The following is a 112,644-nucleotide window of genomic DNA, read 5'->3' as shown; positions in this document are numbered from 1 at the left end:
GAGGCGAGAGCCTTCACGAGGTCGTTCTTCGCGTCGACGTCGGCGACCTCGAACACGTGGTGGGTCATGGCGGCGACGTGCGAGGTGGCCTCGTCGACCGAGTGCAGCACCTCGTTGTGGAGGAAGCGCTTGACGAGCTTGTCCACGCCGTTGTCGAGCGTCGCCGAGAACAGCAGGCGCTGGCCGCCCGAGGGGGTCTTGTCCATGATGCGCGTGACGACGGGCAGGAAGCCGAGGTCGGCCATGTGGTCGGCCTCGTCGAGCACGGTGATCTCGACGGCATCGAGCGTGACGAAGCCCTGCTTCATGAGGTCTTCGAGGCGGCCGGGGCAGGCGACGACGATGTCGACGCCGGCGCGGAGCGCGTCGACCTGGCGCTTCTGGCTGATGCCGCCGAAGATCGTCGTGGTCTTCAGGTCGTAGGCGGCGGCGAGCGGCGCGAGCACCGCGTCGATCTGCGTGGCGAGCTCACGGGTCGGAGCGAGCACGAGGGCGAGGGGGCGGCCCGGGCGACGACGGCCGCCGGCGAGCGAGGTGCCGAGGCGCGCCACCATGGGCAGCGCGAAGGCGATGGTCTTGCCCGAGCCGGTCTTGCCGCGGCCGAGCACGTCGCGTCCGGCGAGCGTGTCGGGCAGCGTGTCGACCTGGATCGGGAACGCGGTGGTCTTGCCGTCGGCCGCGAGTACGGAGACGAGGGGGGCGGGCACGCCGAGCGTGCTGAAGGTGATGTCGGTCACTGGTGCCTTTCAGGGCAGAGCACACCGCAGGATCGAGGTTTCCATGGACGGAAGGTGAGACCCGGCGGTGGGTATTGGCGAAGGCGCCGGTCGGCGCATCCGTTCGCCGTATGAGAGTCACGGACCCCTGTGCGATTTCATAAGAGCGCACAGTGCCCGGAAAGCGTTTCTACGACGCAGGCGGCGCGATCATCGCGCACACCGGGGGCCAGTCTAGCGGATGCCGCGCTGTGCATGCCCTGAGCGCCCGGAGACCGGCGCGTGGCGGCTGGGAGACGGCGGGGTCGCGAGTGCTCGGGTCAGCGGGGCATCCGCTCGCCGACCGGCACTTCGTGACGCAGCGTGTTGCCCGGCTGCGCCAGCGGGCACGACCACGAGGGGTCGTAGGCGCACGAGGGGTTGTAGGCGAAGTTGAAGTCGATGATGAGGGAGTCGGGGTCGGCGCCGGGGCCGAGATCGGCGCCCTTCACGGTGTCGAGCAGGTAGCGTCCGCCCCCGTAGGTGCCGCCGGGGGCGCCGGCGAGCGAGTCCTTGACGGGCACGAACAGCCCGCCGCCGTAGCTCGTGAGGCGCCACACGTCGAGCGAGCCGAGGTAGGGCACGCGCACCTCGCCGACGAGCGAGAACGGGATCCGGCCGTCGCTCGCGCTCTCGACGACGAGCTTCACGGGCTCGTCGGGGCGGCGCACCTCGAGTTCGAACCGCCAGTCGGGGTCGTACCGGGAGACGGTGAGTCCCGTGAAGCCGGCGCGGTCGTCGGGCAGCAGCGGCGACTGCGGATGCCCCGCGAAGAGCTCGTCGCGTGCGGACTTCCACAACTCGTGCCCGGACGCGGGCGAGTGCACGCTGAGCTGGCGCACGCCCGAGTAGAGGCCGAAGACGCGTCGGCGCCAGTCGGCGAGCTGGAGCGCGGCGATGGAGTCGGTCACGAGGCGGCCCCGGCTCTCCCGGCTGTCGGCGCACCGCCGCGGTGCTCGGTCGCAGCGGCATCCGCCGTGCCGGGCGGATCGAAGCGCCAGGTCGGTGCGAGCTGCCGCAACCGCATGCCGCGCCACTGCCAGAACGCCCACGTGGGATACCAGGCGAGCGCGTCGAGCGCCCCGGCAGTCGCGCGCAGCTGATCGCGGTAGAGCGTGCGGCCGTCGGGCAGCGCCGAGACGGCCATGCGATGGTCCCATTCGCGGAAGGCGGAGAACACGCCGCTGTCGGCACCGCCGCCGTCGCGGAGCATGCGGACCCCGTCGGGCAGACCGGCGGGGCTCGTCAGGTCGACGCGCTCCTCACCCGCGGGGAACCTGCGGAAGGCGAGCACGCGAAGGCGATGGCGCCCCTCCGGCCACATCGTCGGCAGGCCGCCGGGTTCCAGCGACTCGAAGTCGAGCCACGGCGCGACCACCTCGCGCAGCACCGCCGGGCTCCGGAGCGCCCGCCACGCGGCATCCGGAGCGCAGTCGAGCGTGAGTTTCAGGAGCACCCGCATGAGCCGACGGTAGTGCGCCCGGATGCCCCAGCCAAGCGCCGCGCCGCAGTCGAGGCGGGTACTCGGCGAGCGCGAACCCCGAACGCCTAGACTCCGGCACATGCCCGACGGACTCTGGTGGTTGCCCTCCCTCCTCGTCTTCGGCGCGGCGGCGGCGGCCCTCGTGGTCGGCGTCGTGGCACTGCGACGCGGCGGCGACCGTCGTGAACGTGCCGCGCTCGCTGCAGGGGCCGCGGCCGAGGTGCGCGCGAAGGGTCTCATCGTGCAGGCCGACAACGCCCTGCGCGACGCCGACCGCGAGCTCGCCTTCGCCGAGGCGCAATTCGGCGCCGACGAGTCGCGCGCGTTGCGCGGCGCGATCGACTCGGCGCGCGCATGGATGCGCGAGGCGTTCATCCTGCAGCAGCGGCTCGACGACGCCGATGCCGACACGGCCGCTGAGCGGCGGACGTGGACCTCCCGCATCGAAGGGCTCTGCATCTCGGCGATCGCCGCCCTCGAGGACGCCGAGTCCGCCCTCGCCGGGCGGCGGCGCACCGAACGCGGTGCCCACGCAGAACTGCCCGCCCTTCGCGCGCAGGCCGGTCGGATCGCCCGTCGACGGGTCGAGGCCGAGGCGATGCTCGGCCGGCTCGCGACCCGCTTCGCGGAGTCGGCCCTCGCCACCGCCCGAGGGGCGGAGCTTCGCATCGACGCCTCGCTCGCGGCGGCCACGGCCTCGCTCGACGAGGCGGAGGCGAGACTCGCGCGCTCGGAACCCGCCGCCGACCTGCTCGGGTCGGCCGGTGATGCGCTGGCCCGTGCAGGCCGCGACCTCGACGAGATCGACGCGCTCGAGCTGGCGCTGGCGAAGGCGCAGGCGGATGCCTCGGAGGAGGCCGCCGCGCTCGACGGCGAACTCGTCGCCGCGAGACGCGAGCGCGACGCGCAGGAGGACCCCGACGCCGCCGAGGCCCTCGGCACGGCGATCGGCATGGGCTCGGCCGCGATGGCGGATCGTGCCGCGCTCGCCGGCGACCCGTTCATCGACCGTGACCGGCTCCGCGCGTGCCGCGACCGCCTCGAGGTGGCCCGCGCGGCCGCACGCAACGCGCAAGGCCGGCTCGACGGCGCTCGCGGTGCGCTCGGCGGGGCGATCGCGATCGCCGAGAGCCAACTGCGGGTGGCGCGGGCGGCGATCGAGCGCGGCGGCCACCCGGTCGGGGCGGATGCGCGCACGCGGCTGGCCGAGGCCGAGCGCCAGCTCGTGATCGCGCACCAGGAGCCCGACCCGGTCGCGGCACTCGATGCCGCTCGGCGGGCGACGTCGCGCGCGAGCGACGCCGAGGCGCTCGCGCTGTACCGCGGGTTCTGACCTCCGGCGGGGCGGGCATGGAACGGTGAACCGCTACTCTGCTGCGGTGAGCGAATCGAGCGCGGCATTCGGCCAGTCGAAGTATCAGGTCCGTTTCGATTGGGGCGTCGACGGCGCAGCGCGCATCGTGCCGGGTGCGCACATCGTGGTCGTCGTCGACGCGCTGTCCTTCACGACCGCCGTCGTCGTCGCGGCCGAACACGGCGTTTCGATCGCACCGTGGAACTCGCTCGACGAGGACGGCGTCGTGGAATTCGCGGCAGGGCTCGGCGCGGTGATCGCGAACCGGCGCGGCGAGCCCGGGCCGACGCTCTCTCCTGCGAGCTTCGCCGATGGCGTTCAGCCGGCGGTCGTCGTGCTGCCGTCGCCGAACGGCGGAGCGCTGGTCCGCGGACTGGAGGCGGATGGCGCCGTCGTGCTCGCGGCATCCATGCGGAACCGCTCGGCGGTCGCTTCGCGGATCCTCTCCCTGCAGGAGGAGCGAGGCGAGCGGATGGTCGTCGCGGTCATCGCCGCCGGTGAACGGGGCGACGATGCGAACGACGGCCGGCTGCGGTTCGCGATCGAGGACCAGCTCGTCGCGGGCGCAGTCATCGACGCGCTCGTGACGCTCGGCCTCGATCACACGTCGCCCGAAGCTGCGGTGGCGTGCGCAGCGTACGAGGGGCTGGGGCACGCGGTGGTGCATCTCATCGGTGCGTCGGGCAGCGCCGCCCAACTGAACGCCATGGGCTACCGCGGAGACGTGCGGATCGCGAGCGAGCGCGACACCACCACGGTCGTTCCCGAGCTCGTCGACGGGGTCTTCCGCGCTTGAGCCGCTGTGCGCCGAACAGTTCAGGCGGTCGAGCACAATTCAGGCGATTCAGCCTCACGGTCCCGTATGCGAGTGCAAACGGGCGCAACTCCTGAAATACGTCCGTGTCGCGCGTCTGCAGGGGACGTGCTGTCAGGCCGCCGCGCGCTCCGCCTTGCGGGCGCGGTGCGCGCGCACCTTGGCACGGTTGCCGCAGCGCTGCATGGAGCACCAGCGACGGCTCGCGGCCCGCGAGGTGTCGAGGTAGACGACGTCGCAGTCGGCGCCCGAGCAGCAGCGCACGCGCTCGGCATTGTCGAGTGAGAAGAGGTCGACGGCGTCACGAGCGATCGTCGAGAGCGCCTGCGCCACGGTCTGCACCGACCGGCCGGCCTGACGGGTGCCCCCCGCGAGCGACGGGGGAACGTCGGGCGTCGCGGCGTAGAGGTTCACGAGGTCGATGTCGGCCGGGCGCAACGGGTCGCCGACGCTCACCGCGACGGCCATGCGGCTGATCGCGTCGCGCAGGGCGATCGCGTCGAAGAGGTCGCGCGAGCGCGCGGCGCCGACCGCGACCGGGAAGCGCTCGTGCAGCCACCGGGTGAGGTCGTCGGGCGCGTGCAGCTGCTCGTCGGTGCGGAGCCCGCCGATCTGGCCGGTGTAGGCGAAATCGAGGGCGAACGAACCCGAGTCGAACCACCAGCGAACGCCCTCGGCGGTGGTGAACCACTGCCCGACGGGGATCGAGACGGTTGAGACGGGCACGCCACCAATCTAGCCGGTGCGCGGGGTGTCGTCCGACGGTGCGGCCGGGGCCGACGACGTGCATGCGCGCGCCGGCATATCCGTCAGCCGGTCGCGGCGCTCGCGGCCCGGCGGCGTACGGCGGCGGTGATCTCCCGGCGGCGCCACACGATGAGGTTGGCGCGGTCGAACCCGCGTCGGCACAGGCCGCAGCTCAGTTGCCGCTGCGGCTCGCGGTACCGGAAGTGCTCGTGGCCGGCCGGGCATCGCCCGATCCACGGTGCGAGCTCGTGCGCGACCTCGCCGTCGTGCGTGCGCTGGCCGACGTAGCCGAGGTCGGCGGCGACCGACGCCCATTTCGGACCGTGCCCGGCACGCGGGCCGGCGAGCGCGTGCGCCACCTCGTGGAGCAGGATCTGATGGATCTCGTCGTCGTCGTATCTGGCGGCGAGGTACCGCGACACCGAGATGCGCTTCTCGGTGTAGTTGCAGAGGCCGGCGCGCTTCTTCGCATTGTCGAACGCGAAGCTCCACGTCGCGGCGTCGAGGTGCAGCACGATGAGCGCTTCGGCCCATCGTCGCACCCGTTCGAGATCCGCCATGGAACCGAGAATAGACCCGACGGGTGTCACCGGCGAAGAGGCGGGGACCCCAGATCGGGTGCCGGATTCCGGTGCGCCGCGATCAGCCCGCGGCGGCGAGCGGTACCCGGTAGAGCCGGTCGTCGCCGTCCCGCGGCGAGCCGCGACCGTCGGTGTTGTTCGTGATGAGCCACAGGGCGCCGTCGGGGGCCGCGGCGACGTCGCGGATGCGGCCGAGCTCCTCGACGAACCACGGCGTCGCGGCGAGGGAGGCGCCGGAGGTGGCGGGGGCGATCGTCCAGAGGCGTTCGCCGCGCAGCGACGCGAGGAAGAGGGTGTCGCCGATCACGGCGAGTCCGCTCGGGCTCGCCTCCGACGTCGACCACTGCACGACGGGGTCGACGAACCGAGGGTCGCCGGCGACGCCCTCGACGATCGGCCAGCCGTAGTTCGCGCCGCGGGAGATGCGGTTCAGCTCGTCCCACGTGTTCTGACCGAACTCGGCGGCCCAGAGCTCGCCGTTCGCATCCCAGGCGAGGCCCTGCGGGTTGCGATGGCCGAGCGACCACACCGCGTTGCCGAAGGGGTTGCCCGGTGCGGCGGCGCCGTCGGGCGTCACCCGCAGGATCTTGCCCGACATCGATGCCGGATCCTGCGCGGCATCCCGGTTGCCGGCGTCGCCGCTCGTGACGTAGAGGAGGCCGTCGGGGCCGAAGGCGATGCGGCCGCCGTTGTGGTTCGCCCCGCCGCGGGGGATGCCCGTGAGCACGGGTTCGGAGCCGCCGAGCGAAAGCGAGCCCGGGGCGCCGGCCAGGGGCATCCGCACGACCCGATTGTCGGAGTCGGCGGTGTGGTACGCGTAGACCTGGTCGGCGCGCGCGCCGTCGCCCGGCAGGAATGCGAGCCCCAGCAGCCCGCCCTCGCCGCCCGCCGCGACGCCCGGCACGGTGCCCGCGACGCGATGCGAGCCGTCGGCCAGCACTTCGACGATGTCGCCGCGATCGCGCTGACTCACGAGCACGCCGCCGTTCGGCAGCACGAGGATCGACCACGGCGCGTCGAGGTCGGCGGCGATCGACTCGGGAGCGCCCGACGGCTCCAGCACGGGCGGCGGGGGCACGGGGGTCGGGGGCGGGGCCGTCGACGCCGGCGAGCTCGGCAGCGGGGTCGGCGTCGGCAGCGGAGGGTCGGCGGTGCAGGCTGCGAGCCCGACGAACGAGATCGTGAGCATCAGCCCGGCAGCGGATGCCCCGCGCCCCACGTGCCGCGTGCGCCGCCGTCGCGGCGCGCCGGCGATGCCGGTGTCGCCGTGGCCGTCGCCGTCGCCATGCGGAACCCGAGTGCGCGCCATCCCGTCCTCCTCTTCCCAGTGTGCCCCGACTCCGCGCCAGAATGGGAGCATGCCCGCCGAGAACGATGCCATCGGCATCGACCTGAACAGCGACCTCGGAGAGTCCTTCGGGGCGTGGCGCCTCGGCGACGACGCTGCGATGTTCGCCCTCGTGTCGAGCGCCAACGTCGCCTGCGGCTTCCACGCCGGCGACCCCGTGACGATGCTCGCGAGCGCTCGGCTCGCGGCGCAGCACGGAGTCACCCTCGGCGCGCATCCCGGCTACCGCGACCTCGCGGGGTTCGGGCGGCGCGCACTCGACACGGACCCCGGCGAGATCGCCGCCGAACTCCTCGCGCAGCTCGGCGCCCTCGACGGCGTCGCCCGGGCGGCCGGCACCCGGGTGCGCTACGTGAAGGCGCACGGCGCCCTCTACCACCGGCTCGGTTCGGACGAATCGGCGGCTCACGCGTTCGTCGAGGCCGTCGCGGCCTTCGACCCGTCCCTCACCGTGCTCGGCCAGCCGACCGGCGCGATCGCCAGGGCGGCGGATGCCGCGGGCCTCCGCTACGCCCGCGAGGCCTTCGTCGACCGGGGCTACGTGGCCGACGGCTCCCTCGTGCCCCGAGGAGAGCCGGGCGCCGTGGTCGACGATCCCGCCGCGGCATCCGATCGGGCGCTCGAGATCGCCGAGACGGGCGGCATCACCGCCGACGACGGCAGCCGGGTCGAGCTCGGCGCCGACTCGTTGTGCCTGCACGGCGACACCCCGGGCGCCGTCGCGATCGCCCGAGCGGTGCGCGCCGCGCTCGAGGGCGCCGGGTACCGGATCGAGGCGTTCGCGTGAGTCGGCGCCTCCTGCCGAGCGGTGACGCGGCCCTGCTCGTGGAGTGCGACAGCCTCGACGAGGTGCTCGCCCTGCACGACGCGCTCGCGGCCGAGCTGCCCGCCGGGCTCGTCGAGCTCGTGCCGGCGGCGCGCACGGTCCTCGTCGCCGTCGACCCGGACCGGCTGCCGCTCGAGTCCGCCGCGACGTGGGTCCGGCGCATCCCGATCGAGGCCGCGGCCCGCAGGCCGGGTCACGTCGCAGGCGAGGTCACGGTCGACGTCGTGTACGACGGCGACGACCTCCGGAGCACCGCGGCGCTGCTCGGCATCTCGGCCGAGGAGCTCGTCGCCCGCCATCAGGCCGCCGAGTGGCGGGTCGCGTTCATCGGCTTCGCGCCGGGATTCGGCTACCTCGTGAGCGACGACTGGCCGTTCGAGGTGCCCCGGCTCGACGCGCCCCGCCCTCGTGTGCCGTGCGGCGCCGTCGCGCTCGCCGGCGCCTTCGCCGGGGTCTACCCGCGACAGAGCCCGGGGGGCTGGCGCCTGATCGGGCGCACCGAGGCGCCACTCTGGGACCCGGCGGCTCCGTCTCCGGCGCTCTTCGTGCCCGGGCGGCGCGTGCGCTTCACCGAGGCCGGCCGGCCATGACCCGCCTCACGGTCGAGGCGCCGGGTGCGCTCACCCTCGTCGAGGACCTGGGCCGGCCCGGCCTCGCGCACCTCGGTGTCGCAGGGTCGGGCGCGCTCGACCGAGCCGCCCTCGCGCTCGCCAATCGGCTCGTCGGCAACCCCGACGGTGCTGCCGGGCTCGAGATCCTGATGGGCGGCTTCCGCGCCCGCTTCGACGAGGAGGCCTGGATCGCCGTCACGGGCGCATGGGGTCGCGTGACGCTCGACGGTCGCCGGATCGCGCCGTACACCGCGGCCCGCGCCCTCGCGGGCGCCGTGCTCGAACTCGGCCCGGCCGAACGCGGTGCACGCTACCTGCTCGCGGTGCGCGGCGGCATCGACGAGCCGGCCACGCTCGGCTCCCGCTCGCGCGACACGCTCTCGGCGATCGGCCCGGCACCCGTGACCGAGGGGCGGGTGCTCGAGATCGGCGGGGCGCCCGCGGCATCCGTGCCCCTGCTCGATCGCGAGGCCGCCTTCCCGCCGCCCGCCGGCGGTGTCACCCTCGCCCTCCTGCCCGGGCCGCGCGCCGACTGGTTCACGGATGCCGCGCGCGCGACGCTCTTCGACGCCGCCTGGCGCCTCTCGGGGCAGGCCGACCGGGTCGGCGCCCGGCTCGACGGCCCCCGACTCGAGCGGCGGGTGCCGGGAGAGCTCGCGAGCGAGGCCACCGTGCCGGGCTCGATGCAGGTCGCGGGCGACGGACGGCCGACGATCCTCCTCGCCGACCGCCCGGTGACCGGCGGGTACCCCGTCGTCGCGATCCTCTCGTCCGCCTCGCTCGACGCCGTGGCGCAGCTGCGACCCGGCCAGGAGGTGCGGTTCCGGCACGCGTGACTGTTCCCCTCGGCGGGCGCGTGTAGCGTCGAACCGGCGCCGCAGGCGCGACCCCAGCACCGAGGAGATCGAGATGACCATCGTCAACGCCTACGCCGCGCCCAGTGAGGCCGCCCCGCTCGAGCGCACCCGCATCGAGCGCCGCGCGCTCGGACCGCACGATGTGCGCATCGACATCGCCTACGCCGGCATCTGCCACTCCGACATCCACACGGTTCGAGGCGACTGGGGGTCGCAGCAGTACCCGCTCGCGCCCGGCCATGAGATCGCCGGCACCGTCGCCGAGATCGGCGAAGCGGTGACGCGGCACGCCGTCGGCGACCGGGTGGGCGTCGGCTGCATGGTGAACTCGTGCGGCGAGTGCCGCAACTGCCTTCGCGGCGACGAGCAGTTCTGCGTGGACGGTCCGGTCTTCACCTACGGCGACACCGACCGCGACGGCACCGTCACCCAGGGCGGCTACTCCGAGCAGGTCGTCGTGACCGAGGCGTTCGTCGTGCGGATTCCCGACGCACTCGCCCTCGACGTCGCAGCGCCGCTGCTGTGCGCCGGTATCACCACCTACTCACCGCTGCGGCGCTGGAAGGTCGGCCCCGGCACGCGCGTCGCGGTCGTCGGGCTCGGCGGCCTCGGGCACATGGGCGTGCAGTTCGCGCACGCCCTCGGTGCGGAGGTGACCGTGCTGTCCCAGACGCTGAGCAAGCAGGACGACGGCCTGCGCCTCGGCGCCGACCACTACCGCGCGACCTCCGACCCCGCGACGTTCACCGAGCTCCGCGGCTCGTTCGACGTCATCCTCAACACCGTCAGCGCCGTGATCGACCTCGACGCGTACCTGTCGCTCCTCGACGCCGGCGCGGCGATGGTGTGCGTCGGTGCGCCCGGCGAACCGCTCGGCGTTGGCGTGATGTCGCTCATCAACGGCAACAAGACCCTCGCCGGCTCGAACATCGGCGGCATCCGCGAGACCCAGGAGATGCTCGACTTCTGCGCGGAGCACGGCATCGGCGCCGAGATCGAGGTGATCCCGGCCTCGGGCATCAACGCCGCCTACGAGCGCGTGCTCGCCTCCGACGTCCGGTACCGCTTCGTCATCGACGCGGCGACCCTCGGCGACTGAGCGCGAGCTGCCGCGCGCTCGCGCGTCACGGCTTCGACAGGAACACCGAGCGCGCGGGCGGGGGAGACGGCACCGCCGTGGCATCCGTGACGACCGGAGCGCCCGCGATGAACCGGCGCAGCTCCTCGCCGTCGACGAGCTTCGCCGGCGACGGGTCGCTCGCGAGGCGGCGGGGGAGGCCCCCGAACGGCAGCTCGTCATGCGAGGCGTACATGACGACGTTGCCGAAGCGGCGCCCCTTCAGCATCGAGGTGTCCGCGGCGATCGCCAGGTGCTCGAACACGTGCGCGAGCGTCGCGGCCTGCGATCGGGCGAAGGCGAGGCCGGCCCCGTCGGCGACGTTGACGGCGACGATGCCGCCGGGAGCGAGCCGCGGCGACACGAGCCCGTAGAACTCGGCGCTCGTGACGTGTGCGGGCGTGCGCGCGCCCGAGAAGATGTCGACGATCGCGATGTCGACCGCGCCGTCGAGGCCGGCGGGCAGCTTCGCGAGCACCTCGCGGGCGTCGCCGTGCCGCACGCGCACCTGCGCGCCGCGTGGAAGCGGCAGGTGCTCGCGCACGAACTCCACGAGGTCGGACTCGAGCTCGACGACCTGCTGCCGCGAGCCCGGCCGGGTCGCCGCGACGTAGCGGGGGAGCGTGAGCGCGCCGCCGCCGAGGTGCACCGCCGTGATCGGCTGACCCTCGGGTCGCACGAGGTCGACCGCGTGCCCGATGCGCCGCACGTACTCGAACCCGAGCCAGTCGGGTCGGTCGACCTCGACGTGCGACTGCGGCGTGCCGTCGACGTAGAGGGTCCACGAGCCGGGCGACTGGCGCGACTCCTCGAGCCGGGCGAGGTGGCCGCTGACGGCGAGGCGGCGTTCGAGCTCTGACACGGATGCCACGCTACCGCGCGGGCCCGCTCGCGCCGCGCTCGCCGGGGAGCGGAGCTGCGGTCAGCAGGCGCCCCAGAGCACGAAGTCGAGCCGGTCGCCGTCGAGCACCTCTGCCGGATGCGGCCCCTGGGCGAGCAGTCGCTCGCGAAGGCCGTGCGGTTGCTCGCCGCGCGACGCGACGAGCACGGCGTTGCCCTCCTCCGCGCCCGAGAGCACGCTCGGGTCGCCCGCGACGAGGAGCGCGGCACCGGGGTCGGCCCGGGCGATCGCGCGCGCCTGCCTGCGGAGCCGGTCGAGCCCCGCGGCATCCGCCACGTTGACGGCCAGCACGCCGCCGGGTGCCAGGAGCCCGAGGCATCCGCTCATGAAGTCGACCGTCTCGACGAAGGCCGGCGCCTGCAGGAGCGAGTAGAGGTCGACGATGACGAGGTCGAACGGGCCGTCGACGGCCTCGATGGCGGATGCCGCGTCGCCGACGACGAGCTCGATGTGCGCACCCTCGGGCAACGGCAGCCGCTCGAGCACGAGATCGAGCAGTTCTCGATCGAGCTCGACCACGAGCTGCCTCGCACCCGGGCGAGTCGCCGCGACGTACCGTGCGAGCGTGAGGGCGCCTCCGCCGAGGTGCAGCACCCGCAATGGTTCGGACGACGTGCCGGCGGCGTCGATGACGTGCCCCAGGCGACGCGTGTACTCGAAGAAGAGGTGCGTCGGGTCGAGGAGGTCGACGTGCGACTGGGCCGTGCCGTCGACCAGGAGGGTCAGTCCGTGCTTCGAGAAGACGTCCGCCTCGAACTCGATGTGCAGCGCCATGCCTGCATCGTGCCATGCGGCGGCCCGTCGGCGCTCGGGTGAACAGGCGCAGCTGCGTGGAACAGCGGCATCGATTTCGGCGTTATACCGGAGAATCGCAGACAAATCAAGAATCGACTGGACACGGCGCGCCTGGCGACATATAGTTAACCTTTGCGCTCCCAGACCCACCATGCCTTCATATTGCGGTCGGCTTTCGTGCGTGTCGAGATCCTGAGGTCTCCGACATCCGCATTCGTCTGAGGGGTTCCACTCTCCGCTACCGACAGTGAACCGGCCCGACGGGGCCATGGAGGTTATTCACTTGGCTGCTGCGCGCAACGCGACCACGCCCACCCCCAAGAACGGACGCGGTGCAAGCCGTCTCTCGTTCGCCAAGGTCACCGACACCCTTACGGTACCCGACCTGCTCGCTCTCCAGACGGAGAGCTTCGACTGGCTCGTCGGAAACGAGGCGTGGAAGACACGCCTCACCGAGGGCAAGGCGGCCGGTCGTCAAGACCTGCCGGAGACCACCGGTCTCGAGGAGATCTTCGAGGAGATCTCCCCGATCGAAGACCTCGGCGAGACCATGCAGCTCTCGTTCACCAACCCTGAGCTCGAGCCTCCGAAGTACACGATCGACGAGTGCAAGGAGAAGTCCAAGACCTACTCCGCACCGCTGTACGTGAACGCGGAGTTCATGAACCACCTCACGGGTGAGATCAAGACGCAGACCGTCTTCATGGGCGACTTCCCGCTCATGACCCCCAAGGGCACGTTCGTCATCAACGGCACCGAGCGCGTCGTCGTCTCGCAGCTCGTGCGCTCGCCGGGCGTCTACTTCGAGCGCACCCCCGAGAAGACGTCCGACAAGGACATCTACTCGGCTCGCGTCATCCCGAGCCGTGGTGCATGGCTCGAGTTCGAGATCGACAAGCGCGACCAGGTCGGCGTGCGCATCGACCGCAAGCGCAAGCAGAGCGTCACCGTCTTCCTGAAGGCCCTCGGCCTCACCTCCGAGGAGATCCTCGAGGAGTTCGCCGGTTACGAGTCCATCGCCCTCACCCTCGAGAAGGACAACATCCTCACGAAGGAAGAGGCGCTCAAGGACATCTACCGCAAGCTCCGTCCGGGCGAGCAGGTCGCCGCCGAGGCCGCGCGTGCGCTCCTCGACAACTTCTACTTCAACCCGAAGCGCTACGACCTCGCGAAGGTCGGCCGGTACAAGATCAACAACAAGCTCGGTCTCGAGGCTCCCCTCACCGACTCGGTGCTGACGGTGCAAGACATCGTGGCCACGATCAAGTACCTCGTCGCGCTGCACGACGAGCGCACCACCCTGCCCGGCCGCCGTGCCGGCAAGGCGGTCGACCTGCGCCTCGACGTCGACGACATCGACAACTTCGGCAACCGTCGCATCCGCGCGGTGGGCGAGCTCATCCAGAACCAGGTCCGCACCGGCCTGTCCCGCATGGAGCGCGTCGTCCGCGAGCGCATGACCACGCAGGACATCGAGGCGATCACCCCGCAGACCCTGATCAACGTGCGCCCCGTCGTCGCCGCGATCAAGGAGTTCTTCGGCACCTCGCAGCTGTCGCAGTTCATGGACCAGAACAACCCGCTCGCGGGTCTGACCCACAAGCGCCGCCTCTCGGCGCTCGGCCCCGGCGGTCTCTCGCGCGACCGCGCCGGCGTCGAGGTCCGTGACGTCCACCCCTCGCACTACGGCCGCATGTGCCCGATCGAGACCCCGGAAGGCCCGAACATCGGCCTCATCGGATCGCTCGCATCGTTCGCGCGCATCAACTCGTTCGGCTTCATCGAGACGCCGTACCGCAAGGTCGTCGCCGGCAAGGTCACCGACCAGATCGACTACCTCACGGCGTCCGAAGAGGACGACTACATCGTCGCCCAGGCCAACGCGCCGCTGAAGGCCGACGGTCACTTCTCCGAAGACCGCGTCCTCGCCCGTCAGAAGGGCGGTGAGGTCGACCTCGTCCCCGCCGACCTGATCGGCTACATGGACGTCTCGCCGCGCCAGATGGTGTCGGTCGGTACCTCGCTCATCCCGTTCCTCGAGCACGACGACGCGAACCGCGCCCTCATGGGTGCCAACATGCAGCGTCAGGCTGTGCCGCTGCTCCGCAGCGACTCGCCGTTCGTCGGCACCGGCATGGAGGGCTACGCGGCCATCGACGCCGGTGACGTCATCACCGCCGACCAGGCCGGTGTCGTCGCCGAGGTCTCGGCCGACTCGGTCACCGTGCAGCTCGACGCGGGCGGTACGCAGACCTACTTCCTGCGCAAGTTCGACCGCTCCAACCAGGGCACGTCGTACAACAACCGCGTCCTCGTGAACGCGGGCGACCGCATCGAGGTCGGCGAGGTCATCGCCGACGGTCCCGCGACCGACAACGGCGAGCTCGCGCTCGGCAAGAACCTCCTCGTGGCGTTCATGCCGTGGGAGGGTCACAACTTCGAGGACGCGATCATCCTCAGCCAGAACCTCGTGAAGGACGACGTGCTCTCGTCGATCCACATCGAGGAGTACGAGGTCGACGCCCGCGACACGAAGCTCGGCAAGGAGGAGATCACCCGTGATCTCCCGAACGTCAGCCCCGACCTGCTGGCCGACCTCGACGAGCGCGGCATCATCCGCATCGGCGCCGAGGTCCGCCCCGGCGACATCCTCGTCGGCAAGGTCACGCCGAAGGGCGAGACCGAGCTGTCGGCCGAGGAGCGACTGCTCCGCGCGATCTTCAACGAGAAGAGCCGCGAAGTCCGCGACACCTCGCTGAAGGTGCCCCACGGCGAGCGCGGCACGATCATCGCCGTCAAGGTGTTCGACTCGCAGGACGGCGACGACGAGCTCGGCTCGGGCGTCAACCAGCGCGTGGTCGTCTACATCGCCCAGAAGCGCAAGATCACCGAGGGCGACAAGCTCGCCGGCCGCCACGGCAACAAGGGCGTCATCTCGAAGATCCTGCCGGTCGAGGACATGCCGTTCCTCGCCGACGGCACTCCGGTCGACGTCATCCTGAACCCGCTCGGCATCCCGGGTCGCATGAACTTCGGCCAGGTGCTGGAGACCCACCTCGGATGGGTCGCCAAGCAGGGCTGGAAGGTCGACGGCAGCCCGGCGTGGGCCAAGAAGCTCCCGAAGGACGCCCACGAGGCCGCGCCCGGCACCAAGGTCGCGACCCCGGTGTTCGACGGCGCCCTCGAGGAGGAGATCGCGGGTCTGCTCGACTCGACGCTCCCCAACCGCGATGGCGAGCGACTGATCGACTCGACGGGCAAGACCCAGCTCCTCGACGGCCGCTCCGGCGAGCCGTTCCCGTACCCGGTCTCGGTCGGCTACATGTACATCCTGAAGCTGCACCACCTCGTCGACGACAAGATCCACGCGCGTTCGACGGGCCCGTACTCGATGATCACCCAGCAGCCGCTCGGTGGTAAGGCGCAGTTCGGTGGCCAGCGATTCGGTGAGATGGAGGTCTGGGCGCTCCAGGCCTACGGCGCCGCATACGCGCTGCAGGAGCTCCTCACGATCAAGTCCGACGACATCCTCGGCCGCGTCAAGGTGTACGAGGCGATCGTCAAGGGCGAGAACATCCAGGAGCCCGGCATCCCCGAGTCCTTCAAGGTGCTCATGAAGGAGATGCAGTCGCTCTGCCTGAACGTCGAGGTGCTCTCGGCCGACGGCACCGCGGTCTCGCTCCGCGACACCGACGACGAGGCCTTCCGCGCTGCGGAAGAGCTCGGCATCAACATCTCCGCGCGCTTCGAATCGTCGAACATCGACGAGATCTAAGCCAGGCCAGTAACGATTCCAGAGACTTTCCAAGGAGAGAAATTGCTCGACGCAACGACTTTTGACGAGCTTCGCATCGGCCTGGCCACCGCAGAGGACATCCGCAAGTGGTCCTACGGTGAGGTCAAGAAGCCTGAAACCATCAACTACCGCACCCTGAAGCCCGAGAAGGACGGTCTGTTCGGTGAGCAGATCTTCGGCCCGAGCCGCGACTGGGAGTGCGCCTGCGGCAAGTACAAGCGTGTCCGCTTCAAGGGCATCGTCTGCGAGCGATGCGGCGTGGAGGTCACCAAGTCCTCCGTGCGCCGTGAGCGCATGGGCCACATCGAGCTCGCCGCGCCGGTCACGCACATCTGGTACTTCAAGGGTGTGCCCAGCCGTCTCGGCTACCTGCTCGACATGGCGCCGAAGGACCTCGAGAAGGTCATCTACTTCGCCGCCTACATGGTCATCGACGTCGACGACGAGGGTCGTCACGCCGACATGCCCGGCCTCGAGAACGAGCTCCGGCTCGAGATCAAGACCATCGGCGACCAGCGCGATGCCCGCATCGCGACGCTGATGGCGCGCAAGGAGGACGAGCTCGCCGCACTCGAGGCGGAGGGCGCCAAGTCCGACCAGAAGAAGCGCGCCGAGGCGGCCGCCGACAAGGAGATGACGCAGGTCCGCAAGTCGGGCGACGAGCAGATCGCGCACCTCGAGCGCGTGTGGGAGGACTTCCGCACCCTCAAGGTCGGCGACCTCAAGCCCGAGGACTCGGTCTTCCACGAGCTCCAGGACCGCTTCGGCATGTACTTCGACGCCTACATGGGCGCCGAGGCCATCAAGAAGCGCCTCGAGGCCTTCGACCTGGCTGCTGAGGCCGACGACCTGCGCCTGCAGATCGCCGAAGGCAAGGGCCAGAAGAAGATCCGCGCGATCAAGCGCCTGCGCGTCGTGAGCTCCTTCCTGCAGACCGGCAACTCGCCGGCTGCGATGGTGCTCGACGTCGTGCCGGTGATCCCGCCGGAGCTTCGTCCGATGGTCCAGCTCGACGGCGGCCGCTTCGCGACCTCCGACCTCAACGACCTCTACCGTCGCGTGATCAACCGCAACAACCGTCTTCGTCGTCTGCTCGACCTCGGCGCCCCCGAGATCATCGTCAACAACGAGAAGCGGATGCTGCAGGAGGCCGTCGACGCGCTGTTCGACAACGGCCGCCGCGGTCGCCCCGTCACCGGTACCGGCAACCGCGCCCTGAAGTCCCTGAGCGACATGCTCAAGGGAAAGCAGGGTCGCTTCCGCCAGAACCTGCTCGGCAAGCGCGTCGACTACTCGGGCCGTTCGGTCATCGTCGTCGGCCCCCAGCTGAAGCTGCATCAGTGCGGTCTGCCCAAGCAGATGGCGCTGGAGCTCTTCAAGCCGTTCGTGATCAAGCGCCTGATCGACCTGAGCCACGCTCAGAACATCAAGGCCGCCAAGCGCATGGTCGAGCGTTCGCGTCCCCAGGTCTGGGACGTGCTCGAGGAGATCATCCGTGAGCGCCCGGTTCTGCTGAACCGTGCACCCACGCTGCACCGCCTCGGCATCCAGGCCTTCGAACCGCAGCTCGTCGAGGGCAAGGCCATCCAGCTCCACCCGCTCGTGTGTGCGGCGTTCAACGCCGACTTCGACGGCGACCAGATGGCCGTGCACCTTCCCCTCTCGGTGGAGGCGCAGGCCGAGGCCCGCATCCTGATGCTCGCCTCGAACAACATCCTGAAGCCGTCCGACGGCCGCCCGGTGACCCTGCCCACCCAGGACATGATCATCGGCTTGCACCACCTGACGACCGGCAAGCCCGGCGCCGCAGGTGAGGGTCGCGCGTTCTCGTCGATCTCCGAGGCCATCCTCGCGTTCGACCAGAACCGTCCGGGCGAGCTCGCGCTCGACCTCGGCGCCACGGTCAAGATCCGTCTCGAGGGCCTGCACTTCGCCGAGGGCGAGACCCCCGAGAACTTCGTTCCCGGCAAGCCGTACCTGCTCGAGACGACCCTCGGTCGCGCCCTCTTCAACGAGGCGCTGCCGGTCGACTACCCCTACGTGAACGCGCAGGCGGGCAAGACGCAGATCTCGGAGATCGTCAACGACCTCGCCGAGCGCTACCCGAAGACCGAGGTCGCAGCGACCCTCGACCGAATCAAGGACGCCGGCTTCAAGTGGGCGACCCGTTCGGGCGTGACCGTTGCACTCTCCGACATCCTGACGCCGCCGAACAAGGGCGAGATCGTCTCGAAGTACGAGAAGCAGGCCGCGAAGGTCCAGGGCCAGTTCGAGAAGGGTCTGACGACCGACCTCGAGCGTCGCCAGGAGCTCATCCAGATCTGGACCAAGGCGACCGACGAGGTCGCCAAGGCCATGCAGGAGAACTTCCCGACCGACAACACCATCAACCGCATGGTGACGTCGGGTGCTCGTGGTAACTGGCTGCAGGTGCGCAACATCGCCGGTATGCGAGGCCTCGTGAACAACCCGAAGGGTGAGATCATCCCTCGCCCGATCATCTCGAGCTACCGCGAGGGCCTCTCGGTCGCCGAGTACTTCATCGCGACGCACGGTGCCCGCAAGGGTCTGGCCGACACGGCCCTCCGTACGGCCGACTCGGGTTACCTCACGCGTCGTCTCGTCGACGTCTCGCAGGATGTCATCATCCGCGAAGACGACTGCGGCACGAGCAAGGGCCTCGAGCTCCCGATCGCGACCACGGATGCCTCGGGCGAGCTCGTTCGCGACCCGAACGTCGAGAACGCGGTCTACGCCCGCAGCCTCGCCGCCGACGCGGTCAACGCCAAGGGCGAGGTCGTCGCGGAGGCCGGTGAGGACGTCGGCGACGTGCTCATCGACAAGCTCATCTCGGCCGCCGTCGAGACGATCAAGGTGCGCTCCGTGCTCACGTGCGAGTCCGCCGTCGGTGTCTGCGCGAAGTGCTACGGCCGTTCGCTCGCGACCGGCAAGCTCGTCGACATCGGCGAGGCCGTCGGCATCATCGCGGCCCAGTCGATCGGTGAGCCCGGCACGCAGCTGACGATGCGTACCTTCCACACCGGTGGTTCGGCCTCGGCCGACGACATCACGCAGGGTCTTCCCCGCGTGCAGGAGCTCTTCGAGGCGCGTACCCCCAAGGGTGCGTCGCCCATCGTCGAGGCCCCGGGTCGCATCACGATCGACGAGACCGACAAGCAGCGCAAGGTCATCCTCACGCCCGACAACGGCGACGAGCCGATCGCGTATAACGTGCTCAAGCGTTCGACCCTCCTGGTCGAAGACGGACAGCACGTCGAGCTCGGCCAGCAGCTGATCGTCGGCACCGTCGACCCGAAGGAAGTCCTCCGGGTCAAGGGTGTGCGCGAAGTGCAGAAGCACCTCGTCAACGGCGTGCAGGACGTCTACCGTTCGCAGGGTGTGCCGATCCACGACAAGCACATCGAGGTCATCGTGCGCCAGATGCTGCGCAAGGTCACCGTCGTCGACCACGGCGACACCGACCTGCTGCCCGGTGAGCTCGTCGACCGCCTGAAGTACAACGGCATCAACCGTGCCGCGCTGACCGAGGGCAAGAAGACGGCGTCGGCTCGCCAGGAGGTCATGGGTATCACCAAGGCCTCGCTCGCGACCGAGTCGTGGCTGTCGGCCGCGTCCTTCCAGGAGACGACCCGCGTGCTCACGCAGGCCGCCATGGAGGGCAAGTCCGACCCGCTCGTCGGCCTCAAGGAGAACGTGATCATCGGAAAGCTGATCCCCGCCGGCACCGGTCTGCAGAAGTACCGGAACGTCGCGGTCGAGGCGACCGAGGAGGCGAAGGCGGAGCGGTACCCGAACCGCATCTTCACCGACGACGCCGCGTTCACCGAGGGCGACCTGAGCTTCGTCGACTTCGACGCGTTCTCGAGCGACGACTTCACCCCCGGCAACTACAGCTAGTCAGCCGATACGACAGCAGGGCCCCGGAGCGATCCGGGGCCCTGCTTCGTTTCACGGCGGCGGTGACGCATCCGTCCTTCTGATCGGGTGTCCGCCGCGACATCCGCTCGCTTCGACGGGCTGGGCGAAGCGCCGCGCGCGCTCCCGGACGACGGCCGGATGCGTTGCTACAGTTGGCCGATCACGGGTGCGAGGGGTGCCCGGAAGGAGCGCGATCATGAGCAGCACGACTCCCGGATCCGACCCGGAACGTCACGAGGAAGAGACCGGACCGGTCGACGACGCCTTCGTCGACGAAACCGCCCCCGAGCCCGCTCCCGTGGTGGACGAGACGGGACCGGTCGACGAGCCGGTGCGCGTCGAGGGCGACTCGTCAGCGGCCTCGGTCGATGCGGTCGAGCCCGAGACCGCGGATTCCGACCTGGCCGCCACGTCGCGCCTCGACGAGGCCGTCGAGCGGGCGAGTGCGCACCCGGCGCCGGAGGAGACCAACGGCATCGACGACCTGGATGCCTCGGCGACCCCCGAACCCGTCGCCGCCGACGCCGTGCGCCGTGAGACCTATGTGCCGTCCGCGACCATGGCAGCGGGAACCGCCGCCGGCGCCGCGACCCTCGCCGACGAGCCCGAACCCGTCTACGTCGCCCCGCAGCCCGGCCCGCAGACCATCTACGTGCAGGCGCCGACACCGCCGAAGGCGAAGGGCAACCGCGGCTTCGGGGTGCTTGTCGCGCTCATCGGCACCGTCGCGTTCGGGGTGCTCTACGGAGCCATCGGCTATGCGCTGTACCTGAACTACGGGGCACCTGCCGGTGAGGCGATCGGCATCGTCGACTTCCTCGTCGAACCCATGTTCTGGGTGCCCGTCGTCGCGTTCTTCATCGGCTTCGCGTTGCTCGCGGCGATCGTGAACCGGGGTCCGTGGTGGGCCTACGCGGTGTTCGGCCTGCTCGTCGGCGTGCTCGTGTACTTCGCCTACATCGGCGGCTCGCTGCTCGGGGTGGAGGCCTGGACGCTCACGCTCGAGCAGGCCAACGACTTCATCGCCGAGCGGTGGCTCGACCCGTACGCGATCGTCGCAGCCGTCATCGCCCGCGAGATCCCGATCTGGCTGGGCGGATGGATCGCCGCTCGCGGACGCGCGGTGACCGAGCGCAACCGGCTCGCACTCGAGGCGTACGACCGCGAGCTCGCGGCCGGGCCCCAGGTGCAGCGGTACTGATCGGCAGACGCCCGTCGGGCAGACGCCCGTCGGGCGGACGCGCAGCTAGTCGGACACCCCGCAGGGGCGGACGATCTCGCTCGGCGGGGCGACCGGCTGGTCGTCGCCCCATGCGCTGAATGTGAAGGATCCATCGCCCGTGCGATCGCCGGCGGTGAAGTCGGTCGGCAGGGGAGCGCCCACGCGCGCGACGTGCATGATGCCCGCGGGAGCGGTCTCCCCGCCGAGCACGACGTCGAGCACCTCGGCGTCGGACGGCGGCGACGGGACGCTCACGGAGTCGCTGGACTCGAGGAGCGCGCCGACGAGGTCGCCCGGGCGAAGCAGCGGTGACCACTGCTCGGCGAGCCCTTCGCCCGATGCGGCGCACACGAAGCCCTGCTCGAGCTCGGGGATGCCCATCTGCGCGGCGTACGCGGCGTTGCCGCGGAGGTAGGTGCGTCCGGCGGCGGCGACGACCTCGAAGCTCAGTCCGCCCGCCGTGACCGTCGCGGTGTACTCACCCGGACGCCCCCGGTAGTCGACGGCGAGCGCCCGGCCGGGCGCGGCCTCGACCTCGGGCGTCGCGGCGGTGAGTTCCGTGAACGTGCCGGAGTACGCGACGCTGCCGGCGGCTTCGACGGCGTCGACGATCTCGCCGGCGGCATCGGCCCCGGAGAGCAGCCAGAGGCCGTTTCCGTCGATCTGCGAGGGGTCGAGATCGCCCAGGTCGTACTGCGTCGGCGTCGGTGGCGCCTCCTGCGGCGCGGCGCTGCACCCCGCGAGCGCGAGCGCTGCGATGCAGACGAGCGGGGCGCTCCGCCTCACGACGCGGCGTCGGCGACGCACGCGCTCTGCGCGCGCTGCGAGCCGAGAGTCGAGGCGTCGAGCGAGACGTCGCCGGAGGTGGCCGTCGGCCGCACGACGAAACAGGTGTCGTTCTCGTAGATGCCGAGTGCCGCGGGGAGCCAGGCCTCGGTGCCCGTCACCCACTGGGTCAGGTCGGTCGATTCGCCGTCGCCGTGCACGGCGTACACGCTGTACGCCGCGTCGGGGCCGCTCCAGTCGAGGTGGGCGTTGCCGCCGTCCACGCTCAGGGAGAGGCCGCTGACCGCGACCGAGTCGTCGTTCAGGGCCGAGATGACGAACCAGGCGACGGCGCCGGCGAGGGCGACGAACGTCAGCGCGATCGAGACGATGAATGCCGGATGCCGCCACCACTTGCGTTCCCGGGCCGGCGCCTCCGCAAGCTCGGGGAGCACGGAACCCGTCGTGCCGAGCGGCCGGGTGACCCCGGTCTGGGGCAGGTGCGTCTGTCCGGGCGCGGTGCCGAGCGAGGTGTTCTGCATCGGGTCCTTCCTTGGCGGCGCCGAACGAAACGGCCGGCTCCGGCCGACCGCGTACCATGGTATCCCGAACGCCGGGGCACGGATCGTGCACGACGACGGGAGAGCAGTGGGCAGAGCGAGCGGCCGTCGGGCCGTGACGGCTTCTCTCGCGCTCGCGTGCGCCCTCGCGGCCTGGTCGGCGGCGGCGCCGGTGCATGCCGATGAAGGCACGGATGCCGCGGCTCCCGGTTCGGCGTCGGGTCCGACGGCGATCTCGGTGCCCTACCTCGGCTCGGCTGCGATCGAGCCGGGCGAGGGCTGGTCGATCACGGACTGCGCGGGACCCAGCGCCGCGACGGCGCTCGTGGTGGCGTGCGAGCCCACGAAGATCACCCTGAGCGCGCCGAGCTACGATCCCGACGCCGGCGTCGTGACCGTGCCGGTGCCGCTCTCGAACGGGCGCACCTCGATGACCGTCGACTACTCCGTGTCGCTCGCGCCGCCCGAACCGCCCACGGTCGCCGAGAGCGCGTACGGCTTCCCGGTCGCCGCGGGTTCGACCGTCATGCTGCCGTTCAGCGACCTGGGCATCGCGTGCGCGGTCTGCGTGAACGGCGGAGCCTTCGACGTCGTCGAGGTGCGGCCGTCCTCCGCCGGCACGGCTGCGTCGAACGGCACCCACCTCGTCTTCCGGCCGTCGGAGCGGTTCGAGGGCGCCGCCGAGATCGTCGTTCGCTACGCCGACGACTTCGGCACCTGGTCGGCCGATGCCGCGATCACCGTTCCGGTCTACTCGCCGCGGAACCGCCTGGTCGCGACGAGCGTGTTCGTCGGGCTCTCCGACGCGCCGCAGAACATCGACCTGCTGCCGCTGGCCTTCCGTTTCGGGGGAGGCAATGCCGAGGTCAGCCTCGTCGGTTGCGGCTCGGCCGTGCACGGCACCGTGGTCTGCGCACCCGACGGTTCGGCCGTCTACGCTCCGAGCAGCGCCGCAGTCGATCAGTTCAGCTACCACGTCGTGTCCGCCGACGGCGAGCACGCCACCGGCTCGGTGACCCTCGTCGCGGATGCTCCGCCCGAGCCGTCGCTCGTGCCGGGTTCGGCGACGCAGGGCGATGATGGCGTACCGTCGAAGATCGTTCCGCGCGTGCCGGTCGACGGCGACGCATCCGGTCCGCGTGGCGGGATCTTCGCGTCGCTCATCGAGACGTTCGACCGGGCCGGTGTGCGATGACGACGATGGCGGGGCGGACCGCGACAGAGAGGTGTGCAGCATGAGCGTTCGACTGACGATCGGCGAGCCGGTCGCGGCGGGCAAGCCGGCATCGTGGCTCCTGAAGGTCGATGAGGCGACGACCGTCGGAGAGGTCGCGGAGTCGCTCGGCGTCGTGCCGAGCGTGCTCGACCCCCACGCGGGCACGGCGACCCCGCTGGCCGAGTCGGCGCTCCTGTCGGGGTCGACCGTTCCGGTCGCGGGCTCGCCGCTGCTCTCGCCGGGTACCCTCCGCCTCGAGGTCGTGGGCGGCCCGTTCGCGGGCGAGAGCGTGCCGATCCAACGCGGCGCGACGATCACGATCGGCACCGCGGCATCCGCTGGACTGACCATCGCCGACCCCGCGCTCGCGCCGCAGCACGCCGCCCTCGCGTTGAACGCGGCGGCGACGCTCGAGAACGGTCGGCCCGCTCCGCTCGCGGCGACCCTGGCGCCGGCGGTCGCGGGCGCGCCGATCTGGGTGAACGGCGAGCCGATCGACGGCGAGGTCGCGCTCGTGCCGGCCGACCTGTTCCAGATCGGCAGCAGCATGTTCCGCATCGGCATGGCCCCGGGCTCCGACGCGGACCTCACGCGCGACGCGCTCGGCGGTCGCGGGTTCAACCGTCCGTCGCGCATCGAGCCCTCGCAGGCGCAGCCGGTCGTGCAGTTGCCCGGCGACAAGCCCGAAGACCCCGACCAGTCGCCGATGCCGTGGCTGTCCGCGATCATCCCGGTCGTGCTGGGCGTCACGATGGCGATCGTGTTCGCGCGTCCCATCATGCTGCTCATGGCGGCGGCAAGCCCCATCATGGTCGTCGGCTCCTTCATCGCGAACCGGAAGCTCGCGAAGAAGAAGGGGCTGAAGACCGAGAAGCAGTGGATCGAGGAGATCAAGGTCGCCGAGCGCCGCATCAGCGACCTCGCTCGGATGCAGCGACTCCAGGGCTGGTATCGCATGCCCGACCCGGTCGTGATCGCGGACATCGCGCTGCGACCCCTCTCGAGGCTGTGGGAGCGACGCAAGTCCGACGCCGACGCCCTGCAGCTCCGCGTGGGCGTGACGGAGGTCACCCTCGACGTGCGCTTCGAGGGCGGTGGCAAGGACCGTTCCGCGCCGGCCCGGGTCGGCGTCACGCCCGAGCCGGTCGCGGCCGATCTGCGGTCGGGCGTCGTCGGTATCGCCGGGCCCTCCGACGCCGTGCGCAACCTGGCTCGCGCGATGGTCACCTCGTTCGCCACGCTGCGCTCGCCGCGCGACGCCGAACTCGTCGTGATCTGCGATGCCGCGGCCGACGCCGAATGGGCGTGGACCCAATGGCTTCCGCATGTCCAGGCGAGCGGTTCGGTCACCGCGATGATCGGCAACACCGACGACAGCCGCCGCGAGCGACTCCGCGAGGCCGCCGTCACGCTCGAGACCCGCATGCGCCTGTCGGGCCAGCGAGGCGCCGTCGTCCCGACCGACATCCTCATCGTCGTCGACGGCATCCGCGAGTACCGCATGCTTCCCGGCATGGTGCCGCTCCTCGAGCACGGCGCTGCGCACGGCATCCACATCATCGCGCTCGACTCCGAACGCGCTCGACTGCCCGAGGAGGCCGCGAGCGTCGTGGTCGTCGACCCGACGGACCCGTCGATCGGCCGGTTCGAGACCGGCAAGGAGTACTTCCCGACGGTGCTGCTCGACGGCGTCTCCCTGAGCGCCGCCGAGCGGATCGCCCGCAGCCTCTGCTCCATCCAGCACGTCAGCGGAGTCGGCGACGACGCCATGCTCCCCACGAGCGTGCGAATGGTCGACCTGCTGAAGATCGATCTCGACGACCCCGCGCCCATCATGCAGCGCTGGACGAAGCAGCCCCGGAACACCTTCGTCGTGGTCGGCGCCAACGCCGACGGCGAGTTCGCGCTCGACATCTCGCGCGACGGCCCGCACGCGCTCGTCGCCGGCACGACGGGTTCGGGCAAGTCCGAGTTCCTGCAGGCGCTCGTCGTGAGCCTCGCGATGGCGAACCGTCCCGACGCGCTGAACTTCGTGCTCGTCGACTACAAGGGCGGTTCCGCGTTCGCCGACTGCGAGCGCCTGCCGCACACGGTCGGCATGGTCACGAACCTCGACGCGCGCGAGACGGAGCGCGCACTCGCCTCGCTCGATGCCGAGCTGAAGCGGCGTGAACGCGTGCTCAGGGACATGAACGCGAAGGACGTCGAGGGTGCCTGGGCGAAGGACGCCGACACCGCGGCCAAGCGAGGTCTCGCCCGGCTCATGATCGTGATCGACGAGTTCGCCGAGCTGAAGACCGAGCTGCCCGAGTTCATCGACGGACTTGTGCGCATCGCTCGCGTCGGCCGTTCGCTCGGTGTGAACCTCGTGCTCGCCACGCAGCGTCCGTCCGGCGTCGTCACGCCCGAGATGCAGTCGAACATCAGCCTGCGGGTCGCGCTGCGCGTCACCGACCGGGCCGACTCCTCCGACATCCTCGGATCCGGCGAGGCGGCGCTCATCAGCTCGTCCACTCCGGGTCGGGGCTTCGTGCGGCTCGGTCCGTCCGCGGCGCCGGCCGGCTTCCAGACCGCCCGGGTCGCCGGCATCCGGCCGGGCGTGCAGCGTGCGGTCAAGTCGCTGCCGCCGAAGGCTCCGCTCGAGTGGGAGTCGCTCGGCTTCCCCGCGCGGTACCCGAGCGCCGGGCCCACGCACGCCGCCAACACCGATCACGACGACACCGACCTGCGAGCCCTCGTCGACGTGATCACGCTCGCCACGCAGCAGATGGGCATCGCGAAGAACCCGTCGCCGTGGCTGCTGCCGTTGCCCGCCGTGCTCCCGCTCGAGCGTTTCGCCGACCAGCAGGTCGCGCGCACGTCGCTCGTGCTCGGCCTCGAGGACGTGCCGGGGGAGCAGTCGCAGCGGAGCCTCACGTGGGACATCGCGAACGGCTCCCACGTGCTGTTCATCGGCGGCTCGATGTCGGGCCGCACGACCGCACTGCGAACGATGCTCGCCCAGACGGTGCAGCAGTTCTCTCCAGCCGACCTGCACCTCTACGTCATCGACTTCGGCAACGGCGCCCTGCTTCCGCTCGCCGACGCCCCGCACTGCGGCGCCGTCGTGACGCAACTGGACGCCGACCGGCTGCCGCGACTCGTGCAGCGGCTGCTCGAGGAGCTCACGAGCAGGCAGTCGATCCTCTCGGCGGCCGGCGTCGGCCACATCAACGAGCAGCGCGCGCAGGCCGGAGTCGCCGACGCGCTGCCGTACGCCGTCATCGCCCTCGACGGGTGGGAGCGGATGCTCTCGACCATGAACGCCGACCAGCTCATCGCCTTCCGCGACCAGTTCATGCGCGTGCTGCGCGAGGGACCGGCGGTCGGTGTGCGCGTGCTGATCACCGGCGACCGGTCGATCTCCGGTGACAAGGTCAGCTCGTTCATCGACGAGCAGTACGTGCTGCCGCTCCGCGACATCAGCGACTACCGCACCGCCGGCATCATGGCGAAGGACATCCCGCTCGACCTGCCGCCGGGCCGTGTGCTCTTCGGGGCTGCGGGCACCGAAGCGCAACTCGCCGTGCTCGCACGGGACACGAGCGGCGAGGCCCAGACCACGGCGCTGCGCCGGGTCGTCGAGCAGGTCCGCGATCACTTCGACCAGTATCCGCAGCTCGCGGAGCTCGCCCAGCCGTTCCGGGTCGACCCGCTGCCCAACTACATGGCGCTCACCGCAGCGTACGAGCTGCCGCTCGGCGACTCGGGACCGGCCGACGGGCCGGTGGTCGCCGTCGGCGGCGACCACCTGTCGCGATTCACGCTGGACTGGCCGGCCGAGGGCGGCTTCATCGTCACCGGCGGTCGCAAGTCGGGTCGTTCCTCGACGCTGGCCGCCCTGCTGCACCAGCTCGCATGGCGCAAGGAGCCGCTGCTCGTGGTCTCGGCGCGGCCGTCCGTGCTGACCGAGGTCGCCGCCGGGCACTCGGTTCCCGTCATCTCGGCAGGCGACACCACGCCGGCCCAGCTCGACGAGATCCTCGATGCCCTCGGCGAGCGGGCCACGATCGTGGTCGATGACGCCGAGAACTGGAAGAACGCACCGATCGAGCATTCGCTGGTCGGGGTCAAGCACCGGGCCTCGTTCGTCGTCGCCGCCGACGCGGAGTCCGTCTCCACGCTGTTCGGCGGCCCGTTCGTCGAAGCGAAGAAGGCGCGCCGCGCGCTCGTCCTGCGCCCCGAGTCCGCCGTCATGGGCACCCAGGCGATCGGCAGTCCGATCCCGAAGTTCATGCTCGGACGCGGATCCGCCGGTGGCGGGGTCTTCACGACCTCCGCCGGATGGATGCCGGTGAGGGTGCCCGACATCCGCCAGTGACCGGAGCATCCGTCCGTCGCCGTACACTGGATGCCGGACCCCGGGGCGAACGCCCCGATCGTCGACGAAGGGAAGTTCGCCCGTGGCCTCCACGCGTTGCGTCTACTGCGATGCGACCCTGCAGCCGAACAGCATGTTCTGTCTGGAGTGCGGGCAGCTGATCCCGCAGTCGGCCAAGCCGCCGGTGCCCGCGCAGTTCTCTCCCGGCGCGTCGCCGGCAGCTGCCGCGCCGCAGCAGAAGGCTCCCACCGCCGTGTCGGCGGTCGAGCCCGTGCCGCTTCCCGGCACCCTCCCGTGGCAGCAGCGCGGCACCGCGCAGCCCGAGGCGCCCGCCGCGGAGCCCGCGGCGGCCGTCGAGGTCCGGCCGCACCTGACCCGCGCCGAACTCGTCTTCTCGACCGGGCAGCGCGTCCGCATCTCCGGCAACGCCGTCATCGGGCGCAAGCCGGCCCAGACGGCGCAGGCGACCGGTGCGCAGGCGATCGAGGTCGAAGACGACACCCGGTCGATGTCGCGGGTGCATCTCTTCCTCGAGCTGAACGACGGCGTACTGGTGGTCGGCGACGCGGGGTCGAGCAACGGCTCCGGAGTGCAGCGCGATGGCGTGCTCGTCCCGCTCGAGAGCGGCGGCACGAAGGTGGAGGTCGGTCCGGGCGACACCGTCTGGGTCGGCGACGTGAACTTCGTCATCCACGCCGCCTGAGGCGGATCGCTGCCGCTGCCGCGTCTCCGGGGCGGGAGACCTTCCGCACCGCCCATGGGGAGTGCTCCCCATGGGCTCATCGCCGATCGCCCGGTAACGTACAGGTGTCGGGTCGTCAGAGCATCCAAGAGCGGATGCCTCGGCCCACGTGCGAACCGAACGTTCCTGTTGATCCCACGGAGGAAACCATGGCGGAAATCCGCGTCACTTCTGACTCGCTGGCCGGCGTCGCCGGGCAGCTCTCGAGCGGCTCGCAGTCGATCGAGTCCCAGCTCTCGAACCTGAAGTCCCTCGTCGAGGGCCTGATCTCGGGCGACTGGTCGGGCACCGCATCGCAGAGCTTCAACGAGCTCTACTCGCAGTGGGACCAGGCCGGTCTGCAGCTCAAGGAGTCCCTCCAGGGCATCAGCGACCTGCTCAACCAGGCTGCGCTGTCGTACGAAGACAGCGAGAACGCGATCGCCGGCACCTTCAACGGCTGACGAACCCCATTCTCAGGTGCCGACGCGATCTGCGCGTCGGCGCTTGAGTCGTTCACCCCTCAGGAGCTCGCATGGTCTATTTCAAGGTACGCGCCGACTCGCTCAGCGAGGTGGCAGCGCTCATCGGAAACGTCATCGTCGCGTTCGACGCGAACGTTGCGGCGGTCGACAGCACTGTCGGGAGAACCGTCGATGCGACCTGGGTCGGTGAAGACGCCGACAAGTTCGGTGAGAACTGGGCCTCGTTCGTCGCGATGTCCGGGCAGGTGCGCCTCGCGCTCACCGGCCTGCAGCAGGGCCTGATCTCCGCCGACAGCTCCTACACCCGAACGGAATCGGGCGTGGGCGGCAGCTTCAAGGGCGGTCGGCAGGGCCTCGTCGCCGTCAAGAACGCGTCCGGCGGGCTCGGCTCGCGGGTGGCGTCGGGCGAGGAGAAGGCCGAGGACATGGCCGAGTTCTTCGGTCGCGACTACGCCGGCGACAACGAGGTCGAGCAGTTCGGCGGGGGCATGCTCGGTCCGCGCAAGACCGGCGGCCAAGCCACTGGGGGCGGCTCCGGCGACACCGACGGCGACGGCGACGACGACTCGATCGGCACGGGCGTGTTCCGCCTGGGCGCCGACGGCGAGCCCGCCGTGGCCCCCGATTCGATTCAGGCGTTCTCCGAATCCGGCGAGACGCCCGCGGCGAGTGCCGCCGACCCCGGCACGCCGGCCGCGTCCACCACCGACGCGGGCACCGATCACGACGGAGAAGACCGTGGCTGAACAGCAGGCAGACGTCTCCGAACTGCAGGCGCTGATGCAGACGATGAGTGAACTCGTCGCCTACTGCGGGGCGTTGAAGCAGGGCGCGAGCGGATTCGCGTACATGCTCCCGAACGAATGGCAGGGACCGGCCATGCAGGCGTTCCTCGGTTCGTTCGAGGCCTGGGCCGTCGGTGCGACCACCCTCGAGGGTGTCGCGGAGTCGCTTCGCGCACAGGTCGAGACCTCGCACAACTCGTACTCGAAGACGATCGAGCAGCTGACGACCTCGTGGTCGAGCCTCGAAGCAGAACTGGGATAGGGACCTCATGTCGGACAACGTGAAACTCGATCCTGCACGTCTCGTGCAAGACGGCCAAGAGCTCTTCGGCATCGCCAAGTCGCTCGACACGGCGATCTCGGTGCTGAACAGCAGCCTCGGGAGCAGCGGCGGCATGGCCGGCGACGACAACGCCGCCGAGGAGTTCTGCCAGGGGAGCGAGGGCTACGACGCCCTCGCGGGGCCGTCGATCGACGGCGTCCGCTCCTTCTCCAACGGTCTCCGCATCCTTGACGCGGCGTTGAACAACACCGCTCGTGCGTACGATGCCGCACAGAAGCCGGGCGCGGGTCTCGACCCGGCATCGGCCTCGCCCTCGGCCGAAGAGGCCACCATCGACCACGCGAAGTCGAACCCGCCCGATGCCCTGGGTGCTGGTTGGCCCGGCGCGCTCGGCGAGTTCCAGGAGTTTCTCGAGTGGGGCCTCCAGCAGCTCGGCGTCGTGATTCCCACGGGTGACGAAGACAAGCTCCAGAACGCCTCCGAGGCGTGGGGGGAGTTCGCCCAGAGCATCCGCAGCGCGCGCAGCCAGGTCTCGTCGAGCATGACCAACGTCGGCGCGATGACCTTCCCCCAGTCGGGGTCGGTGCTGAGCTGCCGCCAGGGCATCACCACCGGTCTCCAGAGCATGATCACCTCGGCCGAGGGCATGCGGGACTGGATCGCGGACTTCCGCACGCAGCTGCGTGCGATGCGCGAAGAGCTTGGCTGGTTCCTCAAGCAGATGGCGATCGAGATCGCCGCGGAGCTCGCCATCGGCGGCCTGCTCACGGTCGTCACCGCGGGTATCGGCGCCCTCGCGACCGCTGCCAAGGTCACCACGACGGTGATGCGCTGGTGCGTCAAGATCGCGAAGCTCATCGACCGCCTCAAGGACTTCCTCAAGGGCATCCGCGGCATCAAGGGCGCCCTCGTGCGCGGCGGCCTCCGCGCCGCCAAGGAGGGTCTGCAGGCCGGTCTCGCGAGCGCCATCTCGACGACGGTCGTCAACAGCGCACGATCAGACGAGAAGGACTACAAGGCGCAAGACGTCGGTACGGCCTTCATCTCGGCGTTCGCCGGAGGCGCAGTGGCGTCGCCTGCGTCGCGGCTCCTCGGTGGCAGCGGCGGGCCCGGCTTCCGGCCCGGCGTGCGCCAGATCTCCGGCGAGGCGGGTGCGGGCGCGATCGACGGTCTCGCGAGCTCCGCCGTCGAGTCCGGCATCACGGGCAACGACTTCAACCCCATCTCGGCGATGGTGCTCGGCTCCCTCATGGGTGGAGGCCTCACCGCCGGCGGCCGCGGCCTCAGCGCTGCACTCGGCAACGGGTCCGGCACGTCCACTGCGTCGCCGGGCACGAACACGGGCGTCAACCCGTCGACCGACGGCACGCCGACTCCCGGATCGGGCAACTCCTCGTCGAACTCGAACAGCAGCGGCGGCACGAGCGTCGACACCGACTCCTCTGGCATCCCGACGCCGGGCTCCGGCGATGGCGGCTCGAACACGTCCGGAGACGGCGCGCCGATCGACCTGGGCGATGGCGGTCCCTCGACCGGCGGTTCGCCTGACGGTGGTACTCCCGACGCCGGTACTTCGGATGCTGGCACTCCGGATGCTGGTACGCCTGACGCTGGTACTCCGGATGCGGGTACGCCCGACGCAGGTACTCCGGATGCTGGCACTCCGGATGCTGGTACGCCTGACGCTGGTACTCCGGATGCTGGTACCCCGGATGCGGGTACTCCTGACGCTGGTACTCCGGATGCCGGGACTCCTGACGCTGGTACTCCGGATGCGGGTACTCCTGACGCTGGTACTCCGGATGCGGGTACTCCTGACGCTGGTACCCCGGATGCCGGGACTCCTGACGCTGGTACTCCGGATGCCGGTACTCCTGACGCCGGCACGCCGGATGCGGGTACTCCGGATGCTGGTACCCCGGATGCCGGTACTCCTGACGCCGGCACGCCGGATGCGGGTACTCCGGATGCTGGTACCCCGGATGCCGGTACTCCTGACGCCGGCACGCCCGACGCCGGTACGCCCGAGGTGGACGCGGATGGCGCTCCTCAGGGCGGCGCTGCCGCCGCGCAGGGCGCCGCGACCTCGACCTCGAACTCGACGAGCTCGTCGAGCAGCGATGCCGATGGCTCCGAGCTGGGTCCGAACGAGGCCGACGCCGATGGTGCAACGCCCGAGGAGTCGTCTGTCGACGCTCCTGAGCCCGCATCCGACGAGGGTGTCGATCTGAGCGACCTCTCGCCCGAGGCGGCGACCGCCATGGCCGGTGCCGGCGCGGCGGCGGCAGCAGGCCTGCTGATGCGCCCAACCCTGCCCGGCTCGGCAGCGGCGAACGGTTCGCCGGCCGCCCCCGGAAGCACCACGCCCACGAGCGGGACCCCCGATGGGTCCGCCCCCACCGTACCGACAGGCGGCACGGGGCCGAACGGTTCGTCGCCCGACGGTTCGACGCCTGATGGTTCGACGCCCGATGGCGCAGGTGCCGACGGCACGAGCGGCGACGGATCCGACGGTGGTTCGCCCGACGCCGATGCGACACCGCAGCAGTCGACGCGCACGGAAGCGGAGATCCGCCAGGCCCTTACCGAGATCAACCCGAACTTCGACCCGCACAACCCGGCGAACGGGTACGCGACGAACTGCGGCAACACCTCCGCGATCCTCAACGACTTCCTGAACGGCGACTCGACGTCGGAGGCACCCACGGGCACCCTCGACGTGCCCGAGATGGAGGCGCGCACCGGCCTGCCCCAGACGCCGATGACGCCGCAGCAGATCGCCGATTCGCTCACGGCGATGGGCCCCGGATCGCACTGCGTGGTCGGCATCGACCGGTCCAGCGGCGATGGCCACTGGTTCAACGCGTTCTTCGACGGCGATCAGGTGTGGACACTCGACGCGCAGACCGGCGACATGTCGCCGTGGCCGCCGAACGAGCCCACGGCCACCAACTGGGATGCCTCGATCACCCCCGAGAACGTCGCTCCGGCGGCTCCCTCGAGCACGACTCCAGCGGCACCGTCGACGGCTCCCGACGGATCGACGCCGACGACGGTTGCGCCGGGTTCGACCCCGGACGGTTCGACCGCTGATGGCACGACTCCCGATGGCACCGCCCCCGACGGCGACCGATCGGCCGGTTCCACCTACCAGAGCAAGGCGACCGTCGATCCCGACCATGCCTCCGACGGTTCGCAGGGAGCGGGAACGACGTTCAACGGGTACGCCATCCCCGAATTGACCCCAGAGATCCGACAGCAGCTCAACGACCTGGCGGGGAAGACCGATTCTCCGATCATCCGCAACGCCGACGGCTCGTTCTCATTGCGCGAGCCGATCGACGTCAGCAGTTTCGAGCTGACCAACGACAACCACGACTGGGCGGAGTTCCAGCGTCAGGTGGGTCTGCAGCAACAGGGCCTCAACAACCTCACGATCGCCGAATGGCGCCACAACGTGAACTTCTACGACAGCAACAAGCGTGTCGCCTTCGCTGAGCAGAAGGCCGAGAACAAGCTGCTGAAGGGGTCTGGCGTGAACATGGCGGGTCAGGCCGTGCTGCACGGCCCCGACCAGGTCGCGGGCGGTCGCGCGGATCGCTTCGACGGTGGAGGCTCGCTCGGTATCAACAGCTCCATGGGCCGTCAATGGCAGGATCGCATCGTCGAACTGAGCGATGGCGTTCGCGACGCCGCCGCATCGGTGCCTGCGGCACTGCGGCCCCACGTCCACCTGAAGGTCGAGCTCGGCGCCACCAACGTTCGTGACGGCGGCCCGGCCGCGACCCAGGCGACCCTGAACGCTGCCCGGCCGATCACCTCGGGGAGCACGGTCGCCGCAACACCCACCGCTCCGGCGTCACCCACCGCTCCGGCAACACCCACCGCTCCGGCGTCGCCCACCACTCCGGCATCGCCGACGACGCGGGCCGGAGCCGGATCGGGAGCCGTGACGCAAGTACCGACTCCCGATGGCGCGGCGGACAGCTCGGCGCCGGCGGACGCTGCAACGCCGGCCTCTCCTGCGGCCGACAGTCCAACCAGTCCCGGTGATTCCAACGGGGAGTCCGAGGCGTCGACGACGGATCCGGCCGATTCGAGCATCACGCCTTCGCAGGACTCGTCGGATCCGACTGATTCGACAGAGCCTTCCGATTCCGCGGAGGTGTCCACCCCTGAGGACGTTGCCGAGCCGAATCCTGCCGAGTCCGACGCTGCCGAGTCCGACGCGGCCGAGCCCGATCCAGCTGCCGAGTCCGACGCGGCCGAGCCCGATCCGGCCGCCGAGTCGGAGCTCTCCCCAGCTGAGTCGCAGACGTCTGACACTGCACCCGCGAGCGGAGATGCCGCCGCCGATGCCACGTCAGGCACCGACGGTGCGTCGACGCCGGAGCAGCCGCCCGTGCCCGAGACCATGTTCCACCCTCTCCTCGACGCGCACTTCGACCGCCTGAATGCCCCTGAGACGCCGGCGCTGTCGATCCGCCTCGTCAACGAGATGGGTCTCTGGGCCGATCCCGGGCGATTCGGCAACAACTGCCACTACGTGGTCAACGCGCTCGAGTTGCGCGCTCGCGGCTACGACGTGATCGCCAGTCCGACCGTCCAGAGCGTCGTGGTCAATCAGCAGACCGGCGCCTTCGACAATGCCTTCGAAGGTCGGTTCCTGCCCGCGATCGCCGCCGACTGGGTGCAGGTCGACGGCACCCGCCGTGACTTCGACAACCTCAGCGACTTCGACGGCGACACGCCTGCGCAGGCATTGGACGCGCTGACCAGTTCGTGGCCCGAGGGTGGCCGTGGCTTCATCGCGGGGTACTGGCGTGATGGTGGCGGGCACATCTTCTCGATCACGAGGGACGCTGACGGAGTCCGGCTCTCAGATGGACAGGTGAACGACGCCGACGTCTCCGAGTATCTCGGCGACATGTTCTTCGACGAGCGATCGTCAGCGCCATGGAAGGACATCTCGGTGATCCGGGTCGACGACCTCGTCCCGACCTCCGAAGTGCTGAAGACGTCGAAGCCGCGCCGAGAGGACGAGTATCAACTGTTGGTGGAATGGGGCAGCAATCCGGCCATGCCGGATCGCCCGCAGGTGATGATCGATCGCGAGCGCGCCGCGAACGACCGCTGGCAGGCGCGCAATGACGAGTTGATCGCCGAACGCGTCAAGATCCGCGATGATCCCGACGCCGACATGGCCGATCGTCAGCGCGCAGCCGACGAGGTGTGGATCCTCGAGGACCAGAACCGACGACTGGCTGAGGGAGCGAGTCGGTTCGAACTCGAAGTGAACCCGCCCCCGCCCCCGCCGCAGACCCAGCCCCAGACAACGGGCTCGGGCGAGAACTGAGAGAGACTGGGAAGATGGTGACGATCCAGGAAGCACGAACCCTGCTCGAGCAGTTCTTCGCCGCGCACCCCCCGGCGGTGTCGGGCGAGCTCTACATCGCGCCCGAATGGTACGAGGATGCCTCCGACTACCTGCCGGTCTGGGGAGCACGTGAGTTCCTCGTCGAGGGGCGGGAAGCGTTCGCGCGTTGGGACAACCGGGTGATCTTCATCAACAAGGAGACCGGCGAGGTTCACGAGGGGCTGCGCAACCTTCATGCCAAGAAGGTCAGGGCGATGACTCCGGTGGCGGCTCCAGCCGGCTGATGCTCCAGCTCCGCGCCGGGTAGAGTTCTCGAACGACCCGATCATCGGCACGGCACGGGAGAGAAGATGACCGTCTCGGACAACCACGGACTCGATCGCTTTCTGGCATCGGTGCAGAAGCTGACCCCAGCCGACTTCACCGAGGTGAGCGAGCGTGCACTCGCGACGGGTGCATCCGCTCGCACCTCGGCGCGGAAGGCTGCGAAGCTCTCGGCGGCGGAACGCAGTGCGCTCGACAAGCGCGTCCGCGATGCGTTCGTTCCGATGCATGAGCAACTCGAAGCCGACCCGAGCGCGGATCTCCACGACGCGATCATGGATACGATGACCGCTGCGCTCGGTGTCGTGCAGCGGACGAAACTCTCCGAAGAACAGTACGAGACGCTCATCCGACCGTTCCTCGCCGTGGGGGCGGACGTCCCGATCTGGGGTTCCGACCCCGTTTGAGCCTCACGATGAGGTCGGCGTGAACGCCGTCTTTGCGACAGGATGGGGAGCGCTCCCCATCGCCCGGCGGCTCGATCTGTGGTGTCGTGGAAGCCTTCGCCGCGTGGAGCGCCGTGCGAAGCCTGCTGAGGAAGGACCGGAATGACCACGTTCAACACGTTCACCCAGGTGGCGCCGATCGGCGAGGAGACCATCGCCCGGTTCGCCGGGCAGGTTCCCGCCGAGATCGTCGACCTGTGGCGGCGTCAGGGTGCCGGATTCGTCGGCGCCGACGGGTTCTTCCGCGTCGTCGATCCGGATCGCGCGGCACAGATGCTCGACGGCGTCTTCGCCATGCCCGACGGCTCGACCGTGCTGTTCACGACGGCCCTCGGCGACGTCGTCTTCCACGCCGGTGGCGCGTTCTTCGTCGTGAAGTTCCGCTTCGGTGCGATCGACGTGGCACAGGGCGTCCCCTTTGACGACGTCGTCTCCCTCATCGAAGACGAGCGTCACCGCGACGTCGTGTGGCAGTGGCAGCCGTATCCGGCCGCGCGCGACCGCGACGGTGTTCCGGCGTTCGAGCAGTGCTTCGGATTCGTGCCGCTGCTCGCCCTCGGCGGTCCGAACGACGCGGAGCACCTCCAGCTCGGCGGACTCTACGAGCACATCGCCCTCATCACGCAACTCGCCGGTCAGCCGCGAGTGCGCGGCGCACTGCCGCTTCCGACGAACGGCGCGCCCACGGCGGCCCCGGATGCCGCAGCAGACCGTGACCGCCTCATCGAGGTCGCCCGAGGGCTCTTCGACAAGCTCACGGAGGCGCCGAACCTCAACATCATCGACCTGCCCGACGGTCTCGGCATCTGCGCAGTCCACGCCGTGCGCGGCGGCGGCAAGATCTACGTCGCGCCCGATGAGTCCGTGTTGTTCGTCGCCTCCGCGATGGACTTCGACGCCGGGCTCGCCGCCTTCCGGTCGGGGGAGCGCACGCCGCACGTCATGTTCGAACGTCGGGACGGCGGGGCCACCTCGTGAGCTCGGTGCTCGAACAGCGCTGCGAACGACTGCGCCAGCCGGTGACCGAGCTCGTCGCGGTGAGCATCTCCGCGACCCTCCGCCCGCAGGACCTGCCCGAGTTGCGGGCGGCCATCGCCGACGTGCAGGCGATCCTCGGCGAAGACACCTCCGAGATTCCGCCCGGCGCCTTCCTCGACTGGTTGCCGACGGCGCTGCGCAACCTCCAGCGCATGGACGAAGCGGTCGCCGGCGGCGATGCAGCCACGTCGTACGCGATCCTGACCGACAAGGTCGACGGATTCATCCGCCTCACCGACGGCTGCGCCGGATTCCCGGGGTGGTCGGCGACCTGAACCCGGATGGCGTCGCCACCGGTGCGGGTCGGCAGCCGCGCCGTCAGCCGCGGAGGAACGGATCGAGGAATCCGTTGACGATCGTCTGGCTGGCGCGGGCGCCGTAGTTGTCGACCGTGACCTGGCTGATCGCCGCATAGGCGTTCTCGCGCAGCACGACGGGCGGCAGCGGCTGCCAGCCGTTGCCCGATCGCGCGACGACGGTCACGTAGGCCACCGAATCCCTCGGTGCCAGCCAGATGCCGAAGGTGACCTGTCCGCTCTTGGCCGCGGGCACCGGAAGGTACACGCGCGGGTCGCCGGTGCGGAACCGCTCGAGCAGCGCGGCGGCGTCCTGCGGGGCGACGTGCGCGTAGGCGTTGACGCTCTGCTTCACCCGGGAGCCCGTCGCGACGCGTTCCCAGCGGTACGACCAGGCCGTCAACCAGACGATGCCGCCGATGAGCGCGGCGGCGCTGAACAGCACGAGCGCGGGCGCCACGAGACCGCGCAGTGCCGAACGCCGTCCTTCGTAGTCCGACGACATCGCGACGATGGCGTCGTACTGCGTGAGCGAGACGACGAGCCCGAGGAGCCCGGCGACGATGAACGCCGCGGCGGTGATCATGAGTCCGCGCGAGCGCACCCGTCGCAGTTCGCCGGTGAGGGTGGCCAGAGGGCGTTCAAGCTGTTCCATGGGTGCCTTCCTCATTCGAGACCGGCCATTTGCGGTCGATCATCGGTCCCTTCCAGTCGAAGTATCCGAAGACGGAGGTGAACGCACCCGTCGGCACGCCGCGGCGCGTCGCCTCGTCGACGAGGACCTTGGCCGATCGGTGCGCGGCCGAGTCCTCGATCACGGCGTCGAGCATGAGGGGGATCAGCCCGCGCCGCACACCGTCGAACTCGTCGAACAGCGTCACGCGGTCGGCGCCGGGATCGCCCCCGAACGCGCGCTTCAGCGCCGCCCCGTCGCGGACGGCGATCTCGCAGAGCAGTGTGCCGTTCCCGGCCTTGAGTGCCGCGGTCGCGAGCGGGCCCGACAGCGGGAGTCGTTGCATCCGAGCCGAGCGCGCACGGTCGTCGAGGATGCCCACGAAGACCATCTCGTGCCAGGGGATGAACGGAGCGCCCGCCAGGCGCACGCCGGCGTCGGTGATCGTCAGCGCCACGTCGACGTCCGTCACGAGGAGCATGAGCGCCCGTCGCCGGCGGAGCGCCATGACGGTCGAGATCAGACAAGCCCCCGCGCCGAGGGCGGCGACGGTGACCGTGAACCAACCCATGCCCGACGTGACGGCGAAGACGAGGCCGGCGGTGATGAGGCATCCGGCCACGATGCTGACGAGGATGATGCCGGAGTTCCAGCGGCCGACGGTGTCGACCTTGGCACGATCGACGGATGCCTCGAGGATCGGCGTGACCATCGTCACCCTTTCGCGGTCTGATCGGGCCGACGCTCGGCTCCCGGGGAGTCAGCCTACCTTTCGGGAGCCGCGCCCACCCGGCTCACGGCGTACGCTCGACGTCATGGACCCGCGCCGAACGGCATGGATCGTGGCCGCCTTCGCGGCAGCACTCGATCTCGCCCTCGTCGTCTGCGCGTACGGGTTCGTGAGCCTCCTCACGGGTGTCGAGGTCGTCGTCGACCCCGAGGCCGGACTCTTCGTGGCACCGGCCGCGATCGGGGCATCCGTCATCGCCCTGCTGCTCACCCTCGCCGTCACGCTCCGACGACCGGACCGCATCTGGTCGAGCGTCGTGCTCTCGGCGGTCTGGACCTGGCTCGCGTTCGTCGTCGTGTCCGTCATCGGCTACGCCATCGCGAGCGAGGGCAGCACCCTGATCGCGGCGCTGCTGTTCGGTCTCGGATTCGGCATCGGATGGTTCGGCCTGCTCATCCCGGCCCTCGCAGCGGTCACGGCGTCGTTCGCCGTGCTCGTCGCTCGCGGTCGAGACTCCGGAATGGAACGCCCGAAGTGGCCGTGGGAGCGCGATGACGACGAGTGAAGGGTGTCGCCGCGCCATCCGCTCGCGGTTCCGTGACGCAGAACGCGCGCTCGCAGTATCGTGAACCTGATGCAGGGTTCGATCGAGGCGCGCGTGAGCCACGAGGTCGACCGGTGGCTGGCATGGCTGCCCCGGTGGCGACCCGGCACGCATCGCGCCCGCGTGCGTCTCTGCACGCGTTGCTTCGGCTCGCCGATCCTCGCCGCCGCCGGCCTCGACGTCGACGTGCCGCACCCGGTCCAGCATGCCTTCTCGATGCGCATGAAGGGGGTCATCGACCTCGCGGTCGACGACTACACGGCGCGGAACCTCCCGATGCTGCACCGCGAGATCAGGCTCGCCGAGGAGCGCAAGGCCCGCCGGCCGTACCGCGCGGGCGAGGGTCTCGAACCCGAGTTCCTCGGGCTCGACGTCGACCCCGAGCCGGTGCCCGACCAGCCGTTCCTGTTCACGCTGTCGGGCCTCGAGGCCGATACCGCGGCCGAGGCCGCCGAGCCCGCCCCTCGCCCGTTCACGCCTGAAGAGAAGGAAGCGCTCCGCGAGGAGGTCCGCCTCGCGGACGACTTCGCGAAGCAGCTCGGCCGCCGCATCTGCGTCGAGCTCGCCCAGCACCGCTACCGCATCGGCAACGCCGTCGAGCGCCTCGTCGAGCCGCAGATCGAGGATCTGCTCGCCGATCTCGACCGCGAGCTCGACTCGCCCGGATGGCCGAGCTGACGGGCCGCAGGGGAGTCGGCGGCCCCGCTGCATCCGCCGCCATTTGACCGCGAGGTTACGGCGCATTACCATTGATCGGGTGTGCGCGTTGTCGCGCGCTCGAATCGTGCCTGCAAGACCGGCGCGAGGCGGGCCGAGAGAAGTCGCACACGTCGGGCGATTCGCCCCCACGGCATACCCACCAACCAAGGCGCTGCAACTCTGCGGTGCCGGTGGGTCGTGATGTGAATTCCATCAAACGCTGTCACCGTGCAGCACCAACAAGGAGAAGCAGTGCCAACCATTCAGCAGTTGGTCCGCAAGGGCCGCTCGCCGAAGGTCACCAAGACCAAGGCCCCCGCCCTCAAGGCGAACCCCCAGCAGCGCGGCGTGTGCACGCGTGTGTACACCACCACCCCGAAGAAGCCGAACTCCGCGCTCCGCAAGGTCGCTCGTGTGAAGCTCTCCAACGGCACCGAGGTCACCGCCTACATCCCCGGTGAGGGCCACAACCTCCAGGAGCACTCGATGGTGCTCATCCGCGGTGGTCGTGTCAAGGACCTCCCCGGTGTGCGCTACAAGATCGTCCGCGGCGCGCTCGACACGCAGGCCGTGAAGAACCGCAAGCAGGGCCGCAGCAAGTACGGCGCGAAGATGGAGAAGAAGTAATGCCTCGTAAGGGACCCGCTCCGAAGCGCCCCGTCGTCGCCGACCCCGTCTACGGGTCGCCCGTCGTCAGCCAGCTCGTCAACAAGATCCTCGTCGACGGCAAGAAGGACCTCGCGCAGCGCATCGTCTACGAAGCGCTCTCGAACGTCGCCGAGAAGAACGGCCAGGACGCCGTCGCCACCCTGAAGAAGGCGCTCGACAACGTGCGCCCGACCCTCGAGGTGCGTTCGCGTCGCGTCGGCGGATCGACCTACCAGGTCCCCGTCGAGGTCAAGCCCCACCGCGCCAACACCCTGGCCCTCCGCTGGCTCACCAGCTACGCCAAGGCTCGTCGCGAGAAGACGATGACCGAGCGTCTCACCAACGAGATCCTCGACGCATCGAACGGCCTGGGTGCCGCGGTCAAGCGCCGCGAAGACACCCACAAGATGGCCGAGTCGAACCGCGCCTTCGCCCACTACCGCTGGTAGCAGGCCGAGCGGATGCCTCCGATCGCGGCTGGCATTCGTTCGGGCCCACTACTTCTGGTAGCAGGCCGAGCGGATGCCGCGGCAGCACGCGGCGGCATCCGCTCACCTCACACCTTTCGTTCCTGAACATCCCGGAGGAACCCTCGTGGCACAAGACGTGCTCACCGACCTGAACAAGGTCCGCAACATCGGCATCATGGCGCACATCGATGCCGGCAAGACCACCACGACCGAGCGCATCCTGTTCTACACGGGCGTCAACCACAAGATCGGCGAGACCCACGACGGCGCCTCGACGACCGACTGGATGGAGCAGGAGAAGGAACGCGGCATCACGATCACGTCGGCCGCCGTGACCTGCTACTGGAACAAGAACCAGATCAACATCATCGACACCCCCGGCCACGTGGACTTCACGGTCGAGGTCGAGCGCTCGCTCCGTGTGCTCGACGGTGCGGTCGCCGTCTTCGACGGCAAGGAGGGCGTCGAGCCCCAGTCCGAGACCGTCTGGCGCCAGGCCGACAAGTACGACGTGCCCCGCATCTGCTTCGTCAACAAGATGGACAAGCTCGGCGCCGACTTCTACTTCACGGTCGACACCATCATCAGCCGACTGGGCGCCAAGCCCCTCGTGCTGCAGCTCCCGATCGGTTCGGAGTCGAACTTCGAAGGCGTCGTCGACCTGGTCGAGATGCGTGCACTCACGTGGCGCGGCGACGCAAAGGGTGACGTCAAGATGGGCGCCGAGTACGCCATCGAGGAGATCCCCGCCGACCTCGTCGACAAGGCCGCCGAGTACCGCACCGCGCTGCTCGAGGCCGTCGCCGAGACCGACGACGCGCTCATGGAGAAGTACTTCGGCGGCGAAGAGCTGACCGTGGCCGAGATCAAGGCCGCGATCCGCAAGCTCACCGTCAACTCCGAGATCTACCCCGTGCTCTGCGGTTCGGCGTTCAAGAACCGCGGCGTGCAGCCGATGCTCGACGCCGTCATCGACTACCTCCCCTCGCCGCTCGACGTGCCCGCCATCGAGGCGCACGACGCTCGCGACGAAGAGAAGGTCGTCATGCGTCACGCCGACGCCACGGAGCCCTTCACGGCTCTCGCGTTCAAGGTCGCGGTGCACCCGTTCTTCGGTCGCCTCACCTACGTGCGCGTCTACTCCGGTCGCCTCGACAGCGGCGCCCAGGTCGTCAACTCGACCAAGGGCAAGAAGGAGCGCATCGGCAAGATCTTCCAGATGCACGCCAACAAGGAGATCCCGATCGACTCGGTGACCGCCGGCAACATCTACGCGGTGATCGGCCTGAAGGACACCACCACCGGTGACACCCTCTGCGACCCGAACAACCAGGTCGTCCTCGAGTCGATGACCTTCCCCGAGCCTGTCATCGAGGTCGCCATCGAGCCGAAGACCAAGGCCGACCAGGAGAAGCTCGGCACGGCGATCCAGAAGCTCGCCGAAGAGGACCCGACCTTCCGCACCGAGCAGAACCAGGAGACCGGTCAGACGGTCATCAAGGGAATGGGCGAGCTCCACCTCGACATCCTGGTCGACCGCATGAAGCGCGAGTTCAACGTCGAGGCCAACGTGGGCAAGCCCCAGGTCGCGTACCGCGAGACGATCAAGCGCGCGGTCGAGAAGCACGACTACACCCACAAGAAGCAGACCGGTGGTTCCGGCCAGTTCGCGAAGATCCAGTTCGCGATCGAGCCGCTCGAGATCGAAGGCGACAAGATCTACGAGTTCGAGAACAAGGTCACCGGTGGCCGCATCCCGCGCGAGTACATCCCCTCGATCGATGCCGGCTTCCGCGATGCCATGCAGTACGGCATCCTCGCCGGGTACCCGATGGTCGGCGTCAAGGCGTCGATCCTCGACGGTGCCGCCCACGACGTCGACTCCTCGGAGATGGCGTTCAAGATCGCCGGCTCGATGGGCTTCAAGGAAGCCGCTCGCAAGGCGAACCCCGTCCTGCTCGAACCGCTGATGTCCGTCGAAGTCCGTACTCCCGAGGAGTACATGGGCGACGTCATCGGCGACCTGAACTCGCGTCGCGGTCAGATCCAGTCCATGGAGGATGCTGCAGGCGTGAAGGTCGTGCGTGCGCACGTCCCGCTCTCGGAGATGTTCGGTTACATCGGCGACCTTCGGTCGAAGACCTCTGGTCGCGCGGTGTACTCGATGGAGTTCCAGAGCTACGCGGAGGTCCCGAAGGCTGTGGCCGACGAGATCGTCCAGAAGAACAAGGGCGAATAGTCCGATACGCACGAACCTTCCGGTTCGCGTAACATATCAACACAACCCCCGTAGACCACCGGTCGCAATCCAGCGCCCGGCGGATCTACACGAGTCCTGAGGAGGACCCACAGTGGCTAAGGCCAAGTTCGAGCGGACCAAGCCGCACGTCAACATCGGAACGATCGGTCACGTCGACCACGGCAAGACCACGCTCACCGCAGCGATCTCGAAGGTGCTCGCCGACAAGTACCCGTCGGCCACCAACGTGCAGCGCGACTTCGCGTCGATCGACTCCGCTCCCGAGGAGCGCCAGCGCGGCATCACGATCAACATCTCGCACGTCGAGTACGAGACGCCGAAGCGCCACTACGCGCACGTCGACGCCCCGGGTCACGCCGACTACATCAAGAACATGATCACCGGTGCGGCTCAGATGGACGGCGCGATCCTCGTGGTCGCGGCGACCGACGGCCCGATGGCGCAGACGCGCGAGCACGTGCTGCTCGCCAAGCAGGTCGGCGTGCCGTACCTGCTCGTCGCGCTCAACAAGTCCGACATGGTCGACGACGAGGAGATCCTGGAGCTCGTCGAGCTCGAGGTCTCGGAGCTGCTCGCCAGCCAGGGCTTCGATGAGAACGCCCCCGTCGTCCGCGTGTCGGGCCTCAAGGCGCTCGAGGGCGACGAGAAGTGGGTCCAGTCGATCCTCGACCTCATGGAGGCCGTGGACAACAACATCCCCGACCCGATCCGCGACAAGGACAAGCCGTTCCTCATGCCGGTCGAGGACGTCTTCACGATCACCGGTCGTGGAACCGTCGTCACGGGCCGCGCCGAGCGTGGCACGCTGAAGATCAACTCCGAGGTCGAGATCGTCGGCATCCGCCCGACGCAGAAGACCACGGTCACCGGTATCGAGATGTTCCACAAGCAGCTCGACGAGGCATGGGCCGGCGAGAACTGCGGTCTGCTCCTTCGCGGCACCAAGCGCGAAGACGTCGAGCGCGGCCAGGTCGTCGTCGCACCCGGCTCGGTCACCCCGCACACGGGCTTCGAGGGCACCGCGTACATCCTCTCCAAGGAGGAAGGCGGGCGTCACAACCCGTTCTACGCGAACTACCGCCCGCAGTTCTACTTCCGCACCACCGACGTCACCGGCGTCATCACGCTGCCCGAGGGCACCGAGATGGTCATGCCCGGCGACACCACCGACATGACGGTCGAGCTGATCCAGCCGATCGCCATGGAGGAGGGCCTCGGCTTCGCCATCCGTGAGGGTGGACGCACCGTGGGTGCCGGTACGGTCACCAAGATCGTCAAGTAGGTTCACCTACTGATCGCCGACAGGGGTCGGGCCTTCGGGCCCGGCCCCTTTCGTGTACCCACCGCGGGGTCGGGACGGTGAGTTCAGGGCACCGGCCCCTTTCGTGTACCCACCGCGGGGTCGGGACGGTGAGTTCAGGGCACCGGCCCCTTTCGTGTACCCACCGCGGGGTCGGGGCGGTGAGTTCAGGGCACCGGCCCCTTTCGTGTACCCACCGCGGGGTCGGGGCGGTGAGCTCAGGGCGCCAGCCCGGTTCGTGCCCGCCGTCAACCCCTTCCGTGCGCGGGGCGATCGACCTACGCTGTGACGGATGGCAGTTCCCCCTCAGCCATTCGTTCGGTCGACGGTTCGCCCTGAGATTCAGGCTCTTCGGGCGCTCGCCGTCGGAGCAGTCGTGCTCCATCACGGATGGCCGGCCGTCGCGCCGGCCGGCTACATGGGCGTCGACGTGTTCTTCGTCGTCTCCGGATTCCTGATCACCGGGCTCCTGCTCCGCGACGCGGAGCAGCGGGGCCGCATCCCGCTCGGCAGCTTCTACCTGCGCCGGGCCCGGCGGATCCTCCCGGCGGCCGTGACGGTGCTCGCGGTCGTCTCCGTCCTGACGATCGCCGTGGTGCCCCAGCGCGAATGGCGGTCGTGGTTCCGGGAGATCGTCGCGAGCGCGCTCTACTCCGAGAACTGGCAGCTCGCGATCGACTCCCAGATCCCGCGACGCGCAGATCTCGAGTCCACGCCCGTGCAGCACTACTGGTCGCTCTCGGTCGAGGAGCAGTTCTACCTGTTCTGGCCCCTCCTGCTGATCGTCGCGATCTGGTTCGCGGCGCGATGGGGAGTCGCATCGCGACGCGTGCTCCTGCCGCTGCTCGGCGCGGTCACCCTCGCGTCGTTCGTGCATTGCATCGTGCTCACAGCGCAGGACCCCGACCTCGCGTACTTCTCGACGTTCACGCGCACCTGGGAGTTCGCCGTCGGCGGGTTGCTCGCACTGCTCGCCGCGACACCGCTCCGCGGCCACGAGCGGGTGCGTGCAGCCGCCTCACTCGCCGGGCTGGTGCTCATCGCCGTGCCGATCGTCGCCTTCCGCTCGCCCGACGTCTTCCCGGGAACGGTCGTGCTCCTGCCGGTGGTCGGAACGCTCGCGGTGATCTGGGCGGGCATGCCGCGACTCGCCTGGTCGCCGTCGCGCCTCGCTGCGCTGCGTCCGGTGCAGTGGATGGGCGATGTGTCGTACTCGCTCTACCTCTGGCATTGGCCGATCTTCATGTTCGTGCCGTACCTGACGGGTGTGCCGAGCCCGCCGTGGCTGATGGTGCTGCTCGTGGCGTTCTCGTTCCTCGTCGCCGGCCTCTCGAAGCGGTACATCGAGGACCCGTTCCGCACGCCGGCGAAGGGAGTGCAGGCTCGCCCCTCGATCGTGATCGGTGCTCTGGCCGCGGTCATCGCCCTCGTCGTCGGGGCCGGCGTGGTCGCCCCGAGCGTCGCCGCCGAGCGCACCGTCGCGTGCTCGCGCAGCGATCGCGACTGAGCAGCGACAGCCGTCGCGCCGTCTCAGACCGCGGTGCCGTCGATCGTCGTCTCGAGGTCGATGCTGCCGTGCACGCTGCGGGCGACGGTGCAGCCACGGTCGATCGCCTTGACCATGATCTCGATGAGCTTCGTGCGCTCCGCCTCGTCGAGTGCGGAGAGGTCGAGGAGCAGTTCCTCATCGACCCGCGAGTACCGGTTCTCGGAGTCCGAGGTGCCGTGCGCCCACACGGTCATCGCGAAGTCCTCGCCGAGGCGCCGAGCGGCGACGCGGTCGGCACTCATCCCGGCGCAGCCAGCGAGGGCGAGCTTCAGCAACTCGCCGGGAGTGAAGTGGCCCTCGGCCTCGGCCGGCCCGATGCGCACCGTCGAGCCACGTTCGTTCATGCCCTCGAACGTGCGTTCGCCGGTGCGGGTGACCGAGACGCTGCCCGGTCCGATGCGGTCGCTCACCTGATGCGCGTGCTCGGTCATGTTCGCCCTCCAGACGTGGTCGTCACGTCGATTCCATCACGGATGTCGCGGGCCGCGTGGGGCCTCGTCTGCGACATCCCTGTGAACCCGCCCGGGCGCGACACGCCCGGGTTGCAAGTAGCCCCTCATTGTGGCAAACTCGTTGAGTTCAACATTTCGAACGCGTGCACTCGTGCGCGCTGATCGGATCACTGTCAGGCAGTGCATAACCACCCGGTTCACCCCGTTCCAACGGGGCTCACGCAGGGGTCAGGTTAGGCCGCAGGCAGGAGAACAGACAAACCGACACACACAACGCCATGGGCGACCATGTCCGCGTGCGCGCCGGCGGGTTCGAAGGTCGAGCGTGTCGAGAGCACCGCCCCGGTACATCCGGGCGGGTGGTTTCGACAGGCTCGATCACCGGCCTTTGACAGAAGAACAGTGGTGCTTCACACGGAGTAGCTACGCGGCGTCCGATGCCCTCGGAAGGGGTAAGACGCCTTGACAGAGAGAGAGTCAGCAATGGCGGGACAGAAGATCCGCATTCGACTGAAGTCGTATGACCACGAGGTCATCGACACCTCGGCGCGCAAGATCGTCGACACGGTGACCCGCGCGGGTGCCACGGTCGTCGGCCCCGTGCCGCTTCCGACGGAGAAGAACGTGGTGTGCGTCATCCGCTCGCCCCACAAGTACAAGGACAGCCGCGAGCACTTCGAGATGCGCACCCACAAGCGCCTCATCGACATCGTGGACCCGACGCCCAAGGCCGTCGACTCGCTCATGCGACTCGACCTGCCGGCAGACGTCAACATCGAGATCAAGCTCTGAGGTAACAGATGTCTTCCGCTACCAAGAACGTGAAGGGTCTGCTCGGCACCAAGCTCGGCATGACCCAGGTGTGGGACGAGAACAACAAGCTCGTGCCCGTGACCGTCATCGAGATCGCTCCCAACGTGGTCACCCAGCTCCGCACCGTCGCGAACGACGGCTACGAGGCTGTGCAGATCGCTGCAGGCGCCATCGACCCGCGCAAGGTCAACCAGCCCGCGACCGGCCACTTCGCCGCTGCAGGCGTGACCCCCCGTCGCCACCTGACCGAGGTCCGCACCGCGGACGCCGCGTCGTACTCCCTCGGCCAGGAGCTCCCCGTCGAGGGTGCCTTCGAGGCCGGCCAGCTCGTCGACGTCGTCGGCACGAGCAAGGGCAAGGGCTTCGCCGGTGTCATGAAGCGCCACAACTTCAAGGGTGTCTCCGCTTCGCACGGTTCGCACCGCAACCACCGCAAGCCCGGTTCCATCGGTGCCTCGTCGACGCCCAGCCGCGTCTTCAAGGGCATGCGCATGGCCGGCCGCATGGGTGGCGAGCGCGTGACCGTGCTCAACCTCCGCGTGCACGCCGTCGACGCCGAGAAGGGCCTGCTGCTCGTCAAGGGCGCGGTTCCCGGTGCTCGCGGCCGTCTCGTTTTCGTCCGCAACGCAGTGAAGGGGGCGTAGTCCATGGCTACCGCCAACACCATTGACGTGCTCGACGCGACCGGCAAGAAGTCCGGCTCGGTCGAGCTGCCCGCCGAACTCTTCGACGTGCAGACCAACGTCCCGCTCATCCACCAGGTCGTCGTCGCCCAGCTCGCAGCAGCGCGCCAGGGCACGCACAAGACCAAGACCCGCGGCGAGGTTTCCGGCGCCGGTCGCAAGCCGTTCAAGCAGAAGGGCACCGGCCGCGCCCGTCAGGGTTCGATCCGCGCTCCTCAGATGACCGGTGGTGGCGTCGTGCACGGCCCGCAGCCGCGCGACTACTCGCAGCGCACCCCCAAGAAGATGATCGCAGCAGCGCTCCTCGGCTCGCTCTCCGACCGCGCTCGCGGCGGCCGCGTCCACGCGGTCACCGCCTTCACGGCCAGCGAGACGCCGAAGACCAAGGAAGCCGTCGCGCTCCTCGCCGCGATCGCTCCGGCGAAGCGCTTCCTCATCGTGCTCGCGCCCGGTGAAGAGCTCTCGCAGCGCGCCGTTCGGAACATCCCGACCGTGCACGTGCTGCGCGTCGACCAGCTGAACGCCTACGACGTGCTCGTCTCGGACGACATCGTCTTCAGCACCGCTGCCCTCGAGTCCTTCGTGGCCTCGAAGACGGCGAAGAAGGAAGAGGTCTCGGCATGACCGCCGCCGCGAACAACAAGGACCCGCGCGACATCATCATCGCGCCCGTCGTCTCGGAGAAGAGCTACGGCCTGATCGACGAGGGCAAGTACACGTTCATCGTGGACCCCCGTTCGAACAAGACCGAGATCAAGCTCGCCATCGAGAAGATCTTCAACGTCCAGGTGGCGTCGATCAACACCCTGAACCGCCAGGGCAAGACCCGCCGTACCCGGTTCGGCATGGGCAAGCGCAAGGACACCAAGCGCGCGATCGTCACCCTCAAGTCCGGCTCGATCGACATCTTCACGGCTGTCGGCTAGGGAGCAGAGGAATAAGAATGGCTATTCGTAAGTACAAGCCCACGACTCCTGGTCGTCGCGGTTCGTCGGTCGCCGACTTCGCGGAGATCACGCGCTCCACGCCTGAGAAGTCGCTGCTCCGCCCGCTGCCGAAGACCGGTGGTCGCAACAACCAGGGCCGCATCACGACGCGTCACATCGGTGGTGGCCACAAGCGCCAGTACCGCGTGATCGACTTCAAGCGGAACGACAAGGACGGCATCAACGCCAAGGTCGCTCACATCGAGTACGACCCCAACCGCACCGCGCGCATCGCGCTGCTGCACTTCGTCGATGGCACCAAGCGCTACATCCTGGCTCCGAACAAGCTCTCGCAGGGCGACGTCGTCGAGTCGGGCCCCGGCGCCGACATCAAGCCCGGCAACAACCTGCCGCTGAAGAACATCCCCACCGGTACCGTGGTGCACGCCATCGAGCTGCGCCCCGGCGGCGGTGCCAAGATGGCACGCTCGGCCGGAGCATCCGTTCGCCTCGTTGCGAAGGACGGCCCCTACGCCCAGCTGCGTCTGCCCTCGGGCGAGATCCGCAACGTCGACGCGCGCTGCCGCGCGACCGTCGGCGAGGTCGGCAACGCCGAGCAGTCGAACATCAACTGGGGCAAGGCCGGCCGCATGCGCTGGAAGGGCGTCCGCCCGACCGTGCGTGGCGTCGCCATGAACCCGGTCGACCACCCGCACGGTGGTGGCGAGGGCAAGACGTCCGGTGGACGTCACCCCGTCAGCCCCTGGGGCCAGAAGGAAGGCCGTACGCGCAAGCGCGATCTTCCCAGCGACAAGCTCATCGTTCGCCGCCGTAACGTCGGCAAGAAGCGCAAGTAGGAGTTGTAGAAGATGCCACGCAGTCTGAAGAAGGGCCCCTTCGTCGATGACCACCTGCTTCGCAAGGTGATCACGGCGAACGAGGCCGGCAGCAAGAACGTCATCAAGACCTGGTCGCGCCGTTCGATGATCATCCCGGCGATGCTGGGTCACACCATCGCGGTGCACGACGGCCGCAAGCACATCCCGGTGTTCGTCACCGAGACCATGGTGGGTCACAAGCTCGGCGAGTTCGCCCCCACCCGCACCTTCCGTGGACACGTGAAGGACGACAAGAAGGGCCGTCGCCGCTAAGCGGTGACGTGAAGGAGGAGAAGAAATGGTGGAGTCGATCGCACGCGTGCGACACATCCGCGTCACCCCCATGAAGGCCCGTCGCGTCGTCAACATGATCCGCGGCCGTCAGGCACAGGAGGCACTCGCCATCCTGAAGTTCGCCCCCCAGGGTGCGAGCGAGCCGGTGTACAAGCTCGTCGCCTCGGCCATCGCGAACGCTCGCGTCAAGGCCGATGCAACGAACACCTACCTGGACGAGCAGGACCTCTACATCAGCAGCGCCTACGTCGATGAGGGCACCACCCTCAAGCGATTCCAGCCGCGTGCTCAGGGTCGTGCCTTCCGCATCAACAAGCGAACGAGCCACATCACCGTCGTGCTCGCCACGCCCGAGGAGGGTACGAAGTAATGGGTCAGAAAGTAAACCCGTACGGCTTCCGTCTCGGCATCACCACCGACCATGTGTCGCGGTGGTTCTCCGACTCGACGAAGCCCGGTCAGCGCTACGCCGACTACCTGGCAGAAGACATCAAGATCCGTCGACTGCTGCAGACGTCGCTCGACCGCGCCGGTGTCTCGCGCATCGAGATCGAGCGCACCCGCGACCGTGTCCGCGTGGACATCCACACGGCACGTCCCGGCATCGTGATCGGCCGCCGCGGCGCCGAGGCCGAGCGCATCCGCGCCGACCTCGAGAAGCTCAGCGGCAAGCAGATCCAGCTGAACATCCTCGAGGTGAAGAACCCCGAGGCCGACGCTCAGCTCGTCGCTCAGGGCATCGCCGAGCAGCTCTCCGCTCGTGTGGCCTTCCGCCGCGCGATGCGCAAGGGTCTGCAGGGTGCCCAGCGCGCCGGCGCCAAGGGCGTCCGCATCCAGGTCTCCGGCCGCCTCGGCGGCGCCGAGATGAGCCGTTCGGAGTTCTACCGCGAAGGCCGTGTGCCCCTGCACACGCTCCGCGCGAACATCGACTACGGCTTCTACGAGGCGAAGACCACCTTCGGTCGCATCGGTGTCAAGGTCTGGATCTACAAGGGCGACATCACCAACAAGGAGCTCGCCCGCGAGCAGGCCAACCAGAAGTCGTCGCGCCCCGAGCGCAGTGACCGTCCCCGCCGTGCGCCCAAGGCGCAGGAGCCGGTGGCAGCAGGAGTTGAGGCATAACCATGTTGATTCCCCGTCGAGTCAAGTACCGCAAGCAGCACCACCCTGGCCGTTCGGGCCACGCCACCGGCGGCACGAAGGTCACCTTCGGTGAGTTCGGCATCCAGGCGTTGACCCCCGCGTACGTGACGAACCGTCAGATCGAGTCCGCTCGTATCGCCATGACGCGTCACATCAAGCGCGGCGGCAAGGTGTGGATCAACATCTACCCCGACCGTCCGCTCACCAAGAAGCCGGCCGAAACCCGCATGGGTTCCGGTAAGGGTTCGCCCGAGTGGTGGGTCGCGAACGTCAAGCCGGGTCGAGTCCTCTTCGAGGTCTCCGGCGTCTCCGAGGAACTCGCTCGTGAGGCAATGACCCGTGCCATCCACAAGCTGCCCCTCAAGGCACGCATCATCAAGCGCGAGGAGGGCGACGCATAATGGCCGTCGGCACCAAGGAGCTCAGCCCCGTCGAGCTCGACACCTTTGAAGACGAGCGACTCGTCGATGAGCTGAAGAAGGCCAAGGAAGAGCTGTTCAACCTGCGCTTCCAGTCGGCCACCGGTCAGCTCGAAAGCCACGGCCGCCTCCGGGCGGTCAAGCGCGACATCGCGCGCATCTACACGGTCATCCGCGAGCGCGAACTCGGCATCCGGGCAACGCCCGCGCCGGTCGAGGTTCCGGCCAAGGCCGAGAAGAAGACGAAGAAGGCCAAGGCCGAGGCATCCGCTGATGCTGCAGCCGAGGTCGAAGAGACGAAGGAGGCCTGATCATGGCTGAGACCAAGAAGGCTTCGGCCGAGGTCGACACCGCGGCCGAGCTCGTCCGCGGCTACCGCAAGGTTCGTCGCGGCTACGTCGTCAGCGACAAGATGGACAAGACCATCACCGTCGAGGTCGAGGATCGCGTGAAGCACCCGCTGTACGGCAAGGTTCTGCGCCGCACCTCGAAGGTCAAGGCTCACGACGAGCTGAACACCGCCGGCATCGGCGACCTCGTCGTGATCAGCGAGACCCGTCCCCTTTCCGCCACGAAGCGCTGGCGCCTCGTCGAGATCGTCGAGAAGGCCAAGTAAGCCTCGGGCTTACTTGAAAGAAGGAGATTCAAAGTGCTTCAGCAGGAATCACGAGTCAAGGTCGCCGACAACACCGGCGCCAAAGTGCTCCTCACGATCCGCGTGCTCGGTGGCTCGAAGCGTCGGTACGCCGGCCTCGGTGACACCATCGTCGCGACCGTCAAGGACGCCATCCCCGGCGGCAACGTCAAGAAGGGCGATGTGGTCAAGGCCGTCATCGTCCGCACCGTCAAGGAGACCCGTCGTCCCGACGGCTCCTACATCAAGTTCGACGAGAACGCCGCAGTGATCCTGAAGAACGATGGTGACCCCCGCGGCACCCGTATCTTCGGACCGGTCGGTCGCGAGCTCCGCGACAAGAAGTTCATGAAGATCATCTCGCTGGCACCGGAGGTTATCTAGTCATGGCCAACATCAAGAAGGGTGACCTCGTTCAGGTCATCTCGGGCCGCAGCCAGGCTCGCGGCGGAGATCGCGGCAAGCAGGGCAAGGTCCTCGAGGTGCTCGTCGCCGAGAACCGCGTCGTCGTCGAAGGCATCAACTTCGTGACGAAGCACGTTCGCGTCGGCCAGACGCAGCGCGGCTCGAAGACCGGCGGCATCGAGACCGTCGAGGCCCCGATCCACGTTTCGAACGTCGCGCTCGTCGACCCCGAGTCGAAGAAGCCGACCCGCGTCGGTTTCCGCATCGAGACCGTGACGAAGGACGGCGTCGACAAGACCGTCCGCGTCCGTTACGCAAAGAAGTCAGGTAAGGACCTGTAATGACCGACACGGCTACGCAGGCTGGCAAAATCCAGCCGCGCCTGAAGACCAAGTACCGGGACGAGATCTCGAAGGCCCTCACCGAGGAGCACGGCTACACCAACGTGCACCAGGTTCCGGGTCTCGTGAAGATCGTCGTGAACATGGGTGTCGGCGAAGCCGCGCGCGATGGCAAGGTCATCGACGGCGCGATCGCCGATCTCACCAAGATCACCGGCCAGAAGCCGCAGGTCACGAAGGCTCGCAAGTCCATCGCGCAGTTCAAGCTGCGCGAGGGACAGCCCATCGGCGCCCACGTCACGCTTCGTGGCGACCGCATGTGGGAGTTCCTCGACCGCCTGCTCTCGCTCGCACTGCCCCGTATCCGCGACTTCCGCGGCCTCTCGGACAAGCAGTTCGACGGCACCGGCAACTACACCTTCGGTCTCACGGAGCAGTCGATGTTCCACGAGATCGACCAGGACAAGATCGACCGCGTCCGCGGCATGGACATCACTGTGGTGACCACCGCCAAGACGGACGAAGAGGGCCGCGCGCTGCTCAAGCAGCTCGGCTTCCCCTTCAAGTCGGCCGACGCGGCCAACTGAACCACGGATGCTGCGGGCGCACGCCCGCAGCATCCGACCCCGGTCCTCCGCATCCGCGGGAGACCGACACCACAGGTCATCGCTCGTGTAACGGGCGCTGAAACCTGGTGAACGTAAGGAAACACTCGTCATGACGATGACCGACCCGGTCGCTGACATGCTGACCCGTCTGCGGAACGCGAACTCCGCACACCACGACTCCGTGTCGATGCCCAACTCCAAGCTCAAGGCGAACATCGCCGAGATCTTGAAGAAGGAGGGCTACATCGCGGACTTCGAGCTGACTGACGCTCGCGTGGGCAAGACGCTCACGCTGCAGCTCAAGTTCGGCCCCAACCGCGAGCGTTCGATCGCTGGCATCAAGCGCGTCTCCAAGCCCGGCCTCCGCGTGTACGCGAAGTCGACGGAGCTCCCCAAGGTGCTCGGCGGCCTCGGCGTTGCCATCCTGTCCACCTCCAGCGGTCTGCTCACCGACCGCCAGGCCGAGAAGAAGGGCGTAGGCGGAGAAGTCCTCGCCTACGTGTGGTAGTTCCATGTCACGAATCGGACGACTTCCCATCGACATCCCCGCGGGCGTCGACGTCAAGATCGACGGCCAGGCCGTTTCGGTCAAGGGCCCGAAGGGCGAGCTCGCGCTCACCGTCGCCGCCCCCATCGAGGTCAAGCTCGAAGAGAACCAGGTTCTCGTCACCCGCCCCGACGACGAGCGCACCTCGCGTTCGCTGCACGGCCTCACGCGTACCCTCATCGCCAACCAGATCATCGGCGTGACGCAGGGCTACTCCAAGGGCCTCGAGATCGTCGGCACCGGTTACCGCGTCGCGCAGAAGGGCTCGTCGCTCGAGCTCGCGCTCGGTTTCTCGCACCCCGTCGTCGTCGACGCTCCCGCCGGCATCACGTTGACCGTCGAGGGCAACAACAAGATCACGGTCGCGGGCATCGACAAGCAGGCGGTCGGCGAGGTCGCCGCGAACATCCGCAAGATCAAGAAGCCCGAGCCGTACAAGGGCAAGGGCATCCGCTACGCCGGCGAGGTCGTGCGTCGCAAGGCCGGAAAGTCAGGTAAGTAATCATGGCTGTGAAGACCAAGACGGCTGCGCGTTCGCGCCGCCACACCCGCCTTCGCAAGAAGGTCGTCGGCACCGAGCTGCGTCCGCGCCTCGTCGTCACCCGTTCGGCACGTCACGTGTTCGTCCAGGTCGTCGACGACAGCAAGGGCCTGACCGTCGCCAGCGCCTCGACCATGGAGGCCGACCTCCGTGTGTTCGACGGTGACAAGACCGCCAAGGCCAAGAAGGTCGGCGAGCTCGTCGCAGAGCGTGCGAAGAAGGCCGGCATCGAGTCCGTCGTCTTCGACCGCGGCGGCAACAAGTACGCCGGTCGTGTCGCAGCGATCGCCGATGGAGCGCGAGAGGCAGGGCTCAACCTGTGAGCGAGAACACTACGAAGGAGACCGAGGTGACCGCAGAGGCACCCGTCGAGACGGCAGCAGCTTCGGAGCCGGCTCGGAACGAGCGCGACAACCGTCGCGGCGGCGGTCGAGACCGCAACCAGGGTGGCCGCGACCGCGGTGGCCGTGACGCCGAGAAGAGCCAGTTCCTCGAGCGCGTCGTGACCATCAACCGCGTGTCGAAGGTCGTCAAGGGCGGCCGTCGCTTCAGCTTCACGGCGCTCGTCGTCGTGGGCGACGGCAACGGACTCGTCGGCGTCGGCTACGGCAAGGCGCGCGAGGTCCCGACCGCGATCTCGAAGGGTGTCGAGGAGGCGAAGAAGAACTTCTTCCGCGTCCCTCGCATCGGAGCGACCATCCCGCACCCCGTCCAGGGTGAGGCTGCAGCCGGCGTTGTCCTGCTGCGCCCCGCTTCGGCCGGTACCGGTGTCATCGCCGGTGGTCCCGTGCGCGCGGTGCTCGAGTGCGCCGGCATCCACGACGTCCTGAGCAAGTCGCTCGGTTCGTCGAACACCATCAACATCGTGCACGCCACGGTCGCCGCCCTGCAGCAGCTCGAAGAGCCGCGTGCAGTCGCTGCCCGTCGTGGCCTGGCCTACGACGAGGTCGCTCCGGCCCGTCTGCTGCGTGCCGAGGCCCAGGCGGCAGAGTCCGCCGCAGCAGCGAAGGCAGGTGCCTGATGGCCAAGCAGCTGAAGGTGACCCAGATCAAGTCCAAGGTGAGCGAGAAGCAGTACCAGCGCGACACGCTGCGCAGCCTCGGACTCAAGCGCATCGGCCAGTCGGTCGTTCGCGAGGACAACTCGCAGAACCGCGGCTATGTGAACACCGTCGCGCACCTCGTGAAGGTTGAGGAGATTGACTAATGGCTGACGAGAAGAAGGACGTCGCCGCCGAAGCCCCCAAGAAGGCTCCGGCGAAGAAGACGGCCGACAAGCCCGCCGCCGCGAAGGCAGCCCCCAAGGCTGCTGCCGAGAAGAAGGCCCCCGCCAAGGCCGCAGCTGCGAAGGCCGACTCGGCCGACGCCGCCAAGGCTCCGGCGAAGAAGGCCCCCGCCAAGGCTGCGCCCGCCAAGTCGGCCGCCGCCAAGGCGGAGGTCGCGGAGAAGCGCGAGCAGGTGCTGAAGGTTCACCACCTCCGCCCCGCTCCCGGCTCCAAGAAGGACAAGACCCGCGTCGGACGCGGTGAGGGTTCGAAGGGCAAGACGGCAGGTCGCGGTACCAAGGGCTCGAAGGCTCGCAACAACATCCGCCCCGGGTTCGAGGGTGGCCAGCTTCCGTACCACATGCGTGCGCCGAAGCTCCGCGGCTTCAAGAACCCGTTCCGCGTCGAGTACCAGGTCGTGAACCTGGAGAAGCTCGCCGAGCTGTACCCGAAGGGCGGCGACGTCACGATCGCCGACCTCGTCGAGAAGGGCGCCGTTCGCAAGAACGAGCGCGTCAAGGTTCTCGGCAACGGTGACATCCAGGTGAAGCTCACCGTCGCGGTCGACAAGGTCTCCGGCTCGGCTGAGCAGAAGATCGTCGCCGCTGGCGGCTCGGTCAAGTAGACCGGTACAGCACCGATTGCACGAGCCAGTCGGGACCTCGCGTATGATTCACGGGGGTCTCGACTGGCTCGAGCCGCATATGGACTGACTCCACACGGAGCAACAGGAGGACGAGTGTTCAACGCCATCGGGCGGATCTTCCGCACGCCGGATCTTCGCCGCAAGCTCGGGTTCACGCTGGGCATCGTCGCCCTGTTCCGGCTGGGTTCGTTCATTCCCGCGCCGTTCGTGGACTTCGGCAACGTTCAGGCGTGTCTCGCCGCGAACCAGTCGGGTGCAGCGGGGCTCTACGACCTCGTGAACCTGTTCTCGGGCGGTGCGCTGCTGCAGCTCTCGATCTTCGCGCTGGGCATCATGCCCTACATCACGGCGTCGATCATCGTGCAGTTGCTGCGCGTCGTGATCCCTCACTTCGAGACGCTCTACAAAGAGGGCCAGGCCGGCCAGAGCCGCCTGACCCAGTACACCCGGTACCTCACGATCGCGCTCGGTGTGCTCCAGTCCACCACGCTGATCACGGTCGCCCGCTCCGGCGCGCTGTTCCCCTCGAGCGCCCCCGAGTGCTCGCAGCTCATCACGAACGACGCCTGGTACGCGATCCTGCTCATGGTCATCACCATGACCGCCGGCACCGGCCTCATCATGTGGATGGGTGAGCTCATCACCGAGCGCGGCATCGGCAACGGCATGTCGCTCCTCATCTTCACCTCGATCGCCGCGACCTTCCCCGGCTCGCTCTGGGCCATCGGCATCGCCCGCGGCTGGGACGTCTTCGCGATCGTGCTGGCGATCGGCCTCCTCGTCGTCGTCGCCGTGGTCTTCGTCGAGCAGTCGCAACGGCGGATCCCCGTGCAGTACGCCAAGCGCATGGTCGGTCGTCGAACGTACGGCGGCAACAACACGTACATCCCGATCAAGGTCAACATGGCCGGCGTCGTGCCCGTCATCTTCGCCTCGTCGCTGTTGTACCTGCCCGCCCTCATCGCGCAGTTCAACACCCCGGCAGCCGGCGAGACGCCGCAGCCCTGGGTCGTCTGGATCACGAACAACCTGACGCAGGGCGGTCACCCGCTGTACATGCTCATGTACTTCCTGCTCATCGTCGGCTTCACGTACTTCTACGTCGCGATCACGTTCAACCCCGACGAGGTCTCCGAGAACATGAAGAAGTACGGCGGGTTCATCCCCGGCATCCGTGCCGGTCGTCCGACCGCCGAGTACCTCGACTACGTGCTCACCCGCATCACGCTGCCGGGCTCGTTCTACCTCGGCTTCATCGCCCTGATCCCGCTGATCGCGTTCGCGATGGTCGGCGCCGACCAGAACTTCCCCTTCGGCGGCGCTTCCATCCTGATCATCGTCGGCGTCGGCCTCGAGACGGTGAAGCAGATCGACGCCCAGCTCCAGCAGCGACACTACGAAGGACTCCTCCGATGACGCCGGCCGCCTCGAACGACACCGCTGCAAGCGGCTCTGCTCGCTTCCTGATCGTCGGACCCCAGGGCTCCGGCAAGGGAACGCAGGGTGTGCTCGTCGCGGACGCGTTCGGAGTGCCGCAGGTCGCCACCGGCGACATCTTCCGCGCGAACGTCGCGGGCGGCACCGAACTCGGCAAGCGAGTGCAGGCGATCATCGAGGCGGGCGACCTCGTGCCCGACGCGCTCACGAGCGAGCTCGTGCGCGATCGCCTCGAGCAGCCGGATGCCGCGCACGGCTTCCTCCTCGACGGATACCCGCGCAACCGTGGCCAGGTCGACGACCTCGACGCGTTCCTCACGGCTCGCGGCGAGGCGCTCGACGCGGTCATCGAGCTCGAGGTCCCGCGCGCGGAGAGCATCGCCCGTCTGCAGCAGCGCGCTGCAGACCAGGGACGCACCGACGACACCGAAGAGGTCATCGCGAACCGACTCGCGATCTACGAGCGGGAGACCGCTCCGATCCTCGATGTCTACCGCGCACGCGGCATCGTCGTGCGCATCGACGGCGTCGGTTCGCTCGACGAGGTGACCGAGCGCATCTTCTCGGCACTCGCTGCACGCGGCCTCGCGCCCAACGGCGTCTCGGCCTGAGCCCTCGGTGTTCCGTCGGTCGATCTACAAGTCGCCTGCAGAGCTCCGCTCGATGCGAGCGGCCGGTGAACTGACCGCTGCGGCACTCGCGGAGACGCGCAGGCTGCTGGCGCCCGGAGCGACACCGCTCGAGCTCGACGCCGCAGCCGAGCGCGTGATCCGCGGCGGCGGTGGGATTCCGAACTTCCAGTTGGTCCCCGGCTACCGACACACGTTGTGCGTCTCGGTCGACGACGACGTCGTGCACGGCATTCCCGGTGATCGTCCGTTCCGTGCCGGCGACATCGTCTCGGTCGACGGCGGGGCGGAGCTCGACGGCTGGAACGGAGACTCGGCGTTCACGGTCGTGCTGCCGGACGTTGCGCGACCCGACGTCGTCGCCTCCCGCGAAGAGCTCAGCCGCGTCACCGAGCAGGCTTTGTGGGTCGGCATCGCGGCACTCGCACGCGCATCCCACCTCAACGACGTCGGCGCCGAGATCGAGGACTTCGTTCGGGGCGAAGGCGCCTACGGCATCCTCACCGACTACGTCGGACACGGCATCGGGCGTTCGATGCACGAGGAGCCGCCCGTCTTCAACTATCGCGTGGATCGTCGGGGGCCCGCGGTCAAGCCGGGGCTCGTGGTGGCGATCGAGCCGATGATCGTCGCCGGTTCCATCGACACGTTCACACGCGACGACGACTGGACCGTGACGACCTCCGACGGTGCGGACGCCGCCCACTGGGAACATTCGGTCGCGGTGCACGCCGGCGGCATCTGGGTGCTGACGGCGCCCGACGGGGGCGCCGCAGGACTCGCGCCGTTCGGCATCCGTCCCGCGCCCATCGGCTGAGTCGTTCGCGAGTCCACTCCGAATCCGCAGGTCACGCCCGCCGTGGATCACCGTTGCATGTACGGAGTCCCTCCCGGTCGTCGCTCCCCGAAGACTAGGGTGAATGGAGAACGGATACTCACGACGGAGGCCGGGCGGATGATGGAGATCACGGGCATCGGGATCGGCCAGGGGGTGGCCATCGGTGCAGTCGTGCGCATGGCGGACCGTCTGCCCGAACCGGCCGACGTGCCGACATCGCTCGATCCCGAACGCGAGACCGAGCGCGCGACGAACGCGCTGTCCGCCGTCGCCGTCGATCTCACGCAGCGCGGAGCGGCAGCCGGCGGTGCGGCCAAGGACGTGCTCGAGGCGCAGGCCATGATGGCCGAAGACCCGAGTCTCTTCGATCTCGTGACCGTGAGGCTTGCGAACGGGGCGACGGCGGAGCGAGCGGTGTTCGAGGCGTTCGCCGCATTCCGCGGTCTGCTCGCCGACATGGGCGGGTACATGGGGGAGCGGGCCGCCGATCTCGACGACATCTCGCAGCGCGTCATCGCGGAGTTGATGCAGGTGCCGGCTCCGGGGGTCCCCGATCCCGGGCATCCGTTCGTGCTCGTCGCACACGATCTCGCTCCTGCCGACACGGCGGTGCTCGACCTCGACCTGGTGCTCGCCCTCGTGACCGTCGAAGGAGGACCGACGTCGCACACGGCCATCCTCGCTCGCGAGAAGTCCATCGTCGCCGTGGTCGGTGCGAGCGATGCCGCGCACCTCGTCGACGGCGACACCGTCGTCGTGGACGCCGCCCGTGACGTCGTCGTCGCCTCGCCCACCGACGAGGTGCTGGCGGCCGCGCAGGCCCGGATCGCCGAGCGCGCGAGCCGGGCCGCCGCGCCGCTGGCACCCGGTGCACTCGCCGACGGCACGCCGGTGCCGTTGCTCGCGAACCTCGGTTCCGTCGCGGGTGCCGCCGACGCCGTCCGACTCGGCGCAGAAGGGGTCGGGCTCTTCCGTACGGAGTTCCTGTTCCTCGATGCCGAGACCGCGCCGACCGCATCCCGCCAGCAGGCCGAGTACACGCGGCTGCTCGCGGCATTCCCTCGGCGGAAGGTGGTGGTCCGCGTGCTCGACGCGGGTGCGGACAAGCCGCTGGCCTTCGTCAACGATGCCCCCGAGTCGAACCCCGCCCTCGGGCTCCGCGGCATCCGTGCACTGAGGCGTGCCGAGCCGGTCCTGCGCGACCAGCTCACGGCGCTCGCCGCCGCCGCCGCCGCGACGGAGGCCGAGCTCTGGGTCATGGCGCCGATGATCGCGACGGTCGAGGAGACGCGGTACTTCACCGCCCTTGCGAAGGAGCTCGGCATTCGGGTCGCGGGGGTGATGGTCGAGACCCCGTCGGCCGCACTCATCGCTGACCGGATTCTCGCGGCGGCCGACTTCGCCTCGATCGGCACGAACGACCTCACCCAGTACACGATGGCCGCCGACCGCCTGCTCGGGACGGTCGCGGCGCTGCAGGACCCCTGGCACCCCGCGGTGCTCCGCTTGATCGCCGAAGTGGGAGCAGCGGGCGCGGCGCAGGGGAAGCCCGTCGGCATCTGCGGCGAGGCCGCGGCCGATCCGCTGCTGGCCGTCGTGCTCGTCGGCCTCGGCGCCACCAGCCTGTCGATGTCGCCCTCGGCGCTCGCCGACGTGCGGGCTTCGTTGTCCCGGTTCAACCTGAGCGAGGCGAAGACGCTCGCGCGGGCGGCTCTCGTCGCAGATGGGGCGCTCGAGGCGCGAGCAGCTGCGGCCTCTGCGGCCGCGGAGATCGTCTCGCGCGAGGCATCCGGCACCTAGCAGGTCGGGTCGCCGGCGCCCTTCGCGCACTCGACTGGCGAAAACGCTCGGAATCACCTAGAGTTGACCCTTGGTGTTCTGCACGCCTGCTTCGGCATGCCTGACGGCCCCTCTCCAGGGGAAATCGGCTCGGTGAGCAGAACCATCGCACGACCAGCATCCCAACTCCAAGCGATAGTGAGGCTATGGCCAAGAAAGACGGCGTCATCGAGATCGAAGGCTCGGTTGTCGAGGCCCTCCCGAACGCGATGTTCCGGGTGGAACTCACGAACGGACACAAGGTCCTCGCGCACATCTCAGGAAAGATGCGCCAGCACTACATCCGCATCCTCCCCGAGGACCGCGTGATCGTCGAGCTGAGCCCATACGACCTGACGCGCGGCCGCATCGTCTACCGCTACAAGTAACGGCTGCTCGGAAAGTAACGGCCCGCGACATCTCGCGGGTACGAGGACAGCGACACATCAAGGAACAATCGTGAAGGTCAACCCCAGCGTCAAGCCCATCTGCGACCACTGCAAGGTGATTCGCCGCCACGGCCGCGTCATGGTCATCTGCAAGTCGAACCCGCGCCACAAGCAGCGCCAGGGCTAGTCACCAGACGGCGGGGCGCACGCGCTCCGCATCCCCATAACTGAATACATCGGCAACGCCAGAACCGCAGACATCCACGGATGTCGCGGGGACACCTCGGGTCGGAGGCTCGGGCACCGGCGTTGCTCCACACCTCCACTTCGAAACAGGAGAAGCCACACATGGCACGTCTGGCAGGAGTCGACATCCCGCGCGAGAAGCGCGTGGAGATCGCACTGACTTACATTTACGGCGTCGGCCGCACGCGAGCGCTCACCACGCTCGCCGAGACCGGCATCGACGGAAACATCCGCGTGAAGGACCTCAGCGACGAGCAGCTCGTCGCGCTGCGCGACTACATCGAGGGCAACTTCAAGGTCGAGGGTGACCTCCGCCGCGAGGTCGCAGCAGACATCCGCCGCAAGGTCGAGATCGGCTCGTACGAGGGCATCCGCCACCGTCGCGGTCTCCCGGTCCGCGGCCAGCGCACCAAGACCAACGCTCGTACCCGCAAGGGCCCGAAGCGCACCGTTGCCGGCAAGAAGAAGCCCGGCCGCAAGTAACCGCTCGTCGCCAGATCTAGGAGATTTCACACATGGCAGCACCCAAGGCGGCTACTCGCAAGCCGCGCAAGAAGGAAAAGAAGAACATCGCCGTGGGCCAGGCCCACATCAAGTCGACGTTCAACAACACGATCGTCTCGATCACCGACACCAACGGTGCCGTGATCAGCTGGGCCTCCTCCGGTGGCGTCGGCTTCAAGGGCTCGCGCAAGTCGACCCCGTTCGCCGCACAGCTCGCCGCCGAGTCGGCCGCGCGCCAGGCGCAGGAGCACGGCATGAAGAAGGTCGACGTGTTCGTCAAGGGTCCCGGCTCCGGCCGCGAGACCGCGATCCGCTCGCTCCAGGCCGCGGGCCTCGAGGTCGGCAGCATCAACGACGTGACGCCCCAGGCTCACAACGGATGCCGCCCGCCCAAGCGTCGCCGCGTCTGATTCCCTCCCGGTGATCGAGGAGCAGTCCGGCTCAGCCGGGCTCTCCTCGATCGCCGGGACATCCGTTCTCTCACACAACTCAAGATCCTCGTACTCGCAGGTGTCATATAGCGGACACCCTGCCGAAAGGAATCAACAGTGCTGATCGCACAGCGCCCGACGCTCACCGAAGAGAACATCTCGGAGTTCCGTTCGCGTTTCGTGATCGAGCCCCTCGAGCCGGGCTTCGGTTACACCCTGGGCAACTCGCTCCGTCGCACCCTCCTCTCCTCGATCCCCGGCGCAGCCGTGACGAGCATCCGCATCGACGGCGTGCTCCACGAGTTCTCGACCGTTCCGGGCGTGAAGGAGGATGTCACCGAGATCATCCTCAACATCAAGAACCTGGTCGTCTCCAGCGAGCACGACGAGCCGATCACCGCGTACCTGCGCAAGCAGGGTGCCGGTGAGGTCACCGCAGCCGACATCTCCGCTCCGGCGGGCGTCGAGGTGCACAACCCCGAGCTGGTCATCGCGACGCTCAACGACTCGGCGAAGTTCGAGCTCGAGCTCACGATCGAGCGCGGCCGCGGCTACGTCTCGGCCAGCCAGAACCGCAACGAGTACTCCGAAGCCGGCCAGATCCCGGTCGACTCGATCTACTCGCCGGTCCTGAAGGTCACCTACCGCGTCGAGGCCACCCGCGCCGGCGAGCGCACCGACTTCGACCGCCTCGTGGTCGACGTCGAGTCGAAGCCGGCCATCACGCCGCGCGACGCGATCGCCTCGGCGGGACGCACGCTCACCGAGCTGTTCGGTCTCGCCCGCGAGCTGAACACCGCTGCCGAGGGCATCGAGATCGGCCCCGCGCCGGTCGACGCCGTGCTCTCGAGCGAACTCTCGATCCCGATCGAAGACCTCGACCTCTCGGTGCGCAGCTACAACTGCCTGAAGCGCGAGGGCATCAACACGGTGTCCGAGCTCGTCGCCCTGTCGGAGTCGCAGCTCATGAACATCCGCAACTTCGGCCAGAAGTCGGTGGATGAGGTCAAGGACAAGCTCACCGAAATGGGCCTGTCGCTGAAGGACTCCGTCCCCGGATTCGACGGGGCCCACTTCTACACGGGCTTCGACGACGAGAACTAGGCAGACCTCGCGGTCGCCCACCAACCCCCACCTACTGGAGAGAACGAACCATGCCGAAGCCCACGAAGGGCCCCCGCCTCGGAGGCGGCCCCGCCCACGAGCGGTTGATGCTCGCGAACCTCGCTGCAGCGCTGTTCACGCACAAGCGCATCACCACCACCGAGACGAAGGCCAAGCGCCTCCGCCCGCTGGCCGAGCGTCTCGTGACGTTCGGCAAGCGCGGCGACCTGCACGCGCGCCGTCGCGTGCTCGCCGTCATCGGCGACAAGACCGTCGTGCACGAGCTGTTCACGGTCATCGCCCCCCAGGTCGCCGACCGTGAGGGCGGCTACACCCGCATCACGAAGATCGGCAACCGCAAGGGCGACAACGCGCCCATGGCGGTCATCGAGCTCGTGCTCGAGCCCGTGACCCCGAAGAAGCGCGCCGCGAAGCCGGCCGCCGCCGAGGCGCCCGTCGCCGAGGAGGCTCCGGCCGAGGTCGTCGAGGAGACGACCGAGGTCGAGGCGACCGACGCAGCCGCAGAGGAGACGACCGAGGTCGTCGCCGACGAGGCCGAGGCCGCAGAGGCCAAGTAGTCTCTCGCTTCATCACGAAGGGCCCCGGTGCGAGCACCGGGGCCCTTCGTCGTCCCCGCAGCGAGGTCGCCGTCTAGTCTTGAGCGGTGACCGAGCACGAACTCTCGCCCCTCTCCGAGCGCGTCTCGCCCCCCGACTCGCTCCCGAGCCTCGCGCATCCCGACGTCACCGCCTGGCGCCCCGTGGGCGACGACGACCTCGACCTGATCGAGGCACTCGAGGCGGCCATGGCGGCCGTCGATCATCCCGAGTACGCCGTGCCGCGGGACGAGCTCGCCGATGATCTCGGGATGTCGTTCGTCGACCGTGAGCGCGACACGATCGTCGCCCTCGATGCCGGTGGTCGCGCAGTGGCGTGGGGCGCGGCCTACCACCCGCCCGGCCGCGACACGCTCGTGCGCTCGATCCTCGTCGGCGGGGTGCACCCCGAGCTGCGCGGCCGCGGCATCGGCCGCGTGCTCATGGCGTGGCTCCGTGCTCGGGGCGAACAGCAGCTCGCCGCGTCCGCGCTCCGGCTCCCCGGGTGGATCATGGCCTTCTCCGACGACCGTGCCCGCGGGGCCGGACCGTTGTTCGAGTCGGCGGGCTTCGCCCCGGCTCGGTACTTCGCCGGGCTGCGGCGCGATCTCGTTGAACCGCTCGCCGCCGTCCGCGCCGGCGAGGGGATCCGCGTCGAGGTGCTGCGACCGGAACGCGTTGACGAGGTGAGGGCGGCGCGCAACGACGCCTTCCGCGATCACTGGGGCAGCCAGCCGAGATCCGAGGAGGAATGGCGCGTGTTCGCCTCGAGCGCCGTGTTCCGCGCGGACCTCTCCGTCATCGCCGTCGACGAGGCGAGCGATCGCGTGGTGGGGTTCGTGCTGGCCGAGGTGAACGAAGCCGACTGGGCTGGACAGGGGTTCTCGAGCGTGCACGTTCCGCTCGTCGGCGTGGTGCGCGGCCATCGCGGGCGCGGCGTCGCCAAGGCGCTCCTGGCGGCACATCTCGTTGCCGCACGTGCCGCACGGATCGAGTACTCGACGCTCGAGGTCGATGCCGCGAGCCCGACCGGCGCATTCGCGCTGTACGAGCGCATGGGATTCCGTGCGGCGACCACCGAGACCAGTTACACGATCGTCGTCTGACACCACCGAAGACGATCGCGGATGCCGCGGCGCGAGTGCCGCGAACACGCCGTTCCTGCGTTTCGGGGCTGATGACGATGTGCCAGAATCTGTTCTCGGTACCGCCGTCAACGGTGCTCGCAGAGGAGCAGCGTGGCCGCCGTTCGCATCCCGGTCGACCGGGATCTCTCGATCGATTTCGCCCGTGCCTTCTGTCTGCCGATCGTGGTGCTGCTGCATGCCCTGCAGATGGGCATCGGCGGGGATCCGCTGCGCGCGTTCAACGCGCTCGACGGTTTCGAACCGCTCGCCTGGGCGACCTGGCCGCTCATGATCATGCCCGTGTTCTTCATCTGCGGAGGCTTCGCCTCGATCACGCAGTGGCGGCGGTTGCGCGGACACGGCGAGACCGTCGCCCACTACGTCCGGATCCGCGCCATCCGCTTGGCGCAGCCCGTGGTGGGGGTCGTCGCGGCCGTCGGAGCGGTGCTCTCGGTCATGTTCCTCGCGGGCGTCGACGAGGAGTTCCTCCGAACGTTCGCGGTGCGGCTCGCCGAACCGCTCTGGTTCATTCCCGTCTACCTGATCTGCACGGCATTCGTGCCGATGATGTCGTGGCTGCATCGCCACGCTCCATGGCCGGCCTACCTCGGGCTCGTGGGGGCGGTCGTCGTCGTCGACGTGCTCACGCGCGGGTTCGACGTGCCGGTCGGCGCCCTCAACTGGATCTTCGTGTGGCTGTTCGCCCAGCAGCTCGGATTCGGCCTCCGCGACGGCTGGTTCGCCCGTCGCTCGCGACTGGTGCTCCTCGCCGTCGCCGCCGGGGCGTACGTCGTCATCGGGGTGCTCGTGACCTGGTTCGGGTACTCGCACGACATGCTCGACAACCTCAATCCGCCGACTTTGGCGATCCTCGCCCTCGCGCTCGGGCAGGCCTGCCTGTTCGCGCTCGCCCAGCCCCTCATCCGGCGCATGATGCAGTGGCGGCCGATGCTGGGCGCGGTCTTCGTCTTCGGCGTCTACGGCATGGTCATCTATCTCTGGCACACGTTCGCGATGGCTGTCGTGACGGCCCTGCACCTCGCGTTCGGGCTGCCGTTCCCGCCGGTGCTGTCGCCGGCGTGGTGGGCGACGCGTCCGCTCTGGATCGCCGCCATCGCCGTCGTGATCGCCGGATGCTGCATGATCGTGCCGCGCGTCGAGTCGCGGTGGCCGAAGCCGATCGACCGGCGAACCCCGCTCGCTGCGGTCCTGTTGTGGAGTGCGTGCGCGGTGGCCGGCGTCGGGGTGCTGCTCGTGCTCGGCTACCTCCCGTGGCAGAACGGACTGCTGGGGTGGGCGCTCGTGACCGTCGCGGTGGTCGCGCTCATCGTGGGCGGCCCCGGATCGCGCGTGCAGAACACCGTCACGGCGCCCGAGGTGCGGAGCCCGGCGTCGTCCACCGTCGCGCGCTCGTAGGCTTGAGGGCATGGTCGCCCCCGAACCCGTCGCATCGCCAGGCCCCGGTCCCCGCCCGGAGCCAGGCGCCGGCGCGTCCGGCGACGGTGCCTCCGACGCCGAGCAGGTCCGCCTGCGGCTCGCGATCGCGTACGACGGCACGGACTTCAACGGATGGAGCCGTCAGCCCGGGCTGCGCACGGTCCAGGGGGTCGTCGAAGAGGCCTTGGGGGTGCTCTTCCGGCGCACGGGCACGTCGCCGCGACTGACGGTCGCCGGGCGCACCGATGCCGGCGTGCACGCCGTCGGACAGGTGGCCCACTTCGACGTTCCGCCGGCGGCACTGGCGTCGGTGACGCGGCCGCGCCGTGGGCACGACTCCGGGCCGGATGACGCGGAGCCCCCCGGAGTGCTGCTCCGCCGGCTCACCGGAATCATCGGGGCATCCGATTCCGATGTCGTGGTGACGGCGGCCTCGCTCGCGCCCGACGGGTTCGACGCGCGCTTCTCCGCCATCTGGCGCCGCTACGAGTACCGCATCGCGGACTCCGCCGCCGCGCGCGATCCACTGGATCGGCACCGTACCGTCTGGCGTCCGCGCGGACTCGACACGGAGCGAATGGATGCCGCAGCGCACACCCTGCTCGGCCTGCACGACTTCGCCGCGTTCTGCAAGCCGCGGGCCGGTGCCACGACCATCCGCACCCTGGAGTCCTTCCGATGGCGACGCGACGCCGATGGCGTGCTCGTGGCATCGCTGCAAGCCGACGCCTTCTGCCATTCGATGGTTCGCGCGCTGATCGGAGCCGCGGTCGCGGTCGGCGAGGGCCGCCTCGACGTCGATGCTCCCGCCGAGCTGCTGCGCGCCGGGGAGCGGACGAACGCGTTCATGGTCATGCCGGCGAAGGGGCTCGTGCTCACCGAGGTCGGCTACCCCGATGATCACGAACTCGAGATCCGGGCGGCGCAGACGCGAGCGCGGCGCCGACTCCACGTCCAGGTCGACGATGAGGCGGATGCGGGGGGGGTGAGGCGGCGTCGATTGGACGCGTGCCCCTCGAGCCGCTAAGCTTGCCCTTTGGTGCCGTCCTCTGCGGCGGCATCCGAAGTTGAGCCCTCCACCAGGGCGTTCGAACGCATCGCGGTCGAACACCCACCGGAGTGGGATTCACGAACCCCTCACTCGATCAGAAAGCAGTAGTTCCGTGACGCGCACGTTCACTCCCAAGCCGTCCGACATCCAGCACGACTGGGTCGTCATCGACGCAACCGATATCGTTCTCGGTCGCCTCGCGAGCCACACCGCAGCCCTGCTGCGCGGCAAGCACAAGGCGATCTTCGCGAACCACGTCGACACCGGTGACTTCGTCATCATCGTCAACGCCGACAAGGTGGCCCTCACCGGCCAGAAGCTCGAGCAGAAGAAGGCCTACCGCCACTCGGGCTACCCGGGCGGTCTCACGGCCGTCAGCTACGCCGAGCTCCTCGAGAAGAACCCCGTCCGCGCCGTCGAGAAGGCGATCCGCGGCATGCTCCCGAAGAACTCGCTCGGTCGGGCCCAGCTCAAGAAGCTGAAGGTCTACACCGGCCCGGAGCACCCGCACGCGGCTCAGCAGCCGAAGCCGTACACCCTCACCCAGGTCGCCCAGTAATTCCGGCACCCTCGACGTTCTCGAAATAAGGATTCACACCACCATGGCGAAGATCGCAGACCAGATCGAAGCGGCTCCCGAGAGCTACACCACCGAGAGTGCCCCCGAGGCAGCTCCCACCGCCCCCCGGGCCGTGCTCAACGTGTCGGGCGCGGCCGTCGGCCGTCGCAAGCAGGCGATCGCCCGCGCGCGCCTCGTTCCCGGCGCCGGCAACATCACCGTCAACGGCCGCGAGTTCGCGGCCTACTTCCCCAACAAGCTGCACCAGCAGCTCATCACCGACCCGTTCACGGTGCTCGAGCTCATCGGCTCGTACGACGTGGTCGCGAAGATCACGGGTGGCGGCCCCTCGGGCCAGGCAGGCGCGCTGCGTCTCGCCATCGCCCGTGCACTGAACGAGATCGACCGCGAGAACAACCGCGCGACGCTCAAGAAGTCGGGCTTCCTCACGCGTGACGCTCGCGTCATCGAGCGCAAGAAGGCCGGTCTCAAGAAGGCCCGCAAGGCGCCGCAGTTCTCGAAGCGCTGATCCCAGCGTCCGGTTCTCCGTACATGCCTCGGCTTTTCGGAACCGACGGGGTCCGGGGCCTGGCCAACCGTGAACTCACGGCTGACCTGGCCCTGGGCCTCGCCCAGGCGGCTGCCGCCGTCCTCACCCAAGGGCGCCACGCCGACGAGCTTCGCGCCGCCGGCCGGCGTCCGGTCGCCGTCGTGGCACGCGATCCGCGTGTCTCCGGCGAGTTCCTCACGGCCGCCGTGTCGGCCGGACTCGCGAGCTCCGGTGTCGACGTGCTCGACGCCGGGGTCATCCCGACCCCCGCGACGGCGTTCCTCATCGACTCGATCCGCGCCGACTTCGGCGTGATGATCTCGGCGTCGCACAACCCTGCGCCCGACAACGGCATCAAGTTCTTCTCCTACGGCGGCACGAAGCTTCCCGATGAGGTCGAAGACCGCATCGAGTCGTTCCTCGGCAAGCAGAAGCTCGCTCCCGTCGGCGACGGCGTCGGTCGCATCCGTCGGTTCGCCGATGCCGAGGACCGCTACGTCGTGCACCTGCTCGGTACGCTGCCGCACCGCCTCGACGGCCTCAAGGTCGTGCTCGACTGCGCCCACGGCGCGGCCGCGGGCGTCTCGCCCGAGACGTTCAAGGACGCGGGCGCCGAGGTCATCGTCATCGGGGCCGACCCCGACGGCATGAACATCAACGACGGCGTCGGCTCGACGCACCTCGAGCAGCTGCAGGCCGCCGTCATCGAGCACGGCGCCGACCTCGGCATCGCCCACGACGGCGACGCCGATCGCTGCCTCGCGGTGGACGCCGACGGCAACATCATCGACGGCGACCGGATCATGGCGATCCTCGCCGTCTCGATGAAGGAGCGCGGCACGCTCACCGACGACACGCTCGTCGTGACGGTCATGTCGAACCTCGGCCTGCGACGTGCGATGGCCGAGCACGGCATCCGCGTCGTCGAGACCAAGGTCGGCGACCGCTACGTGCTCGAAGCGCTCGCGGCCGAAGGCCTCGCGCTCGGCGGCGAGCAGTCGGGCCACGTCATCATGAGCGAGTTCGCCACGACCGGCGACGGAGTGCTGACGGGCCTGCACCTCGCGGCCGAGATGGCGCGCACGGGCAAGTCGATCGCCGAGCTCGCCTCGGTCATGACGGTGTACCCGCAGGTGCTCGTGAACGTTCGCGGGGTCGACCACCACGCCCTGGGCGCCGACGCGGAGATCGCCGCCGCGGTGGCCGCCGTCGAGGCCGAGCTCGGAGACAGCGGCCGAGTGCTGCTGCGCCCCTCGGGCACCGAGCCGATGGTTCGCGTCATGGTCGAGGCCGCCGACCAGGAGGCCGCCGAGCGGCACGCCGAGTCCCTCGCCGCCGTGGTGCGCGAGCGACTCTCCATCGCCTGATCCGACGCATCCCTCCGGGCGCCTCGCGCTCGGAGGGATGCGCTCGTTCAGAGCTTGCGGAGCAGCACGCTCGAGACCGTGTGGTCGGAGCCCTTCCGGAGCACGAGCGACGCGCGTGAACGCGTCGGACGGATGTTCTGCAGCAGGTTCGGCTCGTTGATCGAGTGCCAGATCTCGCGCGACCTCGCCCGCGCCTCGGCCTCGGTGAGGCTCGCGAATCTGTGGAAGTACGAGCGCGGGTTCGCGAACGCGCCCCGCTGCAGCTTCAGGAAGCGCTCCTCGTACCACCGGGCGATGTCGCTCGTGCGGGCGTCGACGTAGATCGTGAAGTCGAAGAGGTCGCTGACCGCGAGACGGTGGCCGGGGCCGGGAGGCTGCAGCACGTTCAGGCCCTCGACGATGAGCACGTCGGGCCGGCGCACGGTGATCTGCGCATCCTTCACGATGTCGTAGGCGAGATGCGAGTAGAACGGTGCGCGCACCTCGGCGGCGCCCGCCTTGACCTCGCTCACGAAGCGCAGGAGCGCCCGACGGTCGTAGGACTCGGGGAAGCCCTTGCGCGCCATGAGCCCTCGGCGCTCGAGCTCGGCGTTGGGGAAGAGGAATCCGTCGGTCGTGATGAGCTCGACGCGAGGCGTGTGCTCCCAGCGGGCGAGCAGCTCGCGCAGCAGCCGCGCGATGGTCGACTTGCCGACCGCGACGGAGCCGGCGACGCCGATCACGAAGGGCGTCGACTCGAAGCGCTCTCGGAGGAACTCGCTCGTGACCTTGTGCAGCGACTTCGTTCCGCCGACGTAGAGGTTCAGCAGTCGGCTGAGCGGCAGGTAGACCTCGGCGACCTCGCGCGGATCGAGCGGCTCGCCGAGCCCGCGCAATTGCACGATCTCGGTCTCCCGCAGGGGAGCGGGCATCGACGGCGCGAGCGCGGCCCAATCGGCACGATCGAGCTCGATGAAGGGAGAGATCTGCGCCGCGTGCGACGACGGACTCTGCGGATCGGGCACCGTGCCAGTGTAGTCAGGCGGAGCGGGCACCCAGCAGCGCGCCAGTAGAATCGCCTCCATGTGTGGAATCGTCGGATACGTCGGAGAGCGCAACAGCCTCGACGTCCTTATGGGAGGCCTTCGTCGCCTCGAGTACCGTGGCTACGACTCGGCAGGAGTGGCGATCGTCGATGACGACGGCGTCATGGAGACCGCCAAGCGAGCCGGCAAGCTCAAGGTGCTCGCCGACGAACTCGAGGCGAACCCCCTGCACCGGGGCGGCACCGGCATCGGCCACACGCGTTGGGCGACGCATGGCGGCCCGACCGACGGCAACGCCCACCCGCACCTCGGAGACGAGGGCCGGCTCGCGCTCATCCACAACGGCATCATCGAGAACTTCTCCGAGCTGAAGGCCGAACTCCTCGCCGAGGGGCACACCTTCGAGAGCGAGACCGACACCGAGGTCGCCGCGGTGCTCCTCGGCCGCGAGTACCAGTCGACCGGCGACCTGCGTGCCGCCTTCCGCAACACCGTCTCGCGCCTCGACGGCGCCTTCACGCTGCTCGCGGTGCACCGCTCGGAGCCGGGCGTGGTCGTCGGCGCGCGCCGCAACTCGCCGCTCGTGATCGGTCTCGGCGACGGCGAGAACTTCCTGGGGTCGGATGTCGCGGCGTTCGTCGAGTACACGAAGCGCGCCCTGGCGATCGGCCAGGACCAGATCGTGGCGATCACCGCGGACGAGGTCGTCGTCACCGACTTCGACGGGCAGCCCGTCGAGGTCGAGCCGTTCGACGTGGCCTGGGACGCCTCGGCCGCCGAGAAGGGCGGCTGGTCGTCGTTCATGCGCAAGGAGGTCTCGGAGCAGCCCGAGGCCGTCGCGAAGACCCTGCTCGGCCGGGTCGTCGACGACCAGGTGGTGATCCCCGAACTCGAGTCGTTCGGCGATGACGAGCTCCGCGGCATCCGTCGCGTCACGGTCATCGCGTGCGGCACCGCCTCCTACGCCGGCATGGTCGCGAAGTACGCGATCGAGCAGTGGGCACGAGTGCCGGTCGAGATCGAGCTCAGCCACGAGTTCCGCTATCGCGAGCCGGTGCTCGACGACCACACGCTCGTCGTCTCGATCAGCCAGTCCGGCGAGACCATGGACACGCTCATGGCCGTGAAGTACGCCCGCGAGCAGGGCGCCCGCACGATCTCGATCTGCAACACGCAGGGCGCCACGATTCCGCGCGAGTCCGACGCCGTCGTCTACACGCACGCCGGCCCCGAGGTCGCAGTGGCCTCGACGAAGGCGTTCGTCGCGCAGATCGCCGCGCTCTACCTCTTCGGGCTGCACCTCGCGCGCGTGCGCGGCACGCTGTCGGCCGAGGAGATCGCCGTCCAGCTCCACGAGCTCCAGGCGGTGCCCGAGAAGCTCGAACTCGTGCTCGCCGAATCCGAGAAGGTCGCGCAGCTCGCGCACTGGATGGCGGACACCCGTTCGGTGCTCTTCCTCGGTCGCCATGTCGGCTACCCGATCGCGCTCGAGGGTGCGCTGAAGCTCAAGGAGCTCGCGTACATCCACGCGGAGGGCTTCGCCGCGGGCGAGCTCAAGCACGGTCCGATCGCCCTCATCGAGCCGGGCCAGCCTGTCTTCGTGGTCGTCCCGAGCCCGCGCGGCTCGGCGACGCTGCACCCGAAGGTCGTCTCGAACATCCAGGAGATCCGCGCTCGCGGCGCGCGGGTCATCGCGATCGCCGAGGCAGGTGACGCCGCGGTGCTGCCGTTCGCCGACGAGGTGCTGCGCATCCCGCTCGCGGCGCCGCTCTTCGAGCCGCTGCTCGCCGTGGTGCCGCTGCAGATCTTCGCGATGGAGCTCTCGCAGGCGAAGGGCCTCGACGTCGACCAGCCGCGCAACCTCGCGAAGTCGGTCACGGTCGAGTGAGCGTGCGGGTGCGGGAGACGGCGCCGTGATCGCGGGAATCGGCATCGATGTCGTCGACATCGCCCGGTTCGAGCGGTCGCTGGCCCGGACTCCCGCACTCCGCGAACGCCTGTTCGCTGAGAGCGAACGCGACCGCCCGGCCCGGTCGCTCGCCGCCCGGTTCGCGGCGAAGGAGGCGCTCATCAAGGCGCTCGGCGGCAACCCCGTCATCAGGTGGCACGACATGCGCGTCGTGCAAGACGTGCACGGCAACCCCGACTTCGAGCTGTCGGGCGCGATCGCCGAGCTCACCCGCAGCCTCGGCATCGATCGGGTGCATCTCACGATGAGCCACGACGCGGGCATCGCGAGCGCCTTCGTCGTGCTCGAGACCGGCACGGGGAGCGCATCGTGACCGCGGCGCCGCACTCAGCGGCTCCGGATGCCGCGGCGTCGCCGTTCCGCGAAGCGGTCGTCGATCTCGATGCCGTGCGCGAGAACATCCGCATGCTCGCCGCGGCCGTGGCACCCGCGCGCACGATGGCCGTGGTCAAGGCGAACGCCTACGGACACGGCGCCGTGCCGGTGGCCCGAGCCGCGCTCGAGGGCGGGGCCGAGTGGCTCGGCGTCGCCGACATCGCCGAGGCGCACGCGCTCCGCGATGCTGACATCGGTGCGCCGGTCCTCGCGTGGCTCCACGACCCGGGCGCCGACTTCGGTCCCGCGATCGCGCGCGACATCGACCTCGGCGTCTCCTCGCTCGGCCAGCTCGAGGCGATCGCCGACGCCGCGGCATCCGTCGGTCGAACCGCCAGGGTGCACCTGAAGCTCGACACCGGACTCAGCCGCAGCGGCGTGGCACCCGAGCACTGGGCGGGCACCGTCGCGCGCGCGGCCGAGCTCGAGGTCGCGGAACACGTGCTCGTGCGCGGTGTGTTCAGTCACCTCGCGAACACCTCGCCCGACGAGGACGCCGCGCAGCTCGCGGCGTTCGAGCACGGGGTCGAGCAGGCGCGCGCCGCCGGGCTCCGACCCGAGCTGCGGCACCTCGCCTCGACGGCAGGGGCGCTGCGCCTGCCCGCTACACGTCTCGACCTCGTGCGCATCGGCATCGGCGCGTACGGCATCCCCCCGTTCTGCGACGGCACGACCGCCGCGGAGCTCGGCCTCCGCCCGGCGATGACCCTGCGGGCGCGAGTCGCCGCGGTGCGACGCGTCGAGCCCGGCACCGGCGTCTCCTACGGGCACACCTGGCGCGCCGATCGCCCGACGAACCTCGCGCTCGTGCCGCTCGGCTACGCCGACGGCATCCCGCGCCAGGCCTCGAGCCGAGCCGAGGTCTGGATCGCGGGTGCCCGGCGCCCGGTCGTCGGCCGGATCGCGATGGACCAGTTCGTGGTCGACGTCGGCGATGATCACGTCGCGACGGGCGACGAAGTCGTGCTGTTCGGCGACCCGCGAACGGGAGCGCCGTCGGCCGACGACTGGGGCGACGCCGCCGACACCATCGGCTACGAGATCGTCACCCGCATCGGCCCGCGCGTGCCCCGCCGCTACCTCGGCGAGGCCTGATGCGGTTCGAGGCGTCCGACACAGAGGCCATGGAGGCCTTCGGTCGCGAACTCGGCGGCGTGCTGCGGGCCGGCGACGTCGTCGTGCTCACCGGCCCGCTCGGCGCGGGCAAGACCACGCTCACCCGTGGCATCGGCGCCGGACTCGGCATACGCGGGCCGGTGCAGAGCCCGACGTTCGTGCTCGCGCGCACGCACCCGAGTCTCGTCGGCGGTGCTCCGCTCGTGCACGTCGACGCGTACCGGCTCGGCAGCGCGGCCCTGCTCGAGGACCTCGACCTCGACTTCGACCACTCGGTCGTCGTCGTGGAGTGGGGCGCCGGTCTCGTGGAGGACATGACCGACTCCTGGCTCGAGATCGTCATCGAGCGACCGACGGGAGCGAGCGTCGTCGATCCGCCAACGGATGTCGCGGGCAGCGCGTCCATCGACGGCGACGGCGACGTCGACGCCGACGACCGCGTCGGCCTCGAGCCGGCACTCGACGCCGACGAACCCCGCATCGTCACCGCGACCGGACACGGCCCCCGCTGGGCGGACACCCCGTACGCTCCGCCCGCGTAGGCTTGAGGGCATGCTTCTCGCGATCGACACCTCGACGGGCACGAGTGTCGCCGTCGTCGATCGCGATCCGGCCACGGGCGAACTGCGCCGCCTCGCCGAGACCGGCACCGACGACACGATGCGGCACGCCGAAGTGATCGGCGGGTTCATCAGGGATGCGCTCGCGGCATCCGGCATCGATCGCCGTGAGCTGTCAGGCGTCGCCGCGGGCATGGGGCCGGGGCCGTTCACGGGCCTTCGCGTCGGCATCGCGGCCGCCCACGCCTTCGCCCTCGGCATCGACCGGCCCTTCGTGCCCGTGGTCAGCCACGATGCGATCGCCTGGAGCAGGTACTCGTCCGGCGACGCCGGACCGCTGCAGGTCGTCACCGACGCGCGTCGACGCGAGTTCGCCGTCTCCGAGTACGACGGACTCGACGGCGACGGGCTGCCCGTGCGCATCGCCGGCCCCGGGCTCGTGCCGCGCGGCGAGGTGCCCGCGGCACGCGGCATCCGCTTCGACGCGACGATCGTGTCGGCAGGCGCCATCGGCATGCTCGCCGAGCTCGCATACGCGGCGCGGCGACTGCCGCTCACGACCGATGCGCCGATCTACCTGCGCGCGCCCGACGTGACGCCATCGGCCGGCAAGAAGGTGCTGCGATGAGCGTGTTCATGCGGCGTGCGAAGGTCGGCGACCTCGACCGCATCATGGTGCTCGAGCGCGAGACCTTCGAAGACGATGCGTGGCCCGAAGACGCGATGCGCCGCGAGCTCGAGAGCCCCCATGCGTTCTACCTCATCGCGGTCGATGACGAGGCCGACGACGAGTCGGCCCGGCTGCTCGGCTACGCCGGCCTCCTCGCGCCCAAGGGCGGCGGACAGGGCGACATCCAGACGATCGCGGTCGCGCCGGCGATCCGCGGCATCGGGCTCGGACGCGGGCTCATGCATGCGCTGATCACCGAGGCCCGCCGCAGGCACGTCGCCGAGATCTTCCTCGAGGTGCGCGCCGACAATCCCATCGCCCGCGCACTCTACGAGTCGCTCGGCTTCGAGGAGATCGGCATCCGTCGTCGCTACTACCGCGGCGGCATCGACGCCGTGCACATGCGACTCACGGTGCCGCCGGCGGTGGCCCGGCCCGCCGGGGCCGGCGCAGCAGGCGCGACGGGCGCGGCATCCGCCGAGCGGGTCGCGCTCGACTCGCGAGACACGGAGTCGAAGCGATGAACCGCGAGGCGCCGCTGATCCTCGGCATCGAGACCTCGTGCGACGAGACCGGCGTCGGCATCGTCCGCGGCACGACGCTGCTCGCCAACACGATCGCCTCCTCGATGGACGAGCACGCACGCTACGGCGGCATCGTCCCCGAGGTCGCCGCGCGGGCCCACCTCGAAGCGCTCGGCCCGACGATCCGCGCGGCGCTCGCCGAGGCATCCGTTTCCCTCGACGAGCTCGACGCCGTGGCGGTGACGAGCGGCCCGGGCCTCTCCGGCGCGCTCATGGTGGGCGTCGGCGCCGCGAAGGCCCTCGCGCTCTCGCTCGACGTGCCGATCTACGCGGTGAACCACCTCGTCGGCCACGTCGGCGCCGACCTGCTCGACACCGCCGCGCCGCTCGAGACGCCGACGGTGGCGCTGCTCGTCTCCGGCGGGCACACCTCGCTGCTGCTCGTGCGCGATCTCGTCTCCGACGTCGAGCTGCTCGGAGAGACGATCGACGACGCGGCCGGCGAGGCCTTCGACAAGGTCGCCCGGCTCCTCGGGCTGCGCTACCCGGGCGGCCCCGAGATCGACCGGGCCGCGATCGGCGGCGATCCGCGTGCCATCCGCTTCCCGCGTGGACTCACGCAGCCGAAGGACCTCGCGGCCCACCGCTACGACTTCAGCTTCTCCGGCCTGAAGACGTCCGTCGCGCGCTGGGTCGAACAGCGTGAGGCGGCCGGTGAACCCGTGCCGCTCGCCGACGTCGCGGCGAGCTTCCGCGAGGCGGTCGTCGACGTGCTCGTCTCCAAGGCGATCGCCGCATGCACCGAGCTCGGCGTTCCGCGCCTCCTGCTCGGCGGCGGCGTGATCGCCAATGCGCGCCTCCGCGAGGTGGCGATCGAGCGAGCGGATGCCGCGGGCATCGCCCTCCGCATTCCGCCGCTGTCGCTCTGCACCGACAACGGCGCGATGATCGCGGCCCTCGGCGCGCAGCTCGTCATGGCGGGACATCCGCCGTCGACGCTCGATTTCGGAGCCGACTCGACCCTGCCGGCCACCGAGATCCAGATGGCGGCAGGTACCGCGTAGTCCGTGCGCCCGCGCGCGCGGCGCGATAGTGTGTGCGGGAGACCGGATGCCGCCGTCGCTGACGGCGCCCGACTGCGCCTGCCACTGTGGCGGGAACGCATTCGTCCACATCGAGGGGAACCCACACCGTGACCGATCCGAACCTTCCTGAGCAGCCCGCCGTTCCGCCGGTCCCGCCCGTGCCGCCGGCTTCTGCGCCGGTCCCGCCGGCCGCACCGGCCGCACCCGTGCCGCCGGCCGCAGCTCCCGCTGCTCCCGAGGCGCCGGTGTACGGCCAGCCCGCACCCGCCGCACCCGCCTACGGGCAGGCTCCGCCCGCCGCGCCCGCGTACGCCTCCGCACCGGCCAAGCCGGCGCAGGTGCTCAGCATCCTGTCGCTCGTGGGCGGCATCGTCGGCATCGTCGGGTCGTTCTTCTACTTCGGCCTGCTCTTCTCGATCGCCGCGGTCGTGCTCGGCTTCATCGCCAAGAAGAAGGAGCCGGCGTCGAAGGGCATGTGGCTGACCGGCATCATCCTCGGCTTCGTGGGCATCCTCATCGGCGTCATCTTCATCATCATCGCGATCATCGCGTTCGCCGTCCTCGCGAGCTACGGCAACACGTACGGAACCTACTGAGGCAGCCATGAGCGACCCCAAGAACCCTGATCTCCCCGAGGAGCCCGAGGTGCCCGAGGTGCCTGAGCCCCTGGTGCCGAGCGAGCCCGAGCCCGACCTGCCGAGCGTGCCGGAGCCGACGGCGCCGAACGAGCCCGAACCGGTCGTCCCCGTCGAGGCGGCTCCCGTCGCCTCGGCGCCCGACGTGCCAGAGGTCCCGTCGGCACCCGAGCCCCCCGCAGCACCCGAGCCCCCCGCGCCGCCGGCTCCGCCTGCCCCGCCCGCTGCTCCGAGCTACGGCGCACCCGTGCCGCCCGCTCCGCCGAGCTACGGCGCTCCGACGCCGCCCGCCCCGCCGGCATACGGCGCTCCTGCGCAGCCGGCCTCACCGGCGTACGGCGCTCCCGCGCAGCCCGCCTACGGTGGCGCGTACGCTCCTGCCGCGCCGTCGAAGCCGACACCCGTGCTCAGCCTGATCTCGCTCATCGCGGGCATCGTGGGCGTGCTCGGCTTCTTCGTCGTCTTCATGCCGTTCATCGGAGGCATCCTGCAGCTCTTCATCCCGGCTGCCGCCGTCGTGCTCGGCTTCCTCGGCAAGAAGAAGGAACCCGCCGCCAAGGGCATGTGGCTCACCGGCATCATCCTCGGCTTCGTCGGCATCGGCATCGCGCTGCTGTCGCTCGTGCTGTGGGGCGTGTTCTTCGCCGGCTACGGGGACTACTACTACTGAGGGGCATCCGATGACCGAGCGTGAGGGGGCTTCGCCCGACGGCGAGTCCCCCGAACGCGTTCAGGGGGCTTCGCCCGACGGCCAGTCCCACGAGTCCATCGATCGCGTTTCGGGGGAGCGCGCTTCGCCCGACGGCGAGACCCACGAGTCCATCGATCGCGTTTCGGGGGAGCGCGCTTCGCCCGACGGCGAGACCCACGAGGCCACCGATCGCGTTTCGGGGGGCGGCGAGTCGACGGCCATGCCGACGCCGCCCTTCCGGGCGCCGTCGGCTTCGACCGATGAGTCGGCCGAAGCTCTGGCGACGACCGACCCGCTCGCCCCGTTCCAGCCGGCGGAGCCGACGTTCCGGGCCGAGCCCGCCGTGCGCGAGTTCGAGGTGCCGTTCGACACGGGTCAGCTGCAGTCGATCTCGACCGGCCAGCTCCTCATCGTGCACCGACCGGGCCTCGACACGGTCGAAGAGGCCGAGGAGCAGACGCAGCGGCGGGTGTACAGCTGGGTGGCTGCGGTCGTCGGCATCCTCGGCGCGGCGGCCTCGCTCTTCGTCGGCTGGATGCTGCCGCTCTCGATCGCCGCGATCGTGTTCGGCGTACTCGGGCTCCGCCGCGAGGAGCACGGCCGCACGCTCGCCTTCGTCGGCATCGGCACCGGGCTCGCCGGACTCGTGTTCTCGGCCGTCTGGATCGGCTACTACGCGATCGTCTTCGGGGCGCTCCCGCGCTGATCCCGCGCGTCGTCAGATTCGCTCGACGAGCAGTGCGACGTGTCGACCGGCCTCTCGCGTCAGCACGATGGTCGCGGAGGCGGCGCCCTTCAGCTTCAGCCGTGTGCGGAGCTGCGCCGGGTCGACATCGACGCCTCGCTTCTTGATCTCGAGCGTGCCGACACCACGTGCCGCGAGGGCCTGGCGCAACTGGCGTTCGTCGGCCGGCAGCCGTTCGAGCACGCGGAATCCGCGAGCGAACGGCGAGTCGAACGCGGTGTCGGACGTCAGGTAGGCGATTCCCGAGCTCAGCATCCACGCGCCGTTCGCGCGCGCGAGGTCGCCGATCAGGCGAGCCCGGATCACCGCGCCGTCGGGCTCGTAGACGTATTCGCCGAGCGGCCCGACGGGAGCATCCTCGCTGTCGGCGTCGGCGGTCAGCTCCTGCGCGGCGTCGCCGCGGATGACGAGCGCGGCGCGGCGGATGCCTGGCCGGGCGACCGATCCCAACCAGACGCCGAGCTCGACGAGATCGCCGTCGACCGAGACCCACTGCGCCTCGGCGTCGGACGGGATCACGTCGCGGTCGGTACCCGGACCGAGCTTCACGCCGGCGGGCATGCGCTCGCCGAGGCCGAAGGCGAAGTCGAGCGAGGGGGAGTAGGCCGAGGCATCCGCGAGCCTCGTCGTCGTGCCACCGGTGGTCGTGCGTCTCGCCGGGTCGAGCCAGGCGCCGTCGATCCCGCCGAGGGCGACATTCTCGGCGGCCTCGTGCAGCACGCGGACGTGGGAGAACGGCGTGAGGTTGTAGGCGGCGATCGCGGCGGTGACCTCGTCGGCCTCGGCCGCGGTGACCTCGAGGTCGATGGCGGCCATCGCCAGCGCATCGCCGCCGATGCCGCAGCCGAGGTCGGCGACGTGGCGCACGCCGGCGCGCGAGAATCGCCCGGCATGCAGGGCTGCGACCTTCAGTCGGGTGGCCTGCTCGAGCCCGGCCTCGGTGAAGAGCATGCGCGAGGCGAACGGGCCGAACTTCGCCTCGGCCTTCGCGCGGAGCTTCGCCTGGCTGAGCACGGCGGCGACGAGGGTCGGCGGGTGCCCCTGCTTGCGGAGGTCTGCGACGGTCTTGACGATGTCGGCCTTCGAATCCCAGTCGGGCAGTCCGTCGAGCAGGGTGAGGCCCTCAGGGGAGAGCAGTTCGACGAGTTCGGCGCGATCCACCCGGCAACGCTAGCACCGCGGGCCCGACGGCACGGTGCGATACGAATCCCCATCCCGGCGGCAACGCTAGCACCGCGAGCCCGACGGCACGGTGCGATACGAATCCCCATCCCGGCGGCAACGCTAGTACCGCGAGCCCGACGCTCGGCTGCGGTGGAGCCCTCGCGTCGGGCTGTGTTTCGCCAGTGGCTGAACGGGCTGGCACTCACGTTGCACGAGTGCCAAATCGCGCCTAGACTCGCCTTAGCACTCTCGCTCTGAGGCTGCTAACCAAGTCTTCGTCAAGACAGTTTTCTTCACAGAGAGAAGGGGTCAACCGTGTCGGTTTCCATCAAGCCGCTCGAGGATCGCATCGTCATCAAGCAGGTCGAGGCCGAGCAGACCACCGCATCCGGTCTGGTCATCCCCGACACTGCCAAGGAGAAGCCCCAGGAGGGCGAGGTCGTGGCAGTGGGCCCCGGCCGCATCGATGACAACGGCAACCGCGTCCCGCTCGACGTCGCAGTCGGCGACAAGGTGATCTACTCGAAGTACGGCGGCACCGAGGTCAAGTTCGGCGGCGAGGACCTCCTCGTCCTGTCGGCTCGCGACGTGCTCGCCGTCGTCGTCCGCTGACGCGCGACACGATCGATCCGAGGCCCGGACACCCCATGGGGTGTCCGGGCCTCGTCGTATTCCGGGCCCCGAGCGCCGCGACATCCGCTGCGTCTGCGAATGTACCGGCGCACCGCCGCGGCCGCGCCTCGACCCGGCAGGGCTGACCGGCCCGCCGATCGCGGTCGGTGCTCGGGCGTAGTCTGTGCAGGTGTCATCCCGCTCCGAGACCCAGGTCCCCTCTGCGGCGAGTCCGCCGGACGGCGTCAGCCGCTCGGGGCTCGTCTATGCCATCGCCGCCTACGGGCTCTGGGGCTTCCTGCCGATCTACTTCATCGCGCTGGCTCCGTCCGGCCCGGTCGAGATCGTGGCGTGGCGGGTGCTCTTCTCGCTCGTCTTCTGCGCCCTGCTCATCCTGGTGACGCGGGCCTGGCGTGCGCTCGCCGTGCTGCTCCGCGATCGGCGCATCGTGCTCACGATGGGCCTCGCGGGCGTGCTCATCTTCATCAACTGGCAGACCTACGTGTTCGCCGCGACGACGAACCAGGTCGTCGAAGCGTCCCTCGGCTATTTCATCAACCCCATCGTCACGGTGTTCCTCGGCGTCTTCGTGCAGCGCGAGCGACTGAATCCGACGCAATGGACCGCGGTCGGCATCTCGATCGTCGCGGTGATCGTGCTCGCCCTCGGCTACGGGCAGCTGCCGTGGATCGCGCTCGTCCTGGCGTTCTCGTTCGGGTTCTACGGCCTCATCAAGAAGCGCGTCGGGCCCAAGGTCGATGCCGTCTCGGGCCTGACGCTCGAGACCGTCTGGCTGGCGCCGCTCGCGGTCGTGCAGCTCGTCTTCGTGGCGATGACGACCGGGCTCACGATCGGCACCGTCAGCGTGTGGCACACGCTCCTCCTGATCGGGCTCGGCGCGGTCACCGCGGTGCCCCTCCTGCTGTTCGCCGCGGCCTCGCGCCGGTTGCCGCTCATCTTCATGGGCTTCATCCAGTACTTCGCGCCGTTCATCCAGTTCCTCGTCGGGGTGCTCATCCTGCAGGAGCCGATGCCGCCGGAGCGCTGGGTCGGATTCGGACTGGTGTGGCTCGCGCTCATCGTACTGACGGTCGACCTCATCCGCGGCGTGCACGCCTCGCGCAGGGTGATCGCCGAGCCCGCCTGAGGCGTCGTCGAGCCCTGCGAACGACGCGGCGACGCGGTCGGGCGAGCGGATGCCGCGTGCGCGCGATCCTCGCGTGAAAGCTCGCGTTTCCGCCGATTCCGTGCGTCGAACCCCGCCGAGGTGTCGGCAGGGTAACGATTGATGCGGTGTTACACGGTTGTGACCGCAGCGTCTTGTTTCCGCCATGGGCGCGGAATACTGTCAGACAACGGCGTCACCATGGCGCTGCATTGTGTACCAATTCCTTCAGTCCCAAGGAGCAACATGAGCGTATTCGCGAAGGCCACGGCCAAGCGTTCGGCTCGCGCAGCCTGGACGGGTCTCGCCATTGCCGGCGTCAGCACCCTTCTCCTGTCTGCGTGCGCGTCGGGCGGCACGCCGTCGACCGAGACGGAAGAGCCGGGCGACGACACCGCCGGCGACGCCCTGCCCATCGAGGCCGGTGACCGTGACCTGACCCTCAAGGTCGGCACGATCCTTCCCCAGAGCGGCACGCTCGCATTCCTCGGCCCGCCCGAGGAGGCCGGTGTGGGCCTTGGCGCACAGGAGGTCAACGACGCGGACTCCGGCTTGAGCATGGAGGTCGTCTACCGCGACTCCGGCGACACCACGACCGACATCGCCACCGTCTCCGTGACCGACCTGCTCTCGCAGGACGTCTCGGCGATCATCGGTGCCGCGTCGTCGGGTGTCTCCTTCACCGTGATCGACCAGATCACCTCGGCGGGAGTCGTGCAGTTCTCTCCGGCGAACACCTCGCCCGACTTCACCGAGTACGAAGACGCCGGCCTGTACTTCCGCACGGCGCCCTCCGACCTGCTCCAGGGCGAGGTGCTCGGCACCCAGATCGCCGACGACGGTCACTCGACGCTCGGCCTGCTCGTGCTGAACGACCCCTACGGCACCGGCCTCGCGGCCGCGACCAAGGCGTCGTTCGAAGCAGCCGGTGGCGAAGTCGTCGCCGAAGAGCTCTTCAACACGGGCGACTCGAACTTCGACGCGCAGCTCTCGGCCATCTCGGCCTCGAACCCCGACGCCGTCGCAGTCATCACGTTCGACGAGGCGAAGGTCGTCGTGCCGGCGCTCGTCGGCTCGGGCTACCCCGGCGACCAGCTCTACTTCGTCGACGGCAACCTGTCCGACTACAGCGCGGACTTCGCGCCCGGCCTCATCGCCGGCTCGAAGGGCACGCTGCCCGGCCCGAAGCTCGAAGACGACTTCCGCGACCGACTCCTCGGAGTCGACCCGGACCTCGCCGACTTCAGCTACGGCCCCGAGTCGTACGACGCAACGGTCCTCATCGCCCTCGCGGCGTACGCGGCGAACAGCACCGAGGGTGCCGACATCGCCAAGTACCTGCGTCAGGTGTCTGGCGGCTCGGGCGACGGCGAGAAGGTCACGACCTTCGAAGACGGCGCTGCGCTGCTCGCAGAGGGCAAGCAGATCGACTTCGACGGTGCTTCCGGTCCCATCACGCTCGACGAGCACGGTGACCCGACCGAGGCGACCATCGGCGTCTACGAGTACGGCGACGACAACAAGTACACCCGCATCAACTAGTACGGGTACAACGTGAGCGGGTCCCGGCTTCGGCCGGGGCCCGCTTTCGCATGTCCGGAGCCTGGCGCCCGGCGCGGCCGTGCCGTCGCTGGTCGACGGGCGATACGCCGACGCCGAGTCGCAGGACCGGACGAGCGACACGCCGTCGCGTCGCGGTGTGGCGGCGGTCTCGTCCTGCAACCCGGCGCAGCGCGATCGCGCCGACTTTCCGGTGCGTCGATCGTTCACTGCGGCTTGCCGAGGCTCGTCGAGGTCTCGACCTGGCGTAGGCGGCCGCAGGCGGGCGACAGCGGGACGCTGTGGCCCGCATCAGGCATCCCGGAGCTGACCGCGCCGAGCGGCATTCAGGCGGCCCCGCGGCGCCGGCAGCTGGGGCCGGCGGCAGGGCCGAGCACGTCGATGGCGTGATCGGGCGAGCGGCGGCGCGACCGCAGGGCGCGCGGGCAGCGAAGAGGGGCGGATGCTGCAGCATCCGCCCCTCTTGTCGCACCGGTGTGCCGGTCAGTCCTGCCCGAGCGTGCCCAGGTAGAGGCCGATGACCTTCGGATCGTTCAGCAGGTCGCGGCCAGTGCCCGTGTAGGCGTCGCGGCCCTGGTCGAGCACGTAGCCGCGGTCGCAGATCTGCAGGCACCGCCGGGCGTTCTGCTCGACCATGATGGTCGTGACGCCCGCGCGGTTGATCTCCTTGACGCGCAGGAACGCCTCGTCTTGACGCACCGGCGACAGGCCGGCGCTCGGCTCGTCGAGGAGCAGCACGTGCGGGCCCATCATGAGCGCACGCGACATGGCGACCATCTGACGTTCGCCACCCGACAGCGAGCCGGCGCGCTGGCCGAGCCGCTTGCCGAGTTCGGGGAAGATCTCGGTCACGAACTCGAGTCGCTCCTTCAACCCCTTGGGCTTCTGGAACAGGCCCATCTCGAGGTTCTCCTGGATGGTGAGCGACGGGAACACGTTGTTCGTCTGCGGCACGAAGCCCACACCCTTGGCGACGAGCTTGTTCGCCTTCAGGTTCGTGATCTCCTCGCCGTTCAGACGGATCTGCCCCTCGCGCACCTTCACGAGTCCGAAGATGGACTTGAGGAGCGTCGACTTGCCGGCACCGTTCGGGCCGATGATGCCGATGAGCTCACCCTGTCGCGCCACCAGCGAGCACGAGTTCAGAATGTTGACTCCGGGCAGGTAGCCAGCGGTGACGGCGTCGACCGCGACGACCTCGTCGCCGACGGGTTCGATCACCGCGCTCGCGGCGGATTCACTGTTCGTCATCGATGAGCTCCTTGATGGCTTCGACGTTCTCGGTCTCGGTGGCACCGAGATCGGTGTCGTGGTGCGCGCCGAGGTAGGCGTCGATCACGGCGGGGTTCTCCATGACGGTGTGCGGATCGCCCTCCGCCACGATGCGCCCCTCGGCCATGACCACGACCCAGTCGGCGATGTGGCGGACCATGTGCATGTCGTGCTCGACGAACAGTACCGTCATGCCCTGCGACTTGAGGTCGAGGATGTGGTCGAGCAGCGACTGCGTGAGCGCCGGGTTCACACCGGCCATCGGCTCGTCGAGCATTACGAGCGTCGGGTCGCTCATGAGGGCCCGAGCCATCTCGAGCAGCTTGCGCTGCCCGCCCGAGAGGCTCGCCGCGTAGTCGGTCTGCTTCGCGTCGAGCTTGAACCGCGTGAGCAGCTCGACCGCCTTCGCCTCGATCTCCTCCTCCTGCTTGCGCCAGATGAACGGGAAGACCGCGCGGAAGAGGTTCTCTCCGCTCTGGCCCTTCGCGCCGAGCTTCATGTTGTCGAGCACGCTGAGCAGGCCCAGTGCCTTCGTCAACTGGAAGGTGCGGATGAGGCCCATGCGAGCCACTCGATAGGCGGGCACGTGCGCGAGCGAGCGCCCCTCGAACTCCCACTTGCCGGTGTCGGGCTTGTCGAAGCCCGTGAGCAGGTTGAAGAACGTGGTCTTGCCGGCGCCGTTCGGGCCGATGAGGGCCGTGATCGCACCGCGGGGGATCTCGACGTGGTCGACGTCGACCGCTTTCAGGCCACCGAACGTGCGGGTGACCCCGTCGGCGATGAGGATCGGGTCGACCTTGCGGCATCCCGGTTCTGCTTCGCCGATGTGGAGGCCGGTGGTCTTCACCGGCTTGGACGTGGGAGTGACATCACTTGACAAAGGCCAGCTCCTTCTTGTTTCCGAAGATGCCCTGAGGCCTGAAGATCACGATCAGCATGATCGCGATTCCGACGAGGATGAACCGGAGCTGTCCGGCCTGCACCTGCGTCATGAACGGGAGCCAGCCCGCCTCCACTGCACGGGAGATGAAGCCCGAGAAGAAGGAGAGCAGCACCCAGAAGATCATCGAGCCGATGATGGGCCCGAGGATCGTGGCGGCCCCGCCGAGGAGCAGGATCGCGTAGACGAAGAAGGTGAGCGACGTCTGGTAGTTCGCCGGCACGACCGCTCGAGGCAGGATGAAGATCATTCCGGCGAGGGTGCCGTAGACACCACCGAGGATGAGGCTCTGCATCTTGTACGAGTAGACGTTCTTGCCCAGGGCGCGAACCGCGTCTTCATCTTCGCGGATGCCCTTGATGACGCGGCCCCAGGGGCTGCGCATGATGAGCCAGGTGAGCAGTGCCAGAAGCACCACGACGGTCCATCCGACGATCCGCAGCCACCAGTCGTACTCGTTGTACTGGAACGGGCCGAAGCCGTAGGTGCCCTTCGGAATCGGGTTCAGGGCCGCGAAGCTGCCCTTGTAGCCGTTCAGGCCCTGCGCCGAGCCGGTGATGGCCTCGAACGTGTTCGTCGTGAAGACGAGCCGCAGGATCTCGGCGGCCGCGATCGTGACGATCGCCAGGTAGTCGGCACGGAGACGCAGGGTCGGGATGCCGAGGATCAGTGCGAACACGACGGAAGCACCGATGCCGACGAGCACCGCGGCCCACACCGGCAGGTTGAAGGAGAGCACCGAGATGGCGTAACCGTACGCGCCGAGGGCCATGAAGCCCGCCTGCCCGAAGTTCAGCAGTCCCGTGTATCCGAAGTGGATCGCGAGGCCGAGGGCCGCCAGTGCGTATGCCGCGGTCGTGGGGCTGATGAGCTCCTGCGCCGCGTTGGAGAAGATCTGAATCCAGTCGATCATGGTCGGTCCTCCTTAGCCGATTCTCTCGCGGCGACCGAGGATGCCCTGCGGTCGGAACAACAGCACGAGGATCAGCACGACGAGCGCGCCCACGTACTTCAGGTCGCTCGGCAGCCACAGCGTCGAGATCTCGATGAAGAGACCGACGATGAGGGAGCCGACGAGGGCGCCGAAGGCGGTGCCGAGACCGCCGAGGGTGACTGCGGCGAAGATCAGCAGCAGGATCTGGAAGCCCATGTCCCAGCTGACGCCGGGGCGGAAGTAGGCCCAGAGGATGCCGCTGAGGCCGGCCAGTGCTGCGCCGAGCACCCAGACGATGCGGATGACGCGGTCGACGTCGATGCCGCTCGCGGAGGCGAGGCTGGCGTTGTCGGCGACGGCGCGGGTGGCCTTGCCGATGCGGGTCTTCACGAGGAAGTAGGCGACGGCGAGGAGGACCACGACCGAGACGATCATGCTGCCCACGTCGATCCAGGAGAGCTGGACCCCGCCGAACGACAGCTCCTTCGGGGCGGTGGCACCCGGCAGCTGCCGGGTCGCTCCGCCGTAGAAGAACTGGTACGTGTAGCGGATCGCGAGCGAGAGACCGATGCTCACGATCATGAGCGGGATGAGCCCGACGCCGCGTTTGCGGAGCGGTTTCCAGATCACCGCGTCGAGGGTCCAGCCGAGTGCGGCGCTCAGCACGATGGCGATCGCGATGGCCAGCCAGATCGGCCAGGCCAGGTCGACGCCGAAGCTCAGCACCATCAAGGCGCCGAAGGTCACCATCTCGGCGTGGGCGAAGTTCGAGAGGCCCGTCGTGCCGAAGATGAGCGAGAGGCCGATCGCCGCAAGTGCGAGGAGCAGGCCGAAGTTCAGGCCGTTGATCACTCGCTCGAGCAGCTGCGCGCCGAAGTTCGTGGTCGTGCGCTCGCCCTCGCCGAGGAAGAAGTTCACGGCCTTGAGCTTCGTGAGCCCGAACTCGGCGGTGACGGTCGCGTCGCCCTTGGCGACGACGACGCCCTTGGGCAGGGTGTCCTCGTCGAGGGAGACCTTGTACTCGCCCTTCTCGGGCACGCCGATGCGCCATTTGCCGTCGACGTCGGTCTCGGCGTCGGCTTCGAAGCCACCGCCTTCGACTGAGATCTTGACGCCTTCGAGCGGCTCGCGATCGAATTGCACGTTCCCCGTGAAGAAGTACTCGAATTCTTCGGAAGCCTGGGCCGTACTCCCATCCTCCGCCATCGCAGGGGACGCTGCGATGCCGGACAGAGTGAGTGCGGACACGAGGATTCCGAGGAGAACGAGCCACCTCCCTGGAGACCGATGGGCGAGCGTTCGTGTGGGTTTCACTGCACCTCCAAGGGCGCCCCTCCAGCTGGTGGCCTTCGGGGTTCGGTCCTTACCTGTCGACAACGTCGTCGACAGTACGTGCCGATTATGTCTCATGTGTTTCGCTCATGAGGCAAACGGCGTTCGATTGTTATCCGGGAATGCCCGGGATGCAAACTCGCTTAACATTGATACTGCGAGCCCGACCACCGGCGCGCGGTATCTCGGGCAGAACTCGACACAAGGAGCGACATGGACCAGGCCGACCCGTTCGGACTCACAGGACTCACCTACGACGACGTCCTCCTGCTGCCTGGTCACACCGACGTGATCCCGAGCGAGGCCGACACGACCTCGCGCCTCACCCGCCGCATCAACGTCGCGACGCCGCTCCTGTCGGCCGCGATGGACACCGTCACCGAGGCCCGCATGGCCGTCGCCATGGCCCGTCAGGGCGGCATCGGCATCCTGCACCGGAACCTCTCGATCGCCGACCAGGCCGATATGGTCGACCGGGTCAAGCGCAGCGAGTCGGGCATGGTCTCCAATCCCGTGACGACGACGCCCGAGGCATCCGTCGCCGATGTCGACGCCCTCTGCGCGACGTACCGTGTCAGCGGCCTGCCGGTCGTCGACACCGACGGCAAGCTCGTCGGCATCATCTCGAACCGCGACATGCGCTTCGTCTCCGACTTCGAGAAGCCGACCACGACGGTGGCCGACGTCATGACGAAGATGCCGCTCATCACGGGCCGCGTCGGCATGAACCCCGATGAGGCGCTCGCGATCTTCGCGAAGCACAAGGTCGAGAAGCTGCCGCTCATCGACGACGAGGGCCACCTCACCGGCCTCATCACGGTCAAGGACTTCGACAAGTCGGAGCAGTACCCGAACGCGACGAAGGACAGCGAGGGCCGCCTCCGGGTCGGCGCCGCGATGGGCTTCTTCGGGGACGCATGGGAGCGCGCCGAGGCGCTCCGCGATGCCGGCGTCGACGTGCTCGTCGTCGACACGGCGAACGGCGAGTCCGCCGGCGTGCTCGACATCATCCGCCGGCTGAAGACCGACCCGACGTTCGCCCACATCGACGTCATCGGCGGCAACGTCGCGACGCGCGAGGGTGCACAGGCGCTCGTCGATGCGGGCGCCGACGCCGTGAAGGTCGGCGTGGGTCCCGGCTCGATCTGCACCACGCGCGTCGTCGCGGGTGTCGGCGTGCCCCAGATCACGGCCGTCTACGAGGCGTCCAAGGCCACGAAGCCCGCCGGCGTGCCGCTCATCGCCGACGGCGGCCTGCAGTACTCGGGCGACATCGCGAAGGCGCTCGTCGCCGGCGCCGACACCGTCATGCTCGGCTCGCTGCTCGCGGGCACCGCCGAGAGCCCGGGTGAGCTCGTCTTCCAGAACGGCAAGCAGTTCAAGGCCTACCGCGGCATGGGCTCGCTCGGCGCGCTGCAGACCCGCGGACAGAAGACCTCCTACTCGAAGGACCGGTACTTCCAGGCGGATGTCCCGTCGGACGACAAGCTGATCCCCGAGGGGATCGAGGGCCAGGTGCCCTATCGCGGGCCGCTGGCGGCCGTCGCGTACCAGCTCATCGGCGGCCTCCGACAGTCGATGTTCTACGTGGGCGCGCGCACGATCGCCGAGCTGAAGACCAAGGGCCGGTTCGTGCGCATCACGCCGGCGGGGCTCAAGGAGTCGCACCCGCACGACGTGCAGATCGTCGTCGAGGCGCCGAACTACACCCGCTAGAGCTCCTGGATGTAGCAGAGCATGCGGAAGTCGGTGCCCGGCTCGACGTTCACGAATCCGTGGCGTTCGTAGAATCGCCGGGCATCGACGTCGTCCTCGTCGACGTTGATGTGCATCTCGCCGCCGCCTCGACGGAGCACTTCCGTGATCGCGTGCTGGAGCAGTGCGGTGCCGATGCCCCCGCCGCGCAGGCCCGGCGCGACGTAGAGCTCGTCGAGCACGGCGAGGGGCCCGTCGCAATACACGGTCGGGCGAAGCGTGACGACCGCGTAGCCCTGCGGCTCGGGCGGTGCGCCCGCGAACAGCACGAACGCCGCAGGGTGGGCGATGAGGTCGCGGAAGCGCGGGGTCAACACCTCGCGGCTCGGCGTCGGCGAGTCGAACTCGACCGCGAACTCGACCTGCAGGCGGGCGGCGGTGGCTGCGTCGTCCGGCTCCGCGAACCGGATCCGGGTCTCGGCGTTCGGTTCGCGCGTCACGGTTCGATCCCTTCGTTCAGCCGAGGTCAGCGTTCGCTCAGCGCGCGTCGGCGAGTCTCGTGACGGCTTCGCCGAGCACCTCGGGGGTGCACGCGAAATTCAGTCGTGCGTGTCCGCGGCCGACGCTCGCACCGAACGTCGGACCGATGCCGAGCGCCACCCGCGCGTGCTCGAGTGCATACGCCGCCGGGTCATCGCCCCAGCCGAGCGCCGAGAGGTCGAGCCACGCGAGGTAGGTCGCATCGGGCATGCGGTAGCGAACACCGGGAAGCTCGTCGGCGAGGAGTTCGGCGAGCAGGCGTCGATTGTCGTCGAGGCTCGCGAGCACGCCGTCGAGCCAGGGCCCGCCGTGGCGGAACGCCGCGATGGAGGCGATCGACCCGAACTGGCTCATGCGCCACTCGACCTCGTAGGGGAGCGCAGTGCGCACGCGGTCGCCGCGCTCGCTCGCGGTGACGATGAGCGCCGCCTTCAGCCCCGCGATGTTGAACGCCTTCGTGGCCGCGGTCACGGCGACGCCGTGCTCGCGAGCTGCGTCCGAGACCGTGAGGAACGGCGTGTAGTCGACTCCCGGTTGCACGAGCGGCCCGTGCACCTCGTCGGAGACGATCGTGACTCCGTGACGGGCGGCGATGTCGGCGAGGGCGGCGAGCTGCGAGGCCGCCGGCACCAGGCCGATCGGGTTGTGCGGGTTGCAGAGCACCATCGCCCGCGCGCCGGCCGCGAACGCCGCGTCGATGCCGTCGAGGTCGAGCGCCCAGCCCTCGTCGATGCCGCCGAGCATCGGCACCTCGACGACCCGGCCCGACGCCTCGGTCACGAGATCGAAGAAGGGCGGGTAGATCGGCGGGGTGATGACGACTCCGTCGCCCGGTGCGGTGACCCGGCGCAGCACCTCGACGATGCCCATGCTGACGTCGGCGGTGCAGGTCACCCGCGTCGGGTCGACGTCCCACCCGAGGCGGGTCGCCGCGAACCCCTGGAACGCCTCGGCGACCGGGAGGCTCCCGGCCGAGTAGCCCGTGTCGGAGCGGTCGACCGCCGCGTGCAGGGCCGTCTTGATGGGGTCGGCGAGCGGGTAGTCCATCTCGGCGACGGGCAGCGGAAGCACATCGGCGTCGTACAGGCGCCACTTCGCACTGGTTCGCGTGCGGAGGACGTCGAGCGGCTCTGCTGCGATGCGTTGCATGATTCCAGCTTGCCGCAGAACGGCTGCGGGTGGCAGTGGCAATCGCGGCACGCTAGTCTGGTCGGCTGCCCATCGGGCGGTGCGGAACCGGGCGAGGTGGCCCGGCCGCGGACCGAACGGATCTCCCATGGGTTTCATCGACGTCAACGGCGTCTCCTTCTCGCTCGCCGACGGGCGCCCGCTCCTCGCCGACCTCGCCTTCCGGGTGACGGATGGCGCGACGACCGCGCTCATCGGCGCGAACGGCGCAGGCAAGTCGACGCTGCTGCGCATCATCCGCGGCGAGCTCCGCGCCGACGAGGGCAGCGTGCAGGTCGACGGCGGGCTCGGCGTCATGGACCAGTTCGTCGGCACGGGCGCAACCATCGAGGGCACTGATGCCACGGTGCAGGGGCTGCTCGTCTCGGTCGCGCCGACCCGTGTCCGTGCGGCGGCGATCGAGCTCGAGGCATCCGAGGCCGCGCTCATCGAACTCGACGACACGGCGGCGCAGATGCGGTACGCCACCGCGCTCGCCGAGTACGCGGAGGCCGGCGGCTACGACCAGGAGGTCGTGTGGGACCACTGCACGATCGCTGCGCTCGGCATCCCGTTCGAACGCGCGAAGTGGCGCGAGCTCTCGACCCTCTCGGGCGGCGAGCAGAAGCGGCTCGCGCTCGAGGCGCTGTTCCGCGGCCCCGAGCAGGTGTTGCTGCTCGACGAGCCCGACAACTCGCTCGACGTGCCGGGCAAGCGGTGGCTCGAGGCGCAGCTGCGCGCCACGTCGAAGACGGTGCTCCTCGTCTCGCACGACCGCGAACTGCTCGCGCGCGCCGCCGACCGCATCGTGACGCTCGAGGTCGGCGCTGCCGGCAACACGGCGTGGGTGCACGGCGGAAGCTTCGAGGGGTACCACCGTGCGCGCGACGAGCGCTTCGAGCGCCTCGATGAGCTGCGCCGTCGCTGGGACGAGCAGCACGTCGCGTTGAAGACCCTCGTCGCCACCCTCAAGGTCAAGGCCACCTACAACGACGGCATGGCCTCGCGCTACCAGGCCGCGGTGACGCGGCTGCGCAAGTTCGAGGAGGCCGGACCGCCCGAGGAGCGGCCGCCCGCGCAGGCCGTGTCGATGCGACTGCGTGGCTCCCGCACCGGCAAGCGCGCCGTCGTCGGCGAGCGACTCGAGCTCACGGGGCTCATGAAGCCCTTCGACCTCGAAGTCTGGTACGGCGACCGCGTCGCCGTGCTCGGCTCGAACGGCTCGGGCAAGTCCCACTTCCTGCGCCTGCTCGCGGGCGGCGGAACCGAGCCCGACCGCACGCTCGGCCACATCACGACGGTGGGGGAGTCGCTCGCCCGCGTGCCGCACACCGGCCGGGCGGTGCTCGGCGCGCGCGTCGTGCCGGGGTGGTTCGCGCAGAACCACGAGCACCCCGAGTACCGAGGCCGCACCCTGCTCGACGTCCTGCATCGCGGCGACGCGAACCGCGACGGGATGGCCAGGGAGGCCGCGAGCTCGGCGCTCGACCGCTACGGGCTCGCCGGCTCGGCGCTGCAGAACTTCGAGCAGCTCTCGGGCGGCCAGCAGGCGCGCCTGCAGATCCTGCTGCTCGAGCTCTCCGGAGCGACGCTGCTGCTGCTCGACGAGCCCACCGACAACCTCGACCTCGTCTCGGCGGAGGCGCTCGAAGAGGGCTTGTCGCGCTTCGAGGGCACGGTGCTCGCGGTCACCCACGACCGCTGGTTCACACGGGGCTTCGACCGCTTCCTCGTCTTCGGCAGCGACGGCGAGGTCTACGAGTCGGATGCCCCGGTGTGGGACGAGTCCCGGGTGGTGCGCGCCCGCTGACGGTGGCGCCGGAGCGCGAGCGGCTGCCGGGCGACCGGGTTGGGTAGGGTTGAGTGGTGACCCAGGAGATCGAGATCGGCCGCTCCAAGCGGGGCCAGCGCGTCTATGCATTCGATGACATCGCGATCGTGCCCAGCCGGCGCACTCGCGACCCCGAAGACGTCTCGGTCGGGTGGACGATCGACGCCTACCAGTTCGACATCCCGTTCCTCGCCGCACCCATGGACTCCGTCGTCTCGCCGCAGACGGCGATCATGATGGGCCAGCTCGGCGGCCTCGGCGTGCTCGACCTCGAAGGCCTCTGGACCCGCTACGAGGACCCCGAGCCCGTGCTCGCCGAGATCCGGGGCCTCTCGCCTGAGAACGCCACGACTCGTATGCAGCAGCTCTACTCCGAGCCGATCAAGCCCGAGCTCGTCACCGCGCGCCTCGCCGAGATCCGCGCGGCAGGGGTCACCGTCGCCGGCGCGCTCTCGCCCCAGCGCACACAGGAGCTCTACGAGACCGTCGTCGCCGCCGGCGTCGACCTCTTCGTCATCCGTGGCACCACGGTCTCCGCCGAGCACGTCTCGAAGAACCAGGAGCCGCTGAACCTCAAGAAGTTCATCTACGAGCTCGACGTGCCCGTGATCGTCGGCGGCGCTGCGACCTACACCGCGGCGCTCCACCTCATGCGCACCGGGGCGGCCGGCGTGCTCGTCGGTTTCGGCGGGGGAGCGGCGTCGACGACGCGTGCGACCCTCGGCATCCACGCACCCATGGCCACCGCCGTCGCCGACGTCGCCGGCGCGCGCCGCGACTACCTCGACGAGTCGGGCGGCCGCTACGTGCACGTCATCGCCGACGGCGGCGTGGGGAAGTCGGGCGACATCGTCAAGGCGATCGCGTGCGGCGCCGACGCAGTGATGCTCGGCACGGCCCTGGCACGGGCGACGGATGCTCCGGGCGGCGGCTACCACTGGGGCGCCGAGGCGCACCACCCGAAGCTGCCGCGCGGCCAGCGCGTGCACGTCGGCCAGGTCGCGCCGCTCGAAGAGGTGCTGTACGGACCGGCACCGTCGGCCGACGGCGTCACGAACCTCATCGGGGCGCTGAAGCGCTCGATGGCGACCACCGGATACTCCGACCTCAAGGAGTTCCAGCGCGTCGACGTGGTCGTCGCTCCCTACCAGTCCTCCTGACGACTGCGGTCGGGCCCGTCGAAACCGGCATCCGGATTCCGACGGGCTCGATCAGCAGATCTCCTCGCTCGATCAGCAGATCTCCTCGCTCATTCCGCAGACGCTTCGGGTAGCGTGGGAAGCGGATCGCGCGGCTCGCCGTGAGGCCGCGGGGATGGGGTGGCACGATGGCGACTCAGAAGTCGGCGAGACTCAAGCCGGTGACGCGTTCGACCAAGCTCGGACCTGAGGAACGGAAGGCCGCGATCGCGCGGCTGAAGGAGAAAGAGCTCGACATCCTCGTGGTGGGCGGCGGCATCGTCGGCACCGGATCCGCGCTCGACGCGGTCACTCGAGGTCTCTCGACCGGTCTCCTCGAAGCCCGTGACTGGGCGTCGGGCACCTCGAGCCGTTCGTCGAAGCTCGTGCACGGCGGCATCCGCTATCTCGAACAGCTCGACTTCCGACTCGTGCGCGAGGCGCTCATCGAGCGGGGCCTGCTGCTGCAGCGCATCGCCCCGCACCTCGTGAAGCCCGTGCGGTTCCTGTACCCGCTGAAGACCCGCCTGATCGAGCGGTGCTACGTGGGCGCGGGCATGATGCTCTACGACATCTTCAGCTACACGGGCGGCCGGCCTCCGGGCGTGCCCCACCACCGACACCTCTCGAAGCGGCAGGTGCTGCGGGCCATCCCGTCGCTTTCGAAAGACGTGCTGGTGGGCGGTCTCACGTACTACGACGCGCAGGTCGACGATGCCCGCTACGTGGCCTCCCTGGCCCGCACCGCGTCGTTCTACGGCGCCCACGTCGCGAGCCGGGTCAAGGTCGAGGGCTTCGTCAAGGTCGGTGAGCGCGTCGTGGGCGTGAAGGCGCACGACTTCGAGACCGACGAGCGCTTCGAGGTCCGGGCGAAGCAGGTCGTGAACGCGACCGGCGTCTGGACCGACGACACCCAGCGCATGGTCGGCGAACGCGGCACGTTCAAGGTGCGCGCCTCGAAGGGCGTGCACCTCGTCGTGCCCCGCGACCGCATCCAGTCGGCGATGGGCATGATCTTCCGCACGGAGAAGAGCGTGCTGTTCGTCATTCCATGGGGCCGCCACTGGCTGATCGGCACCACCGACACCGACTGGAACCTCGACAAGGCCCATCCGGCGGCGACCGCGGCCGACATCGACTACCTGCTCGAGCACGTCAACGCCGTGCTCGGCATCCCGCTGACGCGGGAGGACGTCGAGGGCGTCTACGCCGGCCTCCGGCCGCTGCTCGCCGGGGAGAGCGACCAGACCTCGAAGCTCTCGCGCGAGCACCTCGTCGCGCACACCGTGCCGGGCCTCGTCGTCATCGCCGGCGGCAAGTGGACGACGTACCGGGTCATGGCGAAGGACGCCATCGACGCGGCCGCCGACGCCCTCGACGGCAAGGTGCCGAAGTCGACGACGCAGGACATCCCGCTGCTCGGCGCCGAGGGATACCAGGCGGCGTGGAACAAGCGCGGCAAGATCGCGCGGGCGTTCGGCGTGCACGAGGTGCGCATCGAGCACCTGCTGAACCGCTACGGCACGATGACCGACGAGCTGCTCGACCTGATCCGTGAGGACCCGTCGCTCGGCGAGCCGCTGCCGGGCGCCGACGACTACCTCGGCGCGGAGGTCGTCTACGCGGCCACCCACGAGGGCGCCCTGCACCTCGACGACGTGCTCGCCCGCCGCACGCGCATCTCGATCGAGGCGTGGGATCGCGGTGTCTCCGCAGCGCCCGTCGCCGCGAGGCTCATGGCCGGGGCGCTCGGCTGGGACGCCGCGCGCCAGACCCTCGAGGTGGAGCGCTACCTCGAGCGGGTCGCCGCAGAGCGGGCATCGCAGGAGCAGCCCGACGACGAGTCGGCCGACCGGGTGCGGCTGGAGGCCCCCGACATCGTGAAGGTCGACTAGCGAGCATCGTGAAGGTGGACGAGCGAGGCCCGGCGCTCCGACCGCAGAACACGTTTCGGTAACGAATCGGACATGTTCATCCGGTTGCGGGCCTATACTCCCCAGTATGCGCCCAGGGCTGGGTGCGGTCCGATGCGCCTCGAGGAGTACCAGTCATGCGTCCAGCCAGCAGCGTTGCGGGAGCCACGGCTCTCGCTCTCGTCTTCACCGGAGCGGCACTCGCCGTGGCAGCGCCCGCTTCAGCGGCGACGACCCACGTGACGAGCATCGCGCCCGATGAATCGAGCTATCTCGGATGGCACGAAGGGTATGCGAACGCGACCCCCGCCTTTTCGCTGCACTGGAACGGCCTCTTCTTCGGTGACGGAGCGAACTCGCAGATCCTGAACGGACTCGTCAACAGCGGCGAGCCGGGACTGTCGACGACCTCCGCCGAGCTCGGCGCCCTCATCGACGGCTCCGAGATCGGCGTGACGCAGGGCGTCGTCTACTCGCAGGTCGCGGTCTCGACCGCCGCAGGGTGGGGAACGCTTCGGCCGGTGACGCCGTTCGAGACCGGCCCGCACAGCGCGCAACTCACCGACCTCTGGACCTCGAGCCGCACCATCGGCGATGTCATCGCCGACGCGCCGGTCGAACTCGCGGCCCTCTTGGCGAGCCTCGAGGCCGACGGCGACCTCCGATACTCGGGATTCGGCGTCCTCGCCGAGAGCACTGATCCGGGCGGCGTCGAGTCCATCACCTGGGGTGAGGACACGTTCCTGTTCACGCGTGCCGTGACGGCGATCCCGGTCACCTCGACGGTCGATGTCACGGCCGCCGAGATCCGCCCCGACGAGTCGACCTACACGGGCTGGCACGAGGGCTACGCGAACCCCACGCCCGCGTTCGGCATCACCGACACCGGGCTCAGCTTCGGCAACGGCGCCAACTCCCAGATCATCAACGGCCTCGCGACTCCGCTCGCCGATGCCGACCTCGCCCAGCTCATCACGTCGGCCGACGTCGAGGTCGTGAGCGGTGAGGTGTTCTACCAGGTGCCCATCACCTTCGGCGAGTCGGCGATCTTCACGACGCTGCGACCCGCGTTCGGTGCCGGACCCGGCACCACCACGTTCGCCCTCGGCGACCAGTGGGTCTCGAGCAAGGAGATCCCGGCCACGGGCACGACCGCGGCGATCGCCGCGAACACTCCGGCGCTGCTCGGAGACCTCATCGAGGCGATCGAGGCGAACGGCACCGTGAACGTGCTCGCCTTCGGTGTTCTGGCGCAGGAGATCACCCCGTCGGTGGTCGCCACGGTGGCATTCAACGGTGTGCGCTACAACTTCGTGCCCGTCGCGGTCGCGCCGGTCACCCCGGCGAAGCCGGCGCTCGCTGCGACCGGCCCCGAGACGGATGGCGCCCTCGGCGCGGCCGGTGCTCTCCTGACGCTCGGACTCGGCATGATGGCGTTCCGGGCGGTGCGCCGTCGCGCGCTGCTCGGCGACCGCTGACCCGCGATCCAGCACTCCTGAAGGGCTCCGCGCGAGTGCGCGGAGCCCTTCGGCGCGCTGAGCGTGGAACGGCGGTGCCGGCCCAACGCCTAAACTGGAGGGCATGCTCGTCAGCCCCCGAATCACGCCCTCGACGGCGGCCGGCGACTGATGCTCAAGATGATGCTGCGCCCGAGATGGGTGCTCGCACTGCTCCTCGCCCTCGGCATCGCCGCGGCGTTCGCGCTGCTCGGCCAGTGGCAGCTCGAGCGAGCCGTCGAGTCATCGGTCGTGGTCGAACGCCCGACCGAGGAGGTGCGGCCGTTCGCGGGCATCGCGGAACCCGACGGACCGACGACGCAGGCGGCGACCGCCCAGCTCGTCGAGGTCACCGGCACCGTCGTGCCCGGCGACACCGTCATCGTCGAAGGCCGCCTGAACGAGGGCGTCGCCGGATTCTGGCCGGTCGTGCACCTCGAGGTGACCGACGGCACCCCGGCGGGCCTGCCCGTCGCGCTCGGCTGGTCCGCCGATGAGCAGGCCGCGCGCGAGGCCGCCGACGACTTCGAACGATCGATCGACCCGACCGAGCCCGTCACGATCGTCGGCCGCTTCCTGCCGAGCGAGGCGCCGATCGCCCCCGACGACGAGGGCGACCCGTTCGCGATGCAGACGGTCGCCGTGGCGCAACTCATCAACATCTGGGCCGACTACGACGACCGGCCCGTCTACTTCGGCTACGTCACCGCGGCCGAGGCGCCAGCCGGTCTCGACGCGATCGTCTCGCCGCCGCCCGAGCAGGAGCAGCAGCTCGACTGGCTCAACGTCTTCTACGCGATCGAGTGGGCCGTCTTCGCCGGCTTCGCGATCTACCTCTGGTACCGGCTCGTGCGCGACGCCGTCGAACGCGAGCGCGAAGAGCAGGAGGCGGCCGAGGCATCCGCTGCCCCGCCCGCCGCAGGGGCGCCGGGCGACGACTGACGATCCCGCGCTCGACGCCGCGTAGACTGGTGTCATGCCCCTCGAGCCGAAATCCGCCGATCTGCCGCGCATTCGCGGGGCGTTGAAGTTCTACCAGGTCGCTTCGGTGATCACCGGTGTCATGCTCCTGCTGCTGTGCGCCGAGATGATCATGAAGTACGCGTTCCACCTCGAGCTCTACGCCTTCGGCGACCAGGGCGTGCTCGCCTTCACGCCGGTGATCGAGACGGCCGCCGGCCTCGAGTCGACCGGCACCGGCGTGAACCTCTCGACCGGCATCCTCATCGCCCACGGCTGGTTCTACGTCGTCTACCTCTTCAGCGACTTCCGGCTCTGGAGCCTCATGCGCTGGCCGTTCAGCCGCTTCATCGTCATCGCGCTCGGCGGCATCGTGCCGTTCCTCTCGTTCTTCCTCGAGGCTCGCATCGGCCGCGAGGTGCGCGGGTACCTCGACCGCCGCGAGGCGGCAGAGGCCGCGGCCGCCGCATCATCCGACACCACCGACACTTCCGACCCCGTGGAGGCCCAGCAGTGACCGATCAGCCCACCGAGCAGCGGCCGGTACTCGTCGTCGACTTCGGCGCCCAGTACGCCCAGCTCATCGCCCGGCGCGTGCGCGAGGCATCCGTCTACTCCGAGATCGTGCCGCACACGATCACCGCGGCCGAGGTGGCTGCCAAGAACCCGATCGGCATCGTGCTGTCCGGCGGACCGTCTTCGGTCTACGAAGAGGGCGCCCCGGCACTCGACGAGGGCATCCTGAAGCTCGGCGTGCCGACGCTCGGCATCTGCTACGGCTTCCAGGTCATGGCGCAGCAGCTCGGCGGCGAAGTCGCGCACACCGGCCACCGCGAATACGGCGCGACCGCCGTCACGGCTCGAACCGACGACGAGAACGCGTTGCTGGGCGGCCAGCCCGAGGCGCAGATCGTGTGGATGAGCCACGGCGACTCCGTCGCAGTGGCACCCGAGGGGTTCGAGGTGCTCGCCTCGACGGCCACGACCCCGGTCGCCGCGTTCGCGAACGACGAGCAGGGCTTCTACGGCGTGCAGTGGCACCCCGAGGTCAAGCACTCCGAGTTCGGCCAGAAGGTCATCGAGAACTTCCTGCACCGGGCCGCGGGCATCCCCGCCGACTGGAACTCGGGCAACGTCATCGCCGAGCAGGTGGCCCGCATCCGCGAGCAGGTCGGCACCGGCCGCGTCATCGCGGGCCTCTCGGGCGGCGTCGACTCCGCGGTCGCCGCAGCGATCGTGCACGAGGCCGTCGGCGACCAGCTCGTCTGCGTCTTCGTCGACCATGGGCTGCTCCGCAAAGACGAGCGCCGCCAGGTCGAGGTCGACTACGTCGCAGCCACGGGGATCCGTCTCGTCACGATCGATGCCGCCGACACGTTCATCGATGCGCTCGCCGGGGTCAGCGACCCCGAGACGAAGCGCAAGATCATCGGCCGCGAGTTCATCCGCGCCTTCGAGCAGGCGGAGCGCGATCTGATCGCCGAGGCCGACGCAGACGGCGAGCCGATCAAGTTCCTCGTGCAGGGCACGCTCTACCCCGACGTGGTCGAGTCGGGCGGCGGCACGGGCACTGCGAACATCAAGAGCCACCACAACGTCGGCGGCCTGCCCGAAGACCTGCAGTTCGAGCTCGTCGAACCGCTTCGCACGCTCTTCAAAGACGAGGTGCGCGCCATCGGCCGCGAGCTCGGGCTGCCCGAGGCGATCGTCGGCCGCCAGCCGTTTCCGGGGCCAGGCCTTGGAATCCGCATCGTGGGCGAGGTCACCCGTGATCGTCTCGATCTGCTCCGCGAGGCGGACGCGATCGCCCGTGAGGAGCTGACCGCCGCCGGCCTCGACCAGGAGATCTGGCAGTGCCCCGTCGTGCTGCTCGCCGACGTGCGCTCGGTGGGCGTGCAGGGCGACGGCCGTACCTACGGACACCCGATCGTGCTGCGCCCCGTCTCGTCGGAGGACGCGATGACCGCCGACTGGACGCGCCTGCCGTACGACGTGCTCGCGAAGATCTCGAACCGCATCACGAACGAGGTGCCCGAGGTGAACCGCGTGGTGCTCGACGTCACGTCGAAGCCGCCGGGCACCATCGAGTGGGAGTGAGGCCGGACGGGGCGCCATCGCGTCTCCCGCTCGACCGCTGACGAAGGCCGGTACCCGATGGGTGCCGGCCTTCTGGCGTGCCCTGGCAGGGCTGCGGATTCGCGGTGCTGCCAGACTGGGAGCATGGGCGTCGTCGAGAACTCGAAGTTGACCGTCGTCGGAGCCGGGAGCGTGGGCACGAGTCTCGCGTACTCGGCACTGATCCGTGGGAGTGCGAGTGAGGTCGCGCTCTACGACATCGCACGTGAGAAGGTCGAGGCCGAGGTGCTCGACCTCGCGCACGGCACGCAGTTCACCGGATCGTCTGTGAGCGGCGGGGCCGACCTCGGCGTCGTCGAGGGCTCCCACGTCATCGTCGTCACCGCCGGGGCGAAGCAGCAGCCCGGCCAGTCCCGCCTCGAGCTCGCGGGCACCAACGTCCGCATCCTCGAGAACCTGCTGCCTGCCCTCCTCGAACGCGCCCCCGACGCGGTCATCGTGCTCGTCACGAATCCCGTCGACGTGCTCACCGTCGCCGCGCAGCGCATCACCGGCCTGCCGCCGCACCGCATCTTCGGCTCGGGCACCGTGCTCGACACGTCACGCCTGCGCTGGCTGCTTGCCCGTCGAGCCGGGGTCACCACGTCGAGCGTGCACGCCGACATCGTGGGGGAGCACGGCGACACCGAGTTCCCGCTGTGGTCGAACGCCCGCATCGGGCCCGTGCCGATTCTCGAGTGGCGCGGTGCGGAGCCGTTCTCGGCGGGCGAACTCGACGAGATCGCCCGCGAGGTGCGCGACTCGGCGTACACGGTCATCCGCGGCAAGGGCGCGACGAACTACGCCATCGGCCTCGCCGGGGCGCGCATCGTCGAAGCGGTGCTGAACGACGAGCGGGCGGTGCTGCCGGTCTCGACGGTGCTCCGCGGCATCCGTGGTCTCGACGGCGTCGCGCTGTCGCTGCCGAGCGTCGTCGGCGGCGATGGCGCCGTGCCGGTCGCCGAGACGCCGTTCTCGACGGAGGAGGAGTTGCTGCTCCGGGCCTCGGCCGACGCGATCACGGCCTCGGTGGCGACGCTCGGCATCTGAGCGCTCCGACCGTGGCACCGAAACGATGAACGGCCGCCCCGAGGGGCGGCCGTTCTGTCGTGCTGCTTGGCGAGCGTCAGTCGCGAGCGATCGCGAGCATGCGCAGGATCTCGAGGTACAGCCAGATGACCGTCACCATGATGCCGAAGACACCCGACCACTCGTACTTCTTCGGGGCGCGGTTGCGCACGCCCTGCTGGATGAAGTCGAAGTCGAGCACGAGCGAGTACGCGGCCATGATGACGACGAGCACGCCGAGGATGAGTCCGAATGGGATGCCCATGATCTCCGCACCGCGGAGTCCCCAGGGGTCGTCGGTCACACCGAACAGGATCAGACCCAAGTTCACCAGCGAGAAGACGGCGTAGCCGACCATCGCGATGAGGAAGATCTTCGTCGCCTTCTTCGACGCGCGGATCTTGCCCGAGGCGAAGAGCGCGAGCGTCACGCCGACGACGACGAGGGTCGCGATGACCGCCTGGGCGACGATGCCGCCGCCATAGGTCATCTCGTACCACGCCGAGATGCCGCCGACGAAGACACCCTGCACGCCCGCATAGGCGAGGATGAGGGCCGGCGACGGCTCCTTCTTGAAGATGTTGACGAGCGCGAGCACGAACCCGACGAGGCCGGCGCCGATCCAGAGGAACGGCATCGACTCGGTCGTGACCCAGCCGAGGGCTGCGCCCACGAGGAGCAGGCCGAACGAGACGGCCGACTTCTGCACGGTCGTCTCGACCGACATCGTCTCGCCGGCGGGCGGCGTCGCGGGCTGGTTGTACATCTCCTGCAGCTGCTGGGCCGAGATGTCTTGCGCTGCGGCCACGCCCCCCTGCGCGGAGAACGCGGAGTTCCGCGAGAATGCGGGGTTGTCGAGAGCCATGGGTTTCCTCTGCTTTCGGCTGTGTTCGGGGGTCGGGCGGCGGTCGCACGCGGCATCCGCTCGACTACCAACCTACCCGAGTTGTCCGTGACAACGCCTTGAGTTTCCGCGACATTCCCGGCTCGGCATGGTGGGCGCTGACTACGCTTGGCGCATGCAGCACCACGACGCTCCGCGCCCGCTCGTGATCGGTCACCGCGGTGCGCCCGGGTACCGGCCGGAGCACACGCGCTCGGCGTACGAACTCGCGTTCGCGCTCGGGGCCGATGCCGTCGAGCCCGATATCGTCGCCACGCGCGACGGCGTGCTCGTGCTCCGCCACGAGAACGAGATCTCGGGCACGACGGATGTCGCGAGCCGCCCCGAGTTCGCCGGTCGCCGCACGACGCGCGAGATCGACGGCGCGCCGCTCACGGGCTGGTTCACGGAGGACTTCACGTGGGCCGAGCTCGCGACCCTGCGGGCGCGCGAGCGCCTCGGCGCGATCCGCCAGTCGAGCGCGAGCTTCGACGACCGGTTCCCGATCATCCGGCTGCGTGAGCTCTTCGAGATCATCGACGTCGCCTCCGACGAACAGCGCCGCACGCTGCGGATGGTCGCCGAGTTCAAGCACGCCGCGCACTTCGACGCGCTCGGGCTGCCGCTCGACGAGCTCTTCCAGGCCGAGCTCGACGCAGCGGGATGGGGCCGCGGCGACGAGCGGCTCATCATGGAGGCGTTCGAGCCGACACTGCTCGATCGGCTCGGGGCGCGCGGCATCCGGGGCAAGCGGGTCTTCCTCATCGAGGGCTCCGGGGCTCCGTGGGACCTCGTGCTCCAGCAGGGCCGGAGCGCCCCCACGTACGACTCCTTCGTGACCGAGGCCGGGCTTCTCCGGCTCGCCGGGCGCTTCGACGGCGTGAGCGTGGGCAAGGCGCGGCTCGTCGGCAGGGCGAAGGCGAGGCGAGCGGATGTCGCCGGCGCACCGCTCTCGGGCGCCGAGCTCGTCGACGCGGCGCACGCGGCCGACCTCGAGATCTACACGTGGACCCTCCGGCCCGAGAACGCGTTCCTCACGGTCCCGTTCCGGCGCGGCACCGTTCGGGCCGCCTTCGGCGACTGGGCGGGGGAGTTCGACCAGATCATCGCCATGGGCGTCGACGGGGTGTTCCTGGATCATCCGGACCTCGGCGTCGAGGCGCGCCGGGCCTTCGCCGCCGCGATCTGAGTGCCGGGGGAGCCCGACCGCGCTCACCGGGCGGCTGTCGGCGGGCGCGCCTAGACTTGAAGGCGATATGACGCTGATCCTCGACCCCGACGACCCGGCCGGCTGGCGCGAGGCGCCCTCCGCCGTCGATGCAGGCACCGACTCCACCGGCACCGGCGGCTCCCGGCTGACCGACGGCCTGAACCCCGAGCAGCGCGAGGCGGTCGAGTACCGCGGGCCCGCGCTGCTCATCGTCGCGGGCGCAGGTTCCGGCAAGACGCGTGTGCTCACGCACCGCATCGCGAGCCTCATCGAGAGTCGAGAGGCGTGGCCGAGCCAGATCCTCGCGATCACGTTCACGAACAAGGCCGCCGCCGAGATGCGCGAGCGCGTCCAGGCACTGCTCGGCGAGAGCGCCTCCGGCATGTGGATCTCGACCTTCCACTCGGCGTGCGTGCGCATCCTCCGCCGCGAGGCCGAGTCGATCGGCCTGTCGTCGACCTTCACCATCTACGACTCCGCCGACCAGCGCACGATCCTGAAGCGCATCATCAAAGAGCTCGACGCCGACACGATGGGCTTCACGCCCGCGAGCGCGCAGGCCAAGATCTCCAAGCTCAAGAACGAGCTCGCCGACGTCGAGACGCACGCGCGCAACGCCAACATGAACGACCCGCAAGAGGTCATGTTCCTCGAGATCTTCCGCCAGTACACGCGGCGGCTCCGGGCGGCGAGTGCGCTCGACTTCGACGACCTCATCGCCGAGACGGTCTACCTCTTCCGGGCCTTCCCGAAGGTCGCGGCGCTCTACCAGCGCCGCTTCCGGCACATCCTCGTCGACGAGTACCAGGACACGAACCACGCCCAGTACTCGCTCATCCACGAACTGACGCGGGCGGTGCCGCGCGACGTCGTCGCCGAGCTCGACGAGCACGGCATCCTCGTGCGCGGGCTGACGGATGCCTCGGGCGCGATCCCCGGCGCGAGCCTCACGGTCGTCGGCGACTCCGACCAGTCGATCTACGCGTTCCGCGGCGCCGACATCCGCAACATCTCCGAGTTCGAACGCGACTTCCCGGGTGCCAAGGTCGTGCTCCTCGAGCAGAACTACCGCTCGACCCAGAACATCCTCTCGGCGGCGAACGCCGTCATCTCGAACAACTTCGACCGCAAAGAGAAGAAACTCTGGACGGCCGACGGAGATGGCGACAAGATCACCGGCTACACGGGGTACACCGCTCACGACGAGGCGCAGTTCATCGCCGACGAGATCGAGTCGCTGCACCGCGAGGGCGTCGCCTACCGCGACATCGCCGTGTTCTACCGCACCAACGCGCAGACCCGTGCGCTCGAGGAGATCTTCGTCCGCTCGGCGCTGCCCTACCGCGTCGTCGGCGGCACGAAGTTCTACGAGCGTGCCGAGATCAAGGACGCGATGGCCTACCTCATCGCAGTCGCGAACCCCGTCGACGAGCTCGCGCTCCGGCGCATTCTGAACACCCCGAAGCGCGGCATCGGCCCGGCCACCGAGACGGCGCTCGCCTCCTTCGCCGAGCAGAACGAGCTGACCTTCCGCCAGGCGATGCGGGCGGCCGACGGACTCGGGCTCGGACCGAAGGTGACGGGCGCGATCTCGGCCCTCGCGAACGTGCTCGATGAAGCGGCGGCGATGCTCGTGCCCTCCGCCGAGGGCCTCGCGGCCGGCACCAACGTCGGCGCTGCCAAGGTCTCCGACGTGCTCGTGTTCCTCGTCGAGAAGTCGGGCCTGCTCGACGCGCTCCGCAACAGCCGCGACCCGCAAGACGAGACCCGTGCCGAGAACGTCGAGGAGCTCGTCGCCCAGACCCGCGACTTCGATCGCGAGAACCCCGGCGCGACGCTCGTCGATTTCCTCACCCAGGTCTCGCTCGTGGCCGCGGCCGACGAGCTCGACGACGCATCCGGCACCGTCTCGCTCATGACGCTGCACACGGCCAAGGGCCTCGAGTACCACGCGGTGTTCCTGACGGGCATCGAGGAGGGACTCCTGCCGCACCAGATGTCGGCCTCGGAACCCGGTGGCCCGGCCGAAGAGCGCCGGCTCTTCTACGTCGGCATCACTCGCGCCCGCAAGCGCCTCTACCTCTCGCTCGCGATGAGCCGGGCGCAGTTCGGCGAGGTCGCCGTCGCGATGCCGTCGCGCTACCTGCAGGAGATCCCCGAGGGCCTCATCGACTGGCGCCAGTCGCCGGGCATGGCGACCTCCCGCGGCGGCACCCAGCCCCGCGCCCTCAACGCCCGTCGGGGAGCCCCCGGAGGTGCCTGGGGCACTCGCGATCGCGACCTCGAGCGGTTCAGCGTCACACGCTCAGACAAGCCCAAGACCGAGTGGGCGAACCGGGTCACCGGCACGGTGCGCGACAACGGCGACCTCACGCTCGCGGCCGGCGACCGCATCCGCCACACCGACTTCGGCGAGGGCAAGGTCACCCAGGTGACGGGCGAGGGCACGAAACGCATCGCCCACGTCAGCTTCGACACCGCGGGGCAGAAGAAGCTCCTCATCAAGATCGCGCCCATCGAGAAGCTCTGATGGCCGACCCGCAGGGCGCGCCGCGGCCGGCGGGGTTCGTCGCGCGGCTCCGCTCGCTCGGGGCGCTCGACCTCGAGGTGGCGTTGCGGGCCGCGCTCGCCGCGGTCGTGCCGCTCACGGTGCTCGTCGTGCTCGGCCGGGTCGACCTCGCGGCGTACGCGGCGTTCGGCGGCATGACCGCGATCTTCGGCCGGAGCGAGCCGTATCGCACGCGCGTGCGCACCGTGACCGCCGCCGGAGCGGCGCAGCTCACGGCGATCGGCGCCGGCATCCTGCTCTCGGCGACAGACGCCCCGCTCGCGATCGAAGCCGCCGTGCTCGCCGCGGTGATCGCAGTCGTGATCATCGGGTACAACACGCTCGGCGTCACGCCGTCGGGTCCGTTGTTCGCGGTCTTCGCCGTGCTGGTCTGCGCCGCCCAGCCCGTCGACGAGGGCAGCGGATGGCTCCGCTGGGGCGTCGCGGCGGCGGCGGCGGCGTTCGCATGGCTGCTCGCGATGTCGGGCTGGCTGCTGCGAAGGGCCGCCCCCAGGCGAGCGCGGACGATCTTCAAGCCGCTGCCCCGGCAGGCGCCGGTGCGCGTGCGCGCCTCAGCCGACCCGCGCGTCTGGCTGAACGTCGTGCAGAACGTGGTCGCGGCACTCGCCGCAGGGGGAGCAGCACTGCTCCTCGGCATCGGCCACCCGTACTGGGCCGTCGTCAGCGCCGTCGCCGTGATTCCGCCCGCTCGCGCCGCGCACACCGTGCAGCGCGCGTGGCATCGGGTCATCGGCACGGCAGTCGGTGTCGGCGTCGCCGGGCTCGTGCTGTGGCCCGAGCCGCCCATCTGGGTGCTCGTCGTCGTCATCGGGATCTGCCAGTTCGGCGCCGAACTCCTCGTCGGCCGCCACTACGGCGCCGCCCTCGTCTTCGTCACGCCGCTCGCCCTGACCGTCGCCCATCTCGCGGGGTCGGCTCCGCTTCCGGTGCTGCTCGGCGACCGGCTCGTCGAGACCGTGATCGGTGCGGCGCTCGGCGTCGCCGCGGTGCTCGCCGCCCGCCGGTTCGTCGAGTTCGTGCCGATGCCGCCGCCGACCGTCGCGACCCCGAGCATCGAACCCGAGGAGCAACCATGAGCTGGCCGACACGTGAACGTCGCACCGTCTACGAGAACCGGTGGATCACCGTCACCGAAGACGACGTCGTGCGACCCGACGGCACCGACGGCATCTACGGCGTCGTCGAGCTCCGCAACGACGCCGCGTTCGTCGTCGCGATGACCGATGACGACGAGGTCCTGCTCGTCACGATCGACCGGCACACCGTCGGCACCTCGATCGAGGTCCCCGCGGGCGGCACCGACGGCGAGGATCCGCTCGTCGCCGCGCAGCGCGAGCTGCTCGAGGAGACGGGGCACGAGGCGGCCGAGTGGCGCGAGATCGGGCGGATGACGGCGCTCAACGGCATCTGCCGCGCCGCGGAGACGGTGTACCTCGCCACCGGCCTGCGCCACGTGGCATCCGTCGCGGGTTCGCAGGCCGAAGAGGGCATCAGCGCGGTGCAGGCGGTGCCGTTCGCCGAGGCGGTGCGCATGGTGGCCGAGGGCGAGATCACCGACGGCGAGACGATCGCGGCGCTGTTCTACGCCGCAGCAGCGCTCGGCCGCGTCGGCTGAGAGGCTCCGGCCCAGAGGGTCCGAGCCTCCGAGGTCCCGACGCCCGGCTTCGGAGTCGCGGGCATGCAGTGTGTGGTCGTCGTCAGCCCGCGAGGCGGTCGATGAGGCTCATGGCGTCGAACGGGGCCCGCACCTTCACGTCGTTGTCGAAGTAGACGTAGACGTCGCGACCGGCCGAGAGGTTCGTGCGCACCCAGGCCTCCCACCGGTCGAGCGCGGCGTCGTCGTAGCCCGAGGTGTAGAKCTCGGTGTCGCCGTGGAGCCTGGCATAGGCGAAGTCCGCGGTCGCCCAATCGATGCGCGACCATTTCCCCGCGGTGTCCGCGGTGACGGATGCGACCTGGTGGCGTTCGAGGAGCGCGCGCCACGCGTCGGACTCGAAGCTCGGGTGACGTACCTCGAGCGCGTGCCGGAGCGCCTGCTCCGGCGACGCGGCGAGCGCATACGCCGTCCGGCCCGACATCCGCCGGTCGCGATGTCGCGCGAGCGCGGCGGCGTCGCCGTGGGTGCGGGGGAGAGCAGAGAGGAAGCCCTCGAGCTTCGACGGTTCGAATGCGAGGGTCGGCGGCAGCTGCCAGAGCACCGGTCCGAGCTTCTCGCCGAGCGAGAGCACGCCGGATGCGAAGAAGTTCGCGAGCGGCGCTTCGAACCCGCTCAGTCGCTTGACGTGGGTGATGAACCGCGGCCCCTTCACGGCGAAGACGAATCCCGGCGGGGTGGCATCCCGCCAGCGCACCCAGGATGCCGGCTTCTGCAGCGAGTAGAACGATCCGTTCACCTCGACCGAGTCCACTCGTTCGGCCGCGTAGGCGAGCTCGTCCGCCTGGCGCAGGCCCTTCGGATAGAACACGCCTCGCCACGGCGGGTACACCCACCCCGAGATGCCGATGCGAGCCCTCGCCGAGCGCGTCATGCATCCAAGTCTTCAACGGATGCGCCGCCGGCGCGACCCCTCGGCCCGCGATTCGGTGCAGCGGCGCCGGTTCGGACGCGCGGAACGGGAGGAGTAGCATGGAAGTTGGCCCAACTTATCTTGACGTCGAGATTCTTCGGCGGGTCGGGCCGACACCCACCAGCCCCTGTGCGCTCTCGCGCGTGCGGATCGATTGGAAGTAGAGCGTGGATCTTTACGAGTACCAGGCCAGAGACCTGTTCGAGCAGTACGGGGTTCCCGTGCTCCCGGGCATCGTCGCCGACACCGCCGATGAGGTGCGCGCGGCCGCCGAGAAGCTCGGCGGCGTCGTGGTCGTCAAGGCCCAGGTGAAGACGGGCGGCCGCGGCAAGGCCGGCGGCGTCAAGGTCGCGAAGAACCCCGACGAGGCGTACGAGGCCGCGAAGGCGATCCTCGGGCTCGACATCAAGGGCCACGTCGTCAAGCGCGTCATGGTCGCCGGCGGCGCACGCATCGCGCAGGAGTTCTACTTCTCGGTGCTGCTCGACCGGGCCAACCGCTCCTACCTCTCGCTGACGAGCGTCGAGGGCGGCATGGAGATCGAGGTGCTCGCCGTCGAGAAGCCCGAGGCGCTCGCACGCGTCGAGGTCGACCCGATCGCCGGCATCGACGCGGCGAAGGCCCGTGAGATCGCGGTCGCCGCGAACTTCCCGGCCGAGCTCGTCGACAAGGTCGCCGACGTCTTCGTGAAGCTCTACGAGGTCTACAAGGGCGAAGACGCGACGCTCGTCGAGGTCAACCCGCTGATCCTCGACGAAGACGGCAACGTCATCGCGCTCGACGGCAAGGTCACCCTCGACGAGAACGCCGAGTTCCGTCACGCGAACCACGCCCTCCTCGAGGACAAGGCCGCCGCAGACCCGCTCGAGGCTGCTGCGAAGGAACTCGACCTCAACTACGTCAAGCTCGACGGCGAGGTCGGCATCATCGGCAACGGCGCGGGCCTCGTCATGTCGACGCTCGACGTGGTCGCCTACGCTGGCGAGAATCACGGCGGCGTCAAGCCCGCCAACTTCCTCGACATCGGCGGCGGAGCCTCGGCCGAGGTCATGGCCAACGGCCTCGGCATCATCCTCGGCGACCCGCAGGTCAAGAGCGTGTTCGTGAACGTCTTCGGCGGCATCACGGCATGCGACCAGGTCGCCAAGGGCATCGTGGGCGCGCTCGCCGAGCTCGGCTCGGCCGCGAACAAGCCGCTCGTCGTGCGCCTCGACGGCAACAACGTCGACGAGGGTCGCCGCATCCTCGCGGAGGCCGCGCACCCGCTCGTGACCCTCGCCGAGAACATGGACCAGGGCGCCGACAAGGCCGCCGAGCTGGCGAACGCCGCGTAAGTAAGGGATTCAGACATGACGATCTTCCTCAACAAGGACTCCAAGGTCATCGTCCAGGGCATCACCGGTGGCGAAGGCTCGAAGCACACGTCGCGCATGCTCGCGGCGGGCACCCAGGTGGTCGGCGGCGTGAACGCGCGCAAGGCCGGCACGAAGGTGCTGCACAACGACGCGGCAGGCAACCCGGTCGAGCTTCCGGTGTTCGCCTCGGTCGCCGAGGCCATGGAGCAGACGGGGGCGGATGTCTCCATCGCCTTCGTTCCCCCTGCCTTCACGAAGGATGCCGTGGTCGAGGCCATCGATGCGTCGATCCCGCTCCTCGTGATCATCAC

Annotated in this window: 114 protein-coding genes (2 of these 114 only partly in view); 91 read left to right on the top strand and 23 right to left on the bottom strand. The window is 69.4% G+C overall.

All coding sequences use genetic code 11. From position 1 onward, the window contains the following. The 3 genes from ASD23_RS12525 to ASD23_RS19325 form a co-directional block, all read right to left on the bottom strand. On the bottom strand, positions 1-737 hold the beginning of the coding sequence (locus ASD23_RS12525; protein ID WP_056010999.1) for a DEAD/DEAH box helicase. The gene continues 829 nt to the left of window position 1, outside the view; 737 of the gene's 1,566 nt are visible here — the first part of the coding sequence; its start codon is at positions 735-737; its stop codon lies beyond the left edge, outside the window. Between the two features lie 299 nt (positions 738-1,036). After that, positions 1,037-1,666, bottom strand: coding sequence for a DUF1684 domain-containing protein (locus ASD23_RS12520; protein ID WP_056010996.1), 630 nt, complete (start codon positions 1,664-1,666; stop codon positions 1,037-1,039). Next, complete coding sequence (locus ASD23_RS19325) at positions 1,663-2,217, bottom strand: hypothetical protein (RefSeq protein ID WP_056010993.1); 555 nt, start codon at positions 2,215-2,217, stop codon at positions 1,663-1,665. The genes ASD23_RS12520 and ASD23_RS19325 overlap by 4 nt, the downstream gene beginning before the upstream one ends. 100 nt (positions 2,218-2,317) lie before the next feature. On the opposite strand from ASD23_RS19325, the gene ASD23_RS12510 reads away from it, so the two are divergent. Both ASD23_RS12510 and ASD23_RS12505 read left to right on the top strand, forming a co-directional pair. Continuing rightward, positions 2,318-3,571 carry a hypothetical protein gene (locus ASD23_RS12510; protein WP_056010990.1) on the top strand — a complete coding sequence of 418 codons (1,254 nt, stop codon included), beginning with the start codon at positions 2,318-2,320 and terminating at the stop codon, positions 3,569-3,571. Between the two features lie 46 nt (positions 3,572-3,617). Then, positions 3,618-4,388, top strand: a complete 771-nt coding sequence (locus ASD23_RS12505; protein WP_056013144.1) for a 2-phosphosulfolactate phosphatase — start codon at positions 3,618-3,620, stop codon at positions 4,386-4,388. A gap of 132 nt (positions 4,389-4,520) precedes the next feature. Here ASD23_RS12505 and ASD23_RS12500 read toward each other — a convergent pair whose 3' ends face one another. The 3 genes from ASD23_RS12500 to ASD23_RS12490 form a co-directional block, all read right to left on the bottom strand. Continuing rightward, positions 4,521-5,132, bottom strand: coding sequence for a CGNR zinc finger domain-containing protein (locus ASD23_RS12500; RefSeq protein ID WP_056010987.1), 612 nt, complete (start codon positions 5,130-5,132; stop codon positions 4,521-4,523). 83 nt (positions 5,133-5,215) lie between these two features. After that, positions 5,216-5,713, bottom strand: a complete 498-nt coding sequence (locus tag ASD23_RS12495; RefSeq protein ID WP_056010984.1) for a SprT-like domain-containing protein — start codon at positions 5,711-5,713, stop codon at positions 5,216-5,218. An 82-nt stretch (positions 5,714-5,795) separates the two neighbouring features. Beyond that, complete coding sequence (locus tag ASD23_RS12490; protein WP_082571554.1) at positions 5,796-7,043, bottom strand: PQQ-dependent sugar dehydrogenase; 1,248 nt, start codon at positions 7,041-7,043, stop codon at positions 5,796-5,798. A gap of 49 nt (positions 7,044-7,092) precedes the next feature. Between ASD23_RS12490 and ASD23_RS12485 the strand changes: the two genes are divergently transcribed. From ASD23_RS12485 to ASD23_RS12470, 4 genes are all read left to right on the top strand, one after another. After that, positions 7,093-7,869: a LamB/YcsF family protein gene (locus tag ASD23_RS12485; RefSeq protein WP_056010981.1), complete on the top strand. Its 777-nt coding sequence runs from the start codon at positions 7,093-7,095 to the stop codon at positions 7,867-7,869. Then, positions 7,866-8,498, top strand: a complete 633-nt coding sequence (locus tag ASD23_RS19320; protein WP_056010978.1) for a 5-oxoprolinase subunit B family protein — start codon at positions 7,866-7,868, stop codon at positions 8,496-8,498. Before ASD23_RS12485 ends, ASD23_RS19320 begins: the two co-directional genes overlap by 4 nt. Then, complete coding sequence (locus tag ASD23_RS19315; protein ID WP_056010975.1) at positions 8,495-9,355, top strand: biotin-dependent carboxyltransferase family protein; 861 nt, start codon at positions 8,495-8,497, stop codon at positions 9,353-9,355. The genes ASD23_RS19320 and ASD23_RS19315 overlap by 4 nt, the downstream gene beginning before the upstream one ends. A gap of 73 nt (positions 9,356-9,428) precedes the next feature. Beyond that, positions 9,429-10,475 (top strand): NAD(P)-dependent alcohol dehydrogenase, encoded by a 1,047-nt coding sequence (locus tag ASD23_RS12470; RefSeq protein WP_056010972.1) that lies wholly within the window; start codon positions 9,429-9,431, stop codon positions 10,473-10,475. Positions 10,476-10,500: 25 nt separating this feature from the next. On the opposite strand, the gene ASD23_RS12465 is transcribed toward ASD23_RS12470, so the two are convergent. Next, a complete protein-coding gene (locus ASD23_RS12465; RefSeq protein WP_056013138.1) occupies positions 10,501-11,355 on the bottom strand; it encodes a spermidine synthase in 855 nt (284 codons plus the stop codon). Positions 11,356-11,415: 60 nt separating this feature from the next. Next, on the bottom strand, positions 11,416-12,168 hold the full coding sequence (locus ASD23_RS12460) for a spermidine synthase (protein WP_082571407.1): 753 nt from the start codon (positions 12,166-12,168) through the stop codon (positions 11,416-11,418). Between the two features lie 304 nt (positions 12,169-12,472). Here ASD23_RS12460 and rpoB point away from each other — a divergent pair, with 304 nt between their 5' ends. From rpoB to ASD23_RS12445, 3 genes are all read left to right on the top strand, one after another. Beyond that, complete coding sequence (gene rpoB, locus ASD23_RS12455) at positions 12,473-15,964, top strand: DNA-directed RNA polymerase subunit beta (RefSeq protein WP_056010969.1); 3,492 nt, start codon at positions 12,473-12,475, stop codon at positions 15,962-15,964. A gap of 42 nt (positions 15,965-16,006) precedes the next feature. Beyond that, the gene (gene rpoC, locus ASD23_RS12450; protein WP_056010966.1) at positions 16,007-19,903 is read left to right on the top strand and encodes a DNA-directed RNA polymerase subunit beta'; all 3,897 of its coding nucleotides are present in this window, start codon (positions 16,007-16,009) and stop codon (positions 19,901-19,903) included. A gap of 217 nt (positions 19,904-20,120) precedes the next feature. Further along, on the top strand, positions 20,121-21,125 hold the full coding sequence (locus tag ASD23_RS12445; RefSeq protein ID WP_056010963.1) for a rhomboid family intramembrane serine protease: 1,005 nt from the start codon (positions 20,121-20,123) through the stop codon (positions 21,123-21,125). Positions 21,126-21,170: 45 nt separating this feature from the next. Here the strand turns inward: ASD23_RS12445 and ASD23_RS12440 are convergent, their stop codons facing one another. After that, positions 21,171-21,932 carry a hypothetical protein gene (locus ASD23_RS12440; protein ID WP_157377073.1) on the bottom strand — a complete coding sequence of 254 codons (762 nt, stop codon included), beginning with the start codon at positions 21,930-21,932 and terminating at the stop codon, positions 21,171-21,173. Then, positions 21,929-22,453 (bottom strand): hypothetical protein, encoded by a 525-nt coding sequence (locus ASD23_RS12435; protein ID WP_056010957.1) that lies wholly within the window; start codon positions 22,451-22,453, stop codon positions 21,929-21,931. The genes ASD23_RS12440 and ASD23_RS12435 overlap by 4 nt, the downstream gene beginning before the upstream one ends. Before the next feature lie 133 nt (positions 22,454-22,586). Here ASD23_RS12435 and ASD23_RS12430 point away from each other — a divergent pair, with 133 nt between their 5' ends. From ASD23_RS12430 to ASD23_RS12380, 11 genes are all read left to right on the top strand, one after another. Next, on the top strand, positions 22,587-23,666 hold the full coding sequence (locus tag ASD23_RS12430; protein ID WP_056010952.1) for a hypothetical protein: 1,080 nt from the start codon (positions 22,587-22,589) through the stop codon (positions 23,664-23,666). Between the two features lie 40 nt (positions 23,667-23,706). Then, positions 23,707-28,047: an FtsK/SpoIIIE domain-containing protein gene (locus ASD23_RS12425; RefSeq protein ID WP_056010948.1), complete on the top strand. Its 4,341-nt coding sequence runs from the start codon at positions 23,707-23,709 to the stop codon at positions 28,045-28,047. 82 nt (positions 28,048-28,129) lie between these two features. Beyond that, positions 28,130-28,750 carry an FHA domain-containing protein gene (locus tag ASD23_RS18870; RefSeq protein ID WP_056010945.1) on the top strand — a complete coding sequence of 207 codons (621 nt, stop codon included), beginning with the start codon at positions 28,130-28,132 and terminating at the stop codon, positions 28,748-28,750. A 188-nt stretch (positions 28,751-28,938) separates the two neighbouring features. Continuing rightward, a complete protein-coding gene (locus tag ASD23_RS18865; RefSeq protein ID WP_056010942.1) occupies positions 28,939-29,232 on the top strand; it encodes a WXG100 family type VII secretion target in 294 nt (97 codons plus the stop codon). A gap of 71 nt (positions 29,233-29,303) precedes the next feature. Further along, on the top strand, positions 29,304-29,999 hold the full coding sequence (locus ASD23_RS12410; RefSeq protein ID WP_056010939.1) for a WXG100 family type VII secretion target: 696 nt from the start codon (positions 29,304-29,306) through the stop codon (positions 29,997-29,999). After that, positions 29,992-30,300, top strand: a complete 309-nt coding sequence (locus ASD23_RS12405; protein ID WP_056010936.1) for a hypothetical protein — start codon at positions 29,992-29,994, stop codon at positions 30,298-30,300. The genes ASD23_RS12410 and ASD23_RS12405 overlap by 8 nt, the downstream gene beginning before the upstream one ends. 7 nt (positions 30,301-30,307) lie before the next feature. Next, positions 30,308-35,677, top strand: coding sequence for a toxin glutamine deamidase domain-containing protein (locus ASD23_RS12400; RefSeq protein ID WP_056010933.1), 5,370 nt, complete (start codon positions 30,308-30,310; stop codon positions 35,675-35,677). 14 nt (positions 35,678-35,691) lie between these two features. After that, a complete protein-coding gene (locus ASD23_RS12395) occupies positions 35,692-35,982 on the top strand; it encodes a hypothetical protein (protein WP_056010930.1) in 291 nt (96 codons plus the stop codon). A 66-nt stretch (positions 35,983-36,048) separates the two neighbouring features. Then, positions 36,049-36,429 (top strand): hypothetical protein, encoded by a 381-nt coding sequence (locus tag ASD23_RS12390; RefSeq protein WP_056010927.1) that lies wholly within the window; start codon positions 36,049-36,051, stop codon positions 36,427-36,429. Between the two features lie 141 nt (positions 36,430-36,570). Continuing rightward, on the top strand, positions 36,571-37,446 hold the full coding sequence (locus ASD23_RS12385) for a T6SS immunity protein Tdi1 domain-containing protein (RefSeq protein WP_056010924.1): 876 nt from the start codon (positions 36,571-36,573) through the stop codon (positions 37,444-37,446). Beyond that, positions 37,443-37,781: a hypothetical protein gene (locus ASD23_RS12380; protein WP_056010922.1), complete on the top strand. Its 339-nt coding sequence runs from the start codon at positions 37,443-37,445 to the stop codon at positions 37,779-37,781. Before ASD23_RS12385 ends, ASD23_RS12380 begins: the two co-directional genes overlap by 4 nt. Before the next feature lie 43 nt (positions 37,782-37,824). On the opposite strand, the gene ASD23_RS12375 is transcribed toward ASD23_RS12380, so the two are convergent. Together ASD23_RS12375 and ASD23_RS12370 are read right to left on the bottom strand one after the other, a co-directional pair. After that, entirely contained in the window at positions 37,825-38,457 is a 633-nt protein-coding gene (locus ASD23_RS12375) for a hypothetical protein (RefSeq protein ID WP_056010919.1), read from the bottom strand. Beyond that, the gene (locus ASD23_RS12370; protein ID WP_056010916.1) at positions 38,444-39,187 is read right to left on the bottom strand and encodes a hypothetical protein; all 744 of its coding nucleotides are present in this window, start codon (positions 39,185-39,187) and stop codon (positions 38,444-38,446) included. Before ASD23_RS12370 ends, ASD23_RS12375 begins: the two co-directional genes overlap by 14 nt. 103 nt (positions 39,188-39,290) lie before the next feature. Here ASD23_RS12370 and ASD23_RS12365 point away from each other — a divergent pair, with 103 nt between their 5' ends. The 7 genes from ASD23_RS12365 to ASD23_RS12335 all read left to right on the top strand — a co-directional run bounded on the left by ASD23_RS12365 (position 39,291) and on the right by ASD23_RS12335 (position 46,693). Beyond that, entirely contained in the window at positions 39,291-39,770 is a 480-nt protein-coding gene (locus tag ASD23_RS12365; protein ID WP_056010911.1) for a DUF6121 family protein, read from the top strand. Between the two features lie 69 nt (positions 39,771-39,839). Beyond that, complete coding sequence (locus ASD23_RS12360; protein WP_056013135.1) at positions 39,840-40,487, top strand: hypothetical protein; 648 nt, start codon at positions 39,840-39,842, stop codon at positions 40,485-40,487. A gap of 273 nt (positions 40,488-40,760) precedes the next feature. After that, a complete protein-coding gene (gene rpsL / locus ASD23_RS12355; protein WP_022893888.1) occupies positions 40,761-41,135 on the top strand; it encodes a 30S ribosomal protein S12 in 375 nt (124 codons plus the stop codon). Continuing rightward, positions 41,135-41,605: a 30S ribosomal protein S7 gene (gene rpsG / locus ASD23_RS12350; RefSeq protein ID WP_056010907.1), complete on the top strand. Its 471-nt coding sequence runs from the start codon at positions 41,135-41,137 to the stop codon at positions 41,603-41,605. Before rpsL ends, rpsG begins: the two co-directional genes overlap by 1 nt. Before the next feature lie 145 nt (positions 41,606-41,750). After that, positions 41,751-43,865, top strand: a complete 2,115-nt coding sequence (fusA, locus tag ASD23_RS12345) for an elongation factor G (protein WP_056010904.1) — start codon at positions 41,751-41,753, stop codon at positions 43,863-43,865. Between the two features lie 112 nt (positions 43,866-43,977). Then, positions 43,978-45,168 (top strand): elongation factor Tu, encoded by a 1,191-nt coding sequence (gene tuf / locus ASD23_RS12340; RefSeq protein ID WP_056010902.1) that lies wholly within the window; start codon positions 43,978-43,980, stop codon positions 45,166-45,168. Positions 45,169-45,478: 310 nt separating this feature from the next. Beyond that, positions 45,479-46,693, top strand: a complete 1,215-nt coding sequence (locus tag ASD23_RS12335) for an acyltransferase family protein (RefSeq protein WP_082571406.1) — start codon at positions 45,479-45,481, stop codon at positions 46,691-46,693. Between the two features lie 23 nt (positions 46,694-46,716). Here the strand turns inward: ASD23_RS12335 and ASD23_RS12330 are convergent, their stop codons facing one another. Further along, entirely contained in the window at positions 46,717-47,166 is a 450-nt protein-coding gene (locus ASD23_RS12330) for an OsmC family protein (RefSeq protein WP_056010896.1), read from the bottom strand. A 504-nt stretch (positions 47,167-47,670) separates the two neighbouring features. Here ASD23_RS12330 and rpsJ point away from each other — a divergent pair. The 36 genes from rpsJ (at position 47,671) to glmM (ending at position 71,412) form a co-directional block, all read left to right on the top strand. After that, positions 47,671-47,979 (top strand): 30S ribosomal protein S10, encoded by a 309-nt coding sequence (rpsJ, locus tag ASD23_RS12325; RefSeq protein ID WP_017201594.1) that lies wholly within the window; start codon positions 47,671-47,673, stop codon positions 47,977-47,979. An 8-nt stretch (positions 47,980-47,987) separates the two neighbouring features. Next, positions 47,988-48,644, top strand: coding sequence for a 50S ribosomal protein L3 (gene rplC / locus ASD23_RS12320; RefSeq protein ID WP_056010893.1), 657 nt, complete (start codon positions 47,988-47,990; stop codon positions 48,642-48,644). A 3-nt stretch (positions 48,645-48,647) separates the two neighbouring features. Next, positions 48,648-49,307 (top strand): 50S ribosomal protein L4, encoded by a 660-nt coding sequence (rplD, locus tag ASD23_RS12315; RefSeq protein ID WP_056010889.1) that lies wholly within the window; start codon positions 48,648-48,650, stop codon positions 49,305-49,307. Then, complete coding sequence (rplW, locus tag ASD23_RS12310) at positions 49,304-49,609, top strand: 50S ribosomal protein L23 (RefSeq protein ID WP_056010886.1); 306 nt, start codon at positions 49,304-49,306, stop codon at positions 49,607-49,609. Before rplD ends, rplW begins: the two co-directional genes overlap by 4 nt. Before the next feature lie 17 nt (positions 49,610-49,626). Continuing rightward, complete coding sequence (gene rplB / locus ASD23_RS12305) at positions 49,627-50,466, top strand: 50S ribosomal protein L2 (protein WP_056010883.1); 840 nt, start codon at positions 49,627-49,629, stop codon at positions 50,464-50,466. A 12-nt stretch (positions 50,467-50,478) separates the two neighbouring features. After that, positions 50,479-50,760: a 30S ribosomal protein S19 gene (rpsS, locus tag ASD23_RS12300; protein WP_056010880.1), complete on the top strand. Its 282-nt coding sequence runs from the start codon at positions 50,479-50,481 to the stop codon at positions 50,758-50,760. 25 nt (positions 50,761-50,785) lie between these two features. Beyond that, the gene (gene rplV / locus ASD23_RS12295; RefSeq protein WP_056010876.1) at positions 50,786-51,151 is read left to right on the top strand and encodes a 50S ribosomal protein L22; all 366 of its coding nucleotides are present in this window, start codon (positions 50,786-50,788) and stop codon (positions 51,149-51,151) included. Further along, positions 51,151-51,903: a 30S ribosomal protein S3 gene (gene rpsC / locus ASD23_RS12290; RefSeq protein ID WP_056010873.1), complete on the top strand. Its 753-nt coding sequence runs from the start codon at positions 51,151-51,153 to the stop codon at positions 51,901-51,903. The genes rplV and rpsC overlap by 1 nt, the downstream gene beginning before the upstream one ends. Positions 51,904-51,905: 2 nt before the next feature. Then, the gene (gene rplP / locus ASD23_RS12285) at positions 51,906-52,325 is read left to right on the top strand and encodes a 50S ribosomal protein L16 (RefSeq protein ID WP_056010870.1); all 420 of its coding nucleotides are present in this window, start codon (positions 51,906-51,908) and stop codon (positions 52,323-52,325) included. After that, positions 52,325-52,654 carry a 50S ribosomal protein L29 gene (rpmC, locus tag ASD23_RS19440; RefSeq protein ID WP_056010867.1) on the top strand — a complete coding sequence of 110 codons (330 nt, stop codon included), beginning with the start codon at positions 52,325-52,327 and terminating at the stop codon, positions 52,652-52,654. The genes rplP and rpmC overlap by 1 nt, the downstream gene beginning before the upstream one ends. Positions 52,655-52,656: 2 nt before the next feature. Next, positions 52,657-52,959, top strand: a complete 303-nt coding sequence (gene rpsQ, locus ASD23_RS12275; RefSeq protein WP_056010864.1) for a 30S ribosomal protein S17 — start codon at positions 52,657-52,659, stop codon at positions 52,957-52,959. 33 nt (positions 52,960-52,992) lie between these two features. Next, entirely contained in the window at positions 52,993-53,361 is a 369-nt protein-coding gene (rplN, locus tag ASD23_RS12270; protein WP_056010861.1) for a 50S ribosomal protein L14, read from the top strand. Positions 53,362-53,363: 2 nt separating this feature from the next. Continuing rightward, positions 53,364-53,723 carry a 50S ribosomal protein L24 gene (gene rplX / locus ASD23_RS12265; protein ID WP_056010858.1) on the top strand — a complete coding sequence of 120 codons (360 nt, stop codon included), beginning with the start codon at positions 53,364-53,366 and terminating at the stop codon, positions 53,721-53,723. Beyond that, positions 53,723-54,310 (top strand): 50S ribosomal protein L5, encoded by a 588-nt coding sequence (gene rplE, locus ASD23_RS12260; RefSeq protein WP_056010855.1) that lies wholly within the window; start codon positions 53,723-53,725, stop codon positions 54,308-54,310. Before rplX ends, rplE begins: the two co-directional genes overlap by 1 nt. Positions 54,311-54,440: 130 nt before the next feature. Continuing rightward, a complete protein-coding gene (gene rpsH, locus ASD23_RS12255; protein ID WP_056010852.1) occupies positions 54,441-54,839 on the top strand; it encodes a 30S ribosomal protein S8 in 399 nt (132 codons plus the stop codon). Between the two features lie 4 nt (positions 54,840-54,843). Beyond that, a complete protein-coding gene (rplF, locus tag ASD23_RS12250) occupies positions 54,844-55,380 on the top strand; it encodes a 50S ribosomal protein L6 (RefSeq protein WP_056010849.1) in 537 nt (178 codons plus the stop codon). Between the two features lie 2 nt (positions 55,381-55,382). Further along, a complete protein-coding gene (rplR, locus tag ASD23_RS12245) occupies positions 55,383-55,742 on the top strand; it encodes a 50S ribosomal protein L18 (protein WP_056010846.1) in 360 nt (119 codons plus the stop codon). Next, entirely contained in the window at positions 55,739-56,440 is a 702-nt protein-coding gene (gene rpsE / locus ASD23_RS12240; protein ID WP_056010842.1) for a 30S ribosomal protein S5, read from the top strand. The genes rplR and rpsE overlap by 4 nt, the downstream gene beginning before the upstream one ends. After that, positions 56,440-56,625, top strand: coding sequence for a 50S ribosomal protein L30 (rpmD, locus tag ASD23_RS12235; RefSeq protein WP_056010840.1), 186 nt, complete (start codon positions 56,440-56,442; stop codon positions 56,623-56,625). Before rpsE ends, rpmD begins: the two co-directional genes overlap by 1 nt. After that, positions 56,625-57,308 (top strand): 50S ribosomal protein L15, encoded by a 684-nt coding sequence (gene rplO / locus ASD23_RS19305; protein WP_082571405.1) that lies wholly within the window; start codon positions 56,625-56,627, stop codon positions 57,306-57,308. Before rpmD ends, rplO begins: the two co-directional genes overlap by 1 nt. Positions 57,309-57,422: 114 nt before the next feature. Then, complete coding sequence (gene secY / locus ASD23_RS12225; protein ID WP_056010836.1) at positions 57,423-58,745, top strand: preprotein translocase subunit SecY; 1,323 nt, start codon at positions 57,423-57,425, stop codon at positions 58,743-58,745. After that, entirely contained in the window at positions 58,742-59,377 is a 636-nt protein-coding gene (locus ASD23_RS12220; protein ID WP_056010833.1) for an adenylate kinase, read from the top strand. Before secY ends, ASD23_RS12220 begins: the two co-directional genes overlap by 4 nt. A 7-nt stretch (positions 59,378-59,384) precedes the next feature. Continuing rightward, a complete protein-coding gene (map, locus tag ASD23_RS12215) occupies positions 59,385-60,212 on the top strand; it encodes a type I methionyl aminopeptidase (RefSeq protein WP_082571404.1) in 828 nt (275 codons plus the stop codon). A gap of 138 nt (positions 60,213-60,350) precedes the next feature. Beyond that, the gene (ptsP, locus tag ASD23_RS12210; protein WP_056010830.1) at positions 60,351-62,033 is read left to right on the top strand and encodes a phosphoenolpyruvate--protein phosphotransferase; all 1,683 of its coding nucleotides are present in this window, start codon (positions 60,351-60,353) and stop codon (positions 62,031-62,033) included. A gap of 185 nt (positions 62,034-62,218) precedes the next feature. After that, the gene (infA, locus tag ASD23_RS12205) at positions 62,219-62,440 is read left to right on the top strand and encodes a translation initiation factor IF-1 (RefSeq protein ID WP_021759551.1); all 222 of its coding nucleotides are present in this window, start codon (positions 62,219-62,221) and stop codon (positions 62,438-62,440) included. A gap of 70 nt (positions 62,441-62,510) precedes the next feature. Next, positions 62,511-62,627, top strand: coding sequence for a 50S ribosomal protein L36 (rpmJ, locus tag ASD23_RS12200; RefSeq protein WP_005050492.1), 117 nt, complete (start codon positions 62,511-62,513; stop codon positions 62,625-62,627). Between the two features lie 161 nt (positions 62,628-62,788). Next, positions 62,789-63,169, top strand: coding sequence for a 30S ribosomal protein S13 (rpsM, locus tag ASD23_RS12195; protein WP_056010826.1), 381 nt, complete (start codon positions 62,789-62,791; stop codon positions 63,167-63,169). 32 nt (positions 63,170-63,201) lie between these two features. Next, positions 63,202-63,600 (top strand): 30S ribosomal protein S11, encoded by a 399-nt coding sequence (gene rpsK / locus ASD23_RS12190; protein ID WP_022889749.1) that lies wholly within the window; start codon positions 63,202-63,204, stop codon positions 63,598-63,600. A gap of 138 nt (positions 63,601-63,738) precedes the next feature. After that, positions 63,739-64,725 carry a DNA-directed RNA polymerase subunit alpha gene (locus ASD23_RS12185; RefSeq protein WP_022893850.1) on the top strand — a complete coding sequence of 329 codons (987 nt, stop codon included), beginning with the start codon at positions 63,739-63,741 and terminating at the stop codon, positions 64,723-64,725. 50 nt (positions 64,726-64,775) lie between these two features. Then, positions 64,776-65,303 (top strand): 50S ribosomal protein L17, encoded by a 528-nt coding sequence (gene rplQ, locus ASD23_RS12180; RefSeq protein WP_056010823.1) that lies wholly within the window; start codon positions 64,776-64,778, stop codon positions 65,301-65,303. 86 nt (positions 65,304-65,389) lie between these two features. Next, entirely contained in the window at positions 65,390-66,427 is a 1,038-nt protein-coding gene (locus ASD23_RS12175; protein ID WP_056010821.1) for a GNAT family N-acetyltransferase, read from the top strand. A 132-nt stretch (positions 66,428-66,559) separates the two neighbouring features. Next, positions 66,560-67,864 carry an acyltransferase family protein gene (locus tag ASD23_RS12170; protein ID WP_056010818.1) on the top strand — a complete coding sequence of 435 codons (1,305 nt, stop codon included), beginning with the start codon at positions 66,560-66,562 and terminating at the stop codon, positions 67,862-67,864. A 10-nt stretch (positions 67,865-67,874) separates the two neighbouring features. Further along, positions 67,875-68,912: a tRNA pseudouridine synthase A gene (locus ASD23_RS12165; RefSeq protein WP_082571402.1), complete on the top strand. Its 1,038-nt coding sequence runs from the start codon at positions 67,875-67,877 to the stop codon at positions 68,910-68,912. Positions 68,913-69,048: 136 nt separating this feature from the next. Next, entirely contained in the window at positions 69,049-69,495 is a 447-nt protein-coding gene (rplM, locus tag ASD23_RS12160) for a 50S ribosomal protein L13 (RefSeq protein ID WP_056010815.1), read from the top strand. Positions 69,496-69,538: 43 nt separating this feature from the next. After that, the gene (rpsI, locus tag ASD23_RS12155; RefSeq protein ID WP_056010812.1) at positions 69,539-70,024 is read left to right on the top strand and encodes a 30S ribosomal protein S9; all 486 of its coding nucleotides are present in this window, start codon (positions 69,539-69,541) and stop codon (positions 70,022-70,024) included. A gap of 23 nt (positions 70,025-70,047) precedes the next feature. Further along, complete coding sequence (gene glmM / locus ASD23_RS12150) at positions 70,048-71,412, top strand: phosphoglucosamine mutase (RefSeq protein ID WP_056010809.1); 1,365 nt, start codon at positions 70,048-70,050, stop codon at positions 71,410-71,412. A gap of 47 nt (positions 71,413-71,459) precedes the next feature. On the opposite strand, the gene coaA is transcribed toward glmM, so the two are convergent. Next, a complete protein-coding gene (coaA, locus tag ASD23_RS12145) occupies positions 71,460-72,416 on the bottom strand; it encodes a type I pantothenate kinase (RefSeq protein WP_056013123.1) in 957 nt (318 codons plus the stop codon). A gap of 58 nt (positions 72,417-72,474) precedes the next feature. Between coaA and glmS the strand changes: the two genes are divergently transcribed. From glmS to ASD23_RS12095, 10 genes are all read left to right on the top strand, one after another. After that, positions 72,475-74,325 (top strand): glutamine--fructose-6-phosphate transaminase (isomerizing), encoded by a 1,851-nt coding sequence (gene glmS, locus ASD23_RS12140; protein ID WP_056010806.1) that lies wholly within the window; start codon positions 72,475-72,477, stop codon positions 74,323-74,325. A gap of 25 nt (positions 74,326-74,350) precedes the next feature. Beyond that, entirely contained in the window at positions 74,351-74,719 is a 369-nt protein-coding gene (locus ASD23_RS12135) for a holo-ACP synthase (protein WP_056010803.1), read from the top strand. Beyond that, the gene (gene alr / locus ASD23_RS12130) at positions 74,716-75,876 is read left to right on the top strand and encodes an alanine racemase (protein ID WP_056010800.1); all 1,161 of its coding nucleotides are present in this window, start codon (positions 74,716-74,718) and stop codon (positions 75,874-75,876) included. Before ASD23_RS12135 ends, alr begins: the two co-directional genes overlap by 4 nt. A 29-nt stretch (positions 75,877-75,905) precedes the next feature. After that, a complete protein-coding gene (tsaE, locus tag ASD23_RS12125) occupies positions 75,906-76,439 on the top strand; it encodes a tRNA (adenosine(37)-N6)-threonylcarbamoyltransferase complex ATPase subunit type 1 TsaE (protein ID WP_235507729.1) in 534 nt (177 codons plus the stop codon). A gap of 10 nt (positions 76,440-76,449) precedes the next feature. Further along, complete coding sequence (tsaB, locus tag ASD23_RS12120) at positions 76,450-77,085, top strand: tRNA (adenosine(37)-N6)-threonylcarbamoyltransferase complex dimerization subunit type 1 TsaB (RefSeq protein WP_056010794.1); 636 nt, start codon at positions 76,450-76,452, stop codon at positions 77,083-77,085. Further along, a complete protein-coding gene (gene rimI, locus ASD23_RS12115; protein ID WP_082571400.1) occupies positions 77,082-77,651 on the top strand; it encodes a ribosomal protein S18-alanine N-acetyltransferase in 570 nt (189 codons plus the stop codon). The genes tsaB and rimI overlap by 4 nt, the downstream gene beginning before the upstream one ends. Next, complete coding sequence (gene tsaD / locus ASD23_RS12110) at positions 77,648-78,715, top strand: tRNA (adenosine(37)-N6)-threonylcarbamoyltransferase complex transferase subunit TsaD (protein WP_056010783.1); 1,068 nt, start codon at positions 77,648-77,650, stop codon at positions 78,713-78,715. Before rimI ends, tsaD begins: the two co-directional genes overlap by 4 nt. 128 nt (positions 78,716-78,843) lie before the next feature. Continuing rightward, positions 78,844-79,332: a DUF4190 domain-containing protein gene (locus tag ASD23_RS12105; protein ID WP_056010780.1), complete on the top strand. Its 489-nt coding sequence runs from the start codon at positions 78,844-78,846 to the stop codon at positions 79,330-79,332. A 7-nt stretch (positions 79,333-79,339) separates the two neighbouring features. Beyond that, on the top strand, positions 79,340-80,041 hold the full coding sequence (locus ASD23_RS12100; protein ID WP_056010777.1) for a DUF4190 domain-containing protein: 702 nt from the start codon (positions 79,340-79,342) through the stop codon (positions 80,039-80,041). Between the two features lie 10 nt (positions 80,042-80,051). Further along, entirely contained in the window at positions 80,052-80,768 is a 717-nt protein-coding gene (locus tag ASD23_RS12095) for a DUF4190 domain-containing protein (RefSeq protein WP_056010774.1), read from the top strand. A gap of 12 nt (positions 80,769-80,780) precedes the next feature. Here ASD23_RS12095 and ASD23_RS12090 read toward each other — a convergent pair whose 3' ends face one another. Further along, the gene (locus tag ASD23_RS12090; RefSeq protein WP_056010771.1) at positions 80,781-81,968 is read right to left on the bottom strand and encodes a class I SAM-dependent methyltransferase; all 1,188 of its coding nucleotides are present in this window, start codon (positions 81,966-81,968) and stop codon (positions 80,781-80,783) included. Between the two features lie 318 nt (positions 81,969-82,286). Here ASD23_RS12090 and groES point away from each other — a divergent pair, with 318 nt between their 5' ends. From groES to ASD23_RS12075, 3 genes are all read left to right on the top strand, one after another. Further along, positions 82,287-82,583: a co-chaperone GroES gene (groES, locus tag ASD23_RS12085; protein WP_056010764.1), complete on the top strand. Its 297-nt coding sequence runs from the start codon at positions 82,287-82,289 to the stop codon at positions 82,581-82,583. A 190-nt stretch (positions 82,584-82,773) separates the two neighbouring features. Continuing rightward, complete coding sequence (rarD, locus tag ASD23_RS12080; protein WP_056013118.1) at positions 82,774-83,730, top strand: EamA family transporter RarD; 957 nt, start codon at positions 82,774-82,776, stop codon at positions 83,728-83,730. Positions 83,731-83,994: 264 nt separating this feature from the next. Further along, positions 83,995-85,290, top strand: a complete 1,296-nt coding sequence (locus tag ASD23_RS12075; protein WP_056010762.1) for an ABC transporter substrate-binding protein — start codon at positions 83,995-83,997, stop codon at positions 85,288-85,290. Positions 85,291-85,791: 501 nt separating this feature from the next. Here the strand turns inward: ASD23_RS12075 and ASD23_RS12070 are convergent. From ASD23_RS12070 to ASD23_RS12055, 4 genes are read right to left on the bottom strand one after another with little or no spacing between them, the layout of a single operon-like run. Beyond that, complete coding sequence (locus ASD23_RS12070) at positions 85,792-86,559, bottom strand: ABC transporter ATP-binding protein (protein ID WP_056010754.1); 768 nt, start codon at positions 86,557-86,559, stop codon at positions 85,792-85,794. Continuing rightward, positions 86,546-87,460 (bottom strand): ABC transporter ATP-binding protein, encoded by a 915-nt coding sequence (locus tag ASD23_RS12065; protein WP_056010751.1) that lies wholly within the window; start codon positions 87,458-87,460, stop codon positions 86,546-86,548. The genes ASD23_RS12070 and ASD23_RS12065 overlap by 14 nt, the downstream gene beginning before the upstream one ends. After that, a complete protein-coding gene (locus tag ASD23_RS12060; RefSeq protein ID WP_056013115.1) occupies positions 87,450-88,430 on the bottom strand; it encodes a branched-chain amino acid ABC transporter permease in 981 nt (326 codons plus the stop codon). The genes ASD23_RS12065 and ASD23_RS12060 overlap by 11 nt, the downstream gene beginning before the upstream one ends. A 15-nt stretch (positions 88,431-88,445) precedes the next feature. After that, on the bottom strand, positions 88,446-89,597 hold the full coding sequence (locus ASD23_RS12055; protein WP_327019803.1) for a branched-chain amino acid ABC transporter permease: 1,152 nt from the start codon (positions 89,595-89,597) through the stop codon (positions 88,446-88,448). Positions 89,598-89,999: 402 nt separating this feature from the next. Between ASD23_RS12055 and guaB the strand changes: the two genes are divergently transcribed. Further along, complete coding sequence (gene guaB, locus ASD23_RS12050) at positions 90,000-91,502, top strand: IMP dehydrogenase (RefSeq protein ID WP_056010745.1); 1,503 nt, start codon at positions 90,000-90,002, stop codon at positions 91,500-91,502. On the opposite strand, the gene ASD23_RS12045 is transcribed toward guaB, so the two are convergent. Continuing rightward, positions 91,499-91,951 carry a GNAT family N-acetyltransferase gene (locus ASD23_RS12045; protein WP_056013112.1) on the bottom strand — a complete coding sequence of 151 codons (453 nt, stop codon included), beginning with the start codon at positions 91,949-91,951 and terminating at the stop codon, positions 91,499-91,501. The two genes, guaB and ASD23_RS12045, sit on opposite strands and share 4 nt — an antisense overlap. Before the next feature lie 67 nt (positions 91,952-92,018). Further along, the gene (locus ASD23_RS12040; RefSeq protein ID WP_056010742.1) at positions 92,019-93,170 is read right to left on the bottom strand and encodes a MalY/PatB family protein; all 1,152 of its coding nucleotides are present in this window, start codon (positions 93,168-93,170) and stop codon (positions 92,019-92,021) included. Positions 93,171-93,297: 127 nt separating this feature from the next. Here ASD23_RS12040 and ASD23_RS12035 point away from each other — a divergent pair, with 127 nt between their 5' ends. The 8 genes from ASD23_RS12035 (at position 93,298) to ASD23_RS12000 (ending at position 103,731) form a co-directional block, all read left to right on the top strand. Next, a complete protein-coding gene (locus ASD23_RS12035) occupies positions 93,298-94,998 on the top strand; it encodes an ABC-F family ATP-binding cassette domain-containing protein (protein WP_056010740.1) in 1,701 nt (566 codons plus the stop codon). 56 nt (positions 94,999-95,054) lie between these two features. Beyond that, entirely contained in the window at positions 95,055-96,179 is a 1,125-nt protein-coding gene (locus ASD23_RS12030; RefSeq protein ID WP_056010736.1) for a GuaB3 family IMP dehydrogenase-related protein, read from the top strand. Between the two features lie 200 nt (positions 96,180-96,379). Beyond that, complete coding sequence (locus ASD23_RS12025) at positions 96,380-98,092, top strand: glycerol-3-phosphate dehydrogenase/oxidase (RefSeq protein ID WP_082571550.1); 1,713 nt, start codon at positions 96,380-96,382, stop codon at positions 98,090-98,092. 155 nt (positions 98,093-98,247) lie between these two features. After that, positions 98,248-99,588 (top strand): hypothetical protein, encoded by a 1,341-nt coding sequence (locus ASD23_RS12020; RefSeq protein ID WP_056010730.1) that lies wholly within the window; start codon positions 98,248-98,250, stop codon positions 99,586-99,588. Positions 99,589-99,750: 162 nt separating this feature from the next. Next, on the top strand, positions 99,751-100,548 hold the full coding sequence (locus ASD23_RS12015) for an SURF1 family protein (protein WP_162248743.1): 798 nt from the start codon (positions 99,751-99,753) through the stop codon (positions 100,546-100,548). Positions 100,549-100,582: 34 nt separating this feature from the next. Continuing rightward, positions 100,583-101,083 (top strand): DUF3817 domain-containing protein, encoded by a 501-nt coding sequence (locus tag ASD23_RS12010; RefSeq protein ID WP_056010727.1) that lies wholly within the window; start codon positions 100,583-100,585, stop codon positions 101,081-101,083. Further along, on the top strand, positions 101,080-102,663 hold the full coding sequence (gene guaA / locus ASD23_RS12005; RefSeq protein WP_056010724.1) for a glutamine-hydrolyzing GMP synthase: 1,584 nt from the start codon (positions 101,080-101,082) through the stop codon (positions 102,661-102,663). Before ASD23_RS12010 ends, guaA begins: the two co-directional genes overlap by 4 nt. Positions 102,664-102,786: 123 nt before the next feature. Then, positions 102,787-103,731 carry an L-lactate dehydrogenase gene (locus tag ASD23_RS12000; RefSeq protein ID WP_056010719.1) on the top strand — a complete coding sequence of 315 codons (945 nt, stop codon included), beginning with the start codon at positions 102,787-102,789 and terminating at the stop codon, positions 103,729-103,731. A gap of 76 nt (positions 103,732-103,807) precedes the next feature. Here ASD23_RS12000 and ASD23_RS11995 read toward each other — a convergent pair whose 3' ends face one another. Further along, the gene (locus ASD23_RS11995) at positions 103,808-104,614 is read right to left on the bottom strand and encodes a Bax inhibitor-1/YccA family protein (RefSeq protein ID WP_056010716.1); all 807 of its coding nucleotides are present in this window, start codon (positions 104,612-104,614) and stop codon (positions 103,808-103,810) included. 154 nt (positions 104,615-104,768) lie between these two features. Here ASD23_RS11995 and ASD23_RS11990 point away from each other — a divergent pair, with 154 nt between their 5' ends. The 4 genes from ASD23_RS11990 to ASD23_RS11975 all read left to right on the top strand — a co-directional run bounded on the left by ASD23_RS11990 (position 104,769) and on the right by ASD23_RS11975 (position 110,026). Further along, positions 104,769-105,821 (top strand): glycerophosphodiester phosphodiesterase family protein, encoded by a 1,053-nt coding sequence (locus ASD23_RS11990; protein WP_056013106.1) that lies wholly within the window; start codon positions 104,769-104,771, stop codon positions 105,819-105,821. 67 nt (positions 105,822-105,888) lie between these two features. Beyond that, positions 105,889-108,372: an ATP-dependent helicase gene (locus tag ASD23_RS11985; protein ID WP_056010713.1), complete on the top strand. Its 2,484-nt coding sequence runs from the start codon at positions 105,889-105,891 to the stop codon at positions 108,370-108,372. After that, positions 108,372-109,487 (top strand): FUSC family protein, encoded by a 1,116-nt coding sequence (locus ASD23_RS11980; RefSeq protein WP_082571397.1) that lies wholly within the window; start codon positions 108,372-108,374, stop codon positions 109,485-109,487. The genes ASD23_RS11985 and ASD23_RS11980 overlap by 1 nt, the downstream gene beginning before the upstream one ends. Beyond that, entirely contained in the window at positions 109,484-110,026 is a 543-nt protein-coding gene (locus tag ASD23_RS11975) for an NUDIX domain-containing protein (protein ID WP_056010710.1), read from the top strand. The genes ASD23_RS11980 and ASD23_RS11975 overlap by 4 nt, the downstream gene beginning before the upstream one ends. 82 nt (positions 110,027-110,108) lie before the next feature. On the opposite strand, the gene ASD23_RS11970 is transcribed toward ASD23_RS11975, so the two are convergent. Further along, on the bottom strand, positions 110,109-110,939 hold the full coding sequence (locus ASD23_RS11970) for a DUF72 domain-containing protein (RefSeq protein WP_056010707.1): 831 nt from the start codon (positions 110,937-110,939) through the stop codon (positions 110,109-110,111). 206 nt (positions 110,940-111,145) lie between these two features. Between ASD23_RS11970 and sucC the strand changes: the two genes are divergently transcribed. Together sucC and sucD are read left to right on the top strand one after the other, a co-directional pair. After that, positions 111,146-112,312: an ADP-forming succinate--CoA ligase subunit beta gene (sucC, locus tag ASD23_RS11965; RefSeq protein WP_056010702.1), complete on the top strand. Its 1,167-nt coding sequence runs from the start codon at positions 111,146-111,148 to the stop codon at positions 112,310-112,312. Positions 112,313-112,327: 15 nt separating this feature from the next. Next, positions 112,328-112,644, top strand: partial view of a succinate--CoA ligase subunit alpha gene (gene sucD, locus ASD23_RS11960; RefSeq protein WP_056010699.1) — the start only. Its footprint extends 592 nt past the window's final position; 317 of the gene's 909 nt are visible here — the first part of the coding sequence; it begins with the start codon at positions 112,328-112,330; its stop codon lies beyond the right edge, outside the window.

The sequence above is a fragment of the Agromyces sp. Root1464 genome (assembly GCF_001427265.1).
Classification (GTDB): domain Bacteria; phylum Actinomycetota; class Actinomycetes; order Actinomycetales; family Microbacteriaceae; genus Agromyces; species Agromyces fucosus.
The sequence above is the reverse complement of the archived record's forward strand: the minus strand, read 5'-3'. Positions and strand labels throughout refer to the sequence as shown.

What these genes read in the sequence shown, in the direction of transcription:
- rplF (WP_056010849.1), top strand. Translation starts at nt 54,844, where the DNA reads ATGTCACGAATCGGACGACTTCCCATCGACATCCCCGCGGGCGTCGAC.
- ASD23_RS12075 (WP_056010762.1), top strand. Translation starts at nt 83,995, where the DNA reads ATGAGCGTATTCGCGAAGGCCACGGCCAAGCGTTCGGCTCGCGCAGCC.
- rplB (WP_056010883.1), top strand. Translation starts at nt 49,627, where the DNA reads ATGGCTATTCGTAAGTACAAGCCCACGACTCCTGGTCGTCGCGGTTCG.
- ASD23_RS12375 (WP_056010919.1), bottom strand. Translation starts at nt 38,457, where the DNA reads ATGGAACAGCTTGAACGCCCTCTGGCCACCCTCACCGGCGAACTGCGA.
- tsaD (WP_056010783.1), top strand. Translation starts at nt 77,648, where the DNA reads ATGAACCGCGAGGCGCCGCTGATCCTCGGCATCGAGACCTCGTGCGAC.
- ASD23_RS12400 (WP_056010933.1), top strand. Translation starts at nt 30,308, where the DNA reads ATGTCGGACAACGTGAAACTCGATCCTGCACGTCTCGTGCAAGACGGC.
- ASD23_RS12010 (WP_056010727.1), top strand. Translation starts at nt 100,583, where the DNA reads ATGCCCCTCGAGCCGAAATCCGCCGATCTGCCGCGCATTCGCGGGGCG.
- rplW (WP_056010886.1), top strand. Translation starts at nt 49,304, where the DNA reads ATGACCGCCGCCGCGAACAACAAGGACCCGCGCGACATCATCATCGCG.
- ASD23_RS12425 (WP_056010948.1), top strand. Translation starts at nt 23,707, where the DNA reads ATGAGCGTTCGACTGACGATCGGCGAGCCGGTCGCGGCGGGCAAGCCG.
- ASD23_RS12035 (WP_056010740.1), top strand. Translation starts at nt 93,298, where the DNA reads ATGGGTTTCATCGACGTCAACGGCGTCTCCTTCTCGCTCGCCGACGGG.
- tsaB (WP_056010794.1), top strand. Translation starts at nt 76,450, where the DNA reads ATGCTTCTCGCGATCGACACCTCGACGGGCACGAGTGTCGCCGTCGTC.
- ASD23_RS12040 (WP_056010742.1), bottom strand. Translation starts at nt 93,170, where the DNA reads ATGCAACGCATCGCAGCAGAGCCGCTCGACGTCCTCCGCACGCGAACC.
- rpsM (WP_056010826.1), top strand. Translation starts at nt 62,789, where the DNA reads ATGGCACGTCTGGCAGGAGTCGACATCCCGCGCGAGAAGCGCGTGGAG.
- ASD23_RS12220 (WP_056010833.1), top strand. Translation starts at nt 58,742, where the DNA reads ATGACGCCGGCCGCCTCGAACGACACCGCTGCAAGCGGCTCTGCTCGC.
- rpsI (WP_056010812.1), top strand. Translation starts at nt 69,539, where the DNA reads ATGGCGAAGATCGCAGACCAGATCGAAGCGGCTCCCGAGAGCTACACC.
- rpmC (WP_056010867.1), top strand. Translation starts at nt 52,325, where the DNA reads ATGGCCGTCGGCACCAAGGAGCTCAGCCCCGTCGAGCTCGACACCTTT.
- ASD23_RS11995 (WP_056010716.1), bottom strand. Translation starts at nt 104,614, where the DNA reads ATGGCTCTCGACAACCCCGCATTCTCGCGGAACTCCGCGTTCTCCGCG.
- ASD23_RS12095 (WP_056010774.1), top strand. Translation starts at nt 80,052, where the DNA reads ATGACCGAGCGTGAGGGGGCTTCGCCCGACGGCGAGTCCCCCGAACGC.
- rpsQ (WP_056010864.1), top strand. Translation starts at nt 52,657, where the DNA reads ATGGCTGAGACCAAGAAGGCTTCGGCCGAGGTCGACACCGCGGCCGAG.
- ASD23_RS11975 (WP_056010710.1), top strand. Translation starts at nt 109,484, where the DNA reads ATGAGCTGGCCGACACGTGAACGTCGCACCGTCTACGAGAACCGGTGG.
- ASD23_RS12445 (WP_056010963.1), top strand. Translation starts at nt 20,121, where the DNA reads ATGAGCAGCACGACTCCCGGATCCGACCCGGAACGTCACGAGGAAGAG.
- ASD23_RS19315 (WP_056010975.1), top strand. Translation starts at nt 8,495, where the DNA reads ATGACCCGCCTCACGGTCGAGGCGCCGGGTGCGCTCACCCTCGTCGAG.
- ASD23_RS12165 (WP_082571402.1), top strand. Translation starts at nt 67,875, where the DNA reads ATGGTCGCCCCCGAACCCGTCGCATCGCCAGGCCCCGGTCCCCGCCCG.
- rplX (WP_056010858.1), top strand. Translation starts at nt 53,364, where the DNA reads ATGGCCAACATCAAGAAGGGTGACCTCGTTCAGGTCATCTCGGGCCGC.
- ASD23_RS12365 (WP_056010911.1), top strand. Translation starts at nt 39,291, where the DNA reads ATGGACCCGCGCCGAACGGCATGGATCGTGGCCGCCTTCGCGGCAGCA.
- ASD23_RS11980 (WP_082571397.1), top strand. Translation starts at nt 108,372, where the DNA reads ATGGCCGACCCGCAGGGCGCGCCGCGGCCGGCGGGGTTCGTCGCGCGG.
- ASD23_RS12100 (WP_056010777.1), top strand. Translation starts at nt 79,340, where the DNA reads ATGAGCGACCCCAAGAACCCTGATCTCCCCGAGGAGCCCGAGGTGCCC.
- rplQ (WP_056010823.1), top strand. Translation starts at nt 64,776, where the DNA reads ATGCCGAAGCCCACGAAGGGCCCCCGCCTCGGAGGCGGCCCCGCCCAC.
- glmM (WP_056010809.1), top strand. Translation starts at nt 70,048, where the DNA reads ATGCCTCGGCTTTTCGGAACCGACGGGGTCCGGGGCCTGGCCAACCGT.
- ptsP (WP_056010830.1), top strand. Translation starts at nt 60,351, where the DNA reads ATGATGGAGATCACGGGCATCGGGATCGGCCAGGGGGTGGCCATCGGT.
- rimI (WP_082571400.1), top strand. Translation starts at nt 77,082, where the DNA reads ATGAGCGTGTTCATGCGGCGTGCGAAGGTCGGCGACCTCGACCGCATC.
- ASD23_RS12070 (WP_056010754.1), bottom strand. Translation starts at nt 86,559, where the DNA reads ATGACGAACAGTGAATCCGCCGCGAGCGCGGTGATCGAACCCGTCGGC.
- ASD23_RS12495 (WP_056010984.1), bottom strand. Translation starts at nt 5,713, where the DNA reads ATGGCGGATCTCGAACGGGTGCGACGATGGGCCGAAGCGCTCATCGTG.
- ASD23_RS12510 (WP_056010990.1), top strand. Translation starts at nt 2,318, where the DNA reads ATGCCCGACGGACTCTGGTGGTTGCCCTCCCTCCTCGTCTTCGGCGCG.
- rpsJ (WP_017201594.1), top strand. Translation starts at nt 47,671, where the DNA reads ATGGCGGGACAGAAGATCCGCATTCGACTGAAGTCGTATGACCACGAG.
- ASD23_RS12470 (WP_056010972.1), top strand. Translation starts at nt 9,429, where the DNA reads ATGACCATCGTCAACGCCTACGCCGCGCCCAGTGAGGCCGCCCCGCTC.
- ASD23_RS12020 (WP_056010730.1), top strand. Translation starts at nt 98,248, where the DNA reads ATGCGTCCAGCCAGCAGCGTTGCGGGAGCCACGGCTCTCGCTCTCGTC.
- rpsG (WP_056010907.1), top strand. Translation starts at nt 41,135, where the DNA reads ATGCCTCGTAAGGGACCCGCTCCGAAGCGCCCCGTCGTCGCCGACCCC.
- rpsC (WP_056010873.1), top strand. Translation starts at nt 51,151, where the DNA reads ATGGGTCAGAAAGTAAACCCGTACGGCTTCCGTCTCGGCATCACCACC.
- rpsH (WP_056010852.1), top strand. Translation starts at nt 54,441, where the DNA reads ATGACGATGACCGACCCGGTCGCTGACATGCTGACCCGTCTGCGGAAC.
- tsaE (WP_235507729.1), top strand. Translation starts at nt 75,906, where the DNA reads ATGGAGGCCTTCGGTCGCGAACTCGGCGGCGTGCTGCGGGCCGGCGAC.
- ASD23_RS19325 (WP_056010993.1), bottom strand. Translation starts at nt 2,217, where the DNA reads ATGCGGGTGCTCCTGAAACTCACGCTCGACTGCGCTCCGGATGCCGCG.
- rplP (WP_056010870.1), top strand. Translation starts at nt 51,906, where the DNA reads ATGTTGATTCCCCGTCGAGTCAAGTACCGCAAGCAGCACCACCCTGGC.
- ASD23_RS12330 (WP_056010896.1), bottom strand. Translation starts at nt 47,166, where the DNA reads ATGACCGAGCACGCGCATCAGGTGAGCGACCGCATCGGACCGGGCAGC.
- ASD23_RS12485 (WP_056010981.1), top strand. Translation starts at nt 7,093, where the DNA reads ATGCCCGCCGAGAACGATGCCATCGGCATCGACCTGAACAGCGACCTC.
- rplC (WP_056010893.1), top strand. Translation starts at nt 47,988, where the DNA reads ATGTCTTCCGCTACCAAGAACGTGAAGGGTCTGCTCGGCACCAAGCTC.
- ASD23_RS12390 (WP_056010927.1), top strand. Translation starts at nt 36,049, where the DNA reads ATGACCGTCTCGGACAACCACGGACTCGATCGCTTTCTGGCATCGGTG.
- ASD23_RS12385 (WP_056010924.1), top strand. Translation starts at nt 36,571, where the DNA reads ATGACCACGTTCAACACGTTCACCCAGGTGGCGCCGATCGGCGAGGAG.
- ASD23_RS12395 (WP_056010930.1), top strand. Translation starts at nt 35,692, where the DNA reads ATGGTGACGATCCAGGAAGCACGAACCCTGCTCGAGCAGTTCTTCGCC.
- ASD23_RS12370 (WP_056010916.1), bottom strand. Translation starts at nt 39,187, where the DNA reads ATGGTCACGCCGATCCTCGAGGCATCCGTCGATCGTGCCAAGGTCGAC.
- ASD23_RS12360 (WP_056013135.1), top strand. Translation starts at nt 39,840, where the DNA reads ATGCAGGGTTCGATCGAGGCGCGCGTGAGCCACGAGGTCGACCGGTGG.
- ASD23_RS12015 (WP_162248743.1), top strand. Translation starts at nt 99,751, where the DNA reads ATGCTGCGCCCGAGATGGGTGCTCGCACTGCTCCTCGCCCTCGGCATC.
- infA (WP_021759551.1), top strand. Translation starts at nt 62,219, where the DNA reads ATGGCCAAGAAAGACGGCGTCATCGAGATCGAAGGCTCGGTTGTCGAG.
- glmS (WP_056010806.1), top strand. Translation starts at nt 72,475, where the DNA reads ATGTGTGGAATCGTCGGATACGTCGGAGAGCGCAACAGCCTCGACGTC.
- guaB (WP_056010745.1), top strand. Translation starts at nt 90,000, where the DNA reads ATGGACCAGGCCGACCCGTTCGGACTCACAGGACTCACCTACGACGAC.
- ASD23_RS12410 (WP_056010939.1), top strand. Translation starts at nt 29,304, where the DNA reads ATGGTCTATTTCAAGGTACGCGCCGACTCGCTCAGCGAGGTGGCAGCG.
- ASD23_RS18865 (WP_056010942.1), top strand. Translation starts at nt 28,939, where the DNA reads ATGGCGGAAATCCGCGTCACTTCTGACTCGCTGGCCGGCGTCGCCGGG.
- rplE (WP_056010855.1), top strand. Translation starts at nt 53,723, where the DNA reads ATGACCGACACGGCTACGCAGGCTGGCAAAATCCAGCCGCGCCTGAAG.
- rpmD (WP_056010840.1), top strand. Translation starts at nt 56,440, where the DNA reads ATGGCCAAGCAGCTGAAGGTGACCCAGATCAAGTCCAAGGTGAGCGAG.
- ASD23_RS12000 (WP_056010719.1), top strand. Translation starts at nt 102,787, where the DNA reads ATGGGCGTCGTCGAGAACTCGAAGTTGACCGTCGTCGGAGCCGGGAGC.
- ASD23_RS12435 (WP_056010957.1), bottom strand. Translation starts at nt 22,453, where the DNA reads ATGCAGAACACCTCGCTCGGCACCGCGCCCGGACAGACGCACCTGCCC.
- rpsK (WP_022889749.1), top strand. Translation starts at nt 63,202, where the DNA reads ATGGCAGCACCCAAGGCGGCTACTCGCAAGCCGCGCAAGAAGGAAAAG.
- rplV (WP_056010876.1), top strand. Translation starts at nt 50,786, where the DNA reads ATGGTGGAGTCGATCGCACGCGTGCGACACATCCGCGTCACCCCCATG.
- ASD23_RS12335 (WP_082571406.1), top strand. Translation starts at nt 45,479, where the DNA reads ATGGCAGTTCCCCCTCAGCCATTCGTTCGGTCGACGGTTCGCCCTGAG.
- rpsS (WP_056010880.1), top strand. Translation starts at nt 50,479, where the DNA reads ATGCCACGCAGTCTGAAGAAGGGCCCCTTCGTCGATGACCACCTGCTT.
- ASD23_RS11990 (WP_056013106.1), top strand. Translation starts at nt 104,769, where the DNA reads ATGCAGCACCACGACGCTCCGCGCCCGCTCGTGATCGGTCACCGCGGT.
- ASD23_RS12460 (WP_082571407.1), bottom strand. Translation starts at nt 12,168, where the DNA reads ATGGCGCTGCACATCGAGTTCGAGGCGGACGTCTTCTCGAAGCACGGA.
- ASD23_RS11985 (WP_056010713.1), top strand. Translation starts at nt 105,889, where the DNA reads ATGACGCTGATCCTCGACCCCGACGACCCGGCCGGCTGGCGCGAGGCG.
- rplR (WP_056010846.1), top strand. Translation starts at nt 55,383, where the DNA reads ATGGCTGTGAAGACCAAGACGGCTGCGCGTTCGCGCCGCCACACCCGC.
- ASD23_RS12490 (WP_082571554.1), bottom strand. Translation starts at nt 7,043, where the DNA reads ATGGCGCGCACTCGGGTTCCGCATGGCGACGGCGACGGCCACGGCGAC.
- rplO (WP_082571405.1), top strand. Translation starts at nt 56,625, where the DNA reads ATGGCTGACGAGAAGAAGGACGTCGCCGCCGAAGCCCCCAAGAAGGCT.
- rplD (WP_056010889.1), top strand. Translation starts at nt 48,648, where the DNA reads ATGGCTACCGCCAACACCATTGACGTGCTCGACGCGACCGGCAAGAAG.